The 115343-nt window shown below is 71.1% G+C and carries 110 protein-coding genes (1 of these 110 only partly in view); 87 read left to right on the top strand and 23 right to left on the bottom strand.

Annotated features, from left to right (window positions below):
- Nucleotides 1-33 precede the first annotated feature (33 nt).
- Nucleotides 34-624, top strand: coding sequence for a DUF4365 domain-containing protein (locus AB0M76_RS23825; protein WP_266668796.1), 591 nt, complete (start codon nt 34-36; stop codon nt 622-624).
- Nucleotides 624-1868: a hypothetical protein gene (locus tag AB0M76_RS23820; RefSeq protein WP_365954785.1), complete on the top strand. Its 1245-nt coding sequence runs from the start codon at nt 624-626 to the stop codon at nt 1866-1868. The genes AB0M76_RS23825 and AB0M76_RS23820 overlap by 1 nt, the downstream gene beginning before the upstream one ends.
- A 33-nt stretch (nt 1869-1901) precedes the next feature.
- On the opposite strand, the gene AB0M76_RS23815 is transcribed toward AB0M76_RS23820, so the two are convergent.
- A complete protein-coding gene (locus tag AB0M76_RS23815; RefSeq protein ID WP_365954784.1) occupies nt 1902-2414 on the bottom strand; it encodes a GNAT family N-acetyltransferase in 513 nt (170 codons plus the stop codon).
- A gap of 147 nt (nt 2415-2561) precedes the next feature.
- Between AB0M76_RS23815 and thrS the strand changes: the two genes are divergently transcribed.
- Entirely contained in the window at nt 2562-4538 is a 1977-nt protein-coding gene (gene thrS, locus AB0M76_RS23810; protein WP_365954783.1) for a threonine--tRNA ligase, read from the top strand.
- Between the two features lie 13 nt (nt 4539-4551).
- On the opposite strand, the gene AB0M76_RS23805 is transcribed toward thrS, so the two are convergent.
- Entirely contained in the window at nt 4552-5238 is a 687-nt protein-coding gene (locus AB0M76_RS23805; protein WP_365954782.1) for a potassium channel family protein, read from the bottom strand.
- A gap of 67 nt (nt 5239-5305) precedes the next feature.
- Between AB0M76_RS23805 and AB0M76_RS23800 the strand changes: the two genes are divergently transcribed.
- Nucleotides 5306-5863, top strand: coding sequence for an HIT domain-containing protein (locus AB0M76_RS23800; RefSeq protein ID WP_365954781.1), 558 nt, complete (start codon nt 5306-5308; stop codon nt 5861-5863).
- Between the two features lie 229 nt (nt 5864-6092).
- Here the strand turns inward: AB0M76_RS23800 and AB0M76_RS23795 are convergent, their stop codons facing one another.
- Together AB0M76_RS23795 and AB0M76_RS23790 are read right to left on the bottom strand one after the other, a co-directional pair.
- On the bottom strand, nt 6093-7760 hold the full coding sequence (locus AB0M76_RS23795) for a hypothetical protein (RefSeq protein WP_365954780.1): 1668 nt from the start codon (nt 7758-7760) through the stop codon (nt 6093-6095).
- 149 nt (nt 7761-7909) lie between these two features.
- Nucleotides 7910-10105, bottom strand: a complete 2196-nt coding sequence (locus AB0M76_RS23790) for an elongation factor G-like protein EF-G2 (protein ID WP_365954779.1) — start codon at nt 10103-10105, stop codon at nt 7910-7912.
- A gap of 242 nt (nt 10106-10347) precedes the next feature.
- Between AB0M76_RS23790 and pgsA the strand changes: the two genes are divergently transcribed.
- The 15 genes from pgsA (at nt 10348) to AB0M76_RS23715 (ending at nt 25483) form a co-directional block, all read left to right on the top strand.
- Nucleotides 10348-11013 (top strand): phosphatidylinositol phosphate synthase, encoded by a 666-nt coding sequence (pgsA, locus tag AB0M76_RS23785; RefSeq protein ID WP_365954778.1) that lies wholly within the window; start codon nt 10348-10350, stop codon nt 11011-11013.
- Entirely contained in the window at nt 11013-11918 is a 906-nt protein-coding gene (locus AB0M76_RS23780) for a phosphatidylinositol mannoside acyltransferase (protein WP_365954777.1), read from the top strand. The genes pgsA and AB0M76_RS23780 overlap by 1 nt, the downstream gene beginning before the upstream one ends.
- Nucleotides 11915-13084, top strand: a complete 1170-nt coding sequence (locus AB0M76_RS23775) for a glycosyltransferase family 4 protein (protein WP_365954776.1) — start codon at nt 11915-11917, stop codon at nt 13082-13084. Before AB0M76_RS23780 ends, AB0M76_RS23775 begins: the two co-directional genes overlap by 4 nt.
- 94 nt (nt 13085-13178) lie before the next feature.
- Nucleotides 13179-13718, top strand: coding sequence for a hypothetical protein (locus AB0M76_RS23770; protein ID WP_266631008.1), 540 nt, complete (start codon nt 13179-13181; stop codon nt 13716-13718).
- Nucleotides 13719-13900: 182 nt separating this feature from the next.
- A complete protein-coding gene (gene pdxS / locus AB0M76_RS23765) occupies nt 13901-14818 on the top strand; it encodes a pyridoxal 5'-phosphate synthase lyase subunit PdxS (RefSeq protein ID WP_008740483.1) in 918 nt (305 codons plus the stop codon).
- 6 nt (nt 14819-14824) lie between these two features.
- Complete coding sequence (gene pdxT / locus AB0M76_RS23760) at nt 14825-15418, top strand: pyridoxal 5'-phosphate synthase glutaminase subunit PdxT (RefSeq protein WP_365954775.1); 594 nt, start codon at nt 14825-14827, stop codon at nt 15416-15418.
- 57 nt (nt 15419-15475) lie between these two features.
- Complete coding sequence (locus AB0M76_RS23755) at nt 15476-16228, top strand: YebC/PmpR family DNA-binding transcriptional regulator (RefSeq protein WP_053676652.1); 753 nt, start codon at nt 15476-15478, stop codon at nt 16226-16228.
- Nucleotides 16229-16335: 107 nt separating this feature from the next.
- Nucleotides 16336-16866, top strand: coding sequence for a crossover junction endodeoxyribonuclease RuvC (gene ruvC / locus AB0M76_RS23750; RefSeq protein ID WP_266668841.1), 531 nt, complete (start codon nt 16336-16338; stop codon nt 16864-16866).
- Entirely contained in the window at nt 16863-17483 is a 621-nt protein-coding gene (gene ruvA, locus AB0M76_RS23745; protein ID WP_365954774.1) for a Holliday junction branch migration protein RuvA, read from the top strand. The genes ruvC and ruvA overlap by 4 nt, the downstream gene beginning before the upstream one ends.
- Nucleotides 17484-17565: 82 nt before the next feature.
- Nucleotides 17566-18627, top strand: coding sequence for a Holliday junction branch migration DNA helicase RuvB (gene ruvB / locus AB0M76_RS23740; protein ID WP_266668845.1), 1062 nt, complete (start codon nt 17566-17568; stop codon nt 18625-18627).
- Between the two features lie 164 nt (nt 18628-18791).
- On the top strand, nt 18792-19292 hold the full coding sequence (gene yajC, locus AB0M76_RS23735) for a preprotein translocase subunit YajC (RefSeq protein WP_365954773.1): 501 nt from the start codon (nt 18792-18794) through the stop codon (nt 19290-19292).
- 153 nt (nt 19293-19445) lie between these two features.
- A complete protein-coding gene (gene secD, locus AB0M76_RS23730) occupies nt 19446-21230 on the top strand; it encodes a protein translocase subunit SecD (RefSeq protein WP_365954772.1) in 1785 nt (594 codons plus the stop codon).
- A gap of 3 nt (nt 21231-21233) precedes the next feature.
- Entirely contained in the window at nt 21234-22292 is a 1059-nt protein-coding gene (secF, locus tag AB0M76_RS23725; protein ID WP_365954771.1) for a protein translocase subunit SecF, read from the top strand.
- Nucleotides 22293-22297: 5 nt separating this feature from the next.
- Nucleotides 22298-22840 (top strand): adenine phosphoribosyltransferase, encoded by a 543-nt coding sequence (locus AB0M76_RS23720; RefSeq protein WP_365954845.1) that lies wholly within the window; start codon nt 22298-22300, stop codon nt 22838-22840.
- Between the two features lie 219 nt (nt 22841-23059).
- The gene (locus tag AB0M76_RS23715; RefSeq protein WP_365954770.1) at nt 23060-25483 is read left to right on the top strand and encodes a bifunctional (p)ppGpp synthetase/guanosine-3',5'-bis(diphosphate) 3'-pyrophosphohydrolase; all 2424 of its coding nucleotides are present in this window, start codon (nt 23060-23062) and stop codon (nt 25481-25483) included.
- Between the two features lie 80 nt (nt 25484-25563).
- On the opposite strand, the gene AB0M76_RS23710 is transcribed toward AB0M76_RS23715, so the two are convergent.
- Nucleotides 25564-26793 (bottom strand): DUF349 domain-containing protein, encoded by a 1230-nt coding sequence (locus AB0M76_RS23710; protein WP_266668855.1) that lies wholly within the window; start codon nt 26791-26793, stop codon nt 25564-25566.
- Between the two features lie 190 nt (nt 26794-26983).
- Nucleotides 26984-27766 carry a peptidylprolyl isomerase gene (locus AB0M76_RS23705; protein WP_365954769.1) on the bottom strand — a complete coding sequence of 261 codons (783 nt, stop codon included), beginning with the start codon at nt 27764-27766 and terminating at the stop codon, nt 26984-26986.
- Between the two features lie 163 nt (nt 27767-27929).
- Between AB0M76_RS23705 and AB0M76_RS23700 the strand changes: the two genes are divergently transcribed.
- Both AB0M76_RS23700 and hisS read left to right on the top strand, forming a co-directional pair.
- Entirely contained in the window at nt 27930-28640 is a 711-nt protein-coding gene (locus AB0M76_RS23700; protein WP_365954768.1) for an MBL fold metallo-hydrolase, read from the top strand.
- A gap of 10 nt (nt 28641-28650) precedes the next feature.
- Entirely contained in the window at nt 28651-29910 is a 1260-nt protein-coding gene (hisS, locus tag AB0M76_RS23695; RefSeq protein ID WP_365954767.1) for a histidine--tRNA ligase, read from the top strand.
- Between the two features lie 211 nt (nt 29911-30121).
- Here the strand turns inward: hisS and AB0M76_RS23690 are convergent, their stop codons facing one another.
- From AB0M76_RS23690 to AB0M76_RS23675, 4 genes are read right to left on the bottom strand one after another with little or no spacing between them, the layout of a single operon-like run.
- Nucleotides 30122-30751 carry a response regulator transcription factor gene (locus AB0M76_RS23690; RefSeq protein ID WP_365954766.1) on the bottom strand — a complete coding sequence of 210 codons (630 nt, stop codon included), beginning with the start codon at nt 30749-30751 and terminating at the stop codon, nt 30122-30124.
- 13 nt (nt 30752-30764) lie between these two features.
- Nucleotides 30765-32006, bottom strand: a complete 1242-nt coding sequence (locus AB0M76_RS23685; protein ID WP_365954765.1) for a sensor histidine kinase — start codon at nt 32004-32006, stop codon at nt 30765-30767.
- On the bottom strand, nt 31964-32821 hold the full coding sequence (locus AB0M76_RS23680; protein ID WP_266668866.1) for an ABC transporter permease: 858 nt from the start codon (nt 32819-32821) through the stop codon (nt 31964-31966). The genes AB0M76_RS23685 and AB0M76_RS23680 overlap by 43 nt, the downstream gene beginning before the upstream one ends.
- Nucleotides 32818-33699 carry an ABC transporter ATP-binding protein gene (locus AB0M76_RS23675; protein WP_365954764.1) on the bottom strand — a complete coding sequence of 294 codons (882 nt, stop codon included), beginning with the start codon at nt 33697-33699 and terminating at the stop codon, nt 32818-32820. The genes AB0M76_RS23680 and AB0M76_RS23675 overlap by 4 nt, the downstream gene beginning before the upstream one ends.
- A gap of 136 nt (nt 33700-33835) precedes the next feature.
- On the opposite strand from AB0M76_RS23675, the gene AB0M76_RS23670 reads away from it, so the two are divergent.
- Complete coding sequence (locus AB0M76_RS23670) at nt 33836-34450, top strand: vitamin K epoxide reductase family protein (RefSeq protein WP_365954763.1); 615 nt, start codon at nt 33836-33838, stop codon at nt 34448-34450.
- 63 nt (nt 34451-34513) lie between these two features.
- Nucleotides 34514-35866, top strand: coding sequence for a replication-associated recombination protein A (locus AB0M76_RS23665; protein WP_365954762.1), 1353 nt, complete (start codon nt 34514-34516; stop codon nt 35864-35866).
- Between the two features lie 24 nt (nt 35867-35890).
- Here the strand turns inward: AB0M76_RS23665 and AB0M76_RS23660 are convergent, their stop codons facing one another.
- Together AB0M76_RS23660 and AB0M76_RS23655 are read right to left on the bottom strand one after the other, a co-directional pair.
- A complete protein-coding gene (locus tag AB0M76_RS23660; RefSeq protein ID WP_365954761.1) occupies nt 35891-37408 on the bottom strand; it encodes a UvrD-helicase domain-containing protein in 1518 nt (505 codons plus the stop codon).
- Nucleotides 37409-37496: 88 nt separating this feature from the next.
- Nucleotides 37497-38390 (bottom strand): DUF2470 domain-containing protein, encoded by an 894-nt coding sequence (locus tag AB0M76_RS23655; RefSeq protein ID WP_365954760.1) that lies wholly within the window; start codon nt 38388-38390, stop codon nt 37497-37499.
- 55 nt (nt 38391-38445) lie between these two features.
- On the opposite strand from AB0M76_RS23655, the gene rpsD reads away from it, so the two are divergent.
- A complete protein-coding gene (gene rpsD / locus AB0M76_RS23650) occupies nt 38446-39057 on the top strand; it encodes a 30S ribosomal protein S4 (RefSeq protein ID WP_030294564.1) in 612 nt (203 codons plus the stop codon).
- 27 nt (nt 39058-39084) lie between these two features.
- On the opposite strand, the gene AB0M76_RS23645 is transcribed toward rpsD, so the two are convergent.
- Nucleotides 39085-41301: an AAA family ATPase gene (locus AB0M76_RS23645; protein WP_365954759.1), complete on the bottom strand. Its 2217-nt coding sequence runs from the start codon at nt 41299-41301 to the stop codon at nt 39085-39087.
- Nucleotides 41302-41448: 147 nt separating this feature from the next.
- On the opposite strand from AB0M76_RS23645, the gene AB0M76_RS23640 reads away from it, so the two are divergent.
- From AB0M76_RS23640 to nusB, 14 genes are all read left to right on the top strand, one after another.
- Complete coding sequence (locus AB0M76_RS23640) at nt 41449-41904, top strand: DUF948 domain-containing protein (RefSeq protein ID WP_365954758.1); 456 nt, start codon at nt 41449-41451, stop codon at nt 41902-41904.
- Between the two features lie 8 nt (nt 41905-41912).
- Entirely contained in the window at nt 41913-42284 is a 372-nt protein-coding gene (locus AB0M76_RS23635; protein ID WP_365954757.1) for a DUF6167 family protein, read from the top strand.
- Nucleotides 42284-44953 carry an alanine--tRNA ligase gene (gene alaS / locus AB0M76_RS23630; RefSeq protein ID WP_365954756.1) on the top strand — a complete coding sequence of 890 codons (2670 nt, stop codon included), beginning with the start codon at nt 42284-42286 and terminating at the stop codon, nt 44951-44953. The genes AB0M76_RS23635 and alaS overlap by 1 nt, the downstream gene beginning before the upstream one ends.
- Before the next feature lie 2 nt (nt 44954-44955).
- On the top strand, nt 44956-45426 hold the full coding sequence (ruvX, locus tag AB0M76_RS23625) for a Holliday junction resolvase RuvX (protein WP_365954755.1): 471 nt from the start codon (nt 44956-44958) through the stop codon (nt 45424-45426).
- A gap of 128 nt (nt 45427-45554) precedes the next feature.
- Entirely contained in the window at nt 45555-47336 is a 1782-nt protein-coding gene (mltG, locus tag AB0M76_RS23620) for an endolytic transglycosylase MltG (protein ID WP_365954754.1), read from the top strand.
- Complete coding sequence (locus AB0M76_RS23615; protein ID WP_365954753.1) at nt 47333-48154, top strand: shikimate dehydrogenase; 822 nt, start codon at nt 47333-47335, stop codon at nt 48152-48154. The genes mltG and AB0M76_RS23615 overlap by 4 nt, the downstream gene beginning before the upstream one ends.
- A 398-nt stretch (nt 48155-48552) precedes the next feature.
- Nucleotides 48553-49737 (top strand): chorismate synthase, encoded by a 1185-nt coding sequence (gene aroC / locus AB0M76_RS23610; protein WP_266631065.1) that lies wholly within the window; start codon nt 48553-48555, stop codon nt 49735-49737.
- Complete coding sequence (locus AB0M76_RS23605) at nt 49734-50252, top strand: shikimate kinase (RefSeq protein WP_365954752.1); 519 nt, start codon at nt 49734-49736, stop codon at nt 50250-50252. The genes aroC and AB0M76_RS23605 overlap by 4 nt, the downstream gene beginning before the upstream one ends.
- Nucleotides 50249-51340: a 3-dehydroquinate synthase gene (gene aroB / locus AB0M76_RS23600; RefSeq protein WP_365954751.1), complete on the top strand. Its 1092-nt coding sequence runs from the start codon at nt 50249-50251 to the stop codon at nt 51338-51340. Before AB0M76_RS23605 ends, aroB begins: the two co-directional genes overlap by 4 nt.
- The gene (gene aroQ, locus AB0M76_RS23595) at nt 51337-51771 is read left to right on the top strand and encodes a type II 3-dehydroquinate dehydratase (protein ID WP_327363271.1); all 435 of its coding nucleotides are present in this window, start codon (nt 51337-51339) and stop codon (nt 51769-51771) included. The genes aroB and aroQ overlap by 4 nt, the downstream gene beginning before the upstream one ends.
- Before the next feature lie 81 nt (nt 51772-51852).
- Entirely contained in the window at nt 51853-52620 is a 768-nt protein-coding gene (locus AB0M76_RS23590; RefSeq protein WP_365954750.1) for an AAA family ATPase, read from the top strand.
- Between the two features lie 77 nt (nt 52621-52697).
- Entirely contained in the window at nt 52698-53807 is a 1110-nt protein-coding gene (locus AB0M76_RS23585) for an aminopeptidase P family protein (RefSeq protein WP_266668902.1), read from the top strand.
- A 59-nt stretch (nt 53808-53866) separates the two neighbouring features.
- On the top strand, nt 53867-54433 hold the full coding sequence (efp, locus tag AB0M76_RS23580; RefSeq protein WP_266668904.1) for an elongation factor P: 567 nt from the start codon (nt 53867-53869) through the stop codon (nt 54431-54433).
- A 2-nt stretch (nt 54434-54435) separates the two neighbouring features.
- A complete protein-coding gene (gene nusB / locus AB0M76_RS23575) occupies nt 54436-54867 on the top strand; it encodes a transcription antitermination factor NusB (protein ID WP_365954749.1) in 432 nt (143 codons plus the stop codon).
- A 197-nt stretch (nt 54868-55064) separates the two neighbouring features.
- Here nusB and bldD read toward each other — a convergent pair whose 3' ends face one another.
- Nucleotides 55065-55565 (bottom strand): transcriptional regulator BldD, encoded by a 501-nt coding sequence (gene bldD, locus AB0M76_RS23570; RefSeq protein WP_007263032.1) that lies wholly within the window; start codon nt 55563-55565, stop codon nt 55065-55067.
- A gap of 263 nt (nt 55566-55828) precedes the next feature.
- Between bldD and pyrR the strand changes: the two genes are divergently transcribed.
- The 14 genes from pyrR to AB0M76_RS23500 all read left to right on the top strand — a co-directional run bounded on the left by pyrR (nt 55829) and on the right by AB0M76_RS23500 (nt 72441).
- Nucleotides 55829-56425, top strand: a complete 597-nt coding sequence (gene pyrR, locus AB0M76_RS23565) for a bifunctional pyr operon transcriptional regulator/uracil phosphoribosyltransferase PyrR (protein ID WP_365954748.1) — start codon at nt 55829-55831, stop codon at nt 56423-56425.
- 107 nt (nt 56426-56532) lie between these two features.
- Nucleotides 56533-57522 carry an aspartate carbamoyltransferase catalytic subunit gene (locus AB0M76_RS23560; RefSeq protein WP_030294587.1) on the top strand — a complete coding sequence of 330 codons (990 nt, stop codon included), beginning with the start codon at nt 56533-56535 and terminating at the stop codon, nt 57520-57522.
- Nucleotides 57523-57524: 2 nt separating this feature from the next.
- The gene (locus tag AB0M76_RS23555; RefSeq protein WP_362632906.1) at nt 57525-58811 is read left to right on the top strand and encodes a dihydroorotase; all 1287 of its coding nucleotides are present in this window, start codon (nt 57525-57527) and stop codon (nt 58809-58811) included.
- A complete protein-coding gene (locus tag AB0M76_RS23550; protein WP_266668912.1) occupies nt 58808-59389 on the top strand; it encodes a hypothetical protein in 582 nt (193 codons plus the stop codon). Before AB0M76_RS23555 ends, AB0M76_RS23550 begins: the two co-directional genes overlap by 4 nt.
- A complete protein-coding gene (carA, locus tag AB0M76_RS23545; RefSeq protein ID WP_365954746.1) occupies nt 59386-60549 on the top strand; it encodes a glutamine-hydrolyzing carbamoyl-phosphate synthase small subunit in 1164 nt (387 codons plus the stop codon). The genes AB0M76_RS23550 and carA overlap by 4 nt, the downstream gene beginning before the upstream one ends.
- On the top strand, nt 60542-63850 hold the full coding sequence (carB, locus tag AB0M76_RS23540) for a carbamoyl-phosphate synthase large subunit (protein ID WP_365954745.1): 3309 nt from the start codon (nt 60542-60544) through the stop codon (nt 63848-63850). Before carA ends, carB begins: the two co-directional genes overlap by 8 nt.
- Nucleotides 63851-63933: 83 nt before the next feature.
- On the top strand, nt 63934-65043 hold the full coding sequence (locus AB0M76_RS23535; protein ID WP_365954744.1) for a quinone-dependent dihydroorotate dehydrogenase: 1110 nt from the start codon (nt 63934-63936) through the stop codon (nt 65041-65043).
- Between the two features lie 26 nt (nt 65044-65069).
- The gene (pyrF, locus tag AB0M76_RS23530) at nt 65070-65903 is read left to right on the top strand and encodes an orotidine-5'-phosphate decarboxylase (RefSeq protein WP_365954844.1); all 834 of its coding nucleotides are present in this window, start codon (nt 65070-65072) and stop codon (nt 65901-65903) included.
- Between the two features lie 312 nt (nt 65904-66215).
- Nucleotides 66216-66539 (top strand): integration host factor, encoded by a 324-nt coding sequence (locus tag AB0M76_RS23525; protein WP_008740406.1) that lies wholly within the window; start codon nt 66216-66218, stop codon nt 66537-66539.
- A 61-nt stretch (nt 66540-66600) separates the two neighbouring features.
- Nucleotides 66601-67164, top strand: a complete 564-nt coding sequence (gmk, locus tag AB0M76_RS23520) for a guanylate kinase (RefSeq protein ID WP_266631092.1) — start codon at nt 66601-66603, stop codon at nt 67162-67164.
- Between the two features lie 61 nt (nt 67165-67225).
- Nucleotides 67226-67498: a DNA-directed RNA polymerase subunit omega gene (gene rpoZ / locus AB0M76_RS23515; RefSeq protein ID WP_004948662.1), complete on the top strand. Its 273-nt coding sequence runs from the start codon at nt 67226-67228 to the stop codon at nt 67496-67498.
- Nucleotides 67499-67597: 99 nt separating this feature from the next.
- Nucleotides 67598-68812 carry a bifunctional phosphopantothenoylcysteine decarboxylase/phosphopantothenate--cysteine ligase CoaBC gene (coaBC, locus tag AB0M76_RS23510; RefSeq protein WP_365954743.1) on the top strand — a complete coding sequence of 405 codons (1215 nt, stop codon included), beginning with the start codon at nt 67598-67600 and terminating at the stop codon, nt 68810-68812.
- Nucleotides 68813-69007: 195 nt separating this feature from the next.
- On the top strand, nt 69008-70216 hold the full coding sequence (metK, locus tag AB0M76_RS23505; protein WP_266631096.1) for a methionine adenosyltransferase: 1209 nt from the start codon (nt 69008-69010) through the stop codon (nt 70214-70216).
- A 92-nt stretch (nt 70217-70308) separates the two neighbouring features.
- Nucleotides 70309-72441, top strand: coding sequence for a primosomal protein N' (locus AB0M76_RS23500; RefSeq protein WP_365954741.1), 2133 nt, complete (start codon nt 70309-70311; stop codon nt 72439-72441).
- 251 nt (nt 72442-72692) lie between these two features.
- On the opposite strand, the gene AB0M76_RS23495 is transcribed toward AB0M76_RS23500, so the two are convergent.
- Nucleotides 72693-73211, bottom strand: coding sequence for a hypothetical protein (locus AB0M76_RS23495; RefSeq protein ID WP_328621974.1), 519 nt, complete (start codon nt 73209-73211; stop codon nt 72693-72695).
- A gap of 297 nt (nt 73212-73508) precedes the next feature.
- On the opposite strand from AB0M76_RS23495, the gene fmt reads away from it, so the two are divergent.
- Nucleotides 73509-74453, top strand: coding sequence for a methionyl-tRNA formyltransferase (gene fmt, locus AB0M76_RS23490; protein WP_266631102.1), 945 nt, complete (start codon nt 73509-73511; stop codon nt 74451-74453).
- Between the two features lie 125 nt (nt 74454-74578).
- On the top strand, nt 74579-76039 hold the full coding sequence (locus AB0M76_RS23485) for a transcription antitermination factor NusB (RefSeq protein WP_365954740.1): 1461 nt from the start codon (nt 74579-74581) through the stop codon (nt 76037-76039).
- 19 nt (nt 76040-76058) lie between these two features.
- On the opposite strand, the gene AB0M76_RS23480 is transcribed toward AB0M76_RS23485, so the two are convergent.
- Complete coding sequence (locus tag AB0M76_RS23480; protein WP_365954843.1) at nt 76059-77135, bottom strand: serine hydrolase domain-containing protein; 1077 nt, start codon at nt 77133-77135, stop codon at nt 76059-76061.
- A 655-nt stretch (nt 77136-77790) separates the two neighbouring features.
- Nucleotides 77791-79038: an MFS transporter gene (locus AB0M76_RS23475; RefSeq protein WP_365954739.1), complete on the bottom strand. Its 1248-nt coding sequence runs from the start codon at nt 79036-79038 to the stop codon at nt 77791-77793.
- 133 nt (nt 79039-79171) lie between these two features.
- On the opposite strand from AB0M76_RS23475, the gene rpe reads away from it, so the two are divergent.
- The 5 genes from rpe (at nt 79172) to AB0M76_RS23450 (ending at nt 82221) form a co-directional block, all read left to right on the top strand.
- On the top strand, nt 79172-79858 hold the full coding sequence (gene rpe, locus AB0M76_RS23470) for a ribulose-phosphate 3-epimerase (RefSeq protein WP_365954738.1): 687 nt from the start codon (nt 79172-79174) through the stop codon (nt 79856-79858).
- A 91-nt stretch (nt 79859-79949) separates the two neighbouring features.
- On the top strand, nt 79950-80996 hold the full coding sequence (locus AB0M76_RS23465) for a sugar-binding domain-containing protein (protein WP_266668928.1): 1047 nt from the start codon (nt 79950-79952) through the stop codon (nt 80994-80996).
- Nucleotides 80997-81111: 115 nt separating this feature from the next.
- The gene (locus AB0M76_RS23460) at nt 81112-81333 is read left to right on the top strand and encodes a CarD family transcriptional regulator (RefSeq protein ID WP_053788968.1); all 222 of its coding nucleotides are present in this window, start codon (nt 81112-81114) and stop codon (nt 81331-81333) included.
- A gap of 70 nt (nt 81334-81403) precedes the next feature.
- Nucleotides 81404-81850 carry a ribonuclease domain-containing protein gene (locus AB0M76_RS23455; protein ID WP_365954737.1) on the top strand — a complete coding sequence of 149 codons (447 nt, stop codon included), beginning with the start codon at nt 81404-81406 and terminating at the stop codon, nt 81848-81850.
- Nucleotides 81847-82221 carry a barstar family protein gene (locus AB0M76_RS23450; RefSeq protein ID WP_365954736.1) on the top strand — a complete coding sequence of 125 codons (375 nt, stop codon included), beginning with the start codon at nt 81847-81849 and terminating at the stop codon, nt 82219-82221. Before AB0M76_RS23455 ends, AB0M76_RS23450 begins: the two co-directional genes overlap by 4 nt.
- 49 nt (nt 82222-82270) lie before the next feature.
- Here the strand turns inward: AB0M76_RS23450 and AB0M76_RS23445 are convergent, their stop codons facing one another.
- The 5 genes from AB0M76_RS23445 to AB0M76_RS23425 form a co-directional block, all read right to left on the bottom strand.
- Nucleotides 82271-82750: a group II truncated hemoglobin gene (locus AB0M76_RS23445; protein ID WP_365954735.1), complete on the bottom strand. Its 480-nt coding sequence runs from the start codon at nt 82748-82750 to the stop codon at nt 82271-82273.
- Nucleotides 82747-83082 (bottom strand): antibiotic biosynthesis monooxygenase family protein, encoded by a 336-nt coding sequence (locus AB0M76_RS23440; protein WP_030157498.1) that lies wholly within the window; start codon nt 83080-83082, stop codon nt 82747-82749. The genes AB0M76_RS23445 and AB0M76_RS23440 overlap by 4 nt, the downstream gene beginning before the upstream one ends.
- Nucleotides 83083-83165: 83 nt before the next feature.
- Nucleotides 83166-83693: a hypothetical protein gene (locus AB0M76_RS23435; protein ID WP_365954734.1), complete on the bottom strand. Its 528-nt coding sequence runs from the start codon at nt 83691-83693 to the stop codon at nt 83166-83168.
- 82 nt (nt 83694-83775) lie between these two features.
- On the bottom strand, nt 83776-85509 hold the full coding sequence (locus tag AB0M76_RS23430) for an FAD-dependent oxidoreductase (RefSeq protein ID WP_365954733.1): 1734 nt from the start codon (nt 85507-85509) through the stop codon (nt 83776-83778).
- Nucleotides 85506-85778 (bottom strand): UBP-type zinc finger domain-containing protein, encoded by a 273-nt coding sequence (locus AB0M76_RS23425; RefSeq protein WP_266631123.1) that lies wholly within the window; start codon nt 85776-85778, stop codon nt 85506-85508. Before AB0M76_RS23425 ends, AB0M76_RS23430 begins: the two co-directional genes overlap by 4 nt.
- Nucleotides 85779-86045: 267 nt before the next feature.
- On the opposite strand from AB0M76_RS23425, the gene AB0M76_RS23420 reads away from it, so the two are divergent.
- The 27 genes from AB0M76_RS23420 (at nt 86046) to AB0M76_RS23290 (ending at nt 113239) form a co-directional block, all read left to right on the top strand.
- On the top strand, nt 86046-86870 hold the full coding sequence (locus tag AB0M76_RS23420; protein WP_365954732.1) for a type 1 glutamine amidotransferase domain-containing protein: 825 nt from the start codon (nt 86046-86048) through the stop codon (nt 86868-86870).
- Between the two features lie 59 nt (nt 86871-86929).
- Entirely contained in the window at nt 86930-88573 is a 1644-nt protein-coding gene (locus AB0M76_RS23415) for a thiamine pyrophosphate-binding protein (protein ID WP_365954731.1), read from the top strand.
- Nucleotides 88574-88625: 52 nt separating this feature from the next.
- Nucleotides 88626-89057, top strand: coding sequence for a nuclear transport factor 2 family protein (locus AB0M76_RS23410; RefSeq protein ID WP_267000525.1), 432 nt, complete (start codon nt 88626-88628; stop codon nt 89055-89057).
- A gap of 29 nt (nt 89058-89086) precedes the next feature.
- Complete coding sequence (locus AB0M76_RS23405) at nt 89087-89542, top strand: nuclear transport factor 2 family protein (protein WP_266668936.1); 456 nt, start codon at nt 89087-89089, stop codon at nt 89540-89542.
- 4 nt (nt 89543-89546) lie between these two features.
- Nucleotides 89547-89927 (top strand): nuclear transport factor 2 family protein, encoded by a 381-nt coding sequence (locus AB0M76_RS23400; RefSeq protein WP_266668937.1) that lies wholly within the window; start codon nt 89547-89549, stop codon nt 89925-89927.
- 13 nt (nt 89928-89940) lie between these two features.
- Nucleotides 89941-91554 (top strand): GMC oxidoreductase, encoded by a 1614-nt coding sequence (locus AB0M76_RS23395; protein ID WP_365954730.1) that lies wholly within the window; start codon nt 89941-89943, stop codon nt 91552-91554.
- Nucleotides 91547-92158, top strand: coding sequence for a DJ-1/PfpI family protein (locus tag AB0M76_RS23390; RefSeq protein WP_365954729.1), 612 nt, complete (start codon nt 91547-91549; stop codon nt 92156-92158). Before AB0M76_RS23395 ends, AB0M76_RS23390 begins: the two co-directional genes overlap by 8 nt.
- A gap of 23 nt (nt 92159-92181) precedes the next feature.
- The gene (locus AB0M76_RS23385; protein ID WP_365954728.1) at nt 92182-92604 is read left to right on the top strand and encodes a VOC family protein; all 423 of its coding nucleotides are present in this window, start codon (nt 92182-92184) and stop codon (nt 92602-92604) included.
- 1 nt (nt 92605) lies between these two features.
- A complete protein-coding gene (locus tag AB0M76_RS23380) occupies nt 92606-94426 on the top strand; it encodes an AGE family epimerase/isomerase (protein WP_365954727.1) in 1821 nt (606 codons plus the stop codon).
- Nucleotides 94427-94463: 37 nt separating this feature from the next.
- Nucleotides 94464-94841 (top strand): STAS domain-containing protein, encoded by a 378-nt coding sequence (locus AB0M76_RS23375; RefSeq protein WP_266668942.1) that lies wholly within the window; start codon nt 94464-94466, stop codon nt 94839-94841.
- On the top strand, nt 94838-96973 hold the full coding sequence (glgX, locus tag AB0M76_RS23370; RefSeq protein WP_365954726.1) for a glycogen debranching protein GlgX: 2136 nt from the start codon (nt 94838-94840) through the stop codon (nt 96971-96973). The genes AB0M76_RS23375 and glgX overlap by 4 nt, the downstream gene beginning before the upstream one ends.
- Before the next feature lie 52 nt (nt 96974-97025).
- Complete coding sequence (locus AB0M76_RS23365; protein ID WP_266668944.1) at nt 97026-97337, top strand: STAS domain-containing protein; 312 nt, start codon at nt 97026-97028, stop codon at nt 97335-97337.
- Between the two features lie 5 nt (nt 97338-97342).
- A complete protein-coding gene (locus tag AB0M76_RS23360) occupies nt 97343-97798 on the top strand; it encodes an anti-sigma regulatory factor (RefSeq protein WP_365954725.1) in 456 nt (151 codons plus the stop codon).
- 195 nt (nt 97799-97993) lie between these two features.
- Nucleotides 97994-99259, top strand: a complete 1266-nt coding sequence (locus AB0M76_RS23355) for a PP2C family protein-serine/threonine phosphatase (protein WP_365954724.1) — start codon at nt 97994-97996, stop codon at nt 99257-99259.
- Nucleotides 99259-100002, top strand: coding sequence for a MinD/ParA family protein (locus AB0M76_RS23350; RefSeq protein ID WP_328621983.1), 744 nt, complete (start codon nt 99259-99261; stop codon nt 100000-100002). Before AB0M76_RS23355 ends, AB0M76_RS23350 begins: the two co-directional genes overlap by 1 nt.
- Nucleotides 100003-100072: 70 nt before the next feature.
- Nucleotides 100073-100813, top strand: coding sequence for a type 1 glutamine amidotransferase domain-containing protein (locus AB0M76_RS23345; protein ID WP_266668948.1), 741 nt, complete (start codon nt 100073-100075; stop codon nt 100811-100813).
- A gap of 31 nt (nt 100814-100844) precedes the next feature.
- Nucleotides 100845-102329 carry an aldehyde dehydrogenase family protein gene (locus AB0M76_RS23340; RefSeq protein ID WP_266668949.1) on the top strand — a complete coding sequence of 495 codons (1485 nt, stop codon included), beginning with the start codon at nt 100845-100847 and terminating at the stop codon, nt 102327-102329.
- A 55-nt stretch (nt 102330-102384) separates the two neighbouring features.
- The gene (locus AB0M76_RS23335) at nt 102385-102999 is read left to right on the top strand and encodes an NAD(P)-binding domain-containing protein (protein WP_365954723.1); all 615 of its coding nucleotides are present in this window, start codon (nt 102385-102387) and stop codon (nt 102997-102999) included.
- 2 nt (nt 103000-103001) lie between these two features.
- Entirely contained in the window at nt 103002-103544 is a 543-nt protein-coding gene (locus AB0M76_RS23330) for a (2Fe-2S)-binding protein (protein WP_365954722.1), read from the top strand.
- Between the two features lie 5 nt (nt 103545-103549).
- A complete protein-coding gene (locus AB0M76_RS23325; protein WP_365954721.1) occupies nt 103550-105955 on the top strand; it encodes a xanthine dehydrogenase family protein molybdopterin-binding subunit in 2406 nt (801 codons plus the stop codon).
- Nucleotides 105952-106776: an FAD binding domain-containing protein gene (locus AB0M76_RS23320; RefSeq protein WP_365954720.1), complete on the top strand. Its 825-nt coding sequence runs from the start codon at nt 105952-105954 to the stop codon at nt 106774-106776. Before AB0M76_RS23325 ends, AB0M76_RS23320 begins: the two co-directional genes overlap by 4 nt.
- A 25-nt stretch (nt 106777-106801) precedes the next feature.
- Nucleotides 106802-108067, top strand: coding sequence for an MFS transporter (locus tag AB0M76_RS23315; protein ID WP_365954719.1), 1266 nt, complete (start codon nt 106802-106804; stop codon nt 108065-108067).
- Nucleotides 108064-109563 carry an ATP-binding protein gene (locus tag AB0M76_RS23310; protein WP_365954718.1) on the top strand — a complete coding sequence of 500 codons (1500 nt, stop codon included), beginning with the start codon at nt 108064-108066 and terminating at the stop codon, nt 109561-109563. The genes AB0M76_RS23315 and AB0M76_RS23310 overlap by 4 nt, the downstream gene beginning before the upstream one ends.
- A 12-nt stretch (nt 109564-109575) precedes the next feature.
- On the top strand, nt 109576-109917 hold the full coding sequence (locus AB0M76_RS23305; protein WP_030656331.1) for a nuclear transport factor 2 family protein: 342 nt from the start codon (nt 109576-109578) through the stop codon (nt 109915-109917).
- A gap of 117 nt (nt 109918-110034) precedes the next feature.
- A complete protein-coding gene (locus AB0M76_RS23300) occupies nt 110035-110682 on the top strand; it encodes a TMEM175 family protein (RefSeq protein ID WP_365954717.1) in 648 nt (215 codons plus the stop codon).
- A 71-nt stretch (nt 110683-110753) separates the two neighbouring features.
- Entirely contained in the window at nt 110754-112082 is a 1329-nt protein-coding gene (locus tag AB0M76_RS23295; protein ID WP_365954716.1) for a transposase, read from the top strand.
- The gene (locus AB0M76_RS23290) at nt 112082-113239 is read left to right on the top strand and encodes an XdhC/CoxI family protein (RefSeq protein ID WP_365954715.1); all 1158 of its coding nucleotides are present in this window, start codon (nt 112082-112084) and stop codon (nt 113237-113239) included. Before AB0M76_RS23295 ends, AB0M76_RS23290 begins: the two co-directional genes overlap by 1 nt.
- 25 nt (nt 113240-113264) lie before the next feature.
- Here AB0M76_RS23290 and AB0M76_RS23285 read toward each other — a convergent pair whose 3' ends face one another.
- A complete protein-coding gene (locus tag AB0M76_RS23285; protein WP_365954714.1) occupies nt 113265-113855 on the bottom strand; it encodes a serine hydrolase in 591 nt (196 codons plus the stop codon).
- A 251-nt stretch (nt 113856-114106) separates the two neighbouring features.
- Between AB0M76_RS23285 and AB0M76_RS23280 the strand changes: the two genes are divergently transcribed.
- Nucleotides 114107-115343: the 5' portion of a GuaB1 family IMP dehydrogenase-related protein gene (locus tag AB0M76_RS23280; RefSeq protein ID WP_365954713.1), read on the top strand. 206 nt of this gene lie beyond the right edge of the window; only the first 1237 of its 1443 coding nucleotides appear in the window; its start codon is at nt 114107-114109; its stop codon lies off the right edge, out of view.

Below are 115343 nucleotides of genomic sequence, written 5' to 3'. Positions count from 1 at the left end.
TCGGCAGAGCCCGGAAGGCATGGGGAGCCGGCCATGGCGCTCGCGCAGCCCGAACCGGGCGGGATGCTGCAGGGGCGGACCGATCCGCGGAGCGAGGCGCGGACCGGACCGCTGCGCGGCACACTCGCCACCACCGCCTGCATGGAGACCCTCCAGGTGGGATACCTGCACGCAGTCGCCGCCGCGGCCGGCTGCTCGCTCTCCCAGCCCTTTCCGGACAACGGCATCGACTGGCAGGTCAACCACGGCGCGCCCGAGCACCTCGTCGACGACGAGGTCACCATCAAGGTGCAGCTGAAGGCGACCTACCAGATACCGCCCAGACCGGCCGGGCCCACCTTCGCGTTCACACTCGACAACGAGCACCTGGTGAAACTGGCCCGCACGCCGGTCGCCGTCCACAAGATCCTCGTCGTGATGCTCGTCCCGCGAGAACGCGACCAGTGGCTGGCCGCCGGCCACGACCGGCTCGACCTGCGGCACTGCTGCTACTGGACCAACCTCGCCGGGCACCCCGTGACCGGCCGGCGCCGGACCACCGTACGGATCCCCACCACGCGGATCTTCGACGACCGGGCGCTGTGCGAGATCATGACCCGGGTCGGGTCGGGAGGGACACCTTGATGCACTGGCACTCACCGAACCTCGAACCGCTGACGTCCCCGTCCGAGTACGGGGACTTCTCCGACTCGGGGACGCCCGATCCCGCCCACGTCGACCCGGCCGTGCTGGGGGCCCTGCTGCACCGGCACGGCTGGCAGCGCCGGGGCGGGGCCGCCGGGCGGTACGGGCGCTGGACGCCGCCTGCCCTTCACGGGCCGGCCGGTGGGGGGAACAGCCTGCTCGTTCCGGAGAGCCGGGCCTTCCCCGACTGCGTCGACCTGCTGGAGGACGCCCTGACCGCGCTCGCGCGCAGCGCGCTGCCGTCCGCACGGGAGGTGCTGTACGGACTGAGCGTGCCCAGCGACGAGATCCGCTGGGACCGGCGGATCCCGGAGGGCCCCGAGGGGCCGTACGGGCCCCAGGGCGCGGCGGCGTGGACCGTGCAGGAACAGCTCCGCTCGGCCGCCAGGCAGCTCCTGCTCGCCGGGGCCCTCGCGGACCGGGCCAGGGCCGGGTACTACGGGGCCCGGCACCGCGGACAGGCCGAACGCGCCCTGGACGGGGTCCTGGTGGGGCCGGACCCCGGCGGGCGCAGGCTCACCGCGTACGTCCCGGTGGACGGCGGGCGGGGCACCATGACCCGGCTGCACCACGCCCTGCACGCGGCGCGGGAGGCCGTGGACTACCGGCGGGCCACCGGCGGCATGGAGGCCTTCGACGCGGCGGTCGAGGCCGGGGTCAGCCGGGAGCTGGCCGATGCGCTGATCGCGCTCGTGCGGGGTTCGGAGGGGGCCCGCATCGCCCTGGCCTGGGCGCCGGCGGCCGGGGTCCCGGCGGGTTGCGCGGCCCGGCCGGAGCCGGTGGAGTTCTCGCCGGGGGACCTGCCGGTGCTCCGGGATGCGGCGGCGCGCTACACCCGGGACGAACCGGCGGTTCCCGTGCGGGTGGCGGGCGCGGTGGTCCGGATGCGGCGCTCGGCCCCGGGCGGCGGGGGCACGATCCGGCTGCGGGTCCTCGCCGGGGCGGAGATCCCGTACGTACGGGCCGTCCTCGACGAGGAGGCGTACCGGGTGGCGGGGCATGCGCATCTGGTGGGCGTGCCGATCCGGCTGAGCGGGCGGCTGCAGCGCCGGGGCGGGTTCCGGCGGCTGACCGATGCCACGGATGTGACGCCGGTCCCGCTGGACGAGGTCGAGCGGGACCGGCTGATGAAGTCGCTGGACGAGGCGCTCGATCCGGGGGACGTCCTTCCGACGGACGACTGACGGGGCCCGGGGCTCCGCCCCGGACTCCGCGCCTCAAACGCCGGCGGGGCTGGATGCGCCGGCGGGGCTGGGCCGGCGGGTGAAGGAGGCCATCGTGAGGCCCGGAGCGGGGGAGAAGTCCGGGCCGCGGGTGAAGCCCAGGCGGGTGTACAGGGTCAGTGCGGGGGTGTTCGCCGCGCCCGTCGTGACCGTGACCGTGCGGGCGGGGAGGAGCTCTGACAGGACGTGGCGGAGCAGGAGCGAGGCGACGCCTCTGCGGAACCGGGCCGGGGACACGCAGAGGCGGTCGATGCAGGCGCTGCCGTCCGGCTCCTCCTGCCACGCCAGGAAGCCGGCGATCCCGCCGTCCTGCGCGACCGCGCCGAGCCAGTGCAGTGGCTGCTCCCGCATCTGCGCGAGGCTCTCGCGCAGCGCCGGGATGCCGTCGAAGCCGATCAGCTCCGCCTCCACCGCGTACGCGGCCCGGCCGATCCGGTGCACCGCCGACGCCGTGGTGTCCTCGGCCAGGTCCAGCGGCCTGACCTCGAGCGGGCTCGGCACGGGCATGATTCCTCCGGAGCGGGGGGCGGGGGTGCGGCCGGTCCACCGTAACGAACGCGGGAAGCCGTAACCGTTTCGCGGCGGAGCCGCTCGGCTCGGTACGATTCAGGCGCGCAGCGTTCGCTCGCGCATCCCCTGAGTCAGGAGAGACCGGTGTCAGACGTCCGTGTGATCATCCAACGCGATTCCGAGCGGGACGAGCGCGTGGTGGCCACGGGCACTACGGCGGCCGAGCTCTTCGCCGGCGAGCGCACCATCGTGGCCGCTCGCGTCGCGGGCGACCTGAAGGACCTCTCGTACGAGGTGAAGGACGGCGAGACCGTCGAGCCGGTGGAGATCTCCTCCGAGGACGGCCTGAACATCCTGCGTCACTCGACCGCGCACGTCATGGCGCAGGCCGTGCAGGAGCTGTTCCCCGAGGCCAAGCTGGGCATCGGCCCGCCGGTCCAGAACGGCTTCTACTACGACTTCGACGTGGCCCGGCCCTTCACCCCGGAGGACCTCAAGGCCGTCGAGAAGAAGATGCAGGAGATCCAGAAGCGCGGGCAGAAGTTCTCCCGCCGCGTGGTCAGCGACGAGGCGGCCCGCGAGGAGCTCGCCGACGAGCCGTACAAGCTCGAGCTCATCGGCATCAAGGGCTCCGCTTCGACCGACGACGGTGCGAACGTCGAGGTGGGCGGCGGCGAGCTGAGCATCTACGACAACCTGGACGCCAAGACCGGCGAGCTGTGCTGGAAGGACCTCTGCCGCGGTCCCCACCTGCCCACCACCCGCAACATCCCGGCGTTCAAGCTGATGCGCAACGCGGCCGCCTACTGGCGCGGCAGCGAGAAGAACCCGATGCTCCAGCGCATCTACGGCACCGCGTGGCCGTCGAAGGAGGAGCTGAAGGCCCACCTCGACTTCCTCGCCGAGGCCGAGAAGCGCGACCACCGCAAGCTCGGCAACGAGCTGGACCTCTTCTCCATCCCGGACGAGATCGGCTCCGGCCTGGCCGTCTTCCACCCGCGCGGCGGCATCATCCGCCGGACCATGGAGGACTACTCGCGCCGCCGGCACGAGGAAGAGGGCTACGAGTTCGTCTACTCCCCGCACGCCACCAAGGGCGCGCTCTTCGAGAAGAGCGGCCACCTGGACTGGTACGCGGAGGGCATGTACCCCCCCATGCAGCTCGACGGTGGTACCGACTACTACCTCAAGCCCATGAACTGCCCGATGCACAACCTGATCTTCGACGCGCGCGGCCGCTCCTACCGCGAACTGCCGCTGCGCCTGTTCGAGTTCGGCACCGTGTACCGGTACGAGAAGTCGGGCGTGGTCCACGGCCTGACCCGCGCCCGCGGCTTCACCCAGGACGACGCGCACATCTACTGCACCCGTGAGCAGATGGCGGAGGAGCTCGACCGCACGCTCACCTTCGTGCTGAACCTGCTGCGCGACTACGGTCTGACCGACTTCTACCTGGAGCTGTCGACCAAGGACCCGGAGAAGTTCGTCGGCTCGGACGAGGTCTGGGAGGAGGCCACCGCGGTCCTCCAGCAGGTAGCCGAGAAGCAGGGCCTCCCGCTGACCCCCGACCCGGGCGGCGCGGCCTTCTACGGCCCGAAGATCTCCGTCCAGGCGCGCGACGCCATCGGCCGCACCTGGCAGATGTCGACCGTGCAGCTGGACTTCAACCTGCCGGAGCGGTTCAACCTGGAGTACACCGCGCCCGACGGCTCCCGCCAGCGGCCGGTCATGATCCACCGCGCGCTGTTCGGCTCCATCGAGCGGTTCTTCGCCGTGCTGCTGGAGCACTACGCGGGCGCCATGCCGCCGTGGCTGGCCCCGGTCCAGGCGGTCGGCATCCCGATCGGCGACGGGCACGTCGAGTACCTGCAGGAGTTCGCCGCCGAGGCGAAGAAGAAGGGCCTGCGGGTCGAGGTGGACGCCTCCTCCGACCGGATGCAGAAGAAGATCCGCAACCACCAGAAGCTCAAGGTCCCGTTCATGATCATCGTCGGTGACGAGGACATGGCCGCGGGCACCGTCTCCTTCCGCTACCGCGACGGTTCGCAGGAGAACGGCATCGCCAAGGACGAGGCGCTGGCGAAGCTGGCCAAGGTCGTCGCGGACCGCGTCCAGGTCTGACCGGCGCAGCAGCTCATCGAGAGGCCCCCGGGGAACTTCCGTTCCCCGGGGGCCGCTCTTCGCCCTCCCGGCGGAAGACCTCGATCAGCCAGGACGAGAACGATCCCGTCACGGCGCCCAGCAGGGCCACGCCGAAGCCCATCAGGAAGATCGCGATCAGCCGCCCCGTCGGGGTCACCGGGGCCACGTCGCCGTAGCCGACGGTCGACAGCGTCTGGCAGACGCACCAGACCGAGTCCCAGAACGTATGGATCGGGGACTGCGGGGCCGCCCGTTCGGAGTGGTAAATGCCGAGCGAGCCGGAGAATCCCAGCAGCAGCGCCGAGAGCCCCGCGTACGTGATCACGCGCGGGTACAGCGCGCGGCGCGGGCGGTCCCTTTTGGCCTGGATGGCGTCGTGGACCTTGACCATGCGCAGCGGGCGCAGCGTCGGCAGGATCACGATCACGGTGTCCAGCCAGTGGCGGCGGACGAACCGCAGCGGTCGCTGTCGGCTCAGCACGAGCCGCACCAGGTAGTCGACGATGAAGCAGAGCCAGGCCAGGAGGACCACGAGACCTGCGACGTTGCGCCAGACGGGCTCGGCATGGGCGAGCACCCGGACCGCGTACCCGGCGAGGAACACCAGGGAGGCGCAGAACAGCGGCAGCTCGGTACGGCGCTCCCAGGCGGCGTCACGGGTCTCGACTTCTTCGTGCATGGGCCCAGCATCGCGGCCCCGCTGCCGGTATTCGCCCCGGCGACACGCCCGCCAGGGGCAAGGTCATATGCTGCATCCCATGACGACTGAGCCCGAGCAGCAGATCGGTGTGGGCACGCAGGACGCGTTCCAGCGTCTGTGGACGCCCCACCGGATGGCGTACATCCAGGGGGAGAACAAGCCGACCGGTCCGGAGGCCGGGGACGGCTGTCCCTTCTGCGGGATTCCGGACATGTCCGACCAGGACGGCCTGGTCGTGGCCCGGGGCAAGCACGTCTACGCCGTGCTGAACCTGTACCCGTACAACGGCGGCCACCTGATGGTCGTCCCGTACCGGCACGTCGCCGATTACACGGAGCTCGACGCGGCGGAGACGGCCGAGCTGGCCGATCTCACCAAGCGGGCCATGATCGCGCTGCGCAAGGCGTCCGGGGCGCACGGGTTCAACATCGGCATGAACCAGGGCGCGGCAGCGGGGGCCGGCATCGCGGCGCACCTGCACCAGCACATCGTGCCCCGCTGGGGCGGGGACACGAACTTCATGCCGGTCGTCGGCCACACCAAGGTGCTGCCCCAACTCCTGGCGGACACCCGCCAGATGCTCGCCGACGCCTGGCCCAACTAGTGCCGCGTCAGGCAGCGTTTGCCCGTCAAGGAGCGGCGTCCGGTGCGTGCTCTCGGCGTGCCGGACGCAAGTGCTCGTACTGGACGTACTTGAGGTTTCGGCCGGTGCGGCGAGAGTGCGTGCCGGGCGTCGCGACGGGGCGAACGTTGCCTGACGCGGCACTAGCAGGCCCGGGAGCCCTGGGGCCTCGGGCCGGCCGCAACCGCGTACCGGCCCCCGGGCGTCCTGCCTAGGCGTCGTACACGTCCGCCTTGCGCGGGGCGGCATCCTGGACGAGTCCGCTGACGATCATCGAACGGTTGCTGAAGCGGTCGATGTCGGCGCCGTTCTCCTCGAGGACCCGCATCGCGGCCGCGTGCACCGCCCGCAGGACGGGGGTGGCGGCCCGCAGCGCGTCGTCGGCCATGAAGCGGTGGCGCCAGGGCTGGCCCGCCCAGACGTGGCGCAGACCGAAGGGCTCGGGCAGGACCAGCTTGCCGCCGAAGAAATCGAGGATCGGCGGGAACCAGGTCAGCGGGGCGCGGACGGCGAGACGGACCACCTCCTGGGCGTCCACCAGCGGCAGCGTGCGCTCCACGGTCTCCCAGAACCGGACGGACTTCGGTACCTCGACCTTGGGGGCCGCGGACTTGGTGGTGAACAGGCCGTGCACCGGTCCGAGTGCGTGGCCGGTCACCTCGACGCGCAGGGTCTTGTACAGCACGGTGACCGTCACCAGCATGGTGATCACCAACTGGCCGTCCCAGAGCGGGTACTGGATGCCGAGGTAGTGCCGGTTGCCGCCGCTGAACTGCTGCTCGTTGCAGATCCGGGTGATCTCGTGCGGCTTGACGAGGAAGGTGTCCACGTCGGCGCCGGTGGGGCGGGCCACCTCCGCGGCGCCTTCGCCGACCGGGGTGACGATCCAGTGCTGGATCGAGGCGGGCGGCAGGCCGCCGGTGTGCAGCGGGCCGCGCTCCAGCTTGCGCAGTTCGGTGTCGATCGCGCGTATGACGTCCCAGCTGCGGAACGGGTGGATCTCCATGCCTTCGGTCTTGGGGGCGAGCTCCTCGGCCATCTGCCAGCTGCCCCAGCGGGTGCCCATGCCGAGGATGCCCTTGGGGCCGGCGTAGAAGACGGAGTTGCTGCGGTCCTCGGCCGTGAGCTTGGCGAGCGAGTGCCGTAGGTCCTCGCGGGCCTTCTCGTCGGGGTTGCCGGGGACCGCCTCGGGAATCTTGGCGCCGATGCCGTCGCCCGCGAGCAGACCGTCCCAGCGGGAGCGCATGTCGGTGGCGGTGGCCTCGCAGATCCGGCGGGCGAGGAGCCATCCCACGGCGGGGACGATGATCATGCCGCGCAGGTAGAGGCCCAGGAAGCCGGTGAACGGCAGCCGGAACATGAGCACGGCCGCCACGACGGCGACGCCGACGAGCAGCAGGGTGCCCATCCAGGACGAGCGTTTGCCGTCACCCTTGGCCAGCGACTTGCGGAGCTGGAACAGGCCCAGCCAGAGCAGCAGGCCGGGCAGGAACAGCACCCCGGCGACCAGCATGATCAGGCGCAGCTTGCGGTCGCGCTCCTTGCGGAGGCGGGAGGCGGCCAGGCAGTGCTCGACGACGGTCTGCGGGTCGAGGCCGAAGGACTGGATGAGCGGTTTGCGGCCGGAGGCGAGGGTGCGGGCCTCGACGGCGCGGCAGAAGGCCTCGCCCAGGTTGGGTTCGAAGAGCGAGACCTTGGGGGGTTTGATCGTTGACTTGTGGTACTCGTTGTCGGCTTTGAGCAGGTCGGACAGCTTGGTGTCCTTGCCGCCGTCCCGGTACGCGGCCGAGGCGAGGGCGTTGGTCGCCGCGGTCTGGCCGCCGGCCCCCTGCAAGGGGATCTGCGCCCCGGGCCTGAAGTCGAATCCGTCGTCCGCCACCGTTGCCCCCATCGCTGTGCGTTGTGCTCTTTTGCCGCGCAGATGAGCCTATCGGCGTATCTCTTCCCATGGTCATGGGACAGGGAAATACCGCCCACCGCAAGCGGGTTGGGTGGGCGGCTTCCAAGGCGTCTCTGGCGCTATGCCAATCAGGTTCCCTTCTCGGCCTGTTCACGCACCTTGTCGGCGATCTGGGGCGGCATGGGCTCGTGCCGGGCGTAGGCGCGGGTGAACCGGCCCGTGCCGTGCGAGACCGAGCGCAGTTCGACGGCGTACCGGCCGATCTCGATCTCGGGGATCTCGGCGCGGACGCAGGTGCGGCCGGGGTCGGCCTGTTCGGTGCCGACGACGCGGCCGCGGCGGCCGGCGAGGTCGCTCATGACGGGGCCGACGTACTCGTCGGGGACGAGGACGGCGAGCTCGGCGACCGGTTCGAGGAGGTGGATGCGGGCCGCGGCGGCGGCTTCGCGCAGGGCGAGGGCGCCCGCGGTCTGGAAGGCGGCGTCGGAGGAGTCCACCGAGTGCGCCTTGCCGTCGAGGAGGGTGATGCGTACGTCGACCAGCGGGTAGCCGGCCGCGACCCCGCGGGCGGCCTGGGTGCGTACGCCCTTCTCGACGGACGGGATGAACTGGCGGGGCACGGCGCCGCCGACGACCTTGTCGACGAACTCGATGCCGCTGCCGGGCGGGAGCGGTTCGACCTCGATCTCGCAGATGGCGAACTGGCCGTGTCCGCCGGACTGTTTGACGTGGCGGCCGCGGCCGGCGGCCTTGGCTCCGAACGTCTCGCGCAGGCTGACCTTGTGCGGGACGGGGTCGACCTGGACCCCGTAGCGGGTGCGCAGCCGTTCGAGGGCGACGTCCTGGTGGGCCTCGCCGAGGCACCACAGGACGACCTGGTGGGTGTGCGGGTTCTGTTCCAGCCGCATCGTGGGGTCCTCGGCGACGAGCCGGGCCAGGCCCTGGGAGAGCTTGTCCTCGTCGGCCTTGCTGTGGGCCGCGATGGCGAGGGGGAGCAGCGGGTCGGGCATCGACCAGGGCTCCATGAGCAGGGGCCGGTCCTTGGCCGAGAGGGTGTCGCCGGTCTCGGCGCGGGTGAGTTTGGCCACGCAGGCGAGGTCGCCGGCGATGACCTGGGTGAGGCTGCGCTGCTGTTTGCCGAAGGGGGAGGTGAGGGTGCCGATCCGCTCGTCGACGTCGTGGTCCTCGTGCCCGCGGTCGGCCAGGCCGTGGCCGCTGACGTGCACGGTCTCCTCGGGGCGCAGGGTGCCGGAGAAGACGCGGACGAGGGAGACGCGGCCGACGTAGGGGTCGGAGGAGGTTTTGACGACCTCGGCGACGAGCGGCCCGTCGGGGTCGCAGGTGGCGGCCGGGCGGTCGGCGCCGTCCGGGGCGGTGACGGCGACGGCGGCGCGCTCCAGGGGGGTGGGGAAGCCGCCGGTGACCAGTTCCAGGAGCTCGACGGTGCCGAGGCCCTGGCGGGCGCCGTCGGTGGCGGGGGCGGCCATCAGGACGGGGTGGAAGGTGCCCCGGGCCACGGCGCGCTCGAGGTCGTCGACGAGTGTCTTGATGTCGATGTCCTCGCCGCCGAGGTAGCGGTCCATGAGGCTCTCGTCCTCGCTCTCCGCGATGATCCCCTCGATGAGGCGGGAGCGGGCGCCGGCGATGAGGGCGAGCTCGTCGGGCGCGGGGTCGCGTTCCACGCGCTCCCCGGAGGTGTAGTCGTACACGCGCTGGGAGAGCAGGCCGAGCAGGCCGGCGACCGGGGTGTGCCCGTCGGGGCCGGGAGGCCCGTACAGGGGCAGGTAGAGCGGGATGACGGCGTCGGGGTCCTCGGCTCCGAAGATCTCGCCGCAGACGGTGGCCATCTGCGCATAGTCGGCCCGGGCGGCCTCCAGATGGGTGACGACGATGGCGCGGGGCATGCCGACGGCCTCGCACTCGTCCCAGACCATGCGGGTGGCGCCGTCGATGGCGTCGGAGGAGGAGACGACGAAAAGGGCCGCGTCCGCGGCGCGCAGACCGGCCCTGAGCTCGCCGACGAAGTCGGCGTATCCGGGGGTGTCCAGGATGTTGATCTTAATTCCGTCCCATTCGACGGGGACGAGGGACAGCTGTACGGACCGCTGCTGCCGGTGTTCGATCTCGTCGTAGTCGGAGACGGCGGTGCCGTCCTCGACCCGGCCGGCCCGGTTGACGGCGCCTGCCGTCAGGGCGAGGGCCTCGACCAGCGTGGTCTTGCCGGCTCCGCTGTGGCCGACCAGCACGACGTTCCGTACGGACGACGGCCGGTCGGCCGTCGGTGCCCTGCCGGCGGCTCCGGCTTGGTGTGATGTGGCTCCCATGGTGCTCGTGCCTCCCGGTGTGACGGTGAGGAGGTTGATCGGGGTCCTTCGAGCTTTGCACTGGCGTCACACTGCGTCCATACGTAGTACCCGGCGCTGTCCGGAGCGCGTCGCGGGCATGGAGCGGTGATTGTCCGGCGCGAACCGGTGGGTGCGCGGCAGTGGGCGCCCGGGGCGCTGGCTACGATGGGCCAGCCGGTGGCCGATGTGGCCGTGCGGCCCAGCGACCCTCCGGGAAGGCCATGCTGAACAAGTACGCGCGTGCATTCTTCACGCGTGTTCTCACGCCATTCGCCGCTTTTCTCCTCCGGCGGGGGGTGAGCCCGGACGCGGTCACCCTGATCGGCACGGCCGGAGTGGTGGCGGGAGCGCTGGTCTTCTTCCCCCGGGGGGAGTTCTTCTGGGGCACGATCACCATCACCCTGTTCGTGTTCTCCGACCTGGTGGACGGGAACATGGCCCGCCAGGCGGGCGTCTCCAGCCGCTGGGGCGCCTTCCTCGACTCGACGCTCGACCGGGTGGCCGACGCGGCGATCTTCGGCGGCCTCGCGCTCTGGTACGCGGGCAACGGGAACGACAACGTGCTGTGCGCGGTGGCGATCTTCTGCCTGGCCAGCGGCCAGGTGGTCTCGTACACGAAGGCCCGCGGCGAGTCGATCGGGCTGCCGGTCGCCGTCAACGGGCTCATCGAGCGCGCCGAGCGGCTGGTGATTTCGCTGGTCGCGGCCGGCCTGTCCGGGCTCGAGACCTTCGGGGTGCCCTCCTGGATCGGGGTGCTGCTGCCGATCGCCCTGTGGGTCGTGGCCGTGGGCTCGCTGGTCACGCTGATCCAGCGGGTGGTCACCGTACGCCGTGAGGCGGCGGAGGCCGACGCGGCGGCCGCCGTGGCCGAGGACGGGGCGGCCTGATGGGCACGGTGCAGGACAAGCTGGTCGACGGCGTGTACGGGCTCGGCTGGGCCGCGGTGAAGAAGCTGCCGGAGCCGGCCGCGGTGGCCCTCGGCCGCCGGATCGCCGACTACGCGTGGAAGAAGCGCGGCAAGAGCGTGCTGCGGCTGGAGTCGAACCTGGCTCGAGTCGTGCCGGACGCCGGGCCGGAGCGGCTGCGGGAGCTCTCGCAGGCCGGCATGCGCTCGTACATGCGGTACTGGATGGAATCCTTCCGGCTGCCGGCCATGGACCCGAAGCGCTTCGGCACGGACGTCGACCTCACGGACGACCACATCCTGCGCGAGGCCATCGCCTCCGGGCGCGGTGTGATCGCCGCCCTGCCGCACCTGGCCAACTGGGATCTCGCCGGCGCCTGGGTCACCGGGCACCTGGGGGTTCCGTTCACCACCGTCGCGGAGCGGCTCAAGCCCGAATCCCTGTACGACCGCTTCGTCGCCTACCGGGAGAGCCTGGGCATGGAGGTGCTGCCGCACAACGGCCCCTCCTCCTTCGGGACCCTCGCCCGCCGGCTCCGCTCCGGCGGGCTGATCTGCCTGGTCGCAGACCGGGACCTGTCGGCTTCCGGGGTCGAGGTGGACTTCTTCGGCTCGGCGGCGCGGATGCCGGCCGGGCCGGCGCTGCTGGCGCAGCAGACGGGCGCGGTGCTGCTGCCCGTCACGCTGTACTACGGCGACACGCCGAAGCTGTGCGGGCGGATCCACCCCGAGGTGCCGGTGCCGCGCGACGGCACCCGGACCGAGAAGACGGCCGCGATGACCCAGGCCGTGGCCGACGCCTTCGCGCTCGGGATCACCGAGCACCCGGAGGACTGGCACATGCTGCAACGATTGTGGCTGGACGACCTGGAGGAGCGCTCCGCGTGAAGATCGGCATTGTCTGCCCGTACTCGTGGGACGTGCCCGGCGGCGTCCAGTTCCACATCCGGGACCTCGCCGAGCACCTGATCCGCCTCGGCCACGAGGTATCGGTGCTGGCCCCGGCGGACGACGAGACGCCGCTGCCGCCGTACGTGGTCTCGGCGGGGCGGGCGGTGCCGGTGCCGTACAACGGGTCGGTGGCCCGGCTGAACTTCGGCTTCCTGTCGGCGGCCCGGGTGCGGCGCTGGCTGCACGACGGCGTCTTCGACGTGATCCACATCCACGAGCCGGCCTCGCCCTCGCTCGGACTGCTGTCCTGCTGGGCGGCGCAGGGCCCGATCGTGGCCACGTTCCACACCTCGAACCCGCGCTCGCGCGCCATGATCGCGGCGTACCCGATCCTCCAGCCGGCGCTGGAGAAGATCAGCGCGCGGATCGCGGTGAGCGAATACGCGCGGCGCACGCTGGTCGAGCACCTGGGCGGGGACGCGGTTGTGATCCCCAACGGCGTCGACGTGGACTTCTTCGCCCGGGCCGAGCCGAATCCCGCCTGGTCCGGGCAGACCCTCGGCTTCATCGGCCGGATCGACGAGCCCCGCAAGGGCCTTCCGGTGCTGATGGCGGCCTTCCCGCGCATCGTGGCGGAGTGCCCGGACGTACGGCTCCTCGTGGCCGGCCGAGGCGACGAGGAGGAGGCGGTCGCCTCCCTGCCCGCCGACCTGCGGGCGCGGGTCGAGTTCCTCGGCATGGTCTCCGACGAGGACAAGGCGCGGCTGCTGCGCAGCGTCGACGTGTACGTGGCCCCGAACACCGGCGGTGAGAGCTTCGGCATCATCCTGGTCGAGGCGCTGTCGGCGGGGGCCGCGGTGCTCGCCTCCGACCTGGACGCGTTCGCGCAGGTCCTGGACCAGGGCGCGGCGGGGGAGCTGTTCACCAACGAGGACGCGGACGCGCTGGCCGCAGGCGCGGTGGCCCTGCTGCGCGACCCGGCCCGCCGGGCGGAGCTCAGCGCCCGCGGCTCGGCGCACGTACGCCGCTTCGACTGGTCGACGGTCGGCGCGGACATCCTCGCGGTCTACGAAACGGTGACGGACGGCGCGGCTGCGGTGGCCACGGACGAGCGCGTCAGCCTGCGCACCCGCCTCGGCCTCACCCGGGACCCGTCGGCCTGAGGGACCCCTCCCGGGGCCCCGCGGGCCGCTGCCGGGCCCGCCGGGGCGAAGCCGTGCGAGGGGCGCGTCAACGGGGAGGGTATTGTCGCGGGCCGTGATCGAAACCCTTGTCTGGACTGCCCTGGCGCTCGGCGTCATCGGGGTCTACCTCAGCTGGACCGCCGGACGGCTGGACCGGCTGCACTCGCGGATGGACGCCGCCCGCGCCGCCCTCGACGCGCAGCTCGTGCGGCGCGCCTCGGTGGTGATCGAGGTGGCCGCCTCCGGGGCGCTCGACCCCGCCTCCTCGATCGTCCTGTACGAGGCCGCCCACGCCGCCCGCCAGGCCGAGGAGGAACACCGCGAGGTCGCCGAGAGCGAGCTCAGCCAGGCGCTGCGCGCGGTGTTCTCCGATGCCGCCCAGGTCGAGGTGCTCAAGGCCGCCCCCGGCGGCGAGGCGGCCGCCGAGGAGCTGGCCGCGGCGGTCCGCCGGGTGCCCATGGCGCGGCGGTTCCACAACGACGCCGTGCGGGCCGCCCGGGCGCTGCGCCGCCACCGCAAGGTCCGCTGGTTCCGGCTGGCCGGCCACGCCCCGTTCCCGCTCGCGTTCGAAATGGACGATGAGCCCCCGGTGGATCTTGCCGACCGGCCGTAGTGGCCCCGGCCGGCCCCGAGACCGCTTAGTTGTACCCAAAGGCCAATTTGAAAGAGGCCACCGGCTCCTCATTGGCCCTTGCGGTGGACTGGTCGGGGGCGGTTTGCTCGGCGCAGTACCACCGCAGCACTTGCGCGCAGTACCACCGCAGCACCCGTCTTCCCTTCGAGTGAGGTCAATCCGTGAGCACGCTTCCCTCCACCCCGCAGTCCGCTGAGTCCGCGATCGGCACCTCCCGCGTCAAGCGCGGCATGGCCGAGCAGCTCAAGGGCGGCGTGATCATGGACGTGGTCAACGCCGAGCAGGCGAAGATCGCCGAGGACGCCGGCGCCGTGGCCGTCATGGCCCTCGAGCGGGTCCCCGCCGACATCCGCAAGGACGGCGGCGTCGCGCGCATGTCGGACCCGAACATGATCGAAGAGATCATCGAGGCCGTCTCCATCCCGGTCATGGCCAAGTCCCGCATCGGCCACTTCGTCGAGGCCCAGGTCCTGCAGTCCCTCGGCGTCGACTACATCGACGAGTCCGAGGTCCTGACCCCGGCCGACGAGGTCAACCACTCCGACAAGTGGGCGTTCACCACCCCCTTCGTCTGCGGTGCCACCAACCTGGGCGAGGCCCTGCGCCGTATCGCCGAGGGCGCGGCCATGATCCGCTCCAAGGGCGAGGCCGGCACCGGCAACGTCGTCGAGGCCGTCCGCCACCTGCGCCAGATCAAGAACGAGATCGCCCGCCTGCGCGGCTACGACAACAACGAGCTGTTCGCCGCCGCCAAGGAGCTGCGCGCCCCGTACGAGCTCGTCAAGGAAGTTGCCGAGCTCGGCAAGCTCCCGGTCGTGCTGTTCTCCGCCGGTGGCGTCGCCACCCCGGCCGACGCCGCCCTGATGCGCCAGCTCGGCGCCGAGGGTGTCTTCGTCGGCTCCGGCATCTTCAAGTCGGGCGACCCGGCCAAGCGCGCCGCCGCCATCGTGAAGGCCACCACCTTCTACGACGACCCGAAGATCATCGCGGATGCCTCCCGCAACCTGGGCGAGGCCATGGTCGGCATCAACTGCGACACCCTCCCCGAGGCCGAGCGCTACGCCAACCGCGGCTGGTAGTCGGACATGACGAACACCCCCGTGATCGGTGTCCTGGCCCTCCAGGGCGACGTACGGGAGCACCTGATCGCCCTGGCCGCGGCGGACGCCGTGGCCAGGCCGGTCCGGCGTCCCGAGGAGCTCGCCGAGGTCGACGCCCTGGTGATCCCCGGCGGCGAGTCCACGACCATGTCGAAGCTCGCCGTCCTGTTCGGCATGCTGGAGCCGCTGCGCGAGCGCGTGCAGGCCGGCATGCCGGTCTACGGCACCTGCGCCGGCATGATCATGCTCGCCGACAAGCTGCTCGACGGCCGTGAGGACCAGGAGACGCTGGGCGGCATCGACATGATCGTCCGCCGCAACGCCTTCGGCCGCCAGAACGAGTCCTTCGAAGCGAAGATCGATTTCGCCGGCATAGCCGACGGCCCGGTCGAGGGCGTCTTCATCCGCGCCCCGTGGGTCGAATCGGTCGGAGCCTCCGCCGAGGTGCTCGCCTCGTACGACGGCCACACGGTCGCCGTGCGCCAGGGCAACGTCCTCGCCACCTCGTTCCATCCCGAGCTGACCGGCGACGACCGGGTCCACGCGTACTTCGTCGACATGGTGCGCGCGGGGCTGTAACGGCGTCCCGGTAGGATCTGAGGCGAACATTGTTGGTGACGCGAAGGAGACAGGCAGATGTCCGGCCACTCTAAATGGGCTACGACGAAGCACAAGAAGGCCGTGGTTGACGCCAAGCGCGGCAAGCTCTTCGCGAAGCTGATCAAGAACATCGAGGTCGCGGCCCGTATGGGCGGCGCCGACATCGACGGCAACCCGACTCTCTTCGACGCCATCCAGAAGGCCAAGAAGAGCTCGGTCCCGAACAAGAACATCGACTCCGCGGTCAAGCGCGGCGGTGGTCTTGAGGCCGGCGGCGCCGACTACGAGACGATCATGTACGAGGGCTACGGTCCGAACGGTGTCGCGGTGCTCATCGAGTGCCTCACCGACAACCGCAACCGTGCCGCGTCCGACGTGCGTGTCGCCATGACCCGCAACGGCGGCTCGATGGCCGACCCGGGCTCGGTCTCGTACCTGTTCAACCGCAAGGGTGTCGTCCTGCTGCCCAAGGGTGAGCTCTCCGAGGACGACGTCCTGGAGACGGTGCTCGAGGCGGGTGCCGAAGAGGTCAACGACCTCGGCGACAGCTTCGAAATCATCAGCGAGGCCACCGACATGGTCGCGGTCCGAACCGCGCTCCAGCAGGCGGGCATCGACTACGACTCGGCCGACTCCAACTTCCTGCCGACCATGCAGGTCGAGCTGGACGAGGAGGGCGCGCGCAAGATCTTCAAGCTGATCGACGCACTCGAGGACAGCGACGACGTGCAGAACGTCTTCGCCAACTTCGACGTCTCGGACGAGGTCATGGAGAAGGTCGACGCCTGATCGGGCATCAGCGGCGGGCCGACGGGGACACACCCCGTCGGCCCGCTGCTTTGTCAGTGCCACCGGCTAGCCTGCACGCACTGGCAATCGAAGGGGGTGGGAGCGGAGTGCGCGTACTCGGCGTGGACCCGGGGCTGACCCGGTGCGGTGTCGGTGTGGTCGAGGGCGTCGCCGGCCGTCCGCTGACCATGATCGGCGTGGGGGTCGTACGGACGCCCGCGGACGCGGAGTTGGGGGACCGGCTCGTCGCGATCGAAGCGGGCATCGAGCAGTGGCTCGATGAACACCGGCCCGAAGTCGTAGCCGTGGAGCGGGTGTTCAGCCAGCACAACGTCAGGACGGTGATGGGAACCGCCCAGGCGAGCGCCGTCGCCATGCTCTGCGCCGCGCGCCGCGGGATACCGGTCGCCCTGCACACCCCCAGCGAGGTCAAGGCCGCCGTCACCGGATCCGGCCGGGCCGACAAGGCGCAGGTCGGGGCGATGGTGACCCGGCTGCTGCGGCTGTCCGCCCCGCCCAAGCCGGCCGACGCCGCGGACGCCCTCGCGCTTGCCATCTGCCACATCTGGCGGGCCCCCGCCCAGAACCGCCTCCAGCAGGCGGTCGCCCTGCACGCCTCGAAAGGCCGCCCCTCATGATCGCCTTCGTCAGCGGCCCGGTCGCCGCGCTCGCCCCCACCCTGGCCGTGATCGAGGTCGGGGGAGTGGGCATGGCCGTGCAGTGCACGCCGAACACCATCGCCGGCCTGCGGATGGGGGAGACGGCACGGCTGGCCACGTCGCTGGTCGTCCGGGAGGACTCGCTGACGTTGTACGGCTTCGCCGACGACGACGAGCGGCAGGTCTTCGAACTGCTGCAGACGGCGAGCGGGGTGGGGCCGAGGCTCGCGCAGGCGATGCTGGGGGTGCACCGTCCGGATGCGCTGCGGGTGGCCGTCTCGACGGGGGACGAGAAGGCCCTGATGGCCGTCCCCGGGATCGGCAAGAAGGGGGCCCAGAAGCTGCTGCTGGAGCTGAAGGACAAGCTCGGCGCACCGCTGGTCGGCGCGCAGCGCGCCCCTGCCGCCTCCGGGCCGGCCCCCTGGACGGAGCAGCTCTCGGCGGCCCTGATCGGCCTGGGGTACGCCTCCAGGGAGGCGGAGGAGGCGGTGTCCGCAGTGACCCCGCAGGCGGAGGCCGCCATCGCCGCCGGCGGCTCGGCCCCCGTCCCCCAGCTCCTCCGAGCAGCCCTCCAGACCTTGAACCGGGCCCGCTGACCTCGCCGACGCCGGGACGGGTACCGCTGCGCGGGGCAGTCCCCGAGACCACCGTACGAACCGAAAAAGGCAGACTGACAGCGTGAACTGGGATGACGAGAGCGACGACCGGATCGTGGCGGCGGCAGCGGACGGCGAGGACACCGCCGTCGAGGCGGCCCTGCGCCCCAAGGACCTCGGCGAGTTCGTCGGCCAGGAGAAGGTCCGCCAGCAGCTCGATCTGGTGCTGAAGGCGGCCCGCCAGCGCGGCGCAACCGCCGATCACGTCCTGCTCTCCGGCGCGCCCGGCCTCGGCAAGACCACCCTGTCCATGATCATCGCCGCTGAGATGGGCGCGCCCATCCGGATCACCTCCGGCCCCGCCATCCAGCACGCCGGTGACCTCGCCGCGATCCTGTCCTCCCTCCAGGAGGGCGAGGTCCTCTTCCTCGACGAGATCCACCGCATGTCCCGGCCCGCCGAGGAGATGCTGTACATGGCCATGGAGGACTTCCGCGTCGACGTGATCGTCGGCAAGGGGCCCGGGGCCACCGCCATCCCCCTCGAGCTGCCGCCCTTCACCCTCGTCGGGGCGACGACCCGCGCCGGCCTGCTCCCGCCGCCCCTGCGCGACCGCTTCGGCTTCACCGGGCACATGGAGTTCTACGCCCCCGAGGAGCTGGAACGCGTCATTCACCGCTCCGCCCGCCTCCTCGACGTGGAGATCGACACCGCCGGCGCCGCCGAGATCGCCGGCCGCTCCCGCGGCACCCCGCGCATCGCCAACCGCCTGCTGCGCCGGGTCCGGGACTATGCGCAGGTCCGGGCCGACGGCGTGATCAACCGCGAGGTGGCCGGCACCGCCCTGCAGGTGTACGAGGTGGACGGGCGCGGGCTCGACCGGCTCGACCGGGCCGTGCTCGAAGCCCTGCTCAAGCTGTTCGGCGGGGGTCCCGTCGGGCTGTCCACCCTCGCCGTCGCCGTCGGCGAGGAGCGCGAGACCGTGGAGGAGGTCGCCGAGCCGTTCCTGGTACGGGAGGGGCTGCTCGCCCGTACGCCCAGGGGCCGGGTCGCGACCCCCGCCGCATGGGCTCACCTGGGCCTTGTCCCGCCCCAGCAGCACGGGAGCGGATCAAGCGGACAACAGGGCTTGTTCGGGGCCTGACGGCGCGGAGGTTCGACCGCTCAGGAACTGCGGTGCCATGCTGGGCGTTGTTCCATCGGTGCGGACTCGCCTAGACTCCGCCGATGCCGACCCTTCAGGCCGGCATGCCCACCCCCGTAGAAGAAGGCCGTCTCCCGTGCGGTCGTGCGAAGGATCTCCGTCCCGTGAATCTCGTGACACTCCTCCCGTTCATCGTGCTCATCGGGGCGATGTTCCTGATGACCCGCTCCGCGAAGAAGAAGCAGCAGGCGGCCGCGCAGATGCGTGACCACATGGCGCCGGGCACCGGCGTCCGCACCATCGGCGGCATGTACGCCACGGTGAAGGAGATCGGCGACGACACCGTCACCCTCGAGGTGGCCCCCGGTGTCCACGCGATCTACGCGAAGAACTCCATCGGCGCCGTCCTGGAGGACGCGGAATACAACCGCATCGTCCACGGAGCCGGCGATGATCTGACGATCGACACGCCGGTCGTTCCGGACGACGCCTCCTCGCTGACCCTGGACAAGGACGCGGACAAGGACGCGGACAAGCCCGAGGGCGAGGCCCCGAAGCTCGACCTGGGCAAGAAGGACGAGCCCGAGGCCGGCGAGCCCAAGGCCGACGAGCCGAAGGACGAGCCCAAGGACGGCAAGGCCGACGGCGAGGCCGGCGCGAAGTAGCGCACGGCCGGGGACCGTGCAGGCGCCTGACCGGCGGCCGCCACGGTCCCCGTCAGTGACACTTCTGCGGGGGGCAGGGGTCCCCACCACACATTTCGTGGCCGTCCGCGCGCTGACCCGGCGCAGGGCGGTTGGACAGGGAGATACGACAAGGTGGCAGCACCGAAGAAGGGCCGGCGGCCCACGGGGGCTCAGGGGAGGCCGGGGCGCGCCCTGGCCATCATCCTGATCGCGATGGTGGCGCTCACCGCGGGGATGTTCCTCACGAAGCAGACGACCCCCCGGCTCGGCATCGACCTCGCGGGCGGTACGAGCATCACGCTCAAGGCCAAGAGCGAGCCCGGCAAGCCGGACGCGATCAACGAGACCAACATGAACACGGCGGTCGGCATCATCGAGCGCCGTGTCAACGGTCTCGGTGTCTCGGAGGCCGAGGTCCAGACGCAGGGCCGCGACCACATCATCGTGAACATCCCCAAGGGGAGCAACGAGAAGCAGGCTCGCGAGCAGGTCGGTACCACCGCCCAGCTGTACTTCCGCCCGGTCCTGGCCTTCGCCGACGGCGCCCCGGCAGCCCCCGAGGGCACGCCGAGCCCCTCCGCGAGCAGCTCCGGCGCCCCGAAGGCCGAGGGCAGCGGCAAGCCCGGCGCGCCGGCCACCCCGTCGTCCAGCGCCACTTCCCAGGGCCGTGTGCTCAGCGAGGCCCTCAAGGCCCCGAGCGCCACCGCCACTCCCTCGCCCTCGGCGAGCGAGTCGAAGAAGGCAGACGACAACAAGGCTCCGGCCCCGACCCCGGCCCCGACGGGCATCGAGGCGGCCGCCGCCGACCTGCAGGCGAGGTTCGCCGCGCTCGACTGCACCAACGAGGCGCAGCGCGCCGCCGCGGGCAAGGGCGCCAAGCCCGAGGACGCGACGCTGGCCTGTGGCAAGCGCGGCGACACCTGGGGCAAGTGGATCCTCGGCCCCGCCGGCGTCGCCGGTACGGACGTCAAGGACGCCAAGGGTGTCATCGACTCCCAGCGCGGCCAGTGGATCGTCACGATGCAGTTCACCGACAAGGGCGCCGACAAGTTCGCCAAGATCACCGGTGAGCTGGCCACCAAGCAGATGCCGCAGAACCAGTTCGCGATCGTGCTCGACGGCGAGGTCGTCTCCGACCCGTCCGTCAGCCAGGCGCTGACCGGCGGCAACGCCGAGATCTCCGGCGGCTTCACCCAGCAGTCCGCGCAGGACCTGGGCAACATGCTCTCGTACGGCGCCCTGCCGCTCTCCTTCAGCGAGGACAGCGTCACCACCGTCACCGCCGCGCTCGGCGGCGAGCAGCTGAAGGCCGGCCTGATCGCCGGCGCCATCGGCCTCGCCCTCGTGGTGATCTACCTGCTCGTGTACTACCGGGGCCTGGCCTTCGTCGCCATCGTCAGCCTCCTGGTGTCGGCGATCCTCACGTACACGATCATGGCGCTGCTCGGAAAGGGCATCGGGTTCGCGCTGAACCTGCCCGCCGTCTGCGGTGCGATCGTCGCGATCGGCATCACGGCGGACTCGTTCATCGTGTACTTCGAGCGCATCCGCGACGAGATCCGCGAGGGCCGCACCCTGCGTCCCGCCGTGGAGCGGGCCTGGCCACGCGCGCGGCGCACCATCCTGGTCTCCGACTTCGTGTCGTTCCTGGCCGCCGCGGTGCTGTTCATCGTCACCGTCGGCAAGGTGCAGGGCTTCGCCTTCACCCTGGGTCTGACCACCGTGCTCGACGTGGTCGTGGTGTTCCTCTTCACCAAGCCGATCATGACGCTGATGGCCCGTACGAAGTTCTTCTCCAGCGGTCACCCCTGGTCCGGACTGGACCCGAAGCGGCTCGGCGCCATGCCGCCGCTGCGCCGGTCCCGCCGTACCGGCTCCGGTTCCGTCACCGCCCCCGTCGACGTAAAGGAGGCGTGAGAGATGTCGAAGCTGGGAGATCTCGGCGCCAAGCTGTACCGCGGTGAGGTCGGCTACGACTTCGTCGGCAAGCGTTTCATCTGGTACGGCGTTTCCATCCTGATCACCATCACGGCGATCGTGGCCCTGGCCGTTCAGGGCCTCAACATGGGCATCGAGTTCAAGGGCGGTGCCGTCTTCACCACCCCGAAGACGGCCGTCTCCGTCGCCAAGGCGACCGAGGTCGCGGAGAAGACCTCGGGCCACGACGCGATCGTCCAGGAGCTCGGCACGGGCGGCATGCGCATCCAGATCTCGGGTCTGGACACGAACGACGCGGCGGGCGTCAAGAAGCAGCTCGCCACAGACCTCAAGGTCACCGAGGCCGACATCAACGCGGACCTCGTCGGCCCCAGCTGGGGCGACCAGATCGCGAACAAGGCCTGGACCGGCCTCGGCGTCTTCATGGTCCTCGTGGTGATCTACCTCGCGATCGCCTTCGAGTGGCGGATGGCGGTCGCCGCGCTGATCGCCCTGATCCACGACCTCACCATCACCGTCGGCGTGTACGCGCTGGTCGGTTTCGAGGTCACGCCGGGCACCGTGATCGGTCTGCTGACGATCCTCGGTTACTCCCTCTACGACACCGTCGTCGTCTTCGACGGTCTGAAGGAGGGCTCGAAGGACATCACCAAGCAGACCCGCTACACGTTCAGCGAGATCGCCAATCGCAGCATCAACGGCACCCTGGTCCGCTCGATCAACACCACGGTCGTCGCGCTGCTCCCCGTCGGGGCGCTGCTCTTCATCGGCGGTGGCTTCCTGGGCGCCGGCATGCTGAACGACATCTCGCTGTCGCTGTTCGTCGGCCTCGCGGCCGGTGCGTACTCCTCGATCTTCATCGCGACCCCGCTGGTCGTGGACCTCAAGGAGCGCGAGCCGGCCATGAAGGCCCTGAAGAAGCGGGTGCTCGCCAAGCGGGCGGCCGCGGCCGCGAAGGGCGAGTCCGCGGACGACGAGGGCAACGAGGCGGGCGACGCCCCGCAGGTCGTGGCCCAGGGCCGGCCGGGACGGCGCCGGTGAGCACGCTGTCCCCCGAGGCGCGCGAGCTGCTGCTCAGCCGGATCAAGGACGTCCCGGACTACCCGAAGCCGGGCGTGATGTTCAAGGACATCACCCCGCTGCTGGCGGACCCGAAGGCCTTCGCGGCCCTGACGGACGCGCTGGTGGAGCTGGCCGGGCAGTACGGGGCGACGAAGATCGTCGGGCTGGAGGCGCGCGGGTTCATCCTCGCGGCGCCGGTGGCGGTCCAGGCGGGCATCGGCTTCGTGCCGGTACGCAAGGCCGGGAAGCTGCCGGGCGCCACGCTCGCGCAGTCGTACGAGCTGGAGTACGGCACGGCGGAGATCGAGGTCCACGCCGAGGACCTGTCGGCCGGCGACCGGGTCATGGTCATCGACGACGTCCTGGCCACGGGCGGTACCGCCGAGGCCTCGCTCTCGCTGATCCGGCGGGCCGGGGCGGAGGTCGCCGGTGTGGCGGTCCTGATGGAGCTGTCGTTCCTGCCGGGCCGTGAGCGGCTGGCCGGCGCCCTTGCGGGGGCCCCGCTGGACGCACTGATCGTCGTCTGATCTTCTTCATCTGCCAACGGCGGGTATCCGGGCCATCCCGGGTGCCCGCCGTTTGCGTGTGCGCTGCCGTTGCCGGGGGCTCTGCCCCCGGACCCCCGCGCCTCAAACGCCGGCGGGGCCGGGGCCGGAGCCCGGGGCTCGGCGAACGGGGGGCCGGAACCATCGCTACCATGGGTTATCCGGACCGGACACGGGCACCGGATCCGCTGAGGAGCGCTCTTGCCAGACGAGGTCCAGCCACTCTCCGCCGCGCAGCCCGACCCGCAGGCCGAGCAGGCCGCGGCGCACCCCGCCACGCCCCCGCCGGCCCCGCCCGTGAAGCCCGCGCCCGCGAAGTCGGCCGGGTCCTCCAACCGTGTGCGCGCCCGGCTCGCCCGCCTCGGCGTCCAGCGTTCCAACCCGTACAACCCGGTACTGGAACCGCTGCTCCGTATAGTCCGCAGCAACGACCCGAAGATCGAGACGGCGACGCTGCGCCAGATCGAGCAGGCGTACCAGGTCGCGGAGCGCTGGCACCGCGGTCAGAAGCGCAAGAGCGGCGACCCGTACATCACCCACCCGCTCGCGGTGACCACCATCCTCGCCGAGCTGGGCATGGATCCGGCCACTCTGATGGCCGGACTGCTGCACGACACCGTCGAGGACACCGAGTACGGGCTGGAGGACCTGCGCCGCGACTTCGGCGACGCCGTGGCCCTGCTCGTCGACGGCGTCACCAAGCTCGACCGGGTCAAGTTCGGCGAGGCCGCCCAGGCCGAGACCGTCCGCAAGATGGTCGTCGCCATGGCCAAGGACCCGCGCGTCCTGGTCATCAAGCTCGCCGACCGCCTGCACAACATGCGCACCATGCGCTACCTCAAGCGGGAGAAGCAGGAGAAGAAGGCCCGCGAGACCCTCGAGATCTACGCCCCGCTGGCGCACCGGCTGGGCATGAACACGATCAAGTGGGAGCTCGAGGACCTCGCTTTCGCGATCCTCTACCCCAAGATGTACGACGAGATCGTCCGCCTCGTCGCCGAGCGGGCGCCCAAGCGCGACGAGTACCTCACCGTCGTCACCGACGAGGTGCAGACCGACCTCCGGGCCGCCCGCATCAAGGCCACCGTCACCGGCCGGCCCAAGCACTACTACAGCGTCTACCAGAAGATGATCGTCCGCGGTCGCGACTTCGCGGAGATCTACGACCTGGTCGGCATCCGCGTCCTCGTCGACACCGTACGGGACTGCTACGCGGCCCTCGGCACCGTGCACGCGCGATGGAATCCGGTCCCCGGCCGGTTCAAGGACTACATCGCGATGCCCAAGTTCAACATGTACCAGTCGCTCCACACGACGGTCATCGGACCCAGCGGCAAGCCCGTCGAGCTCCAGATCCGCACGTTCGACATGCACCGCCGCGCCGAGTACGGCATCGCCGCGCACTGGAAGTACAAGCAGCAGACGGTCGCAGGCACCTCCAAGGTCCGCACCGACGTCCCGCAGGCCGCCAAGGGCAGCGCCGGGCAGGACACCGTCAACGACATGGCCTGGCTGCGTCAGCTGCTGGACTGGCAGAAGGAGACCGAGGACCCGGGCGAGTTCCTCGACTCGCTGCGCTTCGACCTCTCCCGCAACGAGGTCTTCGTCTTCACGCCCAAGGGCGACGTCATCGCGCTGCCGGCCGGGGCCACCCCGGTGGACTTCGCGTACGCCGTCCACACCGAGGTCGGCCACCGGACCATAGGCGCACGCGTCAACGGCCGACTCGTCCCGCTCGAGTCGACCCTCGACAACGGCGACCTCGTCGAGGTCTTCACCTCCAAGGCCGAGGGCGCGGGCCCGTCCCGCGACTGGCTCGGCTTCGTCAAGTCCCCGCGGGCCCGCAACAAGATCCGCGGCTGGTTCTCCAAGGAGCGCCGCGACGAGGCCATCGAGCACGGCAAGGACGCCATCGCGCGGGCCATGCGCAAGCAGAACCTGCCGATCCAGCGCATCCTCACCGGCGACTCGCTCGTCACCCTCGCGCACGAGATGCGCTACCCCGACATCTCCTCCCTGTACGCGGCGATCGGCGAGGGCCACGTGGCCGCGCAGGGCGTCGTACAGAAGCTGGTGCAGGCCCTCGGCGGCGAGGATGCCGCGAACGAGGACATCGAGGAGAGCGTCCCGCCGTCCCGCGCCCGCGGAAAGCGGCGCGGCAACGCCGACCCCGGCGTGGTCGTCAAGGGCGTCGACGACGTGTGGGTCAAGCTGGCCCGCTGCTGCACCCCGGTCCCCGGCGACCCGATCATCGGGTTCGTCACCCGCGGCAGTGGCGTATCGGTTCACCGCGCCGACTGCGTCAACGTGGACTCCCTCTCCCAGCAGCCCGAGCGGATGCTGGAAGTCGAATGGGCGCCGACCCAGTCCTCGGTCTTCCTGGTCGCCATCCAGGTCGAGGCACTGGACCGGTCCCGGCTGCTGTCGGACGTCACCCGGGTGCTGTCGGACCAGCACGTGAACATCCTCTCCGCGGCCGTCCAGACCTCCCGCGACCGGGTGGCCACCTCGCGGTTCACCTTCGAGATGGGCGACCCGAAGCACCTGGGACACGTCCTGAAGGCCGTACGGGGCGTGGAGGGCGTCTACGACGTCTACCGCGTCACCTCGGCCCGCAGGCCGTAGCCGGGCGCGCGCAGCGCACGTACGAGGACCCCGGTACGACATTCCGTACCGGGGCCCTCTTGTACGTACAGGCGCCGTGACTAGCCGCCGAACTCCTCCAGGCCCTTCAGCGCCTGGTCCAGCAGGGCCTGGCGGCCCTCGAGCTCGCGGGCCAGCTTGTCGGCCTTCGCGTTGTTGCCCGCGGCACGGGCCGCGTCGATCTGCTCACGCAGCTTGTCGACCGCCGCCTGCAGCTGACCCGTCAGACCGGCCGCACGGGCCCGCGCCTCCGGGTTCGTACGACGCCACTCGCCCTCCTCGGCCTCCTGGATCGCACGCTCCACCGCGTGCATCCGGCCCTCGACCTTCGGACGGGCGTCCCGCGGCACGTGGCCGATGCCCTCCCAGCGCTCGTTGAGGGAGCGGAACGCAGCCCGGGCCGCCTTCAGGTCCGTGATCGGGACGAGCTTCTCGGCCTCGTCGGCCAGCTCCTCCTTCAGCTTCAGGTTCTCCACCTGCTCGGCGTCGCGCTCCGCGAACACCTCGCCGCGCGCCGCGAAGAACACGTCCTGCGCACCGCGGAAGCGGTTCCACAGATCGTCCTCGGACTCGCGCTGCGCCCGGCCCGCCGCCTTCCAGTCCGCCATCAGCTCGCGGTAGCGGGCGGCCGTCGGACCCCAGTCGGTCGACTTCGACAGCGACTCGGCCTCCGCGACCAGCTTCTCCTTGACCTTGCGGGCGTCCTCGCGCTGCGCGTCGAGCGAGGCGAAGTGCGCCTTGCGGCGCTTGGAGAAGGCGGAGCGGGCGTGCGAGAAGCGGTGCCACAGCTCGTCGTCCGACTTGCGGTCGAGGCGCGGCAGACCCTTCCAGGTGTCCACCAGGGCCCGCAGCCGCTCGCCCGCACTGCGCCACTGGTCGCTCTGCGCCAGCTGCTCGGCCTCGGCCACCAGCGCGTCCTTGGCCGCACGGGCCTCGTCCGTCTGCTTGGCCTTCTGGACCTTGCGCTCCTCGCGCCGCGAGTCCACGGTCGCGACCAGCTTGTCCAGCCGGACGCGCAGGGCGTCGAGGTCGCCCACAGCGTGGTGCTCCTCCACCTGCGTGCGCAGGTGGTCGATGGCCGTCTGCGCGTCCTTGGCGGACAGATCGGTGGTCCGCACCCGCCGTTCGAGGAGGCCGATCTCGACCACCAGGCCCTCGTACTTGCGCTCGAAGTAGGCCAGGGCCTCCTCAGGGGTGCCCGCCTGCCAAGAGCCGACGACCTTCTCGCCCTCGGCAGTACGCACGTACACGGTGCCCGTCTCGTCGACGCGGCCCCACGGGTCGCTGCTCACAGCGCCTCCTCCACCTGATGCCTGCGAGGGGTTCACCCCCTGGGCATCGTCCACAGTTTCCTGGGGCGGGCAGCGCCCGCCCTGCACAACGCCAACATAGGCGACCGCCGGGCCGGCTGTCCGCATCCCGCACGACGGAATATCGCCGTAGGGGGCGGACAGCGGCCGGTCCCGAGGCCGCCGCGGCCCGTCAGTTCTGGGTGACGGCGCCCTTCTCGATGGTCACCGGGGTCTTGGGGGCCCCGTCCTGGCCGCCGTCGGCGGTACCGGCCTTGGCCACCGCCTCGAGCGACTTCAGGCCCGCTGCGTCGATCTTGCCGAACGGCGTGTACGACGGAGCCAGCGGGCTGTCCTTGTAGACCAGGAAGAACTGGCTGCCGCCGCTGTGCGGCTGGCCGGTATTGGCCATCGCCACCGTGCCCGCCGGATAGATCACCTGGCCCTGCTCGTTCGGCTTGCCCAGCGAGTCGAGGTTCTCGTCCGCGATGGTGTAGCCGGGGCCGCCCGTGCCCGTGCCCTCCGGGTCGCCGCACTGGAGTACGAAGATCCCGGACGTGGTCAGACGGTGGCACTTGGTGTTGTCGAAGAAGCCCTTGTCGGCGAGCGACTTGAACGAGTTGACGGTTTCCGGCGTCTTCGCCGCGTCCATCTCGAACTTGATCTCGCCCGCGCTGGTCTTCAGGCCGAACGTGTACTTCGCGTTCTTGTCGATCGCCATCGCCGGCGAGGGCGACTGCTTCGGCGAGGGCGAGGCCGACGGGTTCGCCGCCGGATCCGCCGCCTGGTCCTTCTTGTCCTTGTCGAAGACGCCGCCCACCACGAGGCCGACCAGCGTCGCGACCACCACGGCCACCGCCGCCCCGATCACGGCCGCACGCTGGCGCGACTTCCGCCGGGCCTCGGCCCGGCGCTTCTGCTGGCGCTCGTACTTCTCCTTGGCGAGCTGTCGCCGCCGCTGATCGCTCGTGACCACCGGGTCGTCTCCTTGTACGTGTCTGGCACCGCTGTCCGGGCTCGGTTAGGCCGTACCGTATATGGGTTCGCTGTGGAACGAGCGGCGCCGGTAGGCTCTGAGCAGCAGCATTCCGATCTCGGCCGCTGCCGAAGCTCCCGCCGGACGACGATTGAGGACGAACGTGCTGATTGCCGGGTTCCCCGCCGGGGCCTGGGGGACCAACTGTTACGTGGTCGCCCCCGCCGCAGGTGAGGAGTGCGTCATCATCGACCCGGGCCACCAGGCCACCCAGGGTGTCGAGGAGACGCTGAAGAAGCATCGGCTCAAGCCCGTCGCGGTCGTCCTCACCCACGGCCACATCGACCACGTGGCCTCGGTGATCCCGGTGTGCGGAGCACACGACGTACCGGCCTGGATCCACCCCGAGGACCGCTTCATGATGAGCGACCCGGAGAAGGCGCTGGGCCGCTCCCTGGGAGCACAGCTGATGGGCGAGCTCACGGTGGGGGAGCCCTCCGACGTGAAGGAGCTCACCGACGGCGCGAAGCTGGCGCTGGCGGGCATGGAGCTCACGGTGTCGCACGCGCCCGGGCATACCAGGGGGTCGGTGACCTTCGGGATGCCCGAGGCGGGGGACATCCCGCCGCTGCTGTTCTCGGGCGACCTGCTCTTCGCCGGCTCCATCGGACGTACCGACTTCCCGGGCGGCAGCCACGCCGACATGCTCGAGTCGCTGGCCCGCGTGTGCCTGCCGCTCGACGACTCGACCGTGGTGCTGCCCGGTCACAACGAGCACACGACCATTGGCCGTGAGCGCGCCACCAACCCGTACCTGCGGCAGGTGGCCGCCGGCCTGGGAGACGGCTTCACGTCTCCACGACGAGGAATGTGACGAGAGTTTCGTGAGCACCTTCAAGGCCCCCAAGGGCACGTACGACCTGATCCCGCCGTACTCGGCGAAGTACCTGGCCGTCCGCGACGCCATCTCCGGCCCCCTGCGGCTGTCCGGCTACGGGTACGTCGAGACGCCGGGCTTCGAGGACGTCGACCTGTTCGCGCGCGGCGTCGGCGAGTCCACCGACATCGTGACCAAGGAGATGTACACCCTCACGACGAAGGGCGGGGCCAACCTCGCGCTGCGTCCCGAGGGCACCGCGTCCGTGTTGCGCGCGGCGCTGGAGGCGAACCTGCACAAGGCCGGCGGCCTGCCGGTCAAGCTCTGGTACTCGGGCTCGTACTACCGCTACGAGCGCCCGCAGAAGGGCCGCTACCGCCACTTCTCGCAGGTGGGCGCCGAGGCGATCGGCGCCGAGGACCCGGCGCTGGACGCCGAGCTGATCATCCTGGCCGACCAGGCGTACCGCACGCTCGGCCTGCGCAACTTCCGGATCCTGCTGAACTCGCTGGGCGACAAGGAGTGCCGCCCGGTGTACCGGGAGGCGCTCCAGGGCTTCCTGCGCGGGCTGGACCTGGACGAGGAGACCGTGCGCCGGGCCGAGATCAACCCGCTGCGCGTCCTCGACGACAAGCGGGCCGAGGTACAGAAGCAGCTGGTCGGCGCACCGATGCTGCGGGACTACCTGTGCGACGCGTGCAAGGCGTACCACGAAGAGGTGCGGGCGCTGATCACGGCGGCGGGCGTGGCCTTCGAGGACGACGAGAAGCTGGTGCGCGGGCTGGACTACTACACGCGGACCACGTTCGAGTTCGTCCACGACGGTCTGGGCTCGCAGTCCGCGGTGGGCGGCGGCGGCCGCTACGACGGGCTGTCCGAGATGATCGGCGGGCCTGCCCTGCCGTCGGTGGGCTGGGCGCTGGGCGTGGACCGTACGGTGCTGGCGCTCGAGGCGGAGGGTGTCGAACTGGACATCCCGCCGGCGACGTCCGTGTTCGCGGTGGCGCTGGGCGAGGCGAAGCCGGTGCTGTTCGGGCTGGTCACGGAGCTGCGCAAGGCCGGTGTCGCGGCGGACATCTCGTACGGCGGCAAGGGCCTCAAGGGCGCGATGAAGGACGCCAACCGGTCGGGCGCGCGGTTCGCGGTCGTCGCGGGTGACCGCGACCTCGCCGAGGGCGTGGTCCAGCTGAAGGACATGGAGTCCGGGGAGCAGTCGCCGGTCGCCCTGACGGACGTGGTCGAGGTCCTGCGGACCAAGCTGGCCTGACGGAAGCCGCTCCTGGGGCGGGGCCGGGGCTGTTCCGCTGCGCGTAGCTTCTCCCCGCCCCGCCCTTTCACCGTTTCTCCCCCGCTGCCGCTGGGAGGTGCCCCAGGGCTCTGCCCGACCCGGCGGGCATGTCCCGGCCCCGCCGGAGTTTGAGGCGCGGGGTCCGGGGCCGATCCCCGGTGAACGGGAGAGGCTCCGCGCAGCGGGACCGTCAGAGGAGGTCGTGGCGCATGGCCGTGGTCACTGCCGCTGTGCGGTCCGTGACCTCCAGTTTTCCGAAGATGCGCAACAAGTGGGTCTTGACCGTCGACTCCGCCACGAACAGGCGCCGGCCGATCTCCGCGTTCGTCGCGCCCTCCGCGACCAGGCGGAGGACCGCGACCTCGCGGTCGGAGAGGCGGGGGCGCTCGGGGCGGGTGCGGAGGCGGTCGACCAGGCGGCCCGCCACCGACGGGGCCAGGACCGTCTCGCCCCGCACGGCCGCGCGGATCGCGTCGGCCAGTTCGGCCCGCGCCATGTCCTTCAGCAGGTAGCCGGCCGCGCCCGCCTCCACCGCCCGCAGGATGTCCCGGTCGTTCTCGTACGTCGTCAGGACCACCACCCGCACCGGCAGCCCGGCCGCACTGATCCGGGCGATGGACTCCACGCCGTCGCCGCCCGGCATCCGCAGGTCCATCAGGATCAGGTCCAGGCCGCCGGGGAGCAGCTGCGCGGCCAGCGCCTCCGCCTGCGGGCCGTTCGCGGCCTCCGCGACGACCTCCAGGTCCGGCTCGGCGCTGAGCATGCCGCGCAGGCCTTCCCGTACCACCGGGTGGTCGTCGGCCAGCAGGATGCGGATCATGTCGTACGGCTCCTCAGCGAGTCGTCGGGAGAGCTACCGTGACCGTCGCGCCGGTCCCCGGCGCGCTGTCGATCACCGCCGTCCCGCCGACCTCCGCCGCACGGGCGCGCAGCCCCCGCAGGCCGTGGCCCGGGGCGGGGGCCGCCGGGTCGAAGCCCCGCCCGGTGTCCCGGACCGTGACGGTCAGTTCGCCGTCACCGTAAGCCAGGGACACCGAGCAGCGCGCCCCCGCCCCCGCGTGCTTCGACGCGTTCGACAGGGATTCCTGGCAGGACCGCAGGGCCACCACCTCCAGTACCGCGGCCAGCGGCCGGACCTCCCCGGTCACCGACACCGCCGCCGGCGGGTCCTGCCGGGCCGCGAGGCGGCGTACCGCGTCCGGCAGCGAGCCGGCGTCCAGGTCGGCGGGGGCGCCGCCCGAGACCAGGGCCCGGGCCTCGGCCAGGTTCTGCCGGGCGGTGGCGGCCATCAGCTCCAGATGCCGGTGGGCCTGCTCCGGATCCGTGTCCATCTCCGACTGCACGGCCTGGACCAGCATCAGCAGACTCGTGAAGCCCTGGGCAAGGGTGTCGTGGATCTCGCGGGACATGCGTTCCCTTTCTGCATGGGCACCCTGCGCGGCGGACAGCCGGGCCACCTCCTCCCGGCTGGCGTCGAGTTCGGCGATCAGCGAGGCCCGCCCCTGGCTCTGCTCGATGATCCGGAGGATCCAGGCGCCGAAGAAGGAGGAGAAGGCGAAAGTGACGAAGGCGCTGGCCGCGTTGATGAAGACGATGTGGCCGGCCGGCTGCCACAGCAGCGCCCACCCGGCCACCGGCAGCAGCGCCACCACCGCCATCGCGCCGATCGCCCGGCGCAGCGGCAGCAGCATGAAGCAGTGCGGGGCGAGCGCGAAGGTGATCAGCCGGGTCTCGCCGACCAGGCAGGCGGCGGGCAGGAACAGGGCCACCACCACGCCCAGGTAGCGCAGGGACAGCCCCGGTTCGGCGCCGGGATCCATCAGGAGCAGGGGCCGGCCGGCCCACGCGTACCAGGGGATCAGCAGCACGAGCAGGGCGACGGCGGGGATCCGGTACGAGAGCGAAGGGAAGTCCGCGCCCAGCACGAAGGCCGCGGTCGCGACCCACACGACGCCGAAGTAGAGGTCCCACGGCCCGAACGCGCGGTCCCAGACGTGGGGTTCGCGCGCTCCGGCCGTCCCGGTGAACCCGTTCAGCCGTCGCGGCGGTTCTTCCACTTGAAGGTCAGCAGACACAGGACCAATCCTCCGACGACCCAGGCCCCCAGGACCAGGGCGACCTTTCCGTACTCCCAGCTGCCCGCCTGCTCCAGGACGGCCGCGGACTCCGGCAGGAACACCCCGCGCAGCCCCTGGCACATCCACTTGAGCGGGAACAGCGCGCCGATGTTCAGCAGCCAGTCCGGGATCGCGTTGACCGGGATGAAGACGCCGGAGATGAACTGCAGGATCAGGAACGGCAGGACGACCACCGAGCTGGCGCTCTTGCCGGACTTGGGCAGGCTGCTGATGGCGATGCCGAGCAGGGCGCACCCGGTCAGGCCGAGGACGAAGATCCAGCCGAACGTGAGCCACTTGGCCGCGGAAGCCGGCAGGTCGAGGCCGAACAGGGTGGAGCCGACGAGCAGCAGAATCGCGGTCTCGGCGAGTCCGGTGGCCAGCACCATCCAGACCTTGCCCAGGAAGTACGCGGCCGGGGGCATCGGCGTCCCGCGCAGCCGGCGCAGCACCTTCTCGTCCCGTTCGACGGCGATCGAGATCCCGAGCGACTGGAAGCTGGTGGACATGATGCCCGCGGCGACCATGCCGGCCGCGTACAGCTGGGAGGCGGTGACCCCGGTGTTCTCCACGCTGTCGCGGAAGATCGAGGCGAAGAGGGCCAGGAAGACGATGGGGAAGGCGAAGGTGAAGATCATCGCGTCGCGCTGGCGGACGAACTGCCTGATCTCCAGGGCCCCGCGGCTCAGGCCCAGGGTCCAGGCGCCGGGCAGTGCCTTCGCAGCCGCGGCGGCCCTGCCGCCGGTCGTGGCGGTCGTGGCGGTCGTGCTCATCGTGTGTCCTCCGGCTGCTGCGCGGTCGTGGGTACGAGCTGACCCGTGAGGCGCAGGTACACGTCCTCCAGGGTGGGCCGGCCGATCTTCAGCCCCGGGATCTCGCCCTCGAAGCGGGCCATGAGCTCGGCGACCGTACGGGTGGGGGTCTCGGTGGCGATGCTGCGCGGGCTGCCGTCCGCCTCGGTCCATTCGACGGTGGCGCCGGTGCCGAAACGGGAGCGCAGCTCGGCCGGTTCGCCGTCGGCGACGACCCTGCCGCTCGCGATGACCGCGAGGCGGTCGGCGAGGGCCTCGGCCTCCTCCAGGTAGTGCGTGGTGAGCACGATGGTGGTGCCCTCGGCGGCGAGCAGCCGGATCAGGTCCCAGAACTGGCGCCGCGCCGCCGGGTCGAAGCCGGTGGTCGGCTCGTCGAGGAGCAGCAGCTCGGGATCGCCGATGACGCCGAGCGCCACGTCGAGCCGGCGCCGCTGGCCGCCCGAGAGGCCCTTCACCCGCTGGTCCCGCTTCTCCTCCAGGCCGACCAGGGCGATGACCTCGACCGGGTCGCGCGGGGCCGGGTAGTAGCGGGCGAAGTGCTCGACCGTCTCCCGTACCGTCAGTTCCGCGGGCGCCGACTCGTCCTGCCAGACGATCCCGACGCGCGAGCGCCAGGCCCGCCCGGCGGCGGCCGGGTCCGCGCCGAGCACGGCGACCTCGCCGCCGTCCCGTTCCCGGTGGCCCTGCAGGATCTCCACCGTCGTGCTCTTGCCGGCGCCGTTGGGCCCGAGGAGGCCGAAGACCTCGCCCTGCCGGATCGTCAGATCGAGTCCGTCCACTGCGGTGACTTCGCCGTACTGCTTGCGAAGCCCCCGTACTTCCACCGCATTCCGTGTCATGTCTCAAATGGTGTGGCGGAACCCGCTCCACCGGTCCCCCCGTGCGTACGTCCTTATGTCCACCGAACGGTGGACACCGGCTCAGTACGGCACAATGGCCGGTGCTTGTTGACCTTGCAGATGTGGAGCGGGCGGTATGACGACACGAGGTACGGACGCAGACACCGCCCCGCGGACGGTCGGCGCCAGCCGGGCACTCGCCCTGCTGCTGGTGATCACGGGCGCCGCGGGACTGCTCGCGGCCTGGGTGATCACGATCGACAAGTTCAAGCTGCTCGAGGACCCGAACTTCACGCCGGGCTGCAGCCTGAACCCGATCGTCTCCTGCGGCAACATCATGAAGAGCGAGCAGGCGTCCGCCTTCGGCTTCCCGAACCCGATGCTGGGGCTGGTCGCGTACGGGATCGTGGTCTGCGTCGGCATGAGCGTGCTGGCCGGGGCCCGCTTCCGCCCCTGGTACTGGCTGACCCTCAACGCGGGCATGCTGTTCGGCGTCGTGTTCTGCGCCTGGCTGATGTACCAGTCGCTGTACAACATCAACTCGCTGTGCCTGTGGTGCTCGCTGGCGTGGGTCGCCACGATCTTCATGTTCTGGTACGTCACCGCGCACAACGTGCGGGAGGGCCTGCTGCCCGCCCCGGGCTGGCTGCGTTCCTTCCTCGACGAGTTCACCTGGGTGCTGCCGGTCCTGCACGTCGGGATCATCGGCATGCTGATCCTGACGCGCTGGTGGGACTTCTGGACCTCCTGAGGCCTCCCTGAGCCCGCGGCCCGCTGTCGGTGGGCTGTCAGTGGGCTCGCATAGGCTTCCTGTGTGGAACCAGACCTGTTCACCGCCGCTGCCGAAGACCGCCGGGAGAAGGATCCGGCGAGCTCCCCGCTCGCCGTCCGGATGCGCCCCCGCACCCTGGACGAGGTCGTCGGCCAGCAGCACCTGCTGAAGCCCGGATCACCGCTGCGGCGGCTGGTCGGGGACGGGGCGGGCGGTCCGGCCGGCGCCTCGTCGGTGATCCTGTGGGGCCCGCCGGGCATCGGCAAGACCACCCTCGCGTACGTGGTGAGCCAGGCGACGCAGAAGCGGTTCGTGGAGCTGTCGGCGATCACGGCGGGCGTGAAAGAGGTACGCGCCGTCATCGAGGGCGCCAAGCGGGCGGCCGGCGGGTACGGCAAGGACACGGTCCTCTTCCTCGACGAGATCCACCGGTTCAGCAAGGCCCAGCAGGACTCGCTGCTCCCGGCCGTCGAGAACCGCTGGGTGACGCTGATCGCCGCGACCACGGAGAACCCGTACTTCTCGATCATCTCCCCGCTCCTGTCGCGGTCGCTGCTGCTCACGCTGGAGCCGCTGACGGACGAGGACCTGAGCGCGCTGATGCGGCGGGCGCTGACGGAGGAGCGGGGCCTGGGCGGGGCGGTGACCTTGCCGGCGGACGCGGAGGCGCACCTGCTGCGGATCGCCGGCGGCGATGCCCGGCGGGCGCTGACGGCGCTGGAGGCGGGTGCCGGTTCGGCGATCGCCAAGGGGGAGTCCGAGATCAGCCTCCAGACGGTGGAGGAGGCGGTCGACCGGGCGGCGGTGAAGTACGACCGGGACGGGGACCAGCACTACGACGTGGCGAGTGCGCTGATCAAGTCGATCCGCGGCTCGGACGTGGACGCGGCGCTGCACTATCTGGCGCGGATGATCGAGGCAGGGGAGGACCCGCGGTTCATCGCGCGCCGCCTGATGATCTCGGCGAGCGAGGACATCGGGCTGGCGGACCCGACGGCCCTGCCGCTCGCGGTGGCCGCGGCGCAGGCGGTGGCGATGATCGGCTTCCCGGAGGCCGCGCTGACCCTGTCACACGCGACGATCGCGCTGGCCCTGGCCCCGAAGTCGAACACCGCGACGACCGCGATCGGTGCGGCGCTGGCGGATGTCCGGGCGGGGCTGGCGGGCCCGGTGCCGACGCATCTGCGGGACGGGCACTACAAGGGCGCGGCGAAGCTGGGCCACGCGGTGGGTTACGTGTACCCGCACGACGTCCCGGGCGCGATCGCTGCACAGCAGTACGCCCCTGATGCGGTGCACGGGAAGCGGTACTACGAGCCGACGCGGTACGGCGCGGAGGCGCGGTACGCGGACGTGGTGGAAAAGGTCCGCGAACGCCTCCGCGGTGGCGCCTGACCGCGCCGCCGGCGCCCGGGTCCGTCACTCCGGGGCAGGTCCCAGCGTGTCCCAGGGGCCGGCGGGTCCGGCGCCCGGACGGCCGTCGGGGCGCCGGTTGATCCAGCCGAGGCCGCCGATGTCGAGCCGGAGGCGCGCACGGGTGACGGCGACGTAGGCGAGGCGTGCCTCCGCGTCGTCGATCTCACCGGGAAGCGGATCCCCGTTCTCGTCCGTCTCCTCGGCATCCACCGGTTCGGTGAAGTCCTCGCCGATGCGGACCGAGGCCCATTCGCGGCCCTTGGCCTTGTGCGCGGTGGAGACCACGATCTCGGCGCCCTGTTCGGCGGAGAGCCGTTCCACGGCGCGCAGGATGACGTCGACACCGTGCTCGTCCACCAGATCGACGAGCGGCAGCAGGTCCCGGCCCGAGGGGTCGTACTCGGCGTACTCCTGGAGCTCCCCCCAGGAGTCGAAGAGGATCAGCTCGGGGTGCGTACTGCGCTTGCCGGCCTTGAGGTCGCGCGCGGCCCGGGCGAGGGCGCTCAGTGCCTCGCCGCCGCCGACGAGGGCGACCCTGCGGCCGTCCTCCAGCAGTCGCATGACTTCGAGCATGGCGCCGACGTTGGACCGGCACAGGATGGCCTCCGGCTTCTCCACCCGCTCCAGACGGGTCTCGATGGCCGGGGTGCCGGTCAGCCGGATCGGGGATTCGGCGAGGTGTAGCCACCGGTTGGCCTCCTCGGCGAGCGCGGAGCCGAAGCGGAAGGACTGGGACAGGGCCAGCTGTGTCCCGTCGAAGCCGCTCATCACGTCCCTGGCACCGCGCCATCCGTAGATGGCCTGGGCCGAGTCGCCGACCATCACCAGCTGGGCGTGGTCGCGTTGCGCGGTGAAGATCTTCTCGACCACCGGATTGGTGTCCTGGGCCTCGTCCAGCAGCAGGAAGTCGGCCGGGATCACGGGGTCGGTGAGGGCCCAGATCTTCAGATAGTGGTCGTGGTCGAACCGGACCACGCCTTCGTGCGGGTTCTGCAGGTCCTCCCAGGCCTTGACCGCGTACGGCAGCACCACGTCGACGAGCTGGGCGTGGAGATGTTCGGCCTCGATGCCGCGCAGCCGCGGGACGTGGTGGCGCCGGATGGTGCTGTCCGCGGACTGGCAGAAGCGTGTGACGGTCCGCAGCGTGGTGTACGACAGCGCCTTGTTGCTGACGTTGCGCTCGCCGATCCGCACGCGCATGCCGACCGCGATGCCGAGCAGGGCCCCGGTCTTCCAGCCGGGGACCCGCGGGGCGTTCAGCCGCGAGGCATAGCCCCGGCCCACCGCGCCGAAGGCAAGGGAGTGGGCGGTCCTGCACTCCACCGTGCCGGGAAACCTGCCGGCCGCGTCGACGGCGATGGACTTGTTGAAGGCGATGTACCGGCCGCGTGCCGCCGTGCCCTTCGCCAGCATGGCCAGGGTCGTGGTCTTGCCCGTCCCGGCGCCTGCTTGGAGGACCAGGTGGTCCCCGCGCCTGAAGGAGTCGACAGCCGCGCTCTGCTCAGGGGTCGGGACAGCCATTGTGCTCCTCCGTGTAGCTGTGACGTCACCAAGCGACATCACGGTGGCACAGGAAGATCACGCGTGTCCGGCGATCGCGGTTTCCTCGCTACTGGTGACCCGCCGCCGCGAACAGGTGGTGCATCGCCCGGCGCAGGTCGCAGACGTCGCGTACCGGCGCCGGGAAGTCGAAGCGGGCGTCGAAGGAGGAGCCGTCGCCCGTGAAGCGGACCCGCAGGCCCAGCCGGTCCAAGGCCAGGGGGACCGCGGTCGTGCCGGCGCTCTCCCGCGGACCCAGCACCGCGCACAGGTCCGCGATCCGGTCGCGGTGCGCGGCGGCCAGGTGCTGGAGGAGCTCGGTCTCGTGGTTCACCATCGGGTCCGGTTCCACCGTGGCCAGGTCCTCCGGTTCCACGTGCTCCGCGCCCCACAGGTCGTCCACCGAGATCTCGCCGACCTCCAGGCGCAGCATCACGAAGGACGGCCGGCCGTGCAGCCCGAGGAGTTCGCCCACCGGCCGGCGCTCCGCCAGCAGCGCCGCGCAGGCCGCACGGTCGTCCCCGCGCACCTGCGTCAGCCACCCGGCCAGCCACGCACGGCCTCGGATACGATGGGGCACGGACACCGGCGCCACATCCGTGATCTCGATCACGGCGGTGAGGTCGTCGTCCTGGGCGTAAGCGGCTGCCCTGGCAGCCGCGGATTCCCCTGACACCAGGAGAATCACGTCCCCGTCCGGGGTGACGGTCCGAGCGGCCGGCATCCCTGTCCCGAACTCTGCCAGGTCAAGAGACCGCAGCTGGTCAACAGCACCCGGCAGCGTGAGGGATACTGAGGCGTTGGACTCTACGAGGGTTCGTACGCGTTCGGCTCCGGTGAGCTGCCGAACGCCTTCCCTGGGACGCGGCTGACCTTGCTTATCGTCGGCGCAAGCGGATTCTGTTTCGTCTGAATTCGAACTGCGCTGCGCACTGGGCAGGGGGATCCCATGTGGTCGAGACATTACGTCCTCCTCGCTAAGGTAAGCCTCACCTAACTTACATGGAGGTAGGTTCCCCGTGAACCAGAAGCGACCCAAGGTCAAGAAGTCGCGTGCCCTCGGCATTGCGCTGACCCCGAAGGCCGTCAAGTACTTCGAGGCTCGCCCCTACCCGCCGGGCGAGCACGGCCGTGGCCGCAAGCAGAACTCGGACTACAAGGTTCGCCTGCTCGAGAAGCAGCGTCTGCGCGCTCAGTACGACATCTCTGAGCGTCAGATGGCCCGCGCGTACGACCGCGCCAAGAAGGCCGAAGGCAAGACGGGCGAGGCGCTGGTCGTCGAGCTCGAGCGTCGCCTCGACGCCCTGGTCCTGCGTTCGGGCATCGCCCGCACCATCTACCAGGCCCGCCAGATGGTCGTTCACGGCCACATCGAGGTCAACGGTGGCAAGGTCGACAAGCCGTCGTTCCGTGTCCGTCCGGACGACGTCATCACCGTGCGCGAGCGCAGCCGCGAGAAGGTTCCGTTCCAGGTTGCCCGTGAGGGTGGCTACGCAGGCGAGGGCGAGACCCCGCGCTACCTGCAGGTCAACCTGAAGGCCCTGGCCTTCCGCCTGGACCGCGACCCGAACCGCAAGGAAATCCCGGTCATCTGCGACGAGCAGCTCGTCGTCGAGTACTACGCCCGCTGATCCAGCGGCCGTAGCCTCACAGGCTGGTCAGCCCGTCGGTTCCCCCTTGGGGGAGCCGACGGGCTTCCTGTTTTTCGGACCCCCCGGACCGCCCGCCGCGCCCGGCGCTTCCCCGGCCCGCGGCCTCGGCAGCGGTTCCGGCGCCGCCGCCGGCTCCGGCGCCCGCAGCGCCCGCTCGACCGCCTCCTCCGGCGACAGGCTCCGGCCGTGCTGCGCACACGCCTCGTACTGCTCCGCCCCCAGCAGCTCGCCCGCCCGCTCCCGGCACATCAGCCGCGGGGCGTTGAAGTAGCCCGAGCCGAACAGCTGAAGGCCCACCCCGTCCCACAGCGGCTCCGCCGCGCCCTGGAGCACCGCCGCCTCGGCCGGATGGCCCTCGACCGCCGTGACCAGGGCCAGCAGCTCCACCGCCAGCACCAGCCCGACCAGGTCGCGGAAGGTGTGGTTGATCGTCACGCACTCGGTCAGCAGCCGCCGGGCCTCGGCCGTGGCCCCCGCGTCCAGGGCCGCGTACGCGAGGACGTACAGGGCGTACGCCTTCGTCCAGCGCTCCCCGCGCTCCTCGCAGATGTCCCGGACCTCCCGGCACAGCGAGAGCGCGCCCGCCGGATCCCCCTGGAAGGCCAGCGCCATCGCCAGCTCCACCTGGCACATCAGCACATTGCTGTTCAGCTCCCCGGCGTCCCGGTACCGCTCCAGCGCCGAGCCCAGCAGCTCCCCGGCCCGCGCCATGTCGTCGGAGACCAGCGCCAGGCAGCCCAGCCGGTGCACCGCGTACGCCGCCGCCACCGGGTTCCCGGTCCGCGCCGCCCCGTCCCGGCACTCGTACAGGGCGCTCATCGAGGCCACCGCATCGCCCTGCAGGGCCGCCACGTAGCCCAGCACCCACTGCGCCTTCAGCCGCGACCCCGCGTGCTCCGACTCCGCCGGGCCGGGCTCCAGCATCCGGTCCAGCCAGTACCGGCCCTCGGTGAGCCGGCCGCAGCCGGCCCAGTAGAACCACAGCGTCCCCGCGAGGTACTGGCCCAGATGTGCCTCGTCCGGATCCTCCAGACAGCACTCCAGCGCCAGCCGCAGATTCGGCAGCTCCGCCTCCACCAGCGCGGCCACCTCCTGCTGGCGCGGGCTGAACCAGTCCAGCTCGCACCAGGTCGCCAGCCCCACGTACCAGTCCCGGTGGCGCCGCCGCAGCCGCCCGGCGTCGCCCAGCGACTCCAGCCACCCCGCCCCGTACACCCGTACGGTCTCCAGCATCCGGTAGCGCACCCCGGCCGCCGTCTCCTCCCGGGCGAGCAGCGACTGGGCCAGGAGCTCCCCGAGCACGTCCAGCACGGACTCCACCGGCAGGTCCGCTCCCGCGCACACGTACTCGACGGCATCGAGGTCGAAGTGCCCGGCGAACACCGACAGCCGCGCCCACAGCAGCCGCTCCTGCGCGGTGCACAGCTCGTGGCTCCAGCCGATCGCCGTACGCAGCGCCCGGTGCCGCGGGAGGGCCCCGCGCGTCCCACCCGTCAGCAGCGCGAACCGGTCCTCCAACCGGGTCAGCACCTGCTCCGGCGACAGCGCCCGCAGCCGCCCCGCCGCCAGCTCCAGCGCCAGCGGGATCCCGTCGAGCCGGGTGCACAGCTCCACCAGTGCGGCCCGGTTGGCCGCGGTCACCGCGAAGCCGGGATCGGCGGCCGCCGCCCGCTCGGCCAGCAGTTCCAGCGCCTCCTCGGGGCCCGGCGGGGCCAGCGGGAAGGCCTGCTCCCCGTCGAGGTCCAGCGGCCGGCGCCCGGCGGCCAGCACCCGCAGGCCGGGGGAGCGGCGCAGCAGCTCCCGCACCAGCTCGGCGGTCTCGTCGACCAGCTGCTCGAACCCGTCCAGGACCAGCAGCAGCCGCCGCTCGGCGAGGTGCTCGGCCAGGACCGTCCGGGGCGGCCGCGTGGTGTGGTCGGTGAGCCCGAGCGACTCCGCCAGCGTGAGTTCGAGCAGCGCCGGATCGCGTACGCAGGACAGCTCGGCCAGCCACACGCCGTCGCAGTGGCGTTCCTGCGCAGCACCCGCCGCCTCGGCCGCCTCCCGGGCCGCCGCCAGCGCCAGCCGGGACTTGCCCACCCCGCCGACGCCGGTCACGGTGACCAGCCGGGAGGCCTCCAGCAGCCTCCCGACCTCGGCGAGTTCCGCACCCCGCCCGACGAGGCGGCTCAGCTCCGAGGGAAGATTGCCGCAGGTCCTCCGTCGCACGGGCCTCTGTCGCATGGGACACGGAGGGTACTGGTCCGGATGCGCTGCGTACAAGGCGGTTCCGCCGGACCGCGAATTCCGGTACGGCGGTGGATCTCCGGCGCGATAGGGTCGGAGAACGACTTTTCTACGTAGTGATCAACAGGCAGAGAGCGGTGCAACGTGTCCGGTGGAGAGGTGGCCGGGATCCTCGTGGCCGTCTTCTGGGCCATTCTGGTCTCCTTCCTCGCCGTCGTGCTGGTGAGGCTGGCCCAGGTGCTCAAGGCGACCACCAAGCTGGTGGCCGACGTGACCGACCAGGCCGTCCCGCTGCTCGCGGACGCCTCCACCACCGTCCGCTCCGCGCGCACCCAGCTCGACCGGGTCGACGCCATCGCGAGCGACGTCCAGGAAGTCACCTCGAACGCCTCCGCGCTGTCCTCCACCGTGGCCTCCACCTTCGGCGGGCCGCTGGTCAAGGTCGCGGCCTTCGGCTACGGGGTCCGCAAGGCACTGGGCAAATCCACGGAAGACGCGCCGCAGAAGGCGCCCCGACGTCAACGAAGTAATGGCGCTAGCCACACCGTGATCGTTGGCCGTACGGTGCCGACGCCCCGGCGCCGGAAGCAGAAGGGCTGAAACCTCCGATGTTCCGCCGAGCCTTCTGGTTCACCGCCGGCGCAGCCGCCGGCGTGTGGGCCACCACCAAGGTCAACCGCCAGCTCAAGAAGCTGACACCGGAGAGCCTCGCCGCCCAGGCCGCCGACAAGGCCGTGGAGGCGGGCCACCGCCTCAAGGACTTCGCCCTCGACGTCAAGGCGGGAATGTCGCAGCGCGAGGACGAGCTGAACGACGCACTGGGGCTCAGGCGGGACGCCATGGACCCAGCCCGGCCCGACCACGTCACCGCCCTCCCGGGGCAGCGGCGGCTGCGGGCCATCCAGAACGACAAGACCACCCACCGCTCGAGCCACGAGAACCGCTCGACGGGTTCGTACAACCGGAATGAGGACCACTGATGGAGTCGGCTGAAATCCGCCGCCGCTGGCTGAGCTTCTTCGAGGAGCGCGGTCACGCCGTTGTCCCTTCGGCGTCGCTCATCGCGGACGACCCGACTCTGCTGCTGGTCAACGCGGGCATGGTCCCGTTCAAGCCGTACTTCCTCGGCGAGACCAAGCCCCCGGCCCCGCGGGCCACCAGCGTGCAGAAGTGCGTCCGCACGCCGGACATCGAAGAGGTCGGCAAGACCACCCGCCACGGCACGTTCTTCCAGATGTGCGGCAACTTCTCCTTCGGCGACTACTTCAAGGAAGGCGCCATCAAGTACGCCTGGGAGCTGCTGACCAGCTCCGTGGCGGACGGCGGCTACGGCCTGGAGCCGGAGAAGCTCTGGATCACCGTCTACCTCGACGACGACGAGGCCGAGACGATCTGGCGTGACGTCATCGGCGTCCCCGTCGAGCGCATCCAGCGCCTGGGCAAGAAGGACAACTTCTGGTCCATGGGCGTCCCGGGTCCGTGCGGCCCGTGCTCGGAGATCAACTACGACCGCGGCCCGGAGTTCGGCGTCGAGGGCGGCCCCGCCGTCAACGACGAGCGCTACGTGGAGATCTGGAACCTGGTCTTCATGCAGTACGAGCGCGGCGCCGGCGACGGGAAGGAAGACTTCCCGATCCTCGGCGACCTGCCGTCGAAGAACATCGACACCGGTCTGGGTCTCGAGCGCCTCGCGATGATCCTGCAGGGCGTGCAGAACATGTACGAGACCGACACCCTGCGCGTGGTCATGGACAAGGCCACCGAGCTGACCGGCGTGCAGTACGGCGCCGCCCAGGGCACCGACGTGTCGATGCGCGTGGTCGCCGACCACATCCGCACCTCCGTCATGCTCATCGGCGACGGCGTCACCCCCGGCAACGAGGGCCGCGGCTACGTGCTGCGCCGCATCATGCGCCGCGCCATCCGAAACATGCGCCTCATGGGCGCCACCGGCCCGGTCGTCCAGGAGCTCGTCGACGTCGTGATCAACACGATGGGGCAGCAGTACCCGGAGCTCGTCACCGACCGCAAGCGCATCGAGACCGTCGCGCTCGCCGAAGAGGCCGCCTTCCTCAAGGCCGTCAAGGGCGGCACCAACATTCTCGACACCGCCGTGACCGAGACCAAGGCCGCCGGCGGCACGGTCCTCTCCGGCGACAAGGCGTTCCTGCTCCACGACACCTGGGGCTTCCCGATCGACCTCACCCTGGAGATGGCCGCCGAGCAGGGCCTCTCCGTGGACGAGCCCGGCTTCCGCCGCCTGATGCAGGAGCAGCGCGACCGCGCCAAGGCCGACGCCAAGGCCAAGAAGACCGGCCACGCGGACATGTCCGCCTACCGGGAGATCGCCGACGGCTCCGGCGCCACCGAGTTCACCGGCTACGCCACCACCCAGGGCGAGTCCACCATCGTCGGCCTCCTGGTCAACGGCGTCTCCGCGCCCGCCGCCTCCGAGGGCGACGAGGTCGAGGTCGTCCTCGACCGCACCCCGTTCTACGCCGAGGGCGGCGGCCAGCTCGCCGACCAGGGCCGGATCAAGCTCGACTCGGGCGCCATCATCAACGTCCGCGACGTCCAGCAGCCGGTCCCCGGTGTCTCCGTGCACAAGGGCTCGGTCCAGGTCGGCGAGGTGACGGTGGGCGCCTCCGCGTACGCCGCCATCGACATCAACCGCCGCCGGGCCATCGCCCGCGCCCACTCGGCCACGCACCTGACCCACCAGGCTCTGCGCGACGCCCTCGGTCCGACGGCCGCCCAGGCCGGTTCCGAGAACTCGCCCGGCCGGTTCCGCTTCGACTTCGGCTCGCCGAACGCCGTCCCCGGCACGGTCCTCACCGACGTCGAGCAGAAGATCAACGACGTGCTGTCGCGCGAGCTCGACGTCACCGCCGAGATCATGAGCATCGACGAGGCGAAGAAGCAGGGCGCCATCGCCGAGTTCGGCGAGAAGTACGGCGAGCGCGTGCGCGTCGTGACCATCGGAGACTTCTCCAAGGAGCTGTGCGGCGGTACGCACGTCGGCAACACCGCCCAGCTGGGTCTGGTGAAGCTGCTCGGCGAGTCCTCCATCGGCTCCGGCGTGCGCCGTGTCGAGGCCCTCGTCGGCGTGGACGCGTACAACTTCCTCGCAAAGGAGCACACGGTCGTCGCCCAGCTCCAGGAGCTGGTCAAGGGCCGTCCGGAGGAGCTGCCGGAGAAGATCGCCTCCATGCTCGGCAAGCTGAAGGACGCCGAGAAGGAGATCGAGAAGTTCCGCGCGGAGAAGGTCCTCCAGGCCGCCGCCGGTCTCGCCGAGAACGCCCAGGACATCCGCGGCGTCGCCCTCGTCGTGGGCACCGTCCCGGACGGCACCGGCGCCGACGACCTGCGCAAGCTGGTCCTCGACGTCCGCGGCCGCATCCAGGGCGACCGGCCGGCCGTCGTGGCCCTGTTCACCACGGCGGGCGGCCGCCCGCTGACGGTCATCGCCACCAACGAGGCCGCGCGCGAGCGCGGTCTCAAGGCCGGCGACCTGGTCCGTACCGCCGCCAAGACCCTCGGCGGCGGCGGTGGCGGCAAGCCGGACGTCGCCCAGGGCGGCGGCCAGAACCCGGCCGCCATCCCCGAGGCCATCGCCGCGGTCGAGCGCCTCGTCGTCGAGACGGTCTGACCATGACTCTGCGCCGTGGCCGCCGTCTCGCCATCGATGTCGGGGACGCCCGTATCGGGGTCGCCTCGTGCGACCCCGATGGGGTGTTGGCCACACCGGTGGAAACCGTTCCGGGCCGGGACATCCCCTTCGCCCACCGGCGGCTGCGGCAGCTTGTCGAGGAGTACGAACCCCTGGAGGTCGTGGTCGGCCTGCCCCGCTCGCTCAGCGGGCGGGAGGGGCCGGCCGCGGCCAAGGTGCGCGCCTTCGCCACGGAACTCGCCAAGGGAATCAAGCCGGTGACGGTCCGTCTCGTGGACGAGCGGATGACCACGGTCACCGCCGCCCAGGGGCTTCGGGCCTCGGGGAAGAACGCGAAGAAGGGCCGTTCGGTGATCGACCAGGCGGCCGCAGTGGTGATCCTTCAGAACGCTCTTGAGACCGAACGGGTATCAGGTAATCCGCCCGGTGAGTGCGTCGAAGTGGTTGTCTGATCGCGATACGGTAACGTTCCGCGCGATGCGGCGGCATTCGAACAAGTCGTCGCCCACCACTTCAGAGGCGGAACCGGGTGCCGCGGCGGATGTAGCCGTTGCCTCCGTCTCGCGGCTCTAGGGGATCGATGACTGAGTATGGCCGGGGCCGTGGCCCCGAACCGTGGCACCCTGAGGACCCCCTGTACGGGGACCAGGGGTGGACCGGGCACGAGGCCCAGCAGGCTCAGATGCCCTATGCCGGTGGCCCGCAGCAGCATCCGCAGGAGCCGCAGTACCAGCAGGACCCGCAGCAGTACCAGCAGTACCAGCAGAACCCGCAGTATCAGCAGTACCCGCAGGACCAGTACCCGCAGGACCTCCAGTACCAGCAGCAGTACGGGCAGCAGGGGCAGTACCCGGAGCAGCAGCAGGGCTATGCCCCGCAGCAGCCCCACCAGGCTCACCAGCAGCAGCAACAGCTGCTGCACCCGCAGCCGCAGCAGCAGCCGGTCTACGACGGCCAGGGCTGGGACACCGGCCAGGGCCAGTACACCGCTGTCCCGCAGGCCGACCCGTACCTCGGCGCGGACCCGTACGCCCAGCAGCCCGTCGGCGGCTACCCGGGCGAGGCCCCCGACCTCTACGGCACCCCCGAGGCCTACCCGCCGCCGCAGCCCCCGGGCCGGCGCCACCTGGTCACGGAGCAGGAGCAAGAGCCGGAGGCGGAGTACGCCGACGAAGAGGCCGAGGAGGCCTCGATCCTGCCCGGCGGCGGCGGAGGCGACGACGATTCCGACGAGCCGGACGCCGACGGACGCCGCGGCCGCCCGAAGGGCAAGCCCAAGCGCCGCAACGGAGCGGCCTGCCTGATCGCAGCCGTCGTGATCGTGGGCGTCATCGGCGGTGGCGGCTACTACGGCTACGACTACATCAAGTCCAAGTTCAGCACCGGCGAGGACTACGCCGGTGAGGGCGAGGGCTCCGTCGCCATCGACATCCCCAAGGGCACCGGCGTCGGTGAGATGGGCCGCATCCTCAAGTCGCACGGCGTCGTGAAGAGCGCGGACGCCTTCGTCGCCGCCGCCAAGGCCAACCCCAAGGGCGGTGCGATCCAGGCAGGCTCCTACGTGATGAAGGAGCGCATGTCGGGCAAGGCCGCCGTGGACCTCATGGTGAACGGAGCCGGGGTCAACGCCCTGGACGTCATCCCGGGATGGAAGAACATCCAGGTCTACAAGGCCATCGACGAGAAGCTCAAGCGCAAGGAGGGCACGACCAAGGACATCGCCACCAAGGAGGCGAAGAACCTCGGTCTGCCCGAGTGGGCCAACACCAGCAAGGACATCAAGGACCCGCTGGAGGGCTTCCTCTACCCGGCCCGCTACGACATCAGCAAGGACGCGACCCCCGAGTCGCTGCTCAAGCAGATGGTGGCGAAGTCCAACGAGGCCTACGCGAGCGCGGACCTCCAGGGGCAGGCCTCCAAGCTGGGCCTCGCGAACCCGCTGCAGCTCGTCACCGTCGCGAGCCTCGTCCAGGCCGAGGGCAAGTACCAGCACGACTTCGACAAGATCTCCCGGGTGGTCTACAACCGTCTCAAGCCGGGCAACACCGAGACGTACGGTCTGCTCGACTTCGACTCCACGGTCAACTACATCAAGGGCCAGAGCACCCTGGACGTCGGTGCCGTCAGCGACCTGCGCAAGCTCGACGACCCGTACAACACCTACAAGATCAAGGGCCTGCCCGCCGGCCCGATCGGCAACCCGGGCCCGGACGCGCTCAAGTCGGCGATCAACCCGGCCACCGGACCCTGGTACTACTTCGTGTCGGTGAACGAGAACGAGACGCTCTTCGCCGTGACGAACGCCGAGCACAACCAGAACCGCCAGAAGTACGAAGAGGAACGGAAGAAGGCAGGGCAGTGATACGCGCAGCCGTGCTCGGTACACCGATCGAGCACTCCCTCTCACCGGTGCTGCACCGCGCCGCGTACCAGGAGCTCGGCCTCGACGACTGGTCCTACGACCGCTTCGAGATAGACGAGGCCGCGCTCCCGAAGTTCGTCGCCGGCCTCGGCCCCGAGTGGGCCGGGCTGTCCCTGACGATGCCGCTCAAGCGCGCCGTCATCCCGCTGCTCGACGGCATCAGCGACACCGCCGCCTCGGTCGAGGCGGTCAACACGGTCGTCCTGACCAAGGACGGGCGGCGCCTCGGCGACAACACCGACATCCCCGGCATCGTCTCCGCGCTCCATGAGCGCGGCGTCGACAAGGTGGAGAACGCCACCATCCTCGGCGCCGGCGCCACCGCTTCCTCGGCACTGGCCGCCCTCGCCCGGATCTGCTCCGGCGAGGTCACGGTGTACGTGCGCTCCCGGGCCCGCGCCGACGAGATGCAGGAGTGGGGCGAGCGCCTCGGCGTGGCCGTCCGCACGGCCGACTGGGCGGACGCCGCCGACGGGCTCGGCGCGCCGCTGGTCATCGCGACCACCCCGGCCAGCGCCACGGACTGGCTGGCAGCCGCCGTACCGGCCGGCCCGGGCACCCTGTTCGACGTCCTGTACGACCCGTGGCCGACCGCCCTCGCGGCGGCCTGGTCGCAGCGCGGCGGCCGCCTCCTCGGCGGCCTGGACCTCCTCGTCCACCAGGCGGTGCTCCAGGTCGAGCAGATGACCGGCCGCCACACCGCGCCGCTGGCCGCCATACGGGCCGCCGGCGAGGCCGCCCTGCGCGCCCGCCACTAAGCGGCCTCGGGGAAGTGGGGTGCGTTTTCGCGTCGTCCGGTGCGGTGCGGTGCATCGCAAGACGGAGCGGCACGCTTGTGCTGGACGTACCAGGTGCTGCGAGAACGCGGCGAGGCGCCGTGCCGGGCGGCGCGGGGGCGTGCCCCACTTCCCCGAGACCGCTTAGGAGGTGTCCGGCGGATCATGGCCAGGCCCGGCCGGCACACCTGATGCACTGCGCACACTGATCTTGCTCGCCTGAAACCCGACCCGCCAGGGTGGGGAGGGTGCACCGGCGTCCGCCAGCTGGACCGGAGGGCGGTGCACCGGCCCGGACGTGGGAGGATCGGGTATGGCGGGTCCGGGCCGCGCACCCGGCCGCGCCGCCGCAGTACCAGGCGCGAGCATGAGGAGCATCGTTGAGCAGGTTGCGTTGGCTGACCGCCGGGGAGTCGCACGGTCCGGCGCTGGTGGCGACGCTGGAGGGGCTTCCCGCCGGCGTCCCGGTCACCACCGAGCTGGTGGCCGAACACCTGGCCCGGCGCCGGCTCGGCTACGGCCGTGGCGCCCGGATGAAGTTCGAGCAGGACGAGATCACCTTCCTCGGCGGCGTCCGCCACGGGCTGTCGCAAGGGTCCCCGATCGCCGTCATGATCGGCAACACCGAGTGGCCGAAGTGGGAGACCGTGATGTCGGCCGACCCGGTCGACCCCTCGCTGCTCAAGGAGACCGGCCGTAATGCGGCGCTGACCCGCCCCCGCCCCGGTCACGCCGACCTCGCGGGCATGCAGAAGTACGGCTTCTCCGAGGCCCGCCCGATCCTGGAGCGCGCCAGCGCCCGCGAGACCGCCGCCCGTGTCGCCCTCGGTGCCATCGCCCGGTCCTTCATCAAGGAGACCGCGGGCATCGAGATCGTCTCGCACGTGGTGGAGCTGGCCGCGGCCAAGGCCCCCTACGGCGTCTACCCGACCCCCGCCGACGTCGACAAGCTCGACGCCGACCCGGTGCGCTGCCTCGACGCCGACGCGTCGAAGGCGATGGTCGCGGAGATTGACCAGGCCCACAAGGACGGCGACACCCTCGGCGGTGTCGTCGAGGTCCTCGCGTACGGGGTGCCCGTCGGCCTCGGCTCGCACGTGCACTGGGACCGCCGCCTGGACGCCCGCCTCGCGGCCGCGCTGATGGGCATCCAGGCCATCAAGGGCGTCGAGGTCGGCGACGGCTTCGACCTGGCCCGCGTGCCTGGCTCGCAGGCCCACGACGAGATCGTCTCCACCCCCGAGGGCCTCAAGCGCACCTCCGGCCGCTCCGGCGGCACCGAGGGCGGTCTGACCACCGGCGAGCTGCTGCGCGTACGGGCCGCGATGAAGCCGATCGCGACCGTGCCGAAGGCCCTCGCGACCGTGGACGTGGCAACCGGCGAAGCAGCGGTGGCCCACCACCAGCGATCCGACGTATGTGCCGTGCCCGCCGCGGGCATCGTCGCGGAGGCCATGGTCGCCCTGGTGCTGGCCGACGCCGTCGTGGAGAAGTTCGGCGGAGACTCCGTCCCCGAGACCCGCCGCAACGTTCAGTCGTACCTCGACAACCTGCAGATCCGGTGAGGGGCGGACCACTGGTCGTCCTCGTCGGCCCCATGGGGTCCGGCAAGTCCACGGTGGGGGCGCTGCTCGCCGAACGGCTCGGCGTCCCCTACCGGGACACCGACGCCGACATCGTCGCGGCCCAGGGCCGCGAGATCTCGGACATCTTCGTCGACGAGGGCGAGCCGTACTTCCGTGAGCTGGAGCGGCAGGCGGTCGCCGCCGGCCTCGCCCAGCACACCGGAATCCTCGCCCTCGGCGGCGGCGCCGTCCTCGACGCAGGTACCCGGGAGCTGCTGGCCGGCCTGCCCGTCGCCTACCTCTCCATGGACGTCGAGGAAGCCGTCCGGCGCGTCGGCCTGGGCGCCGCGCGCCCGCTGCTCGCCGTCAACCCGCGCCGCCAGTGGCGCGAGCAGATGGAGGCCCGGCGCCCCCTGTACACCGAAGTCGCGCGCGTCGTGGTGGCCACCGACGACCGCACCCCCGAAGAGGTCGCCCAGGCGGTCCTCGACGCTCTGGAGTTGAAGGACGTATGACAGACCAGGTGACGCGCATCCAGGTCGGTGCAGTAGCCGGACACGACGCGTACGACGTGCTGGTCGGCCGGCAGCTGCTCGGTGAGCTCGGCGCACTGATCGGTACGAAGGCCCAGCGGGTCGCCGTGATCCACCCCGAGGCGCTGGCCTCGACCGGTGAGGCACTGCGCGACGACCTGGCCGGGCAGGGCTACGAGGCGGTCGCCATCCAGGTGCCGAACGCCGAGGAGGCCAAGACGGCCGAGGTCGCCGCGTACTGCTGGAAGGCGCTCGGCCAGTCCGGGTTCACCCGCACCGACGTGATCGTCGGCGTCGGCGGCGGAGCCACCACGGACCTCGCGGGCTTCGTCGCGGCCACCTGGCTGCGCGGGGTGCGCTGGATCGCCGTGCCGACCACCGTCCTCGCGATGGTCGACGCGGCCGTCGGCGGCAAGACCGGCATCAACACCGCCGAGGGCAAGAACCTGGTGGGCTCCTTCCACCCGCCGGCCGGCGTGCTGTGCGACCTGGCGGCACTGGACTCGCTGCCGGTCAACGACTACGTCAGCGGCCTCGCAGAGATCATCAAGGCGGGTTTCATCTCCGACCCGGTGATCCTCGACCTGATCGAGGCGGACCCGGCGGCGGCCCGCACGCCCGACGGCCCGCACACCGCGGAGCTGATCACGCGCTCCATCCGGGTCAAGGCGGACGTGGTCTCCAGCGACCTCAAGGAGGCCGGGCTGCGCGAGATGCTCAACTACGGGCACACGCTCGCGCACGCCATCGAGAAGAACGAGCGCTACAAGTGGCGGCACGGCGCTGCCGTATCGGTCGGCATGGTCTTCGCCGCCGAACTCGGCCGGCTCGCCGGCCGGCTCGACGACGCGACGGCCGACCGGCACCGGGAGATCCTCGCCGCCGTCGGCCTGCCGCTGACCTACCGCGGCGACCAGTGGCCCCAGCTGCTCCAGGCCATGCAGGTCGACAAGAAGTCCCGTGGCAACCTGCTGCGCTTCATCGTCCTCGACGGACTGGCCAAGCCCACCGTTCTCGAGGGCCCCGACCCGGCGCACCTGATCGCCGCGTACGGCGAGGTGTCGGCGTGAGCCGCAAGGTGCTCGTACTGAACGGCCCGAACCTGGGCCGGCTCGGGTCGCGCGAGCCCGACGTTTACGGGGCCACCTCGTACGCCGGGCTCGTGGAGAGCTGCCGCGCGCTGGGCGAGGAGCTCGGCTTCGACGTCGAGGTCCGCGAGACCAACGACGAGGGCGCCATAGTGCGCTGGCTGCACGAGGCGGCGGACGGCAAGATCCCGGTCGTGATCAACCCGGGCGCCTTCACGCACTACTCGTACGCCATGCGGGACGCGGCCGCGCAGCGCACCGCGCCGCTGATCGAGGTGCACATCTCGAACCCGTACGCACGCGAGGAGTTCCGGCACACGTCGGTCATCGCATCGGTGGCGACCGGAACGGTGGCGGGCTTCGGCATCGGCTCGTACCGGCTGGCGCTCCGCGCACTGGCGGACGAAGTCTGACGCTGCTGGTGGGCGGCTCCGCCCCTGCGGTCATATAACGTTCTCGCATCAGTCGGTGGAAACGAGACGGAGTGGCAGCGGATGCAGCAAGGAGTGGGGGGCGGCGGGGCGGGCTGGGGGCAGCCGGGACATCAGCCGGCGGCGCCCCCGCAGCCGCCGATACCCCCTGCGCAGGGGTGGCCGGTGCCTGCGCCGCCGCAGGCACCGCCGCCGCACGTGCCGCCGCCACCGCCGTCCGGCCCCGAGGCCACGACGGGGCATATTCCGCTGCCGCCCGCGGTGCCCGGCACCGGCGGCGCCACGCTGGCCGTGCTGCTGATCGGCCCGGCGGGCGCGGGGAAGACCACGGTGGCCCGGCACTGGGCCAGCACCCGGCCGGTGCCGACCGCGCACGTAAGCCTGGACGACGTCCGGGAATGGGTGTGTGCGGGCTTCGCGGACCCGCAGGCCGGCTGGAACGACCACTCCGAGGCCCAGTACCGGCTGGCCCGCCGCACCTGCGGCTTCGCCGCCCGCAACTTCCTGGCCAACGGGATCTCCTGCATCCTCGACGACGCCGTCTTCCCGGACCGGCCGGTGGTCGGCCTGGGCGGCTGGAAGCGTCACGTCGGCCCCGCCCTGCTGCCCGTCGTCCTCCTTCCCGGCCTGGAGATCGTCCTCGAGCGCAATGCCGCCCGCTCGGGGAACCGGCGCCTCTCCGACGAGGAAGTCGCCCGCATCCACGGCCGCATGGCCGGCTGGTACGGCTCCGGCCTGCCGATCATCGACAACTCGGATCTGGACGTGGAAGGCACGTCCCGGGCCCTGGACGAAGCCCTGGCCCGAGCCATCGCGGCACCCGCCTTCTGACCGCCCCCGCGCGGCCGGGCCCTCGTACGGGCGTGCTCACCAGGCCGGATGCGCGGGGCGCTCGTACGCTCGAAGACATGTCAGACGTGTACGCGGCCCGCCGGGGCCTGCTTCGCGACCGCTGCGCCGCCGCGGGGAACGCCGCCGCACTGATCACGCGTCCGGCGAACGTCCGCTACCTCGCCGGGGCGTCCCCGCCGGGCGCCGTCCTGCTCGTCGGGCCGGGCGGTGAGGACATGCTGTTCACCGTCGGTCCGCCCAGCGGCGAAGCCGACGAGGGCCGCCTCGACGATCAGCTCAGACTCTCCGTGCTGTCCGCCCCCGGCAGCGACGCCGCCGTCGCGGCCGGCGACATGGCCGGCTCCCTGCGCGCCGAGTCGCTGGCCGTCGAGGAGCACCACCTCACCGTCGCCCGGCACCGCGCCCTGCGCTCCGTTGCGCCCAAGCTGCGGCTCGCCGATCTCGGGACCTCCGTGGAGCAGCAGCGCCTCGTCAAGGACGAGGAGGAGATCGCCTGCCTGCGGATCGCCGCCGAGATCGCCGACCAGGCGCTCGGCGAACTGCTGGAGTCGATCCTGGTGGGCCGCACCGAACGCCATCTCGCCCTGGAGCTGGAGCGCCGCCTCGTCGACCACGGGGCCGACGGACCGGCCTTCCCGACCTCCGTCGGCACGGGGCCGAACTCGGGCAGTTCCCGGCACCGGCCGTCCGACCGTCGTGTCGAGGAGGGCGACTTCCTCTCCGTCTGCCTCGGGGCCAACTACCGCGGCTACCGCTGCGAGATCGGCCGGACGTTCGTGATCGGCACCAGCCCCGCCGACTGGCAGATCGAGCTCTACGATCTTGTTTTCGCGGCCCAGCGGGCAGGACGCGAGGCCCTCGTGCCCGGCGCCGCGTACCGCGAGGTCGACCGTGCCGCGCGCTCCGTACTGGACTCCGCAGGACATGGTGAATCGATCGCTCCGTGGACCGGACACGGCGTCGGCCTCGAAATCGACGAGGACCCGCAGCTTGCACCTACGGCAATGGGTAAACTGGACGCTTGCGTGCCGGTCACCGTCGAACCGGGGGTTCACCTCCCGGGCCGGGGAGGTGTCCGGATCGATGACACGCTCGTCGTACGCCCCGAGGCGGACGGCGGTCCCGAGCTACTCACCATTACGACCAAGGAGCTGCTCGCGCTCTAGCCCGCTGCGGCGGGCTGTGCGCGCACCCGTGGTCTTCCAGTGCAGGAGATTCCGCAACCGTGGCTTCCACGAACGACCTCAAGAACGGCATGGTGCTCAAGCTCGACGGCGGCCAGCTCTGGTCCGTCGTCGAGTTCCAGCACGTCAAGCCCGGCAAGGGCCCGGCCTTCGTGCGCACCAAGCTCAAGCACGTGCTCTCCGGCAAGGTCGTCGACAAGACGTTCAACGCCGGCACGAAGGTCGAGACGGCCACCATCGACCGCCGCGACATGCAGTTCTCGTACATGGACGGCGACTACTTCGTCTTCATGGACATGCAGACCTACGACCAGCTGATGGTCGACCGCAAGGCCGTCGGCGACGCCGCCAACTTCCTCATCGAGGGCTTCACCGCCTCGGTCGCCCAGCACGAGGGCGAGGTGCTCTACGTCGAGCTCCCGGCCGCCGTCGAGCTCGTCATCGAGCACACCGACCCGGGCGTCCAGGGCGACCGCTCCACCGGTGGCACCAAGCCGGCGCGCCTGGAGACCGGCTACGAGATCCAGGTCCCGCTCTTCGTCACCACGGGCGAGAAGGTCAAGGTCGACACCCGTACCAGCGACTACCTCGGCCGGGTGAGCAGCTAACCGTGGCTGCCCGCAGCAACGCGCGCAAGCGCGCCTTCCAGATCCTGTTCGAGGCCGACCAGCGCGGGGTGCCCGTGCGCGAGGTCCTCGCGGACTGGATCCGCCACACGCGGTCGGACGACCGGCAGCCGCCCGTCAGCGCCTTCACGATGGATCTCGTCGAGGGTTACGCCGACAAGGTGAACCGCATCGACGACCTGATCGTCACCTACGCCGTGGACTGGGAAATCGACCGCATGCCGGTCGCGGACCGGAACATCCTGCGGCTCGGTGCCTACGAGCTGATCTGGGTGGACGACACCCCGGACGCCGTGGCCATCGACGAGGCCGTCCAGCTGGCCAAGGAATTCTCGACGGACGAGTCCCCCTCGTTCGTGAACGGGCTGCTGGCCCGCTTCAAGGACCTGAAGCCGAGCCTGCGCCGGGGCGAGTAGCTCCCGGCGGTCAGGCGAGAACGGAGGGCCCGCAGCGCACATGCGCCGCGGGCCCTCCGTTTCTGCTTCTGTTCGTGCTCCTGCTGTGGTTCCGCTTCCGCTGCTGTGCCCGGAGACGCGAAACCGGCGTGGGCCGGGAGCCACGGCCGGCTCCCGGCCCACGCCGGTAACGTTTCTGCTGGTCCTGGGCGCGGGGACTAGATGTCCTCGTGCGCCACGGCGCGACGCGCATCCGCGTCGAGCACGCCCCAGCTGATCAGCTGCTCGGTCAGGACCGAGGGGGACTGGTCGTAGATGACGGCGAGGGTGCGCAGGTCGTCCTGACGGATCGACAGCACCTTGCCGTTGTAGTCCCCGCGCTGGCTCTGGATGGTCGCCGCGTACCGCTGCAGCGGCCCGGCCTTCTCGGCGGGCACGCCCGCGAGGCGCTCCAGGTCGAGGCGCAGCTTCGGCGGCGGCTCGGCCGCCCCTCCGGGAGTCGTGCCCGGCAGGAGCTCCTGCACCGGCACCCCGTAGAAGTCCGCCAGCTCGGCGAGGCGCTGGACGGTCACGGCGCGGTCCCCGCGCTCGTACGATCCGACCACCACGGCCTTCCACCGGCCCTGGGACTTCTCCTCGACACCGTGGAGGGAGAGGCCCTGCTGGGTGCGGATGGCGCGGAGCTTGGCCCCGAGCTGTTTGGCGTATTCGCTGGACATAACGCTCCCGGACGCTGTGACGCTTTGACGACATGGACACTGACGACATGGACCACGTGCGGCTCCGCCGCGCGGCTGGTAACTCACTGTGAGGTTACGCAGCGTTACTTGCATGCGTCAAGCCGAATGCTCTCCGACGCCCACGTACGAGGGGCGTGCACAGGCCCGGTGCCGGTTCCCCGCCAGGGTCCTGGTACCGTGGAGGACGTACATCAGACGTCCTTTAAGGTCCGTCCCGTGAGGCGGAGAAGGAGGTCCTTTTCATGGACGCTCAAGCTGCTCAGAAAGTCGATGCCCAGGGCATCGAGGCGATGCGCCCCGTGCTCGAGGCACAGGACATCGCGCGGGTACTGACCCGCATCGCCCACGAGATCGTCGAACGCGCCAAGGGCGCCGACGACGTGGTGCTCCTCGGCATTCCCACCCGCGGTGTGTACCTCGCCCGCCGGCTGGCCGCCAAGCTCGAAGAGATCACCGGCACGAAGATCCCGGTCGGATCCCTCGACATCACCATGTACCGCGACGACCTGCGGATGAAGCCCGCCCGCGCGATCGGCCGCACCGAGATCCCCGGCGACGACATCGACGGACGCCTCGTCGTCCTCGTCGACGACGTGCTCTTCTCCGGCCGGACCATCAGGGCCGCCCTCGACGCACTGGGCGACCTCGGCCGCCCCCGCGCCGTACAGCTCGCGGTCCTCGTCGACCGCGGCCACCGCGAGCTGCCGATCCGCGCCGACTACGTCGGCAAGAACCTCCCCACGTCGCTGCGGGAGACCGTCAAGGTCCAGCTCCAGGAGGAGGACGGCCGAGACGCCGTGCTGCTCGGCCAGCGGACCGACACGGCAGCCGGGCAGTAGCCCGTACGCGTGACGGGGCCCCGAAGCCGGGGCCCGCGCGCGAGCCTGCCCTGCCTGCACTCCAGCCAGTCCGCCGCTCTGACCTCACCGACTTACGGAGCACCCTGATGAAGCGCCACCTCATCTCGGCCGCCGATCTCACGCGCGACGACGCCGTCCTCATCCTCGACACCGCCGAGGAGATGGCACGCGTCGCGGACCGGCCGATCAAGAAGCTGCCCACCCTGCGCGGCCTCACGGTCGTCAACCTCTTCTTCGAGGACTCGACCCGCACCCGGATCTCCTTCGAGGCGGCCGCCAAGCGGCTCTCCGCCGACGTCATCAACTTCTCCGCCAAGGGCTCCTCGGTCTCCAAGGGCGAGTCCCTGAAGGACACCGCGCTGACCCTCGAGGCCATGGGCGCGGACGCGGTCGTCATCCGCCACCACGCCTCCGGCGCCCCCTACCGGCTCGCGACCTCCGGCTGGATCGACTCCGCCGTCGTCAACGCCGGCGACGGCACCCACGAGCACCCCACCCAGGCCCTGCTGGACGCCTTCACCATGCGCCGCCGCCTGGTCGGCCGCGACGCCGGCCTCGGCAAGGACCTGAACGGCCGCCGCATCACCATCGTCGGCGACGTCCTGCACAGCCGGGTCGCCCGCTCCAACGTCCAGCTGCTCCACACGCTCGGCGCCGAGGTCACCGTGGTGGCCCCGCCGACCCTGGTCCCGATCGGCGTCGAGAGCTGGCCCTGCGAGGTCTCGTACAACCTCGACGAGGTGCTGCCGAAGTCCGACGCGGTCATGATGCTGCGTGTGCAGCGCGAACGCATGAACGCCGCCTTCTTCCCGACCGAGCGCGAGTACTCCCGCCGGTACGGGCTCGACGGCGACCGCATGGCCAAGATGCCCGAGCACGCCATCGTCATGCACCCCGGCCCGATGAACCGCGGCATGGAGATCACCGCCGAGGTCGCCGACTCCGACCGCTGCACCGCCGTCGAGCAGGTCGCCAACGGCGTGTCCACCCGGATGGCCGTCCTGTACCTGCTGCTCGGAGGCTCCGAGCCCGCCGTCACCACCACCAGCACGCCCCGTATCGAGGAGAGCAAGTAATCATGAGCAAGATCCTGATTCGTGGGGCGAAGGTACTCGGCGGCGAGGCGCAGGACGTCCTGATCGACGGCGAGACCATCGCAGCGGTCGGTCAGAACCTGTCCGCCGAGGGCGCCACCGTCATCGAGGCCGAGGGCCAGGTCCTCCTCCCCGGCCTCGTCGACCTGCACACCCACCTGCGCGAGCCCGGCCGCGAGGACTCCGAGACCGTCCTGACCGGCACCCGCGCCGCCGCCTCCGGCGGCTACACCGCCGTGTTCGCCATGGCGAACACCTTCCCCGTCGCCGACACCGCCGGCGTCGTCGAGCAGGTCTGGCGGCTCGGCAAGGAGTCCGGCTACTGCGACGTGCAGCCCATCGGCGCCGTCACCGTCGGCCTCGAGGGCAAGCAGCTCTCCGAGCTGGGCGCCATGCACGAGTCCGCGGCCCGTGTCACCGTCTTCTCCGACGACGGCAAGTGCGTCGACGACGCCGTGATCATGCGCCGCGCCCTGGAGTACGTGAAGGCCTTCGGCGGCGTCGTAGCCCAGCACGCCCAGGAGCCCCGCCTCACCGAGGGCGCCCAGATGAACGAGGGTGTCGTCTCCGCCGAGCTGGGTCTGGGCGGCTGGCCGGCCGTCGCCGAGGAGTCGATCATCGCCCGCGACGTCCTCCTCGCCGAGCACGTCGGCTCCCGCGTGCACATCTGCCACCTCTCCACGGCCGGCTCCGTCGAGATCGTCCGCTGGGCCAAGTCCCGCGGCATCGACGTCACCGCCGAGGTCACCCCGCACCACCTGCTCCTCACCGACGAGCTGGTCCGCTCGTACAACGCGGTCTACAAGGTCAACCCGCCGCTCCGCACCGAGCGCGACGTGATGGCCCTGCGCGAGGCGCTCGCCGACGGCACGATCGACATCGTCGCCACCGACCACGCCCCGCACCCCCACGAGGACAAGGACTGCGAGTGGGCCGCCGCCGCCATGGGCATGGTGGGCCTGGAGACCGCGCTCTCCGTCGTCCAGCAGACGATGGTGGAGACCGGACTGCTCGACTGGGCGGGCGTCGCCGAGCGCATGTCCTTCGCCCCGGCGCGGATCGGCAGCCTGGACAACCACGGCCGCCCCGTCTCGGCAGGTGAACCCGCGAACCTGACGCTGGTCGATACCTCGTACCGTGGTGTCGTGGACCCCGCACACTTCGCCTCCCGCAGCCGCAACACGCCTTACGAGGGCCGTGAGCTGCCGGGTCGCGTCACTCACACCTTCCTGCGGGGCCGGGCAACGGTCGTGGACGGGAATCTGGCGTGACACCTGCAGTAATCCAACTGGCCGCCGAGGCCGCCGAACGACGGTCGGCGGAGGTGACGGACTGGGGCGCCCGCCTCGCGTGGGTGATCGGTCTGCTCGTCTTCATCGCGTTCGTGTACTGGCTGATGCGGCAGGGCTGGAAATGGCGTGGCGCCCTGCAGAGCGATCTGCCGGAGCTGCCCGCCGCCCCCGGCGGTCTCCCCGAGCACCGGCTGGCCCTGACCGGCCGGTACCACGGGTCCACCACCGCCGGGCAGTGGCTCGACCGGATCGTCGCCCACGGTCTGGGCGTCCGCAGCCGGGTCGAGCTCACACTCACCGACGCGGGCCTCGACGTGGTCCGTCCGGGTGCCACCGACTTCTTCGTACCGGCCGCGCAGCTGCGCGGCGCCCGCCTCGACAAGGGAATCGCGGGCAAGGTACTCACCGAGGGCGGTCTCCTCGTCGTCACCTGGGCGCACGGCGACAAGCTGATCGACTCCGGATTCCGCTCCGACCGCGCGGCCGAACACGCCGCCTGGGTCGAAGCACTCAATCTCATGAACCAATCCATCACGACGGAAGGCGCCGAACGATGACGACCTCCACCAGGGGAGCAGCCAAAGCTCCCGCCGTACTCGTCCTGGAGGACGGTCGGATGTTCCGCGGCCGCGCCTACGGCGCCGTGGGGGAGACCTTCGGCGAGGCCGTGTTCTCCACCGGCATGACCGGCTACCAGGAGACCCTCACCGACCCGTCGTACCACCGGCAGGTCGTCGTGATGACAGCCCCGCACGTGGGCAACACCGGCGTCAACGACGAGGACCCCGAGTCCTCCCGCATCTGGGTCGCCGGGTACGTCGTACGCGACCCCGCCCGCGTCCCCTCCAACTGGCGCTCGCAGCGCTCGCTGGACGAGGAGCTGGTCAAGCAGGGCGTCGTCGGCATCTGCGGCATCGACACCCGTGCGCTGACCCGCCACCTGCGCGAGCGCGGCGCCATGCGCGTCGGCATCTTCTCGGGCGAGGCCTGGGCGCACGTCCGCGACGAGGCCCTGCTGGCGAAGGTCCAGGCCTCCCCGCAGATGAAGGGCGCGAACCTCTCCGCCGAGGTCGCCACCAAGGAGACGTACGTCGTCCCCGCCATCGGCGAGAAGAAGTTCACCGTCGCCGCCGTCGACCTCGGCATCAAGGGCATGACCCCGCACCGGATGGCCGAACGCGGCATCGAGGTCCACGTGCTGCCCGCCACCGCCACCGTCGAGGACGTCTACGCGGTCCGGCCGGACGGCGTGTTCTTCTCCAACGGCCCGGGCGACCCGGCCACCGCCGACGGCCCCGTCGCCGTCATGCAGGGCGTCCTGGAGCGCAAGACCCCGCTCTTCGGCATCTGCTTCGGCAACCAGATCCTGGGCCGCGCGCTCGGCTTCGGCACGTACAAGCTGAAGTACGGCCACCGCGGCATCAACCAGCCGGTGCAGGACCGCACCACCGGCAAGGTCGAGATCACCGCGCACAACCACGGCTTCGCCGTGGACGCGCCGCTCGACAAGGTCTCCGAGACCCCCTACGGCCGCGCCGAGGTCTCCCACGTCTGCCTGAACGACCAGGTCGTCGAAGGCCTCCAGCTGCTCGACCAGCCGGCCTTCTCCGTCCAGTACCACCCCGAAGCGGCCGCCGGCCCGCACGACGCCGCGTACCTCTTCGACCGTTTCACGTCTTTGATGGAAACCGCCCAGTTGGAGGCCGAGCGTGCCTAAGCGCACCGATATCCAGTCCGTCCTGGTCATCGGCTCCGGCCCGATCGTCATCGGACAGGCCGCCGAGTTCGACTACTCCGGCACCCAGGCCTGCCGCATCCTCAAGGCCGAGGGCCTGCGGGTCATCCTGGTGAACTCCAACCCGGCGACGATCATGACCGACCCGGAGATCGCCGACGCCACGTACGTCGAGCCGATCACCCCCGAGTTCGTCGAGAAGATCATCGCGAAGGAGCGCCCCGACGCGCTGCTCCCGACCCTCGGCGGCCAGACCGCGCTGAACACCGCGATCTCCATGCACGAGCAGGGTGTGCTGGAGAAGTACGGCGTCGAGCTCATCGGCGCCAACGTCGAGGCCATCAACAAGGGCGAGGACCGCGACCTCTTCAAGGGTGTCGTCGAGGCCGTCAAGGCCAAGATCGGCTACGGCGAGTCCGCCCGCTCGGTCATCTGCCACTCCATGGACGACGTCATCAAGGGCGTCGACACCCTGGGCGGCTACCCCGTCGTCGTCCGCCCCTCCTTCACCATGGGCGGCGCCGGCTCCGGCTTCGCCCACGACGAGGACGAGCTGCGCCGCATCGCAGGCCAGGGCCTGATGCTCTCCCCGACCACCGAGGTGCTCCTGGAGGAGTCCATCCTCGGCTGGAAGGAGTACGAGCTGGAGCTGATGCGCGACACCAAGGACAACGTGGTCGTCGTCTGCTCCATCGAGAACTTCGACCCGATGGGCGTCCACACCGGCGACTCCATCACCGTCGCCCCGGCGATGACCCTCACCGACCGCGAGTACCAGCGGCTGCGTGACATCGGCATCGCCATCATCCGCGAGGTCGGCGTCGACACCGGCGGCTGCAACATCCAGTTCGCGATCGACCCGGTCGACGGCCGCGTCATCGTCATCGAGATGAACCCGCGCGTCTCTCGCTCCTCGGCGCTCGCGTCGAAGGCCACCGGCTTCCCGATCGCCAAGATCGCCGCCAAGCTGGCCATCGGCTACACGCTCGACGAGGTCCCCAACGACATCACCGAGAAGACGCCGGCCTCCTTCGAGCCTTCCCTCGACTACGTCGTGGTCAAGGCCCCGCGCTTCGCCTTCGAGAAGTTCCCGCTGGCCGACGCCACCCTCACCACCACCATGAAGTCGGTGGGCGAGGCCATGGCCATCGGCCGCAACTTCACCGAGGCCCTCCAGAAGGCCCTGCGTTCCCTGGAGAAGAAGGGCTCGCAGTTCACCTTCGTCGGAGACCCCGGCGACAAGGCCGAGCTGCTGGCCACCGCGGTCCGCCCGACCGACGGCCGCATCAACACCGTCATGCAGGCCATCCGCGCCGGCGCCACCCAGGAAGAGGTCTTCGAGTCCACGAAGATCGACCCCTGGTTCGTCGACCAGCTCTTCCTGATCAAGGAGATCGCCGACGAGCTCGCCGGCGCCGAGAAGCTCGAGCCCGAGCTCCTCGCCGAGGCCAAGCGGCACGGCTTCTCCGACGCCCAGATCGCCGAGATCCGCGGCCTGCGCGAGGACGTCGTCCGCGAGGTCCGCCACGCCCTCGGCGTCCGCCCGGTCTACAAGACGGTCGACACCTGCGCCGCCGAGTTCGCCGCGAAGACCCCGTACTTCTACTCCTCGTACGACGAGGAGTCCGAGGTCGCGCCCCGCACCAAGCCCGCGGTGATCATCCTGGGCTCCGGCCCGAACCGCATCGGCCAGGGCATCGAGTTCGACTACTCCTGCGTCCACGCCTCCTTCGCGCTCAGCGACGCCGGCTACGAGACCGTGATGGTCAACTGCAACCCGGAGACCGTCTCCACCGACTACGACACCTCCGACCGCCTGTACTTCGAGCCGCTCACGCTCGAAGACGTGCTGGAGATCGTCCACGCCGAGTCCCTCGCGGGCCCGATCGCGGGCGTCATCGTGCAGCTCGGCGGCCAGACCCCGCTGGGTCTCGCGCAGGCCCTCAAGGACAACGGCGTCCCCGTCGTCGGCACCTCCCCGGAGGCCATCCACGCCGCCGAGGACCGCGGCGCCTTCGGCCAGGTCCTCGCCGAGGCCGGCCTGCCCGCCCCCAAGCACGGCACCGCGACCACCTTCGCAGGTGCGAAGGCCATCGCCGACGAGATCGGCTACCCGGTCCTCGTCCGCCCGTCCTACGTGCTCGGCGGCCGCGGCATGGAGATCGTCTACGACGAGGCCCGCCTCGAGTCGTACATCGCCGAGTCCACCGAGATCTCGCCGACCCGCCCCGTGCTGGTCGACCGCTTCCTCGACGACGCCATCGAGATCGACGTCGACGCCCTCTACGACGGCACCGAGCTCTACCTCGGCGGCGTCATGGAGCACATCGAGGAAGCCGGCATCCACTCCGGCGACTCTGCCTGCGCCCTGCCCCCGATCACCCTCGGCGGCTTCGACATCAAGCGGCTGCGCGCCTCCACCGAGGCCATCGCCAAGGGCGTCGGCGTCCGCGGTCTGATCAACATCCAGTTCGCGATGGCGGGTGACATCCTCTACGTCCTGGAGGCCAACCCGCGCGCCTCCCGCACCGTCCCCTTCACCTCGAAGGCGACCGCGGTCCCGCTCGCGAAGGCCGCCGCCCGCATCTCGCTCGGCACCACCATCGCCGAGCTGCGCGAAGAGGGCATGCTGCCGAAGACCGGCGACGGCGGCACCCTGCCGCTCGACGCGCCGATCTCCGTCAAGGAGGCCGTCATGCCGTGGTCGCGCTTCCGCGACATCCACGGCCGCGGCGTCGACACCGTCCTCGGCCCGGAGATGCGCTCCACCGGCGAGGTCATGGGCATCGACTCCGTCTTCGGCACGGCGTACGCCAAGTCGCAGGCCGGCGCCTACGGCCCGCTGCCCACCAAGGGCCGCGCGTTCATCTCCGTCGCCAACCGCGACAAGCGCTCGATGATCTTCCCGGCCCGCGAGCTGGTCGCCCACGGCTTCGAGCTCATGGCCACCTCCGGCACCGCCGAGGTGCTGCGCCGCAACGGCATCAACGCCACCGTGGTGCGCAAGCTCAGCGAGGGCGAGGGCCCGAACGGCGAGAAGACCATCGTCCAGCTGATCCACGACGGCCAGGTCGACCTGATCGTCAACACGCCGTACGGCACCGGCGGCCGCCTCGACGGCTACGAGATCCGCACGGCGGCCGTGGCGCGCAGCGTCCCGTGCCTGACCACGGTTCAGGCGCTCGCCGCGGCCGTCCAGGGCATCGACGCGCTCAACCACGGCGACGTGGGCGTCCGCTCGCTCCAGGAGCACGCGGAGCACCTGACCGCGGCCCGCGACTAGCAGCCCGTACGAGGAGGGGGACACGGATGCGCGATGCGCGTCGGTGTCCCCCTCTTCATGAGCGCACAAGGGATCTTCTCGACATGTACAAACTCTTCTTCGACCTCGTCTTCAAGCGGATGGACCCGGAGCAGGCCCACTACCTGGCCTTCCGCTGGATCCGGCTCGCGGTCCGCACCCCGGTGCTGCGCACCTTCGTGGCGGCGGCCCTGGCCCCGCGCCACAAGGAGCTGCGCACCGAGGCGCTCGGGCTGCGTATGCACGGCCCCTTCGGCCTCGCCGCGGGCTTCGACAAGAACGCCGTCGCCATCGACGGCATGTCCATGCTCGGCTTCGACCACATCGAGATCGGCACGGTCACGGCGCAGGCACAGCCGGGCAACCCCAAGAAGCGGCTGTTCCGGCTCGTGCCGGACCGCGCGCTGATCAACCGGATGGGCTTCAACAACGAGGGCTCCGCGGCCGTGGCGGCCCGCCTGGCTGCCCGCGTGCCCGTTTTCAACACCGTCGTGGGCGTCAACATCGGCAAGACCAAGGTCGTGCCGGAGGAGGAGGCGGTGGCGGACTACGTCGCCTCCACCGAGCGCCTGGCCCGCCACGCGGACTACCTGGTCGTGAACGTCTCCTCGCCGAACACGCCGGGCCTGCGCAACCTCCAGGCCACCGAGTCCCTCCGGCCGCTCCTGACGGCCGTACGGGAGGCCGCGGACCGCACCGTGACCGACCGCCGGGTCCCGCTCCTGGTGAAGATCGCGCCGGACCTCGCGGACGAGGACGTGGACGCGGTCGCGGACCTGGCCCTGGAGCTGGGCCTGGACGGCATCATCGCGACGAACACCACCATCGCGCGGGAGGGGCTGGGTCTGAAGTCCGCCCCGTCCCTCGTGAAGGAGACCGGAGGCCTGTCCGGCGCCCCGGTCAAGGAGCGCTCCCTGGAGGTCCTGCGCCGCCTGTACGCCCGTGTGGGCGACCGCCTGGTGCTGGTGGGCGTCGGGGGCATCGAGAACGCCGAGGACGCCTGGCAGCGGATCCTGGCCGGCGCGACCCTGATCCAGGGGTACAGCGCGTTCATCTACGAGGGCCCGTTCTACGCCCGCGCCATCCACAAGGGCCTGGCCGCGCGCCTGGCCGTCAGCCCGTACGCGACCCTCGCCGAGGCCGTCGGCGCCGAAACCCGAAAGGCCGCCCAGTGACCGAGACCTCCGTGACCGAGAGCGCCGTGACCCCCTTCGGCACCCGCCTGCGCGCGGCGATGGACTCCCGCGGCCCGCTGTGCGTGGGCATCGACCCGCACGCGGCCCTCCTGTCGTCGTGGGGCCTGAACGACGACATCGCGGGCCTCGAGAAGTTCTCCCGCACGGTCGTCGAGGCGCTGGCCGACTCGGTGGCCGTCTTCAAGCCGCAGGCGGCCTTCTTCGAGCGCTTCGGCTCGAAGGGCATCGCGGTCCTGGAGCAGACCGTGGCCGATGCGCGGGCCGCGGGCACGCTGGTCGTGATGGACGCGAAGCGCGGTGACATCGGCTCGACGATGGCCGCGTACGCGCAGACGTTCCTGTCGCCGTCCTCGCCGCTGTTCTCCGACGCCCTGACGGTGTCCCCGTACCTGGGCTACGGCTCGCTGCAGCCGGCGGTGGAACTCGCCCGCCGCTCGGGCGCGGGTCTCTTCGTCCTCGCGCTCACCTCGAACCCGGAGGGGGCGGAGGTCCAGCGCGCGGTGCGCGAGGACGGCCGCACGATCGCCGCGACGATGCTGGGCCACCTCGCGGCGGAGAACGCGGGCGCGGCGCCGATGGGCTCCTTCGGAGCCGTGGTCGGCGCCACGCTGGGCGACCTGTCGTCCTTCGACCTGGACATCAACGGGCCGCTGCTGGCGCCCGGCATCGGTGCGCAGGGTGCGACGGCGGCCGATCTGCCGGCGGTCTTCGGTGCGGCGGTCCGCAACGTGGTCCCGAACGTGTCGCGGGGCGTGCTGAAGCACGGTCCGGACGCCGCGGCCCTGCGCGCCTCGGCCACCCGGTTCGCGGACGAAATCCGCGAGGCGGTCTCCGTCTGAGGCCGTTCGGAACCCGTTCGGGAGTGCCGTCGGCCGGTCCGGCCGCACCCCACGTCGTACGGTCTGACGAAATTCGAACGTCTTTCACCGGACAAAACCGGGGTGTTTTGTCCGTGATGTACGGTTCAGTGGAGGCTGACCAGGACTTTTCGTCCGTTCTCGCTGACTGGAGCGGCCTTGGCCGCTAGTCTCCGATCAGAGTGAACGAGCAGCGAACGAGTTCCACCGCTGTTCGGGCATTCGCCTGGTGTGGCGCCCTAGGGTTCCCCACCGGTCCGTATCCGACAGTTCGACATCCGAGGTGACGCAGGCGTGGCTCTTCCGCCCCTTACCCCTGAACAGCGCGCAGCCGCGCTCGAAAAGGCCGCCGCGGCTCGCCGGGAGCGGGCCGAGGTGAAGAATCGACTCAAGCACTCCGGCGCCTCGCTCCAAGAGGTCATCAAGACGGGCCAGGAGAACGACGTCATCGGCAAGATGAAGGTCTCCGCCCTGCTGGAGTCCCTGCCTGGCGTGGGCAAGGTCCGCGCCAAGCAGATCATGGAGCGCCTCGGCATCTCCGAGTCCCGGCGTGTCCGAGGTCTCGGTTCCAACCAGATCGCGTCTCTGGAGCGTGAGTTCGGCACTCCTGCCGGCTGACGCGTTGCCTGAAGTTCTCCCGGCGTTCTCAGGCAGTCCCGAGAACCTGGATAATCGCTTTATGGCAGCAGAGGTTCGTCCGCGGCTGACCGTGCTCTCCGGCCCTTCGGGGGTCGGCAAGAGCACGGTCGTCGCGCATATGCGCAAGGTCCACCCCGAGGTATGGCTCTCGGTGTCGGCCACCACCCGCAAGCCGCGGCCCGGTGAGCGACACGGAGTCCACTACTTCTTCGTCAACGACGACGAGTTCGACAAGCTGATCGCCAACGGCGAGCTGCTGGAGTGGGCCGAGTTCGCGGGCAACCGCTACGGCACGCCGCGCGGCGCGGTGGCGGAGCGACTCGAGAACGGCGAGCCCGTTCTCCTGGAGATCGACCTCCAGGGCGCGCGACTCGTCCGCGAGTCGATGCCCGAAGCTCAACTCGTCTTCCTGGCGCCGCCGAGCTGGGACGAGCTGGTCCGCCGGCTCACCGGCCGCGGCACCGAATCGCCCGAGGTCATCCAGCGCAGGCTGGAGACCGCCAAGGTCGAGCTCGCTGCCGAGTCCGAGTTCGACACCACCCTGGTGAACACCTCCGTCGAGGACGTAGCGCGTGAGCTGCTAGCCTTGATGGAAGTTGTTTGATCGTTGATCGATGTTCCGTCGATTGATGCTTGATCATTCACCCATCTTCGGAAGGTAGAGCGTGTCCTCTTCCATCACTGCGCCCGAGGGCATCATCAACCCGCCGATCGACGAGCTGCTCGAGGCCACGGACTCGAAGTACAGCCTCGTGATCTACGCGGCCAAGCGCGCGCGTCAGATCAACGCGTACTACTCGCAGCTCGGTGAGGGCCTGCTCGAGTACGTCGGCCCGCTGGTGGACACCCACGTCCACGAGAAGCCGCTTTCGATCGCGCTGCGCGAGATCAACGCGGGTCTGCTGACCTCCGAGGCCATCGAGGCCCCGGCTCAGTAAGGCACCGAGCATTCCTTTCACCACAGGCCCGGCAGAACATCTGCCGGGCCTGTGGTGTGTCATAGACACGTACGACGATCAGCGATAGGGGCGTGTGTGGTGGGTAAGCCGAAGGTCGTGCTCGGAGTCAGCGGCGGGATCGCCGCGTACAAGGCGTGCGAGCTGCTGCGCCGGCTGACCGAGTCCGGACACGACGTACGGGTGGTGCCCACGGCGGCATCCCTGAACTTCGTGGGCGAGGCCACCTGGGCCGCGCTGTCCGGCAACCCGGCCGGGACCGAGGTCTGGGAGACCGTCCACGAGGTCCCGCACGTCCGGATCGGGCAGAGCGCCGACCTCGTCGTCGTCGCCCCGGCCACCGCGGACATCCTGGCCAAGGCCGCCCACGGCATCGCCGACGACCTCCTCACGAACACGCTGCTCACCGCGCGCTGCCCGGTGGTCTTCGCCCCCGCCATGCACACCGAGATGTGGGAGCACCCCGCCACCCAGGAGAACGTGGCCACGCTGCGCCGCCGCGGGGCCCTCGTCATCGAGCCTGCGGTCGGCCGGCTCACCGGCAAGGACACCGGCAAGGGGCGGCTGCCCGACCCCGAGGAGATCTACGAGGTGTGCCGAAGGGTCCTCGCGCGCGGCGTGGCCGAGCCCGACCTGGCCGGCCGGCACGTGGTGATCAGCGCGGGCGGCACAAGGGAACCGCTCGACCCGGTCCGCTTCCTCGGCAACCGGTCCTCCGGCAAGCAGGGCTACGCGCTGGCCCGCACCGCCGTCGCCCGCGGGGCCCGGGTCACCCTCGTGGCGGCCAACACCGCGCTGGCCGACCCGGCCGGGGTGGACGTCGTACGGGTCGGGACGGCCGTACAGCTGCGCGAGGCGGTCCTCAAGGCGGCGGCGGACGCCGACGCCGTGGTGATGGCCGCGGCCGTGGCCGACTTCCGGCCGGCCGAGTACGCAGACGGCAAGATCAAGAAGAAGGACGGGCAGGATCCGGCGCCCGTGGCCCTCGTCCGCAACCCCGACGTCCTCGCGGAGATCTCGGCCGACCGGGCCCGGGAAGGCCAGGTCGTGGTCGGTTTCGCCGCCGAAACTGACAATGTGCTCGCGAACGGCCGGAGCAAACTGATCCGCAAGGGGTGTGATCTTCTCGTCGTGAACGAGGTCGGCGCATCCAAAACCTTCGGTTCCGAGGAGAATGAGGCTGTGATCCTTGCCTCTGATGGGGCTGAGACCCCTGTCCCCTACGGTCCGAAGGAGGCGCTGGCCGAGGTGATTTGGGACCAGGTCGCTCCGCGGCTCGCTCCACGACGCGCCTGAGCGACGGCTCTTCTCGTAGCCGATTCCATGAGCCAGAATGGAGTGCCGCAGGTCACATGGCTCCCATAGGGCGAGACAGGTGGTCCGGTAAACGGTGGCGACCGATAAACTGCATTCGGAACGTGATCGGGCGCAGCCCCCGGTGTGGTTCCGCCAAATGATCAGCCAGCAGCCGCTGCAACCCCAGGGAGCGTTGTGTCCCGTCGCTTGTTCACCTCGGAGTCCGTCACCGAGGGTCACCCCGACAAGATCGCTGACCAGATCAGCGACACGATCCTCGACGCACTTCTCACCGAGGACCCGACCTCGCGTGTGGCCGTGGAGACCCTCATCACCACCGGTCTCGTCCACATCGCCGGTGAGGTGACGACGAAGGCCTACGCGCCGATCGCGCAGCTCGTCCGCGACAAGATCCTCGAGATCGGCTACGACTCGTCGAAGAAGGGCTTCGACGGCGCCTCCTGCGGCGTCTCGGTCTCCATCGGCGCGCAGTCCCCGGACATCGCGCAGGGCGTCGACACCGCGTACGAGAAGCGTGTCGAGGGCGACGAGGACGAGCTCGACAAGCAGGGCGCCGGCGACCAGGGCCTGATGTTCGGTTACGCGTGCGACGAGACCCCCGAGCTCATGCCGCTCCCGATCCACATCGCGCACCGGCTCTCGCGCCGCCTGTCCGAGGTCCGCAAGAACGGGACCATCCCGTACCTGCGCCCCGACGGCAAGACCCAGGTCACCATCGAGTACGACGGCGACAAGGCCGTCCGCCTCGACACGGTCGTCGTGTCCTCGCAGCACGCCTCGGACATCGACCTCGACTCGCTGCTCGCCCCGGACATCCGCGAGTTCGTCGTCGAGCACGTGCTCAAGGAGCTCGTCGAGGACGGCATCAAGCTCGACACCGACGGCTACCGCCTGCTGGTCAACCCGACCGGCCGCTTCGAGATCGGCGGCCCGATGGGCGACGCCGGCCTGACCGGCCGCAAGATCATCATCGACACGTACGGCGGCATGGCCCGCCACGGCGGCGGCGCCTTCTCCGGCAAGGACCCGTCCAAGGTCGACCGCTCCGCCGCCTACGCGATGCGCTGGGTCGCCAAGAACGTGGTCGCCGCCGGCCTGGCCTCGCGCTGCGAGGTCCAGGTCGCGTACGCCATCGGCAAGGCCGAGCCGGTGGGTCTGTTCGTCGAGACCTTCGGCACCGCCAAGGTCGAGGTCCAGAAGATCGAGGACGCGATCGGCCAGGTCTTCGACCTCCGCCCGGCCGCGATCATCCGCGACCTGGACCTGCTGCGCCCGATCTACGCCCAGACCGCCGCGTACGGCCACTTCGGCCGCGAGCTGCCGGACTTCACCTGGGAGCGCACCGACCGCGTCGACGCGCTGCGCACGGCCGCCGGCCTGTAGGACCAGGCAGAACCCGCCTGCTGTACGGACGGCCCCGGACCCCTGTGGTCCGGGGCCGTCCGTTGTCGGTGGGGTTTGGTAAGAATGCAGGTGTGAGCAGCACGAACGAATCCGGGCAGCGGGGCGGGGAGCAGGATCCCGGCGGCCCGCCGGAGCAGCTCGCGCTGATGCGGGAGATGGTGGCCGAGGCGAAGGCCAAGGCCCCCAAGGCCAAGCCGCGCACCTGGCGGGGCGCCGCCCTCGCCAACGAGCTGCCGGTCGCCCGGATCCTCGTCAACAAGGGCGTCCTCCACCTCGACCAGCTCTGGGACTACGCCGTCCCCGAAGAGCTCTCCGAGGCGGCGCAGCCCGGAGTCCGCGTCCGGGTCCGCTTCGGGGCCGGCTCCCACCAGGTCCACGGGGGCCGCCGCGAGGGCGGCGGCCTCATCGACGGGTTCATCGTCGAGCGCCGCGCCGAATCCGATTACAACGGTGCACTGGCCGCCCTCGCCCACGTCGTCTCGCCCGAGATCGTGCTCACCCCGGGCATGCTGGCCCTGGCCCGGGCCGTCGCCGACCGGTACGCCGGCAGCCTGGCCGACGTACTGCAGCTCGCCCTGCCCCCGCGCAACGCGCGCGCCGAGGCCAAGCCCTCACCCGAGCCGCTGCCCCTGCCCGCCGCGCCCGAACCGGGCGGCTGGGCCCGGTACGGCTCCGGCCCCGCGTTCCTGCGGGCCCTCGCCACCGGCGGCGCCCCGCGCGCCGTCTGGACCGCCCTGCCCGGCCCCGGCTGGGCCGACGAGCTGGCCCGGGCCATGGCCGCCACCCTCGCCTCCGGCCGCGGCGCCCTCGCCGTCCTGCCCGACGGGCGCACCGCAGCACGGGTCGACGCCGCGCTGACCGCCCTGCTCGGCGAGGGGCGGCACGCGCTGCTGACCGCCGAATCGGGCCCCGAGAAGCGCTACCGCCAGTGGCTCGCCGTGCACCGCGGCTCGGTGCGGGCCGTCATCGGCACCCGGGCCGCGATGTTCGCGCCCGTACGGGACCTCGGGCTGGTCGCCGTCTGGGACGACGGCGACTCCAGCCACAGCGACGACCACGCGCCGTTCCCGCACGTACGGGAGGTGCTGGAGCTGCGGGCCGTCGGCGACGGCTGCGGATTCCTCGCCGGGAGCACGAGCTGCACCGTGGAGGCCGCCCAGCTGGTCGAGACGGGCTGGGCGCGGCCGCTCGTCGCCGACCGGGAGACGGTACGGGCCTGCGCGCCACGGATCCGGACCGTGGGCGACGAACTGCTGGCCCGCGACGGGGCGGCCCGCGCCGCCCGGCTGCCGAGCCTGGCCTGGGAGACCGTACGGGAGGGGCTGAAGTCCGGGCCCGTGCTCGTCCAGGTGCCCCGGCGCGGCTATGCGCCGAGGCTGGCGTGCGAGCGGTGCCGGACCCCCGCCCGCTGCAAAGTGTGCGCGGGGCCGCTGGAGGCCCCCGACGCGCGGGACCTGCACTGCGGCTGGTGCGGACGGCAGGAGACCGCCTGGCACTGCGAGGAGTGCGGATCGTTCCGGCTGCGCGCCCAGGTGGTGGGCGCCCGGCGGACCGCCGAGGAGCTCGGGCGGGCCTTCCCGGCCGTGCCCGTGCGCACGTCGGGCCGCGACCACATCCTGGACGAGGTGCCCGACCGGCCCGCACTGGTGGTGTGCACCCCCGGAGCCGAGCCGGTCGCGGCGGGCGCCGGGTACGCGGCGGCGCTGCTGCTGGACGGCTGGGCGATGCTGACCCGGCCCGACCTGCGGGCCGGGGAGGACGCCCTGCGCCGGTGGATCGCGGCCGCCTCGCTGGTCCGGGGGGAGGGGCAGGTCGTCGTGGTCGCCGAGCCGACGCTGCGGCCCGTCCAGGCCCTCGTGCGGTGGGATCCGGTGGGCCATGCCGTACGGGAGCTCGCGGAGCGGGCCCAGCTCGGCTTCCCGCCGGTGTCCCGGATGGCGGCCGTGGCCGGGCGGGGCGAGGCGGTGGAGGCCTTCCTGGCCGGCGCCGGACTGCCGCCGGACGCGGAGGTGCTGGGCCCGGTCCCGGTGCCGGGCCGGCGCGGGGAGCCGTCGCCGGGGGAGCGGGCCCTGGTCCGCGTCCCGCCCGGCAGCGGGGCGGCGCTGGCGGCCGCCCTGAAGTCGGCCCAGGCGGCCCGGCTGGCGCACGGAGTCCCGGCGTCGGAGGCGGTCCGGGTCCGCATCGACCCGCCGGACATCGGCTGAGCGGTCTCGGGGAAGTGGGGCGCGCCCCCGCGCCGCCCGGCACGGCGCCTCGCCGTGTTGTCGCGGCACCCGAGTACGCCCGGTACGGGCTAGGGGGTCCCTGGTCGCATGCAGCCGAATGCCCCCGGCGGGAGCGACCCTGGGGGTCGTCCCGCCGGGGGCGGGATGCGGGTACGGCGTCAGGCCGGCCGTCGGAGGTCGGCGTCCCGGCGGCCGGCGGGGTGCAGCCGTGGCGGTGCAGCCCTGCCGGGTCAGCCGCTGCGGGGTCCCGGGAAGGCCGCGGAGCGGGCGGCGGCCGCGGGCTGGGTCTCCTCGCGCACCGGCTGCGGCGGGACCGAGCGGGCCGCCGGGACGGTGGGCAGCGGCCCCAGGGTCCGGGTGGCCGTGCTCTCGGCCAGCGGCTCCGCGGACTCCGCGGCCTGGGCCCGCCGGGCCCCGTACCGCCGGTGCACGGCCTGCTTGGTGACGCCGAGCGCGGAACCCACCGCGTCCCACGAGAAGCCGAGCGAGCGGTCGAAGTCCACCGCTGCGGTCACCAGCGTCTCGACGCTGTCCCGCAGCTCCTGCGCGAGACGGACGGTGGGCGCGGGGGCCCGGCCATAGACGACGAAGCCCGTGGAGGGACCGGAGCGGCGCGGGCGGTACACATTGCCGAGCTGGGCGGTGAGCGTACGCAGAGCATCCACCTGCCGGCGAACCCGCTCGATGTCCCGCACCAGGAGATGCAGGCTGGCCCGTGCTTGGGCGTCGTGGGTGGCGTGGTCGGCCATGAAGAAGCCTCTCGAACCGGTGCTGAAGAGCGGATCGGGCCGCATACACCGTTCTCATCGCGGCCCGGTTTCGGTCAATCTCTCTTGACCAACGCGTCATACGGCACGGAAGTCACGCACCGGGGGCGTGTCGGCATATGCGAGAGGCGCGCGTGTGTGCCCACGCCCCCTGACGACGGGTCCAGGACCTCTGAACGGGCCCCGGGGGCGCCTGCCGATCGGGCCGGACATCCCCAACGGCGCCGGGAACATAGACTGGTGCGCTGCTGACAGCCGAGATAGCGAGGTAGGACCCCAGTGAAGCTCGTCTTCGCAGGCACCCCCGAGGTCGCCGTGCCCGCCCTGGACGCCCTGATCGCCTCCGGGCGCCACGAGGTCGCCGCCGTCGTCACCCGGCCCGATGCACCGGCCGGCCGCGGCCGCCGGCTCATCGCCAGCCCGGTCGCCGAGCGCGCCGAGGAGGCCGGCATCGAGGTCCTCAAGCCGGTCCGGCCCCGGGACCCGGAATTCCAGGCCCGGCTGCGCGAGATCGACCCCGACTGCTGCCCGGTCGTCGCGTACGGCGCGCTGATCCCCAAGAGCGCCCTTGAGATCCCCCGCCACGGCTGGGTCAACCTGCACTTCTCGCTGCTGCCGGCCTGGCGCGGGGCCGCCCCCGTCCAGCACTCGATCATGGCGGGGGACCAGGTCACCGGCGCCTCCACCTTCCTCATCGAGGAGGGCCTGGACACCGGACCCGTCTACGGGCACCTGACCGAGGAGATCCGGCCCACCGACACCAGCGGCGACCTGCTGACCCGCCTCGCCTTCGCCGGCTCCGGCCTGCTGGCCGCCACCATGGACGGCATCGAGGACGGCACCCTGCGCGCCGTCGGGCAGCCCGCCGACGGGGTCTCGCTCGCCCCCAAGATCACCGTCGAGGACGCCCGGATCGACTGGAAGGCCCCGGCGATGCGCGCCGACCGCATGGTGCGCGGCTGCACGCCCGCGCCCGGCGCCTGGACCGTCTTCCGCGGGGAGCGGCTCAAGCTGATCTCCGTCGGCCTGGTCGCCGACCGAACGGACCTGGCGCCCGGCGAGCTCGCCCCGGCCAAGAACAACGTGTACGTCGGCACCGGCTCGCACGCCGTGGAGCTGCTCTGGGTACAGCCCCAGGGCAAGAAGCCGATGCGCGGCGCCGACTGGGCGCGCGGGGTGCGGATCGCTCCCGGCGAGCGCGTCGGCGCCGCGGACGTAGGCTGATCCGTACCGGCACGCCCTTCGGGACGGACACCCCGTCCGGGACGGGCAACCCATGCGGGCAGCGGCCCGCCGTCAGCAGCACCTCGTACACCTCGTACACCCCGTAAATCCGGAGCACCTTTCACGTGAGCGAACAGTCCCGTCCCCCGCGCAGCGACGCAGGCAAGCGGCAGGCCAAGCCGTACCGCCGCCCCAAGAAGGACCCCGTCCGGCTGCTGGCCTTCGAGGCGCTCCGGGCGGTGGGCGAGCGGGACGCGTACGCGAACCTCGTCCTGCCCCCGCTGCTGCGCAAGGCCCGCCAGACGGAGGGCTTCGAGGCCCGGGACGCGGCGCTGGCCACCGAGCTCGTGTACGGGACGCTGCGCCGGCAGGGCACGTACGACGCGGTCATCAAGGCCTGCATCGACCGGCCGCTGCGGGAGGTGGATCCGCCCGTGCTGGACGTCCTCTCGCTCGGCGCCCACCAGCTGCTGGGGACCCGGATCCCCACGCACGCGGCGGTGTCGGCCAGCGTGGAGCTGGCCCGGGTGGTGCTCGGCGACGGGCGCGCCAAGTTCGTGAACGCCGTGCTGCGCAAGATCGCCGCGCACGACCTGGACGGCTGGCTCGAGCGGGTGGCCCCGCCGTACGAGCAGGACGCCGAGGAGCACCTCGCGGTGTACCACTCGCACCCGAGGTGGGTCGTCAGCGCCCTGTGGGACGCGCTCGGGGGCGGCCGCGCCGGCATCGAGGACCTGCTCGAGGCCGACAACGAGCGGCCCGAGGTCACGCTCGTGGCGCGGCCCGGGCGGTCCACGCCCGAGGAACTGCTCGAGGCCGTCGGCGAGGACTCGGCGCTGCCGGGGCGCTGGTCGCCGTACGCCGTCCGGATGGCCGAGGGCGGCGAGCCCGGAGCGCTGGAGGCGGTCCGCGAGGGCCGCGCCGGCGTCCAGGACGAGGGCAGCCAGCTGGTGGCGATGGCCCTCGCGGCCGCGCCGGTCGAGGGCAGCGACGAGCGCTGGCTGGACGGCTGCGCGGGCCCCGGCGGCAAGGCGGCCCTGCTGGCGGCCCTGGCGGCCCAGCGCGGGGCGTTCCTGCTGGCGTCCGAGAAGCAGCCGCACCGGGCCCGGCTCGTGGAGCGCGCCCTGGCCGGCAACCCCGGCCCGTACCAGGTCATCGCGGCGGACGGCACCCGGCCGCCGTGGCGGCCGGGCTCCTTCGACCGGGTCCTGATGGACGTGCCGTGCTCCGGCCTGGGCGCGCTGCGCCGCCGCCCGGAGGCGCGGTGGCGCCGCCGCCCCGAGGACCTGGAGGGCTTCGCCCCGCTGCAGCGCGCGCTGCTGCGGGAGGCGCTGTCTGCCGTCCGGGTGGGCGGCATCGTGGGCTACGCGACCTGCTCCCCGCACCTGGCCGAGACCCGGGTGGTCGTGGACGACGTCCTGCGCGGCCGCGGCGCGGGCGCCTCGCCGGTGGATGCCGAACTGATCGACGCCAGGCCGTACATGGCGGGCGTCCCGGCCCTCGGCGACGGCCCGGACGTCCAGCTGTGGCCGCACCTGCACGGGACGGACGCGATGTACCTGGCACTGATCCGGCGTACGGGGTAGCGGGGCGGGCTCGGCAGACTCAGCGGCAGAAGGCCTTGTCCACCACGGCCTCTACGCGATGGGCTGCCGCCTCGTCCTTGGCCATGGTGGTCACGGCGACGGAGACTGCGCGGCCCTCTTCGGTGGCGCCGCCGCGGGTCTCGTAGCCCGGAATGTCGCCGCCGTGGCCCCAGTACAGGCCGCCGCAGGACAGCGGCCTGCTGACCAGGCCCAGCCCGTAGCGGGCGCCGGGGCCGAGGTACTCGGCGGGGACGGTGGTGCGCATCTGGGCGAGCTGCTCGGGGGCGAGGAGGCGGCCTGCGAGCAGGGCGCCGTAGAACTTGTTGACGTCGCCGTTGGTGGAGATCAGCTGGCCCGCCGCCCAGCCCCATGCCGGGTCCATCTCCGTGTACTCCTCAAGCGGTCCGTCGGCCGTCAGGCGGCCGTAGCCCTTGGGGTGGGGCTCCTTGATGGTGCGGTCCCCGGGGGCGGGGAAGTAGGTGTGGCGCAGCCCGATGCGGTCGACGACGCGCTCGGTGATCTGGTCGGCGAGCGGCCGGCCGGTGACCTTCTGGATGATCAGGCCGGCGACCACGGTGTTCGTGTTGCTGTACTTCCACTGCGTGCCGGGCGGGAACTCGCTCTTGTGGGCGAGGGCGGTGTCGAGGAGCTCGCGGGGTTCGACGTACCGGTACCGCAGGGCCGGGATGTCGAGGTACTCGGTGTAGTTGGGCAGCCCGCTGGTGTGCTGGAGGAGTTGGCGGACGGTGATGGCGCGCCCGTCGACCCCGTCGCCGCGCAGCAGGCCGGGCAGGTACGTCTCGACGGGGGAGTCGAGGCCGATCCTGCCCTCGCCGACCAATTGCAGGACGACCACGGCGGTGAACGTCTTGGTGCTGCTGCCGATCCGCACCTGCCCGTCGGCGGGCACCTTCGCCCGGGTGGCCAGGTCGCCGACACCGGCGGTGTAGTTGCGGGTCCGGCCGTCAAGGCCCTTGACCGCGGCCAGCGCGCCGGGCACCCCGTCGTCGCGCACCAGGGCGCTCAGACCCTGCTGGACGGTGTCCGGCTTGCCGGCGGCGAACGCCGCGGCGGGCGCGAGCGCGCCGAGGGCGATGGCCCCGGCGGCGAGGACGCAGACGGCGGCGCGGGCGCGGGGGCGGGTGCGGGTGCGGGGTGTGCGGGGTCGGGGGGTGCGCGGAGTGTGCTGGCTGGTGGCATCGTGCACGAGGGATCTCCTGCGGAATCGGAGGGAAAGCGGCGGTTTGCCTGCCGCTCCAGCATCTCGGGATCCGATCGCACGGGGTGAGCCTGGTACCACCCATCTCGGGCTGTGGGTAGCTGTATTGCCCCGTGCATCTATAGCTGACGGGGTGTCGGGGGTGGGGCGGGGGCGGGGGGCGATGGGCGGGAGCCGCATGTCCGGGGGTGGGTGGGCGGGACGGGGCGGGGCGGGGCAAGGGGCGGGGGCCATGTGCTCGGTGTCGGATGGGTGGTCCGGGGGACGGCGGCCGAACCCCGCCCCCGATGCATGGGCCGGTGCCGGCCGTGGGTCTCCCGTCCGTCCGGCCCCGTCTGGCCATCCGGTCCCGGCCCGTGGCTCCCGTGCGTCCGGCCCCGTCTGGCCATCCGGTCCCGGCCTGGTGGCTCCCGTCCGTCCGGCCCGTCCGGCCATCCGGCTCCGGCCCGGTGGCTCCCGCCCCTCCGGCCTCGTCCGCCCTCCGAGCCTCCGGGCACCGCCACCCCCTCGCCGACCCCCTCGCCCGCCTGCCTCACACCCCCTCCACCCGCCCCCTGACCGGCGACAGGGACAGCGGGAGCCAGGCCAGGGACATGATCGTGGCTCCCGTCCAGAGGGTGGTGTGGAGGGTCGTGAGGTCCGTCAGGAGGCCCGACAGGGCCGCGCCCAGGGCCAGGGCGCCGGTCAGCATGAAGCGGAAAGTGGCGTTCATGCGGCCCAGCAGGGCGTGCGGGGTCAGGTGCTGGCGGAGGCTGACGCCCAGGACGTTGTTCGAGCCGATCTTCATCATGGCCAGCAGCCACCCGGCCCCCGCCACCCAGAGCCAGACTCCGCGGTCGAGCAGCGGTACCAGCAGGGTCGCCGGGGTCAGGCTCAGGACCAGGGCGCGGCCGTAGCCCACGCGGGCCGCGAAGGGCCGGGCCAGCCGGGCGCCCAGGAGCAGGCCCATGCCGCCCGCGGCCCAGAACAGGCCGAGGGCGGCCGGGGACAGCCCTAGCTCCCGTACGAAGAGCACCGGCAGCATGGTGTTGATGACCGCGCCGCCCAGGTTGCTGAGGGAGGCGTTGAGTGCCAGGGCGCGCAGCTCGGGGTGGCCCAGTACGTGCCGCAGCCCCTCCCGGATCTGGGCCCGCAGCGGTGTCCGGTCCGCAGCCGGCGGGGCCGGGGTGGCGTCTATGCGGGTCAGGCGGAGCGCGGAGGCGAGGTATGCGGCCGAGGCGAAGGCCAGTGCGAGGGGTGCCGAGAGGGCGGCGACCAGGGCTCCGCCCGCGCCGCGGCCGGCGATGTTGGCGACGGCCATCAGGGTGACGATGGCCGCGTTGGCCCGGACCAGCCCCGCGCGGCCGATCAGCCGGGGCAGCACGCTCTGCGCGCCGACCTCCGAGAAGACGGTGGCGCAGCCGCCGAGCAGTACGGCCGCGTACAGCTGCCCGAGCGTGAGTACGTCCAGCCACCAGGCGAGGGGGAGGGAGGCGAACAGGGCCGCACGGGCGAGGTCCGCGGCGATCAGGACCCGGCGGGTGCGCAGGCGGTCCACCCAGGCGCCGGCCGGCAGCCCGATGAGGAGGAACGCGGTGGTGGACAGTGCGGCGAGGGCGCCGACCTGGCCGGCGGTCGCGTCGAGGGCGGTGAGGGCGAGCAGCGGGACGGCCACGTGGCCGGTGTTGGTGCCGAGCTGGCTGAGGCTGGTGGCGGAAAAGAGGGTGCGGAAGTCTTTGGTGCGCCAAGGCGAGGGGTCCGTGGTCCCGGACCCGGTGCCGGTCTCGGTGGCGGGTGTCATGCGGAGAACCGTGCCGGAAGACGATCTCTAAGGACAAGTTAATTGTTCTCCGATATTTATTAAGCATCGCTACGACCGTCTTGAGTTCCGGGGTCGTGGCCGGAAGTGCGCGCAGGCATGGCAGGCTTGGGGCATGGCCGCTCAGATTTATCCCAGCATCCTGTCCGCCGACTTCGCGCGCCTCGCCGAGGAGGTGAAGGCCGTCGAAGGGGCCGACTGGCTGCATGTCGACGTCATGGACAACCATTTCGTCCCGAACCTCACCCTCGGTATGCCCGTCGTGGAGTCCCTGAGCCGCGCCACGGACATTCCGCTGGATCTGCACCTCATGATCGCGGACCCGGACCGCTGGGCCCCGCAGTACGTCGAGGCCGGAGCCGGTTCGGTCACCTTCCATGCCGAGGCCGCCGCCGCGCCCGTGCGGCTCGCGCGGGAGATCCGGGCCAAGGGGGCGCGGGCGTCGATGGCGCTCAAGCCCGCCACGCCGATCGAGCAGTACGAGGACATCCTCCCCGAGCTCGACATGCTGCTGATCATGACGGTCGAACCCGGCTTCGGTGGCCAGCCCTTTCTCGACATCATGCTCCCCAAGATCCGCCGTACCCGGGAGCTGATCGCCAAGCACGGCCTGGAGCTGTGGCTCCAGGTCGACGGCGGGGTCTCGGCCTCGACGATCGAACGGTGTGCCGAGGCCGGCGCCGACGTGTTCGTCGCGGGAAGCGCGGTCTACGGGGCCGTCGACCCCTCCTCCGCCGTACGTACCCTGCGGGAGCAGGCGGACGTCGCGATCGCCGCGGCGCCCTGGGCCTGCGACCACTGAAGCAAGGGTTGGTGAACAGCTCGGTGAACGGAAGCTGTCCAGGCTGATCAACGGCCGCCGGATCTGACAGGATGAACGGCGAGTCGAGAGTGTGAACAGCAGTGAGGAGAACGCGGTGTCTGCAATGTCGGCGGGACGGTCAGCCCTGCGGATGGGACCCGCGGAGCTGGTGCAGGCGGCGGCCATGGCCCGCCGCTTCTACCTGGAGGGCAAGTCCAAGATCCAGATCGCCGAGGAGTTCGGCGTGAGCCGCTTCAAGGTGGCCCGGGTCCTGGAGACCGCCCTCGAGCGCGACCTGGTACGGATCGAGATCCGGGTGCCCGCCGAGCTCGATGCGGAGCGGTCCGACGCGCTGCGGTCCCGGTACGGGCTCCGCCATGCGGTGGTGGTCGAATCCCCGGCCGATGCGACCGAGGATGCGCCGGATCCGGAGAACCTGGGCGCGGTCGCCGCCGACCTGCTCGGCGAGCTGGTCAACGAGGGCGACGTGCTGGGCCTGGCCTGGGGGCGGTCGACCATCCACATGGCCGCCTCCCTGCACCGGCTCCCGCCGTGCACCGTGGTGCAGCTGACGGGCGTGTACGACGCCGGTACGGCCGAGCGCGGGTCCGTGGAGGCCGTACGGCGGGCCGCCCAGGTCTCGGGCGGCGACGCGCACCCGATCTACGCGCCGATGCTGCTCCCCGACCCGGCGACCGCGGCCGCGCTGCGGAACCAGACGGGGATCGCCCGGGCCTTCGAGTACTTCGACAAGGTGACCGTGGCGGCGGTATCGATCGGGTCCTGGGAGCCGGGGATCTCGACGGTCCACGACATGCTCACGGACGAGGAGCGGGCGCACTACGCCTCGCTGGGTGTCGCCGCCGAAATGTCCGCCCACTTGTTCGACTCCGAGGGTCGGCGCGTCGGCCGGGACCTCGGCGAGCGCTGCATCACCGTCGAGGCGGACCGGCTGCGCCGGATCCCCGAGGTCGTGGCGATCGCGGGCGGGCTGCGCAAGGCCTCCGCGATCGGGGCGGTGCTCCGTTCCGGCCTGGTGACCAGCCTGGTCACGGACACGGCGGTCGCGGACTACCTGCTCACCGAGTCGGCCCCGGGGCTGCGGCCGGCGCTGGAGCGGGCCGACCCGGACGACTGATCCGGGGCGGCGGGTCCCGCGGCGGGCGCCCTGGGACGCCGTGAGGCGGATGGTGCCGCAATTGAGATCCGAACAGCGGGCCGTGCGGCGGCCTGTGGGGCGCATACTGGTCTCAATGACAAAGTCAGCAGTACCTCGCCGCCATTTGCCGTCCAGCCCGTTCAAGGCCCCCGTGGAACCGCCGCTCCGGCAGTTCAGCGTCGGCGACCGGGTTTCTCACGATGAGCACGGCCTCGGCCGTGTCGTCGGTATCGAGGAGGGGATCGCTGTCCTGGTCGACTTCGGGTCGGTCCAGAAGAGAATTCTGAGTCCTTACACCAAGATGGCCGCGCTCTGAGGGTGCCGCCGTCGCGGACACCGTTACCGCGCGAGTCGCGAGCGAATCGGATATTTGGCACGATCGGTGCATGATCTTCAGGGACGTGCCCCGGTCGTTGCTGCGTTGTGTCGTGGGTGCGGTGTTCTTTTGCGTTGCGCTGGTCGGCGCGGCGGGGTGCGGTGGGGAGAAGGCCGCGCCGTCCGCCGCGGCCGGGGTGAGTTCAGAGGCTGATGCCTCCGCACCCGTTTGGGCCAAGGGGATGGCCACCGTACGGGCCGATGCGCTGCCTTCGCAGGCGCGGGACGTGCTCGTACTCATCGACAAGGGCGGGCCGTATCCGTACCGCCAGGACGGGACCGTCTTCGGGAACTTCGAGAAGGTCCTGCCGAAGCAGAAGCGCGGCTACTACCACGAGTTCACGGTGAAGACACCGGGTGAGCGCGACCGCGGGGCCCGGCGGATGGTGACCGGTGAGGGTGGGGAGTTCTTCTACACGGACGACCACTACGACACCTTCAAGGCGGTTCTGCGATGACCTTGGACCCGCAGCCGCTCGCCCCGGCGGTGGCCGCCGCCGAGAAGGCGGGCTGGACGACCCTACGGGTGGACCTGGCCGGCGTACGCGGCAAGACCGAGCTGATGCAGCGGTGGGGGGCGGCGTTGGCCGTGCCGGCGTGGTTCGGGGGGAACTGGGATGCGCTGGCCGATGCGCTGATCGACTTGTCGTGGTTGCCCGAGGCGCCGGGGCGCTTGGTGGCGGTGACGTCGTGGTCCTCGTACGCGGGGGCGCGGCCGGGGGACTGGGAGACGCTGCAGGAGGTTCTGGAGGGGGCGGTGGAGTACTGGCGGGACGCCGGGGAAGGGGCCTTGGCCGTACTTCTGGCCGAGCCGCCGCCCGCCGGGTGAGGACCCGGACATGGCTGGGGGCGGAGGCTGTGCCTCCGCCCCACAGGCACTAGCCCTTCGGGATCCACGGGGGTGTTTGGCCCCAGGACCAGACCGGGATTTTCGCCGCGTCCACCGGTGGGGGGTTGGGGCCCGAATAGATCAGGGCCATGCGGGTGCCCCATTCGATGTAGTAGGCGAACACCGCCCGGAACTCGGGGTCCGTCGGGAGGCCGACCTCGTCGGCCGTGTCCATCAGCAGGTCCACCCAGCGGCGCCGCTGCTGTTCGGTGATGCCGCGGCCCAGGTGCTTGGTGGCCATGTGCTGGTGGCCGCCGTGGTGGGCCGTGTACTCCGCCGGGCCGCCGAAGACCTCCGACAGCCAGACGGCGACGTGCTGGGGGTGCTCCGAGTCCATGCCCGCGAAGACCGGGGCCAGGATCTCGTCCTCCAGGGCGTGCGCGTAGAAGGCGTCCGTGAGGCGGTTCATCGCCTCCGCTCCGCCCATCCACTCGTAGATGGTGGGAGTGGTGCCGGGTGTGGTGCTCATGACTGGGGTGCGGCCTTTCCGGGGCCGGCCACGTCGGTGACGCGGTAGTGCTGCATCTCCTCGATGGCCTTCACGTACGGGCGGATCGCGCTGAAGAACGCCGGGAAGTGCTCGCCCTTGCGGAATCCGTTGAGGTGGGCGTCGACCGACGTCCAGCGGATGCGGAGGATGTAGCGCTCCCGGTCGTTCTCCTCCTCGCAGCGGGCCAGCTCGTAGTCGATGCACTCGGGTGACGCGGCCAGGGCCTCGGCGGCCTGGCGGTACGAGTCCTCGAAGGCCTGCTGGTCGTCCAATGCGATCCGGTAGCGGATGTATTCGACGGTGGTGGTCATGGGGCGTGCCTCTCCCTGTGATCGGGTGCCGGTCGGCTCGCTGTCAGACTTGCGTGATCATGCCCGGGTGGGGAGGGCTTTCGTCATTCCGACTCAGACTTCTGGGAGTCCGTGGTGTCGGAGGCCTCGGACGCGTCCGAGACGTCGGGGCCGGCCGCGCGGACCTGCCGGACCTTGGCCAGCGAGTCGCGGAGCTCGGTCAGCCACTCGTCCGTGTTGCGGCCGACGAGGCGGACGCACCAGGCGAGGGCGTCGGCCCGGCTGCGGGCGACGCCGCCCGCGACCAGGGTGTCGAGGACCTGGCGCTCCGGCTGGCGCAGGCGCGTCATCACCGGGACCGCCAGGTGCGTGAACAGGACGCGGTCGTCGCCGGCCTGGACGGCCCAGGCGACCTTGCGGCGGTAGAGCTCCTCCGCCTCCCGTGCGACCTCGATGCGCTGCTCGCGGGTGCGCTCGCGGAACTCCTTGACCGATTCGGTCGCCGGGATGGATCCGACGACCGTGATCTCCTCGCGGTCGACCGCCACGTCGACCAGGGACTCGTACACGTCCACCGGAAGGCGGTCCGCGAACCACTTGCGAAGCTGCTCGCTCTGCTCGGATGTAATCATGTAATTAACGTTGCATCCGGCAGTCGCTTGATCGCAAGTGATTCGCGTTCGCTCTCAGCCCAGCGCTCTCAGCCCAGCGCTCTCAGCCCATCGACCGGTAGCGGTGGATCAGCGAGACCGCCATCGCGCCCTCCCCCACGCCCGACGCCACGCGCTTGACCGAGTGGGCCCGGACGTCGCCGGCCGCGAAGACGCCCGGGACGCTGGTCTCGAGCGGGTACGGGGCGCGCTCCAGGCTCCACTCCGCCGGGAGTTCCCCGCCGTTCGCGATCAGGTCGGACCCGGTGAGCACGAAGCCGTACTCGTCGCGTTCGACCACGCCCGACAGCCAGTCGGTGTGCGGGCGGGCGCCGATGAACGTGAACATGAAGCGGGCCGGGACGGCCGTGTCCTCACCCGTCGTCGAGTCGTGGAGGGTCAGCATCTCCAGGTGCTCGTCCCCGTCCAGCCGGACCACCGTCGTACGGACCTTGACCTCGATGTTCGGCGTGCGGTCGATCTCGTCGATCAGGTAGCGGGACATGCTTGCGTCCAGGGACTCGGCACGGACCAGGATGGTCACCTTGGCCGCGTACTTGGCGAAGTGCACCGCCGCCTGGCCCGCCGAGTTCGCGCCGCCCACGATGAACACGTGCTGGGAGATGCACGCCGAGCTCTCGGTGGTGGCCGCGCCGTAGTAGAGCCCGGCGCCCTCGAAGCGGTCCGCGCCGGGGGCCTCGAGGCGGTTGTACGAGACCCCGGTGGCCAGCAGCACCGTCTCGGCGCTGATCTCCGTGCCGTCGGCCAGGGTCAGGATCTTCGCCGGGTCGTCCCGGGTCAGCGAGACCACCTCCACCGGGTGCAGGATCTCGGCGCCGAAGCGGGAGGCCTGGATGGTGGCGCGGCGGGTCAGGTCGCCGCCGGAGAGGCCCGAGGGGAAGCCGAGGTAGTTCTCGATCAGGCTGGAGGTGCCGGCCTGGCCGCCCGGGGCGCGGGAGTCCAGCATCAGCGTCGAGAGGCCCTCCGAGGCCGCGTACACGCCGGCCGCCAGACCCGCGGGCCCCGCGCCGACGATGACGCACTCGTAGTGCGGGCGCGAGGCGGTGGTGGCCAGCCCCAGCCGCCGGGCGAGCTCGGTGTCGGACGGCGCGGAGAGCACCGCCCCGTCCGGGAAGCGGACCAGAGGCAGCGCCGCGTCGGGCTGGGCGGCGATCAGGGTCAGGGCCTCGGGGTCCCGCTCGACGTTGAGGAAGCGGAACGGCTGGCCGTTGCGGGTGAAGAAGTCCCGGACGGCGTGGGTGCCGGGGGAGACGAGGTGGCCGGCGACGATGATCCCGTCGTACGCGGGGCGGTAGGTGGCCAGCCAGTCGGAGAGCAGGTCGTCCAGGACCGGGAAGAGCCGTTCGTGCGGCGGGTCCCACGGCTTGAGCAGGTAGTAGTCCAGCCGGACCCGGTTGATGGCGGTGATCGCCGCGTCCGTCTCCGCGTACGCCGTGAGCAGCACCCGGCGGGCGTCCGGGAAGCGGCTGACGGCCTCGAGGAGGAACTCGACGCCGGTCACGTCGGGCATCCGCTGGTCCACGAGGAACAGCGCCGGGTCGTGGCCGCGCTCGTCGAGGGAGTCCAGGATCTTGAGGGCGTCGGCGGCCGAGGAGGCGCCGAGCACCCGGTAGCGGTCGCCGTAGGCGCTGCGCAGGTCGCGGCGTACGGCCCGCAGCACCTGCGGATCGTCGTCCACGGCCAGGATGACGGGCTTCTTGCTCTCCGCGCGCTCGGCCGCGGCCCCAGTGGCGGGGGCGGTGGCGTGGGCGGTGGCGCTCTCCGGGGCGGCACTCATGCCGCGTCCAGCATCAGCTTGTCGGCGTAGCACCAGGCCCAGGTCTCACCGGGCTCGTGCGACGCGGCGATGGGGTGCTCACTGGTGCGGTAGTGCTTGGTGGCGTGGCGGTTCTTGGAGGAGTCGCAGCATCCGACGTGCCCGCAGCTGAGGCACATCCTCAGGTGCACCCAGGTGTCGCCGAGGGCGAGGCACTCCTCGCAGCCCTCGGTGCCCGGCTTCACCGGACGTATCTGATCGATGTGTGTGCACAACAGGTCCGTCGTCATCGTCCCCGTCCCTCTCCTCGGTCTTTCGCGCACCCCTGATTCACGGCGCGTCCAGACCATAGGTCGGTGCCCCCGTAATGGTTCACTGATTCGGCCGAAGTCAGGAAGTCTCGCGGCTACTTCATGACCTCCGGAAGCGACTACCTGAGGTGCCCGTGCGACCTGCCTTCCTACCTCACGAAGTCGCATACGGGCGCTTTGACGCAGGCCTCGGGCCCAAGCAGTGTGGGTCACGCCAACGACAACAGGCGGCGCCTGGAGGAATCCGTGAGCAGAAAGATTCTGGTCATTGTCTCCGAACACGGTTACTGGGCCGAAGAACTGATAGGCCCCGTATCGAAGTTCGATGAGCGAGGCTACGAAGTCGTATTCGCCACGCCGACCGGGAAGCGTGCGCACGCTCTTCCGCCGAGCCTCGATGCGAACTTCATCGATCCTCCGCTGGGACGCTCGGTCACCACCGAGGAGAACGCCCGGCTGGGCCGGGAGTTCGAGCAGTCGAGCCGGCTGGACTCGCCGCTCGACATCGAGGCGTGGGTCCCCGAGCGGCCGTACACGAGTGCCGGGGGCTATCTGCCCAAGCTCGAGCAGTACCACCGAGATCTGGACAAGCTCGAGGCCGACATCGCCGGCTACGACGCGGTCCTCATCGTCGGCGGCAGCGGGCCCATCGTCGACCTCGCCAACAACGAGCGCGTGCACGCCCTGATCCTGGCCTTCAAGAAGGCCGGCAAGGTCGTGGCGGCCGAGTGCTACGGCGTGGCCTGCCTGGCCTTCGCCCGGGACTGGGGCGACCGCAAGAGCATCATCTGGGGCAAGCACGTCACCGGCCACTGCAAGGAGTACGACTACAAGGACGGCACCGGATTCCTCGGTACCGACTTCAACATGGGCCCGCCGCCGTACCCGCTGGAGTACATCCTGCGCGACGCGACCGGCCCGCGCGGGGCGTACCACGGGAACTTCGGCCACCCGCTCTCGGTGATTGTCGACTACCCGTTCGTGACCGGCCGCTCCACCCCCGACTCGTATCTCACGGGGCAGAAGATCGTGGAAGTCCTGGAGGAGGGTCTCACCCGCTACGGGTGGTGATCCGGAAATCCGCCACCGGAAACCCATGATCCGGAAACCGTGAGAATGAGGGGGAATTCATGGAAGCCACTCCCGGACGGGAAAGGCTGATCGAGCAGTTCAAGGCCGACGGCCTGAATGTGATGTTCGGAAATCCGGGGACGGTGGAACAGGGATTCCTCGACGCGGTGGACGCGGCGGAGGACTTCCACTACGTCCTCGCCCTCCAGGAGACCGTGGCCGCCGGCATCGCAGACGGCTACGCCCGGGCCACCGGCGGCGCGGCCCTGCTCCAGCTGCACTCCGGAGTGGGGCTGGGCAACGGCATCGGGATGCTCTACCAGTCGCTGCGCGGCCACACCCCGCTCGTCGTGGTCGCCGGCGACGCCGGGGTCCGCTACGACGCCATGGACGCGCAGATGGCGTCCGACCTGGTGGCGATGGCGAAGCCGGTGACGAAGTACGCGACCCGGGTCACCGACCGGCACTCCGTACTGCGCACCATCCGCCGGGCGGTCAAGATCGCCCTGACCCCGCCGCGCGGCCCGGTGTTCGTGGCGCTGCCGATGGACGTGCTGGACGAGCTGAACTCCGAGCCCGTCCTGCCCGCCGCGGTGCCCCTCACGGATGTGGCGCCCTCGCCGGCCTCGGTGGGGCGGGCGGCCGAGCTGCTCGCCTCCGCGGAGCGGCCCGTGGTCCTCGTCGGCGACGGGGTCTCGCTCTCGGGGGCCCAGCGCGAACTGGTCGCCGTCGCCGAGCTGCTGGGCGCCGACGTGTACGAGGTGGACTCGTCCGAGGTGAACATCGCGGCCTCGCACCCGCTGAGCCGCGGCCAGACGGGCCACATGTTCGGCCCGCACAGCAAGGAGCTCGTCGCCGACGCGGACGGGGTGCTGATCGTCGGCACCTACGTCTTCCCGGAGGTGTTCCCCGAGCTGGAGAGCCCCTTCCGGGCCGGCGCGAAGGTCGTCCACATCGACCTGAACGCCTACGAGATCGCCAAGAACCACCCGGTGGACCTGGGCCTCGCCGCCGATCCCAAGCAGGCGCTGCGCGCGCTGGCCGGTGTACTCGAACGCCTGCTGACCCCGCAGCGGCGGGCGGCCGCGGCCGCCCGGCTCGACGCCCGCACCCGCGAGCGGGCGCTGTCGGCCGGGGGAGGGGAGACCGAGCAGGACGGCACGCCGATGGCCGTCTTCCTGCGGACCCTGGCCGAGCGCACCGGCGGGGACCTGATCGTCTTCGACGAGGCGCTGACCACCTCCCCGCTGGTCACCCGGTACCTGCCTCCGGAGCGGCCGGGCGACTACCACCTCACCCGGGGCGGTTCGCTCGGCGTGGGCTTCCCGGGCGCGGTCGGGGCCAAGCTGGCCCGTCCGGACCGCCTCGTCGTCGGATTCGCGGGCGACGGCGGGTCGATGTACACGTACCAGGCGCTGTGGACCGCGGTCCGGCACGGCATCGACGCCAAGTTCGTGGTCTGCAACAACCGCAAGTACCGGCTGCTCGACGACAACATCGCCCAGTACTGGCGGGAGCGGGACATCCCGGAGCACGGCTTCCCGGGCTCCTTCGACCTCTCTCACCCCGAGATCGACTTCGCCGGGCTGGCACGGGCGCTCGGCGCAGAGGGGATGCGGGTGGAGAAGCCGGACGAGGCGGTCGCCGCCGTGGCCCGGATGCTCGACCACCCCGGTCCGTTCCTCGTCGACGTACAGATCTGACCCACCGCTGCGACCCACGCACAGCACACCACCACGGACAGGAGGAGACCGCATGCCCGCCGAGCGGCTGACCGAGGAAGCGATCCGCACCTTCGCGGAGAACTGGTACGTGGCCCTGGACCAGCACCTTCCGTTGGACCAGGTGCTCCCCCTCATCACCGAGGACCTGGAGTTCAAGGTCCCCGAGGACACCTTCCTCGGACACCAGGGCTTCGGCCGCTGGTACGCGGCGGTCACGAACCGCTTCTTCGACGAGGTCCACACCGTCACCAAGGTGGAGCCCGTCATCGAGGGCGACCGGGCGATCGTCCGGGTCCTCGTCAACTGGCAGGCCAAGATCTGGGATCCGCCGGCCGCCCGCAGCCAGTGGCTCGGCTTCGACGCCGACCAGACCTGGACGGTCGTGGCCGGTCCCGACGGACCGCTGATCAAGCAGTACACCGTCAACGACCTGGCCCCGATGCCCGGTTCCGGCTCGCTCTGAGCACGGGCGCCGGCGAAGGAGAAGCGACGATGACCGAAGTGACACGGGAGCGGGTCGAGGCGGCGTACGCCGCCCTCGGCTCCGGCGACCGCGCCCGCATCCTCGAGTACTACTCCGAGGACCTGCGCTGGCTGGTGCCGGGCAACCACCCGCTGGCCGGCTGGTACGAGAGCCTGGACGCCTTCCTGGAGCTGATGGGGCAGACCCACAAGCTCACGGGCGGCACCTTCCGCATGGACATCCAGTCCGTCCTCGTCGGCGAGGACTGCAGCGCCGACGTCTGCCGCAACGTCGCCCTGCGCGACGGCGCGGACCAGGGGAGCCGGTCCCCGTACGAGCGCATGGACTACCCGGTCTTCCACTTCATGCGGTGGCAGGACGGCCGGATCGTCGAGGGCCGCGACGGGCTCTTCGGGGACTCGGCGACCGCCTTCAGCCAGTTCTGGGCGCCGTTCGCGCCCGACGGAACCCGCCGGGACCGATAGGGGGATGAGCGCTGTGGACGCACGACAGATCCTTGAGAAGTACTACGAGTACGCCAACGCCGGGGACTGGGACCGCTGGTGCGACCTGTTCGCCGACGACCAGGTCATGGACGAGCAGCTCGCCGGACACATCGAGGGCCTGGAGGTCCTGCGCTCGATGATGAAGGGCATGGGGACGATGTACCGCGTCTTCCAGAACAAGCCCGTGCACTTCCTCGTCGACGGGGAGAAGGCCGCGGCCGTCTCCCACCTCAGCGCCGTCAGCGCCTCCGGCGAGGCGATCGAGGCCGAGGTCATGAACTTCTTCCGGATCGTGGACGGAAAGATCGCCTACATGGCGAACTACCACGACACCGTCCCTTTCCAGGTGCTGAGCCAGGGCTGAGGGAGGCCGACTCGTGGCGATCGCCGAGAGAGAAGAGTACGACTACGTCATCGTGGGATCCGGCACCGCGGGCAGCGTCCTCGCAAACCGGCTCTCCGAAGACCCGGACGTCTCCGTCCTGGTCCTGGAGGCGGGCGGCAACCGCATCCCGCCCGAGGTGGACGACCCGTCCTCCTGGTACAAACTGCTCGGCGGGCCCGTCGACTGGGGCTACACCAGCGTCCCGCAGCCCGGGCTCGACGGCCGCCGTACATACGAACCGCGCGGCAAGGCCCCCGGCGGCAGCAGCAACCTGTACATCATGATGCACATCCGGGGCCACGCCTCGGACTTCGACAACTGGGCCTACCAGGGCGCCGCCGGCTGGGGTTACGAGGACGTCCTGCCGTACTTCGCCCTCCTGGAAGGCCAGGAGGACGGCACCGCGCCCACCACCGGGACCCGCGGCCCGCAGCGCATCACCAACGCCGGGCAGCACGGCCCCAACCCGGTCTCCCGCGCGTTCATCGACGCGGCCGTCGAACTCGGCCACCGGGAGATCGCCGACTTCAACACCGACGGCCCCCGCCGCGGCCTCTTCGGTACCGGCTGGCACCACATCGACGTGGCCGACGGGCGCCGCCAGGGCACCCTCGCCGCCTATCTGGAGCCGGCACTGCAGCGGGCCAACCTGACGCTGCGCACCAGCGCCCAGAGCACCCGGCTGCTCTTCGACGGCGACACCTGCACGGGCGTCCAGTACATGCAGCTCGCACCGCCCGCCGAGTTCCCCGGCCGGACCGTCCGCGACGGCCACAGCGCCACCGCAGAGCCCGGGCTGCACTCCGTACGGGCCCGCCGGGAGGTGATCGTGGCGGCCGGGGCGATCGAGTCCCCGAAGCTGCTGCTGCTCTCCGGCATCGGGAACCCCGAGCAGCTGGGCGAGCACGGCATCGCGGTGACGGCGGCCCTGCCCGGGGTCGGCGAGAACTTCCACAACCACGTCCTGACCGGGCTGATGGCCGAGGTCACCCAGGAACTCCCGCCGCCGGCGCAGAACCTGTCGGAGAGCGCTCTGTTCCTCTCGTCCCAGCCCGGTCTGCCCGCGCCCGACCTGCAGATCGCCTTCGTCCACGTGCCGTTCGACGTGATCGTCGGCAAGGACCACCCCAACACGGTGAGCATCCTGCCCGGTGTCGTACGGCCCGTCTCGCGCGGCTGGATCAGGCTCGCGAGCGCCGATCCGCTGGCCCACCCGCTGATCAACCCGAACTACCTGGGCGACCGGTGGGACCTCGAGCGGATGGTGCAGGGCATCAAGCTGGCCCGGGAGATCTTCGCGACCTCGGCCTTCTCGCCCTGGTACAAGCAGGAGCTCCAGCCCGGTCCCGGCTACGGCACCGACGAGGACCTGCGGACCTTCGCGAAGCAGAAGTCGGAGAGCTACCACCACCAGGCCGGCTCCTGCCGCATGGGCATCGACGACCTCTCGGTCGTCGACCCCGAGCTGCGGGTCCACGGCGTACGCAACCTGCGCGTCGTCGACGCGAGCGTGATGCCCGCGGTCCCGTCGGGCAACTGCCACACCGCCATCGCGATGATCGCCGAGCGCGCGGCGGACTTCCTGAAGGGGGTGTCCCGTGCCTGACGCCGTACTGCGCGAGGGTGCGCTGAGCGGGACCCGGATCGCGGTCCTGGTCGAGAGCGACTTCTACGAGCCGGAGATCTTCTACTACCAGCACCGGTTCGCCGAGGAGGGCGCCGAGGTCGACTTCCTGACCCGGCTGTGGGGCAACGACTCTATCACCTTCTCCGGGCACGAGTACCGGGCGCCGTTCACCGCCGACAAGTCCCTGGAGGGGCTGAGCGACGAGGACCTGCGCCGTTACGCGGCGATCATCGTGCCCTCGGGCATGGTGGCCGACCGGCTGCGCTACACCGAGGACGTCGACGTCCTCGCGCCGGCGACCGAGCTGCTGCGCCGGGCCTTCGAGGAGCCGACGGTCCTCAAGGGGATCATCTGCCACGGCATGTGGCTGGCCGCCTCGATCCCGGGCAAGATCCAGGGCCGCAAGGTGGTCTGCCACAACAACCTCATCGGCGACGTCCGGAACATGGGCGCCGAGTACGTCAACGAGGACGTGGTGGTCGACGGTGACCTGGTCACCGGCCGCACCGGCGCCCACCACCACCTCTTCGCCCGCCGGATCATCGAGCTGATCGCGGCGGGGCGGGGCCGGGGGGCCGCCTGATGCCCGGCGCCGGGGAACGCGTGATGGTCTGGTCGCACGTGGGCCTGAACTGCACGGACCAGAAGACCACCGAGGAGTTCTACACCCGGTACTTCGGCTTCACCCGGGCCAGGGTGGTCGATCTCGGGGAGGCCCAGATCGTGTTCCTGCGCAAGGGGGACGCGTACCTGGAGCTCTTCGCGGCCGGCACCGAACCGGCCCGGCAGGCGCACGAAGACGGGCCGCAGGCCCCGGGCCGGATGCGCCACCTGGCCTTTCAGACCGACAGCGTGGACGCGTTCCTGGCCGAGCTGGGCGACGCGGCCGAAGTGACCCTGGGTCCGCTGGACTTCGACGACTTCATCTGCGGCTGGCGGACCGTGTGGGTCCGCGATCCCGACGGGGTGATCGTCGAGGTCAGTCAGGGATTCGAGGACGACCGCTCACACGACAAGGACGGTGCATGACATGGCGGACGCCGTGAGCTTCTCCTTCTCCGACACCATCGCGGGCTATGTCGGCCGCTTCGACTCCGAGTCCCGCCTGCTGCGGCTGAAGACCTCGGACGGCCGCGAGTTCGACGTCTCCCTCGCCGGGGACCCGAGTGCCGAGCTGGTCCGCAACCTGGACGAGCCGTACATCGACGCCTCCGGGCACATCGACGAGATGCTCTCGCCGGGCCGGTTCCTCTTCGTCTACGGCGTCCACTACCCGGAGCACGGGGGCCGCTTCGAGGCGAAGCGCCTGGTGTTCCTGGGCCGCGGCGCCGAGGACTACCGGTTCGAGGAGGCCAGCTGGTGGGTCAAGCAGATCGAGTCGCTGGCCGACTTCTACATCCGGGCGCAGTTCGGTGACGGGCCGGTGGACTTCACCGAGTACCGCACCGAGATCCGGCTCGGCGGCGACAAGACCGCCAGCCACGTCCAGGAGACCGACACCATCTCCCGCCTGGTCTACGGCATGGCCTCGGCCTACCTGCTGACCGGCAAGGACGAGTACCTGGAGGTCGCCGAGCGCGGCACCGAGTACCTGCGCAAGCACATGCGGGTCGTGGACAGCGAGGAGGACGTGGTCTTCTGGTACCACGGCATCAGCGTGGACGGGGACTCCGAACGCAAGCTGTTCACCTCGGAGTTCTCCGACGACTACGACGCGATCCCGATGTACGAGCAGATCTATGCGCTGGCCGGCCCGATCCAGACCTACCGCGTCACCGGTGACATCCGGATCAAGAACGACGCGGACGCCACGATCCGGCTGTTCGACAAGTTCTTCAAGGACCCGGAGCAGGGCGGCTACTACTCGCACATCGACCCGATCCTGTTCAGCGCGGACCACGAGTCCCTCGGCGAGAACGCCGAGCGCAAGAACTGGAACTCGGTCGGCGACCACGCGCCCGCGTACCTCATCAACCTGTACCTGGCGACCGGCGACCAGAAGTACGCCGATTTCCTCGAGTACACCTTCGACACCATCGCGGACAAGTTCCCGGACTACAAGAACAGCCCGTTCGTCCAGGAGCGCTTCTTCCGCGACTGGTCGCACGACACCGCGCACAGCTGGCAGCAGAACCGCGCGGTCGTCGGGCACAACCTGAAGATCGCCTGGAACCTGATGCGGATGAACTCGCTGAAGGCCAAGCCGGCGTACGAGGAGCTCGCCAAGAGGATCGGCGAGATCATGCCGGCCGTCGGCAGCGACGTCCAGCGCGGCGGCTGGTACGACGTCGTGGAGCGTGTGAAGGACGGGAACCAGGAGGCGTATCGTTTCGCCTGGCACGACCGCAAGGCCTGGTGGCAGCAGGAGCAGGCGATCCTCGCCTACCTCATCCTGAACGGCACCGTCGGCGGCGACGCCTTCCTGCGCGAGGCCCGGCAGGCGGAGGCCTTCTACAACACGTTCTTCCTCGACCACGACGAGGGAGCCGTCTACTTCAACGTGCTCGCCAGCGGTACGCCGTACCTGCTCGGCACGGAGCGGCTCAAGGGCAGCCACTCGATGTCCATGTACCACTCGGCGGAGCTCTGCTACCTGTCCGCCGTCTACAACAACCTGCTCATCAACGGGCGGGAAATGGACTTCCACTTCAAGCCCGACCCGACCAACCTGCCCGACCGCGTGCTGCGCGTCTCGCCCGACCTGCTGCCCGCGGGCTCGGTGCAGATCGCGTCCGTCGAGATCGACGAGAAGCCGTACCGGGACTTCGACGCCGACGGTCTCACCGTCCGGCTGCCCGATGTCCAGGGGCGGGTCAAGGTCAAGGTCCGGCTGCGCCCGGTGACTTCATAGCGCTCAACGGGGGGCGCCCCGACTAGAGGGGAAAGCAATGTCTCTGAACGTCAAGGAACGCCGCAACAAGGGCGGTACCGTCCTCGTCGCCACCGGCGAGATCAACAGTGAGACCTCCGGACAGCTGCTGCAGGCCCTGCTGCCGCTGGTCCGCGAGGGCCGGCCGCTGCGCATCGACCTCACGGCCGTCACGTACGTGTCCAGCGCGGGCCTGCGCACCCTGCTCGTCGTCTACCGCGAGGCCCAGCACGCCGGGGTCGCGGTCACCCTGTACGGGGTGAGCGAGGAAGTCCGGTTCGTCATGTCGGCCACCGGCTTCCTCGACTTCTTCGAGACCGGCGAGGCAGCGGCCGCGGAGTCCAAGTCCAAGGCAGCACTGAAGGCCGCTCCCGTGCAAGACGTGGTCGCGCGATGACCGAGGCCCAGTCCGAGCAGGTCCTGCGCGTCGACGCGTACCCGACCCACGAAGTGGGCGGGTACCGCGTCCGCGCGGGCAAGCCGTTCCCGTTCGGGGCCAACGTGGTCCCCGGCGGGGTCAGTTTCTCCGTCTTCTCCGACCAGGCGACCTCCATGACCCTGGTCATCTTCAAGCGCGGAGAGCCCGAGCCGATGGCCGAGCTGGAATTCCCCGAGGAGTTCCGCACCGGCAGCGTCTTCGCCATGACGGTCTTCGGCCTCGACCACGAGAACATCGAGTACGGGTACCGGGCCGACGGCCCCTACGACCCGGTCACCGGCCACCGCTTCGACGCCCGGCAGATCCTCTCCGACCCGTACGCCCGGCTGATCGCCGGCCGCGACGTGTGGGGCGTGGAGCCGGACCGCAGCCGCGGCTACCAGTACCGCTCGCGTGTCTGCCTCCAGGACTTCGACTGGGGCGACGACACGCCGCTGCGGCTCCCCGCCGAGGACCTCGTCGTGTACGAGACCCACGTGCGCGGCTTCACCCGGCACCCGTCCTCTCAGGTCACCGCCCCCGGCACCTTCGCGGGGCTGCGGGAGAAGATCCCGTACCTGAAGGAGCTCGGGATCAACTGCATCGAGCTGCTCCCGGTGTTCGAGTTCGACGAGAGCGACAACATGCGCTCCAACCCGGAGACGGGCGAGCACCTCTTCGACTACTGGGGCTACAACACCGTCTCGTTCTTCGCGCCCAAGGCCGGCTACGCGGCCACCGGACGCTACGGGATGCAGGGCGACGAGTTCCGCACCCTGATCAAGGACCTGCACGCGGCCGGCATCGAGGTCATCCTCGACGTCGTCTTCAACCACACCGCCGAGGGCAACGAGCAGGGCCCGACGATCTCCTTCAAGGGGCTCGACAACGCCACGTACTACATGCTCACGCCCGAGGGGTACTACTTCAACTTCAGCGGCACGGGCAACACGGTCAACTGCAACCACCCCGTCGTGCGCAACTTCGTGCTCGACTGCCTGCGCCACTGGGTCGCCGACTACCACATCGACGGCTTCCGCTTCGACCTCGCGGCCATCCTCGGCCGGGCCCTGGACGGCACTCCGCTGCCCAACCCGCCGCTGCTGGAGCTGCTCGCCTACGACCCGGTCCTGCGGCACACCAAGCTCATCGCCGAGGCCTGGGACGCCGGCGGCCTCTACGAGGTCGGCAACTTCCCGGCGTACGGCCGCTGGGCGGAGTGGAACGGGAAGTACCGCGACACCGTGCGCAGCTTCCTCAAGGGCGACCCCGGGGTGACCGGGGAGCTCGCCACCCGGATCGCCGGCTCGCCCGACCTGTACTCCAGCCGCGGCACCTCCGCCTCGGTCAACTTTCTCACCGCCCACGACGGTTTCACCCTGGCCGACCTCGTCTCGTACAACGACAAGCACAACGAGGCGAACGGCGAGGGCAACAACGACGGCGGCAACGACAACGCCAGCTGGAACTGCGGGGCCGAGGGGCCGACCGACGACCCCGAGATCAACCGGCTGCGGACGCGCCAGATGAAGAACGCCCTGGCCATCCTCTTCACCAGCCAGGGCATCCCGATGCTGCTGGCCGGGGACGAGGTCGCGCGCACCCAGCAGGGCAACAACAACACGTACTGCCAGGACAACGAGCTGTCCTGGTTCGACTGGAGCCAGGTCGACGACAACGCCGAACTGCTCCGGTTCACCCGGGAGATGATCGCGTTCCGCGGGCACCACCGCGAACTGCGCTCCACCTCCCACCCCACCGGCCAGGTCCGCGAGAGCCTCGGACTGCCGGACATCAGCTGGCACGGCGAGCGGGCCTGGCAGCCCGACTGGTCGGCGGAGAGCCGGCTGCTGGCGGTGGCCCGCTGCGGCACCGGGGACGACGACGTGGTGTACGTGGCCATGAACTCGCACTGGGAGCCGCACGACCTGGAGCTGCCCGCGCTGCCGCACGGGCGCAGCTGGCACCTGTTCGCGGACACCGGGGCCGAGGCCCCGCACGACATCCGCTCCCCGGGCGGCGAGCCCGAGCTGGAGAACGCCGGGAAGTACCTGATCGGTCCGCGCTCGGTCGTGATCCTCGTCGGCCGGACGCCCGATCCCGAGCTCTAGCCGCATCTGCCCTGACCGAACGCTCCCACCGTACGGCCGAAGGAGACCTCACATGCCGCTTTCCGTGTCCCTGAGCATCGAGGGCGACACCACCGTGATCGAGCTGGCGGGCGAGCTGGACGCCAAGACCGCGCCGGACTTCCACCAGACCATCGAGAAGGCCGCCGGGCACGGCACCGGCACGGTCGAGATCAGGATGGCCGGCGTCGGCTACATGGCCAGTGCCGGACTGCGGTCCCTGGTCTTCGCCCAGCAGAAGGTGGCGGACCACGTGACCATCAAGGTGGTCGGCGCGATCGAGCCCGTGTCCCGGACCATCCGGACGGCCGGGCTGGACCGCAGCATCGTGCTCTCCGATGAGTGAATCGCATGAGTGACATGGTCGAACTGGCGAGGACGCCCGCTGAACTGGAGGTGCCCGCCACCGTGGGGGCACTGGGCGACATCGCCTCGTTCGTCCTGCGGCTGGCCGGCCGGGCGGCCCTGGACAAGGGCGCCGCGTACCGGATCCGGCTGGCCGTGGACGAGCTGGCCACGAACATCGTGATGCACGGGTACCGGGGCGGCGACGGGCGGATCACCGTCCGAGGCCGCTCCGGTCCCGGCCGGGTGCAGATCTCCATAGCGGACTCCGCACCGGCTTTCGACCCCGTCGAAGGCTGCCTGCCCCCCGCCCCCGGGATTCCCCCCGAGCGGCGGCGGGTCGGCGGACTCGGCATCCACCTGGCGCTGACCAGCGTGGACGAATTCAGCTACGTACGCAGGGACGGCCGCAACATCAGCACGCTGACTGTGACGGCCCATGATTCGAGTAGCCATGCGTAGCGGCAGTGTGACAGTGTGCGCACGCACACCCGGCGCCCAGGCGACGTCGGGCACCCTCCTTGGCACACAGCCGAACAGGCTTGGGCCGACCAGCGTCCGGAGGGACGTGCTCACACGGGCCGCAGGCTGGCACCAGGGCACGAAGACGATCGGCGTGATCGCTACGCCGATCAGAGACGCTGAGGGGACGGACCCATGCCCTCCACGACCGTGATCATCCTCGACGAGTACCCGCCGCCTCCGCCCGAGCTGCTCGACGCGCTGCGGTCGATGGACGCGGAACTCGTCGCCCGCACCCTGAAGGAGCTGCGCACCGGCCCGCTGGAGGGGCTGCCCGCCGCCGACGTGCTGCTCGCCCCGGCCGAGGCCGACGGTGAGTCGGTGCGCCTCGCGGTACGGCGGCTGCGCCGCTGGGGCGGAGCCCCCATCGTGGTCGTCTGGACGGTGACGGAGTTCGCCGCCCTGGAGGAACACGTCCGGCTCGGCCACGACTACCTCGTACCACCCTTCCTGCCCGCCCTCGTCGGGGCCCGGCTGCACAGTTGCTCGGAGCGCGCCGGACTCGGCCGCACCCTGCGCGAAGCCGACGCCCGCGCCGAACTCATGGGGTACGAGAAGGAGTTGGAGATCGGCCGGGAGATCCAGGCCGGGTTCCTGCCCGAATCGCTGCCGGTCCCCGAAGGCTGGGAGATCGACGTCCGGTTCCGGCCCGCCCGGCAGGTCGCGGGGGACTTCTACGACGTCTTCGAGATCTCCCGCGGCCGCCGCCTCGCCTTCGTCGTCGCCGACGTCTGCGACAAGGGGGTCGGCGCAGCGCTGTTCATGGCGCTCATCCGCTCGCTGCTGCGGCACACCGCGGAGAACAGCGGACTGCAGCACCTGGTGGCCGCCGGGCGGGCCGGCGGAAGCCGGCGGGTCCCCGTGGTCGGCGCGACGCCGCTGCTCAACGCGGTCACCGCCACCAACGGCTACCTGACCCGCAACCACCTGAGACAGGGCTACTTCGCCACCCTGTTCTTCGGAGTGCTCGACCCGCTGACCGGCAGCCTCGTGTACATCAACGGGGGCCACAACGCGCCGCTGCTGCTGCGCGCCGAAGGCGGCGACCCGCTCGCCCTGGAGGTCACCGGGCCGGCCGTCGGAGTGCTGCCGGACTGCGTGTACACCCTCGGCTACGCCCAGCTGAACCCCGGCGACACCCTCTTCGCGTTCACCGACGGAGTGCCCGAGGCCCGCTGCCCGGCCGGCAGCTTCCTCGGTGACGAGCGGATGCTGGAGCTGCTCGGCGGCCCCCGGGTGAGCGGCAGGGAGGTGGTCGACCGGATGGACACCGCCGTACGGGAGCACACGGGCACGGCCGAACAGCACGACGATGTCACCATGCTGGCCCTGCACCGGCCACGTGCGGCGCGGGGGCCGCATGCGGACCGGCCTGCGACGGCCCGTACGGCGGTGGCCTGATGGCCCGGACCATCGTGGTGCACTCGCACCGCGGCGGTACCGGGAAGTCCTCGGTACTGGCGAACCTGGCCCTGCTCATCGCGGGCGAGGGGCGCCGGGTGGGGGTGGTCGACACGGACATCCAGTCGCCCACCCTGGACCTGCTCTTCCGGCTCGGCCCGGGCCCCTCCCTGGCCGACTACCTGCTCGGGCGCTGCGAGATCGAGGCCACGGCCCAGCAGGCCGGCGTGCCCGGACTGTACGTCGTACCGGCCCGGACCGGGACGGCGGCGCTGCGCGAGCTCATGACGAGCGGCTACGACGTGGGGCTGCTGCCGGAGGGCTTCGACCGGCTGGCCGAGCACTACGAGCTCGACGTGCTGCTGCTCGACACCCACGCCGGGCTCAACAACGAGTCGGTGACCGCCATGGCGAGCGCCGACGTACTGATGATCATGGCCCGGGCCGACCGGATCGACCTCTCCGGTGTCGAGGAGACCATCGCCCTGGCCGGGCGGCTGCCCTGCCGGCGGACCCTGGTCATGAGCATGGCCCCCGAGGGCATCGACGGAGAAACGGTCCGCCGGCGTTGCGAGGAGGTGTACGGCGCCCCCCTGGCCGGAATCCTTCCGTATGTGCCGGAAATGGCTGCCCTGTGCGGTGAACGCATATTCGCCGAAGCTCATCCCGACCACCCCCTGGTCGGTGAATTCCGCACCATCATCTCCGCGTTGGACGCACCTCACGAAGTATCGCGCGCCTGACGCTCCCCCCTTACGCCCCCTGCGGGGGGCGTGTTGAATCGGCAGCGATTCCAGAACAAGGAGAGAAGTCATGAAGATTCTCGTCGTCATGACGGCCAAGGCAACGCTCCATCTGTTGGACGGGGAACAGCACCCCTCGGGATTCTGGGCCGAGGAATTCGTCGTTCCCTACACCCTCTTCAAGGCCGCAGGCCACACCGTGGACGTGGCAACGATCGGCGGCCAGGCCCCCACGGTCGACCAGACCAGCATCGACCCCCAGTTCCTCCAGTGGGTCCGCCCCCAGGGCTCACCGGACGAGGACGCGGCCAACGCCGCCGAGTACGTCAGAGTCATCGAGAACACCCCCCAGCTCAAGAACCCCCTCGCACTGGAATCCCTCACCGAGAAGGACATCGCCGACTACGACGGCGTCTACGTGAGCGGCGGCCACGGCGCGATCGGGGACCTGCCCAAGTCCGACGAGCTCGCCCAGATCCTGCGGTGGGCCATCGCCGCGGACAAACCGCTCGCCACCGTCTGCCACGGCCACACCTCGCTGCTCGCCCTGCGCGACGGCGAAGGCCACTGGCCGTTCGAGGGCTACCGGATGACGGCCTTCTCGCACAGCGAGGAGATGGTCACCAACATGGCCGGCCGGCTCCCGCTGATCCTCGAGGCCGAGCTCACCCGGCTCGGCGCGCGCTACGAGAAGGCCGAGGCGATCTGGGACTCGCACGTGGTCGTGGACCGCAAGCTCACCACCGGCCAGAACCCGTACTCCTCCAAGGCCCTTGCCGAGACGTTCCTGACACAGCTCGCCAAGGGATAGAACGCCCCAGCATCCGACACGGAAGGCAGCCATGACCAAGCGCGCGCTCAGCGACCAGCCCTTGGCCAACCCCGGGAAGCTGTTCATCGGCGGCACATGGGTCTCGGCCCAGGACGGCCGTACCGAGCCGGACATCAGCCCCGTGGACGGACAGGAGATCGTACCGGTGGCCCAGGCCACCGCCGCCGACGCGGACGCAGCCGTGGCGGCCGCCCGCCAGGCGTACGAGGAGGGTCCCTGGAGCAGACTGTCCGCCCAGGAACGCGCGCTGCGGCTGAACCGGGTCGGTGAGCTCATCGAGCGCGACCTGGAGGAGATCGCCCTGCTGGAGACGGTTGACATGGGCAAGCCGTTCGCCTTCTCCAGCACGGTCGACGCCCCCATGGCCGCCCAGCTCATGCACTACTACGCCGGCGCCGTGACCCGCGTCGACGGCTCCTCGCGGGCCCCGGCCGGCGGGCAGCTCGCGTACACCCTGCGCGAGCCGCTGGGCGTGGTCTGCGCGATCACCCCGTTCAACTTCCCGCTGCTGCTGTCGATGACGAAGATCGCACCGGCGCTCGCGGCGGGCAACACGGTCGTCCACAAGCCCTCCCCGGCCACCCCGCTCACCGCCCTGAAGATCGCCGAGCTCTTCCAGGAGGCGGAGATCCCGGACGGCGTGCTGAACGTCATCACCGGTCCGGGCGTGGAACTGGGTGAGACCCTCACCGGCCACCCCGACATCGACAAGATCGCCTTCACCGGCTCCACCTCGGTCGGCCAGACGATCATCCGCAAAGCGGCAGGCACCTTGAAGAAGGTGACGATGGAGCTCGGCGGCAAGTCCGCCAACATCGTCTTCGCCGACGCCGACCTGGACGCCGCCGAAGAGCTCGCCTTCTTCGGCATCTACTACAACAAGGGCGAGATCTGCACCGCCGGCTCCCGGCTGCTGCTCCAGCGCCCCATCCACGACGAGCTGGTCGAGCGCCTGGTCCGGCGCGCCGCCGCCCTCAAGCCCGGCGACCCGCGCGACCCGGAGACCCTGTTCGGGCCGCTGGCCCACCGCGGCCAGTTCGACAAGGTCAGCTCGTACATCGAGGTCGGCGAGAAGGAAGGCGCCCTGCTGCGCACCGGCGGCACCGGCTGGACCCCCGAGGGGGCCTCCAGCCAGGGCCTGTACTTCCTGCCGACCATCTTCACCGGCGTCGACAACGGCATGCGGATCGCCCAGGAGGAGATCTTCGGGCCGGTCCTGTCGATCATCCCCTTCGACACCGAGGACGACGCGATCCGGATCGCGAACGACAGTGCGTACGGCCTCGCCGCCGGCGTCCACACCAAGGACCTGCGGCGCGCCCACCGGGTGGCCTCGCAGATCAAGGCCGGCACGGTCTGGGTGAATTGCTACAACCAGTACGACCCCTCCGTCCCGTACGGCGGCTACAAGGCCTCCGGATACGGGCGCGAGTGCGGACCGGAATCCCTCGAGAGCTACACCCAGACCAAGTCGGTCTGGATCGGCATGGACTGAGCGACCGACCGACCGACTGACTCGCGACCGATCGACTGACCGAGTAGGAGCGGCAATGCGCACAGGCATCATCGGCACCGGGCGGATCGGTTCCACCCTCGCGCGGATCCTGGTGGCGGCCGGGCACGAGGTCTTATTGGCCAACGCCCGCGGCCCCCGGTCCATCGGCCCGTTACTGGCCGAACTGGGCCCGGCGGCCTCGGCGGCGCACCCCGCCGAGGCCGCCGACCAGGCCGAACTGCTGGTGCTGATGGTGCCGTACGCGACCATCCGCGGGCTCCTTCCGCCCGCGGCCGTACAGGACAAGGTGCTGGTCGACGCCACGAACGCGTTCGGCGGCGCGGGCGCACCCGCCGATCTGGGCGACCGCAGTTCCAGCGAACTGGTCGCCGAGTGGTATCCCGGCGCCCGCGTCGTGAAATCCCTGAACACCATGCATTTCGAGACTCTCGCCGTCGCCGGCAGCGCGGGGGGCGAACGCCTGGCCCATTTCACGGCGGGCGACGACGAGAAGGCAAAGGAAATCGTCGCGGGAATCATCACGGATCTGGGATTCGCCCCCGTCGACACCGGCTCGCTGCACTCCGGAGGAATTCTCCAGCAGCCCGGCGGGCCCCTTTTCAACCGGCCGCTCACGGAAGCGCAGGCGCTGGCATGGATATCTCACTGAACGTGAACGGAAGACCCGAGCAGTTCTCGGCCGAGCCGAACGAACTGCTGGTGGAACGGCTCCGTGACGGCCTCGGGCTGACCGGCACCAAGGTCGGCTGCGACACCGGCCAGTGCGGTACCTGCGTCGTCCAGCTTGACGGGCGCTCGGTCAAGAGCTGCCTGATCCTCACCGCGTCGGCGGCCGGCTCCCGGGTGACCACCATCGAGGGGGTCACCACGCGGGGCGGCGAACTCACCGGCCTCCAGGAGGCCCTGCGCCAGGAGCACGGCACCCAGTGCGGGTTCTGCACCCCCGGCATGGTGATGGCCCTCGGCGAGCTCGTCGAGAACACCGCCGACCGCGAGGCGCCCACCGAGCCCGAGATCCGCGAGTGGCTCACCGGCAACCTGTGCCGCTGCACCGGCTACCACAGCGTCGTACGGGGCGTGCAGCGCGCCTGCTCCGCCGCTCGGGCCGAGATCCCCGAGGAGATCAGCGAGGGCGCGGCCGTCTCCGCGTCGGCCGCGTCCGGCTCGGCCTCCGCGTCCGGCAAGGAGGTGTGAGGGAGATGACCGCAGTGACGGGGGAGGTTCCCCTCCAGGGATCGGGCGTGCTCGGACAACCGCTGGACAGCCGCGAGGATCCGCAGCTGCTGCGCGGCGAGGCGACGTACGTGGCCGACATCAACCTGCCGGGCACCGCCCACATGGCGATCCTCGGCAGCCCGGTGGCCCACGCGAAGATCCTCTCCATCGAGACCAAGGCCGCCGAGCAGATGCCCGGCGTGCTGAAGGTGGCCACCGCCGCCGACTACACCGACGTCATGCCGCTGCCCTGCATCTGGATCCCCGGCGGCGTCGAGAGCCACTTCCCGCCCCACCCGTACGGACTTCCCGGCGCCCGTCCGGTCCTGACCGGCGACACCGTCCGGCACGTCGGCGACCCGATCGCCGTGGTCGTCGCCGAGACCCCGCGCCAGGCCACCGCGGCGCTGGCCGCCATCGCCGTCGAGTACGAACCGCTGCCCGTGGTCACCCGGGCCGACGACGCACTCGCCGAGGGCGCGCCCCAGCTGCACGAGGCCGTACCGGGCAACCTCAACGCGTACTGGACCTGCGGCGACAAGGACCGCACCGACGCGGCCATCGCCGAGGCCGAGGTCACCGTCGAGCTCGACCTGGTGAACCAGCGCACCATCAACAGCCCCATCGAGCCCCGCGGCGCGGTCGGCGACTACAACGCCGCCACCGACGAGTACACGCTCTACGCCTCCACGCAGGGCCCGCACAACCACCGCTTCCTGCTCGCCGCGCTGGTCCTCGGCATCCCGTTCAACAAGCTCCGGGTGATCGCCCCGACCGTCGGCGGCAGCTTCGGCACCAAGGGCTACCTGTACCCCGACATGGCGCTGGTCCTGCTGCTCTCCAAGGCGCTCGGCCGGCCCGTGAAATGGGTGGACACCCGCACCGGTCTGATGAACTCCACCGTCCAGGGCCGCGACCACCGCCAGCACGTGGTGCTCGCCGGCACCCGCGACGGCCGCATCACCGGCCTGCGCGCCACCAGCTACGCCAACCTCGGCGCGTACCCCTCCACCATCGGCCCCGGTGTCGCCACCGCCCTGATGGGCCGCTCCATCAGCGGCATGTACGACATCCCCGCCGCGTTCTGCGAGGTCTACGCCGCCTTCACCAACACCGTCTCGCTCGGCGCCCAGCGCGGCAGCGGGCGCGCCGAGGCCGCCTTCCTGATGGAGCGGCTCGTCGACCGGTACGCCTCCGAGATCGGCATGGACCCCGCGGCCGTCCGGCGCATGAACCTGGTGCCGAAGGAGAAGTTCCCGTACGACAACGGCCTCGGCTGGACGTACGACTCCGGGGACTACCAGCTGAACTTCGACAAGGCGATGGAGCTGTCGGGCTACGCCGACATGCCCGCCCGCAAGGCCGAGGCCCGCACCCGCGGCAAGCGGCTCGGCGTCGGCCTCGCCACCTACGTGGCCATCTGCGGCGTCGGCCCCTCCACCCGGATGTCCAAGGAGGGCATGCTCGGCGGTACCTGGGAGAGCGCGAACATCCGCGTCCACCCGACCGGCGAGGTCACCGTCACCGTCGGCTCCGCCTCCACCGGCCAGAGCCACCACACGGTCTTCGCGCAGGTCGCCGCCGACGAGCTCGGCATCGACCCGGCCCTGGTCCAGGTGTACGAGGGGGACACGCTCAAGGCCCCGTACGGGCAGGGCACGTACGGCTCGCGCTCCTACAGCATGGCCGCGCCCGCCGTCGCCATCACCGCCCGGAAGATCAAGGCCAAGCTGGTCAAGGCCGGGGCCGTGTTCCTGGGCGTCCCCGAGGAGAAGGTCGTCTACGAGGGCGGCAAGGTCTACGAAGAGGGCAACGAGGAGAACACCAAGACGTTCGCCGAGCTGGCGATGTCCATGTGGTACGGCTGGGGGCTGCCCCCGGAGATCGAGCCCGCCCTGGACGAGACCAGCCATTTCGACCCGCCGGACTTCAACTACCCCTTCGGCACGCACGTCGCGGTCGTCGAGGTCGACGAACTCACCGGCGAGACCGAGGTGGTGGCGTACACCGCCGTCGACGACGCCGGCAACATCGGCAACCCGAAGATCGTCCTCGGCCAGATCGAGGGCAGCATCACGCACGGCCTCGGGCAGGCGCTGATGGAGGCCGCCGTCTACGACGAACAGGGCCTGCTCATCAGCTCCGACCTGACCAAGTACGCCCTGCCGCGCGCCGCGGACGTGCCGTTCTTCACCCTCGACAAGACCACCACGCCCAGCCCGCACAACCCGCTGGGTGCCAAGGGCGCCGGCGAGATCGCCACCGTGCCGCCCGCCGCGGCCGTCGTCAACGCGGTCGTCGACGCCCTGTCCGACCTGGGCGTGCAGCACATCGACATGCCGCTCACCCCCGAGAAGGTCTGGCGCCGCCTGCGAGGAGAAGCCGAGTGATCCTCACCGAGTTCGACTACGTACGGCCCGCCGGCCTCGCCGAAGCGCTGACCCTGCTGTCCGGCACCCGGGGCGCCCGGGTGCTGGCCGGCGGCCAGAGCCTGCTGCCCGGGCTGCGCACCGGGGAGGACACCGCCCGGCTCCTCGTCGACGTTCGCCACCTCGAGGAGCTCCGCGGCATCGAGCGGACCGCCGACGGGATCCGGATCGGTGCGCTCACCACGCTCGCGCAGCTCGCCGCCCACCCGGCCGTCCTCGCCGAGGCCCCGGAGGTGGCGGCCGCCGCCCGGGCCAACGGGGACCCCCAGGTCCGCAACCTCGGCACCGCCGGCGGGAACCTCGCCGCCGGCGGGCGCGCCACCGACCTGCCGGTCGCGGCCATCGCAGCCGACGCCCGGGTCGAACTGGCCGGACCCGGCGGGCGGTCGACCGTGAGCGCCGAGGAGTTCACCGCCTCCGGGGTGCCCGCCGGGGCCGTGGTCACCGCACTGCTGGTGCCCGCCGCCGGGCGGGCCGCCGCCTTCGAGAAGACCGCCGACCGGGCGACCCGCTACCCGGTCTGCGCCACCGCCGTACGGATCACCCCCGACGGGCCGCGCATCGCGGTCACCGGGGCCACCGCCCGCCCACTGCGGCTGCGCGGGGTCGAAGACCGGCTGCGCGGGGGCCCGTACACGACGGAGGCCGTGCTCGCGGCCTTCCGCGCCGAGCCCAGGGAGCTGTTCGTCCCCGGGCGCGGCACCTCGGCCGAGTACCTCGGCCACCTCGCGGGGGTGCTCACCGCCCGCGCGCTGCAGAGGGCAGACCAGGCCCTCGCCTGACCGCCCACCACGGGGAGTTGACGCAGTGGCCGAATTGTCCAGGACGACCACGGGGGTTCCGTCACCACCGGCCGCCCAGGCGGCGGCCGCGGCACCCAGAGGCTCCGGCTTCTGGGTGGTCGGGGCGGTCCTCGTCCTGCTGATGCTCTCCTCGTCCGTACCCTCCGCCCTCTACGTGCTCTACCAGGAGAGATGGGGCCTGTCCTCCGGCATGATCACGGTGGTGTTCGCGCTGTACGCGGTCACCGTGCTGATCGGGCTCCTGCTGTTCGGGTCCCTCTCGGACACCCTGGGCCGGCGCCCCGTGCTGGGCGTCGGCCTGGTCCTGGCGATCGTCTCCATGGGGCTGTTCGCCGGGGCCCAGGGGCTCGGGCTGCTGCTGGCCGCCCGCGCCGTGCAGGGGCTCGCGGTGGGCCTGGCCACCGGGGCGATGGGCGCCGCCCTGCTCGAACTCACCCCCCGCTCGCGGCCGGCGCTCGGCGCCCAGGTCAACAGCGCGGGGCCGACGGTGGGGATCGGGCTCGGCGGGATCGGGGCCGGGCTGCTCGTCCAGTACGCGCCCGCCCCGACCGTGCTCAGCTACCTGCTGCTGGTCGCCGCCTTCGCGGTGACGTTGGTGGGGGTGTTCAGGATGCGTGAGAGCGCTCCCGAGGCCCGCTCCGGCGGCCGGATGCGGATCAGCGCACGCCGGATCCACGTCCCGGCCGCCGTTCGGGGCCGGTTCGCGATCCTCGTCCTGACCATCGTCGCCGTCTGGTCGGTCGGCGGGTTCTACCTCTCCCTCGGGCCGCACCTGGCCCTCTCGCTCCTCCACAGCACCAACTACCTGGTCGGCGGGGCCACCGTGGCCCTGCTCGCGGGCGCCGCCACCGCGGCGCAGCTGCTGCTGGGCCGCACCGAGGCGCTGCGCACCGCCGTCCTGGGCCTGTGCGGCCTGCTGGCCGGGCTCGGCCTCGTCCTGCTCGCGCTGGGCCTCGGCTCGGCGCCGGTGTTCCTCGTGGCCACGGCCGTCCTCGGCAGCGGCTGGGGCGCGGCGTTCCTCGGCTCCTTCCGGGCGCTGAGCGCGCTGGCCGAGCCGGCGCACCGCGGCGAACTGACAGCCGCCGTCTACGTCTTCGCGTACCTCGCGATGAGCGTGCCTGCGGTGCTCGCCGGAATGCTCACCAACATCCACGGACTGCACCGCACCTCGGTCGGCTTCATGGCCGCCGTCGCCGGGGTGTGCGCGCTGGCCCTGTTCGTCACGCTGCGGCTCGCCGCCCGCACCCGGGCCGAAGGGAGCACCACATGAAGGCTGCCGACATGAGCGCCGCCGAGCTGCGGTCGGCCCTGCTCGGGCTGGAGGTCTTCGCCGGTCTCACCGAGGACCAGCTGGACTGGCTGGCCTCCGTCTCCGAGCCCCGGGTGCTCGCCGACGGGGAGGTCCTCTTCCGGGACGGCGAGGAGGCCACCGGCTTCCACGTCCTGCTCGCCGGCGGGCTGGTCGTCACCAAGGTCGTGGACGGCCGGGAGGAGGTGCTCACCCGGCACTCCACCGAGGAGGAGAGCGCCGCCGCCGAGGAGCACGACGGAAAGCCCTCCGCCGCGCACCGCTTCACCGGCGAGCTGCCGCTGCTGACGGACGGCGCGTACGTGGCCACCGCCGCCGCGAGCGGGCCGGCGACCACCGTCGTCGCGTACCCGAAGCCGGTGTTCTTCGAGATGCTGACCCGCTGCCACGGGGTGGCGGCCGTGCTGATCCCGGTGCTGGCCTGGCGGATCAAGTCCTCCGAGGTGCAGGCCCGCAAGCGGGCCACCGTCGAGGCGCTCGGCACCCTGGCCGCCGGCCTCGCGCACGAGCTGAACAACCCGGCGGCCGCCGTGGCCCGGGCCGCCCAGGAGCTGGCACCGGCCCTGGAGGGGCTCACCCGGACCGCCCAGGCCTGGGGCGCCGCCGCGACGGGCGCGGAGCGCTCCGTACTCGACCGGCTGGCCGAGGAGCTCGACAAGCTGCCGCCGCCGGTCACCTCCGATCCGCTCGCCCAGGCCGATGCCGAGGAGGAGATCGCCGACTGGGCCGAGGAGGCGGGCACCGAACGGCCCGGGCTGCTCGGCTCGGGGATCTCGGACCTCGGGCTGGAACTGGGCTGGCTGCTGGAGCGGCTGGAAGGGGTCGGGGAGCCGGCCCTGCCCGCGGCCCTGGACCACCTGGCGGCCCTGCTGGAGATCCGCTCGCTCGCCGCGGAACTGCGCGCGGCCGGGCCGAGGATCTCCCAACTGGTCGCCGCCACCCGGGATTACGCCAATCTCGACCGGGCGCCCGAACAGCGTTTCGCAGTGGCCGACGGGATCGAGAACACGCTGGTCGTGCTGCGATCCAAGCTCGCCGGGATCACCATCGTGCGTGAGTACGAACCCGGCCTGCCCGAACTGACGGGCTACCCGAGCGAGTTGAACCAGGTGTGGACCAACCTGGTCGACAACTCGGCCGAGGCCATGGAGGGCGCCGGCACGCTCACGCTGCGGGTCCGCGCCGAGGGCGTCTGCCTCGTCGTGGAGATCGCCGACACCGGCCGGGGCATCCCCGAGGACTCCCTGCCGCGGATCTTCGAACCCTTCTACACGACCAAGGACGTGGGGAAGGGCACGGGCCTCGGACTGCACCTCAGCTACCGCATCGTGACCCAGCGCCACCACGGCTCGATCACCGCCCGCTCGCGTCCCGGCGAGACCCGGATGGTCGTACGGCTGCCGCTCACGGCGGCCGCCTGCGCCGAAACACCTGATGAACCCACCTCCACCCACTGAAACGGAGTCGACATGGCCAAGTACGACATCTCCAAGCTGCACCCGGTGTTCGTCCGCCAGATGGAGGCGCTGGCCGCCCTGGACATCGAGGCGGTGATGAAGAACTACACCGACGACGCCGTCCTGCTGCGCTTCGAGGGGGTCTCGGTCGGGATCGAAGCCGTGCGCGAGACGTTCACGGGCTACCTGACGGTGAAGCCCACGCTGGTGGAACTCCAGGAGTACATCGAGACCGAGGACACGATCTTCTACCGCGCGATCATGAATCTGAACGGCGAACCGGAGCACGCGTTCGGGACACTTGTGGTCCGCGATGGCCGGATCTGGCGCCAGACCGCCGGTTTCGGCGGCTGACCACCGATATCTGGGTAGCGTGTGCGGGGAGGGCGAAGGCAGCGCCCTTCCCGCACACGCAGGCCCCGCCGGAGACCGCGGCGAGGGCCTGGCTGGTGAAATGGCAAAGGGGAGGTCATGGAACGCGAAACCGGGCGTGTCGAGGCATTCAGTGACGGGGTATTCGCCATCGTCATCACGATTCTCGTTCTGGAACTAAAGGTTCCGGAGGAAACGGGATCGGACTTCTGGCACGGCGTCTGGGAACAGTGGCCGCACTATGCCGCATACGTGGTGAGTTTCCTCATCATCGGCGTGATGTGGGTGAACCACCACACCATCTTCAGTCACCTCAAGCGGGTGGACCGTCCGCTGTTGTTCCTGAATCTCATGGTGCTGATGGTGGTGTCGGTGATTCCGTACACCACCACCGTGCTCGCCGAGCACCTCGTCGAGGAGGGCGGCTCCGCCAACGCCGCCGCGGTCCTCTACAGTTCGGTCACCGTCGTCTACGCGCTGGCGTTCCTGGCCTTCTGGTGGTACGTCACCCGCGTCGGCCACCTGTTCCACGAACGGGTGGACAAAGACGGCGCCCGGGCCACCCGCGTACGCTTCGGCCTCGGCGCCGTGGCCTACCCCTTGACCGTTCTCCTGTCCTTCTTCTCCGCACCGCTCACTCTCGTCGCACACTTCGTCATCGCGATCTACTATGCGGCGAACCAGATCCCCATCCCCCTCGTGGTAGAGGAAGAGCGGCTCGAATCTGCCAGCGACCTCAGGAAGTAGCCGCCGTGGCCTACGGCCGTTCTGCACGGTCAAGTAGGGTATTGGATCTAGTGGTCGCGGGGGAGGCCCAGATGGCTCGCGTAGTCCTTCCGGAGGATTCCACGAAGGAAATCTCCGAATTGATCGACGTCCTGATCTCTCTTTTTTTCGAGTCCTTACCCCGGCGGGACCAGCGAAACTGGGCCCGCGTTTATCTCAACGGCCTGGTGCGGACCAGCGGGAAGAAAACAATCCGTAACATCGCCGGAACCGGGGCCAGTTCCGTCGAGCAGAGCCTCCAGCAGTTCATCAGCAAGTCCCCCTGGGACTGGACCCCTGTACGCCGCTCCCTCGCCCAGTACCTCGAACGCACCGCCCAGCGCCCGCTGGCCTGGGTGGTCCAGCCCATGGTGATAGAGAAGGCTGGCGACCGCTCGGTCGGCGTGGGCCGGCAGTTCGTCCCCCAGCTCGGCCGTACCGCCAACTGCCAGCAGGCCAGTGGCATCTGGCTCGCCTCCAGCGAGGCCAGCTTCCCCGTCGAATGGACCCTCACCCTCCCCGGGCCCTGGACGAGCGAGCTGCTGCGCCGCCGGAGGGCCGGCATCCCCGACACGGCACGCTCGCTCACCCCCGCCCAGGACGCCGTACACGCCGTCCAGCGGATGGCCGCCAGCTGGCAACTCCAGCGCCGGCCCGTGGTGATGGAGGTCGCCAACACCGACATCCCGCAGAGCATCGAGTCCTTCGCCCTGCAGGACATCCCTTTCGTCTTCAAGGTCGACGGCTCGCTGCCCGTCTCCTTCGGCGGCGCCGGCCGGCACAAGCCCGGGCCGCACACCGCGCCCGCCCGCGAACTCATCGACTCCCTGCGCTCCCAGCGGCGCGTCGTCGAATGGACCCGGCACGGCCGCGCCGAAGGGGCAGTGACCCTGCTGACCTCGGCCGCCATCCTCGCGACCCCCGGCGAGGACAGGTCCGTACCCCTGCCGCCCACCCCGCTGCTGCTCGTCGGCGCCTGGAGCGAAGCCGCCCTGCTGCCCTCCGAGTTCTGGATCACGAACATCGGCGACCGGCCGCTGGCCCAGCTCTTCCTCCTCGCCAAACTCACCGACCGGGTATCCCTCGATTTCACCGAGACCTGCGAACCCGTAGGCATCCGTGATTTCGAGGGCCGCTCCTTCCGTGGCTGGCACCACCACGCCACGCTCGCGAGTGTCGCCCACGCCTCGATGCTGCTCGGTGCGCGCGGCAGGATCCCCGACGGCTTCCCCGGGCACGTCCGGCCCCCGCTCGGCGGGGCGCCCGGGCACGTGTCCCGTACCGGAGCGCCCGGCCCGGTGGCGCGCACCGGCCCGCCGCCGGTGCTGCCGCCGCGGCCGCTGATCCCCGGCCAGAGCGCGAGACGCGAGTACATCCGCTGATGCTCGACATCGCCGAGGAACTCCGCGCGTGGTGCTCCGCGCACCGCGAATTCGCCCTGGCCACCGTGGTCGCCGTCAGCGGGAGCGCGCCGCGCGGCCCGGGCGCCTCCCTGGCCGTCGACGCCGGCGGCACCGCGCTCGGCTCCCTCTCCGGGGGCTGCGTGGAATCCGCCGTGCACGAGCTGTGCCTCGACGCGATCGCCTCCGGCGAAGGCGGCGTGCACCGCTTCGGGTACAGCGACGACGACGCCTTCGCCGTCGGCCTGACCTGCGGGGGAGTCCTGGACGTGCTCGTCACCCCGGTGCGCGGGCACGACCCGGTGCGGCCCGTCCTCGGCTCCGTGCTCGAGGCCGCCGCCGCAGGCGCCCGGGCCGCGCTGGCCCGGGTGGTCTCCGGCCCGCCGCCGCAGCTCGGCCGGGCCCTCGCCGTCCACCCCGACGGATCCTACGAGGGCTGCCTGGGCGGCGAGCCGGCCCTGGACCGGGCCGCCGCCGGGCACATACGGGACCTGCTGCTGGCCGGGCGCACCGGGACCGCCGAGCTCGGCACGGCGGGCGGGCTGTGCGGGCAGCCGCTCACCCTGCTGGTCGAATCCGCCGCCGAACCGCCCCGGCTGATCGTCTACGGGGCCATCGACTTCGCCTCCGCTCTGGCCCGGATCGGGGCCTTCCTGGGGCACCGGGTCACCGTCTGCGACGCCCGGCCCGTCTTCGCGACGCCGGCCCGCTTCCCCGACGCCGACGAGGTGGTCGTGGACTGGCCGCACCGGCACCTGGCCGCCGAATGGGAGGCGGGCCGGCTGGACTCCCGTACGGCGGTCTGCGTCCTCACCCACGACGCCAAGTTCGACGTACCCCTGCTGGCCCTCGCACTCCGGCTGCCGCTGGGCTACGTGGGAGCCATGGGATCGCGGCGCACCCACGCCGAACGCGAGCAGCGGCTGCGCGAGGAGGGGGTGCCGCAGGCCGCGCTCGCCCGGCTGCGCTCACCCATCGGGCTGGACCTGGGCGGCGCCACCCCCGAGGAGACGGCCCTGTCCATCGCCGCCGAGTTCACTGCGGTCCGGTACGGCGGATCCGTCGTTCCCTTGGCGCAGCGCCGGGGACCGGTCCACCGGAATGCCGTGCAGGTCGCCCAGCCGGCCGGGAGGGGATGAGGGCCTGCGCGGCCCACCGCCGGTGCTACTTCTGGGGCGGGATGTCGTACACGTCGTCCGGGGTCGCGATGCCGGTGATCGTCTTGGCGAGGAGCGTGCTCGGCTCGCCGCCCCGGTGGTGGATGTCGGTGTTGATCAGGACGACCAGGGTCGCCCGCTGGGCGGGCAGGTAGACGGTCACGTTCTCGTATCCGGGGAGCGAGCCGTTGTGCCCGATCCATCCGTGGTTGTCGAAGATGCCCAGCCCGTAGTCGTTGCCGGGAAGGCCGGTGGGGAGCATCTTCAGCCGCTCCGCCTGGGTGGCGGGGGACAGGAGCGTGCCGGTGGCGACGACCCGGGCCCAGTGCCGCAGGTCGTGCAGATCGAAGATCATCGCGGCGGCCGCCCAGCCCCAGCTCGGATTCCAGTCCGTGGCGTGCCGGGTGCGTTCGATCGCCCGGTCCAGCCGGGCGGTCAGCCCGGGGCCGAGACCGTCCCGCGGGCAGCCGTCCCCGTACGGGTCGGAGACCGCGACGGGCAGCGGGGCCCGGGCGGCCGCGGCCGGGACCGCGGCCGGGGCCAGCCCGGACACGAGGAGCAGTGCTGCGGTGAACGCAAGGGCGGGACTGCGTCGCATGTCGGGACGCCTCTTCTCGGGATCCGCTTCTTGCTCTTCCCTTCCCTCACTCTCCGCCCATCCGGCGCATCCCGCTCGCCTCCGGGACCCAACTCCCGTAGGAACAGACCACTGGGCCCGGTATGTCCTGGACGATCAGCCCGGGCGGCATTAATGCCGGGTCATGGGAGAATGAAGTACGTGCGTTTCCTCGGCTGCCCTGCCTGTCGAGGCCGTAGACGGATCCTTCGATCGACTGGGATGTTCAGCACGTGCGTTTCCTCAATGACCAGAAGCCGCCGTACGACCTGACGTACGACGACGTATTCATGGTGCCGAGCCGCTCCGCGGTCGGTTCCCGCCAGGGCGTGGACCTTTCCTCGCCCGACGGCACCGGCACCACCATTCCGCTCGTCGTCGCGAACATGACCGCCATCGCGGGTCGCCGCATGGCCGAGACGGTCGCCCGCCGCGGCGGCATCGTGGTCATCCCGCAGGACATCCCGATCGAGGTCGTCACCGACGTCATCTCCTGGGTGAAGACCCGCCACCTCGTGCTCGACACCCCGATCACGCTGGCGCCCACCCAGACCGTCGCCGACGCGCTGTCGCTGCTGCCCAAGCGGGCCCACGGCGCCGGTGTCGTCGTCGACGCCGACGGCCGGCCGGTCGGCGTCGTCACCGACCACGACCTGACCGGCGTGGACCGCTTCACCCAGCTCTCCGAGGTCATGTCGAAGGAGCTCCTGCTCATCGACGCCGACATCGACCCCCGCGAGGCGTTCAACAAGCTCGACGCAGGCCACCGCAAGCTGGCCCCGGCCGTCGACAAAGACGGCAAGCTCGTCGGCCTCCTGACCCGCAAGGGCGCGCTGCGCGCGACCCTGTACACCCCGGCCACGGACGCCGACGGCAAGCTGCGCATCGCGGCGGCCGTCGGCATCAACGGCGACTTCGTGCAGAAGGCCAAGCAGCTGCTCGACGCGGGCGTGGACACGATCGTCATCGACACGGCCCACGGCCACCAGGAGTCGATGATCAACGCGATCAAGGCCGTGCGCGCGCTGGACCCGCAGGTCCCGATCGTGGCCGGCAACATCGTGGCCGCCGAGGGCGTCAAGGACCTCATCGACGCCGGCGCCGACATCATCAAGGTCGGTGTGGGCCCCGGCGCCATGTGCACCACCCGCATGATGACCGGCGTGGGCCGCCCGCAGTTCTCCGCGGTGCTGGAGTGCGCGGCCGAGGCGAAGAAGTACGGCAAGCACGTGTGGGCCGACGGCGGTGTCCGCCACCCGCGCGACGTGGCCATGGCGCTGGCCGCCGGCGCCGCGAACGTGATGATCGGCTCCTGGTTCGCCGGGACGTACGAGTCCCCGGGCGACCTCCAGCAGAGCGCCGACGGCCGTCTCTACAAGGAGTCGTTCGGCATGGCCTCGGCGCGTGCCGTGCAGAACCGCACGTCGGAGGAGTCGGCGTACGACCGGGCGCGCAAGAGCCTGTTCGAGG

The sequence above is a fragment of the Streptomyces sp. NPDC051364 genome (assembly GCF_040682115.1).
In the GTDB taxonomy this organism is placed as follows: Bacteria; Actinomycetota; Actinomycetes; order Streptomycetales; family Streptomycetaceae; genus Streptomyces.
Note: the sequence above shows the minus strand (reverse complement) of the source record. Positions and strands in the feature narration are given on the sequence as shown.

Coding starts and splice junctions, on each gene's coding strand:
- AB0M76_RS23340 (WP_266668949.1), top strand. CDS start 100,845: ATGACCAAGCGCGCGCTCAGCGACCAGCCCTTGGCCAACCCCGGGAAG.
- AB0M76_RS23350 (WP_328621983.1), top strand. CDS start 99,259: ATGGCCCGGACCATCGTGGTGCACTCGCACCGCGGCGGTACCGGGAAG.
- rpe (WP_365954738.1), top strand. CDS start 79,172: ATGGCCGCTCAGATTTATCCCAGCATCCTGTCCGCCGACTTCGCGCGC.
- AB0M76_RS23445 (WP_365954735.1), bottom strand. CDS start 82,750: ATGAGCACCACACCCGGCACCACTCCCACCATCTACGAGTGGATGGGC.
- AB0M76_RS23435 (WP_365954734.1), bottom strand. CDS start 83,693: ATGATTACATCCGAGCAGAGCGAGCAGCTTCGCAAGTGGTTCGCGGAC.
- AB0M76_RS23310 (WP_365954718.1), top strand. CDS start 108,064: ATGAAGGCTGCCGACATGAGCGCCGCCGAGCTGCGGTCGGCCCTGCTC.
- bldD (WP_007263032.1), bottom strand. CDS start 55,565: ATGTCCAGCGAATACGCCAAACAGCTCGGGGCCAAGCTCCGCGCCATC.
- AB0M76_RS23460 (WP_053788968.1), top strand. CDS start 81,112: ATGACAAAGTCAGCAGTACCTCGCCGCCATTTGCCGTCCAGCCCGTTC.
- mltG (WP_365954754.1), top strand. CDS start 45,555: ATGACTGAGTATGGCCGGGGCCGTGGCCCCGAACCGTGGCACCCTGAG.
- AB0M76_RS23400 (WP_266668937.1), top strand. CDS start 89,547: ATGAGCGCTGTGGACGCACGACAGATCCTTGAGAAGTACTACGAGTAC.
- AB0M76_RS23450 (WP_365954736.1), top strand. CDS start 81,847: ATGACCTTGGACCCGCAGCCGCTCGCCCCGGCGGTGGCCGCCGCCGAG.
- AB0M76_RS23680 (WP_266668866.1), bottom strand. CDS start 32,821: ATGAGCACGACCGCCACGACCGCCACGACCGGCGGCAGGGCCGCCGCG.
- AB0M76_RS23415 (WP_365954731.1), top strand. CDS start 86,930: ATGGAAGCCACTCCCGGACGGGAAAGGCTGATCGAGCAGTTCAAGGCC.
- AB0M76_RS23290 (WP_365954715.1), top strand. CDS start 112,082: ATGCTCGACATCGCCGAGGAACTCCGCGCGTGGTGCTCCGCGCACCGC.
- ruvA (WP_365954774.1), top strand. CDS start 16,863: ATGATCGCCTTCGTCAGCGGCCCGGTCGCCGCGCTCGCCCCCACCCTG.
- AB0M76_RS23635 (WP_365954757.1), top strand. CDS start 41,913: ATGTTCCGCCGAGCCTTCTGGTTCACCGCCGGCGCAGCCGCCGGCGTG.
- AB0M76_RS23495 (WP_328621974.1), bottom strand. CDS start 73,211: ATGGCCGACCACGCCACCCACGACGCCCAAGCACGGGCCAGCCTGCAT.
- AB0M76_RS23325 (WP_365954721.1), top strand. CDS start 103,550: ATGACCGCAGTGACGGGGGAGGTTCCCCTCCAGGGATCGGGCGTGCTC.
- pgsA (WP_365954778.1), top strand. CDS start 10,348: ATGCTGAACAAGTACGCGCGTGCATTCTTCACGCGTGTTCTCACGCCA.
- AB0M76_RS23360 (WP_365954725.1), top strand. CDS start 97,343: ATGAGTGACATGGTCGAACTGGCGAGGACGCCCGCTGAACTGGAGGTG.
- AB0M76_RS23345 (WP_266668948.1), top strand. CDS start 100,073: ATGAAGATTCTCGTCGTCATGACGGCCAAGGCAACGCTCCATCTGTTG.
- AB0M76_RS23675 (WP_365954764.1), bottom strand. CDS start 33,699: ATGACACGGAATGCGGTGGAAGTACGGGGGCTTCGCAAGCAGTACGGC.
- AB0M76_RS23590 (WP_365954750.1), top strand. CDS start 51,853: ATGCAGCAAGGAGTGGGGGGCGGCGGGGCGGGCTGGGGGCAGCCGGGA.
- AB0M76_RS23660 (WP_365954761.1), bottom strand. CDS start 37,408: ATGGCTGTCCCGACCCCTGAGCAGAGCGCGGCTGTCGACTCCTTCAGG.
- AB0M76_RS23430 (WP_365954733.1), bottom strand. CDS start 85,509: ATGAGTGCCGCCCCGGAGAGCGCCACCGCCCACGCCACCGCCCCCGCC.
- AB0M76_RS23305 (WP_030656331.1), top strand. CDS start 109,576: ATGGCCAAGTACGACATCTCCAAGCTGCACCCGGTGTTCGTCCGCCAG.
- AB0M76_RS23670 (WP_365954763.1), top strand. CDS start 33,836: ATGACGACACGAGGTACGGACGCAGACACCGCCCCGCGGACGGTCGGC.
- AB0M76_RS23375 (WP_266668942.1), top strand. CDS start 94,464: ATGTCTCTGAACGTCAAGGAACGCCGCAACAAGGGCGGTACCGTCCTC.
- AB0M76_RS23535 (WP_365954744.1), top strand. CDS start 63,934: ATGTACAAACTCTTCTTCGACCTCGTCTTCAAGCGGATGGACCCGGAG.
- AB0M76_RS23335 (WP_365954723.1), top strand. CDS start 102,385: ATGCGCACAGGCATCATCGGCACCGGGCGGATCGGTTCCACCCTCGCG.
- AB0M76_RS23780 (WP_365954777.1), top strand. CDS start 11,013: ATGGGCACGGTGCAGGACAAGCTGGTCGACGGCGTGTACGGGCTCGGC.
- AB0M76_RS23805 (WP_365954782.1), bottom strand. CDS start 5,238: ATGCACGAAGAAGTCGAGACCCGTGACGCCGCCTGGGAGCGCCGTACC.
- pyrR (WP_365954748.1), top strand. CDS start 55,829: ATGGACGCTCAAGCTGCTCAGAAAGTCGATGCCCAGGGCATCGAGGCG.
- glgX (WP_365954726.1), top strand. CDS start 94,838: ATGACCGAGGCCCAGTCCGAGCAGGTCCTGCGCGTCGACGCGTACCCG.
- AB0M76_RS23820 (WP_365954785.1), top strand. CDS start 624: ATGCACTGGCACTCACCGAACCTCGAACCGCTGACGTCCCCGTCCGAG.
- AB0M76_RS23800 (WP_365954781.1), top strand. CDS start 5,306: ATGCTGCATCCCATGACGACTGAGCCCGAGCAGCAGATCGGTGTGGGC.
- AB0M76_RS23690 (WP_365954766.1), bottom strand. CDS start 30,751: ATGATCCGCATCCTGCTGGCCGACGACCACCCGGTGGTACGGGAAGGC.
- ruvX (WP_365954755.1), top strand. CDS start 44,956: ATGACTCTGCGCCGTGGCCGCCGTCTCGCCATCGATGTCGGGGACGCC.
- aroB (WP_365954751.1), top strand. CDS start 50,249: ATGACAGACCAGGTGACGCGCATCCAGGTCGGTGCAGTAGCCGGACAC.
- AB0M76_RS23790 (WP_365954779.1), bottom strand. CDS start 10,105: ATGGGAGCCACATCACACCAAGCCGGAGCCGCCGGCAGGGCACCGACG.
- AB0M76_RS23355 (WP_365954724.1), top strand. CDS start 97,994: ATGCCCTCCACGACCGTGATCATCCTCGACGAGTACCCGCCGCCTCCG.
- AB0M76_RS23755 (WP_053676652.1), top strand. CDS start 15,476: ATGTCCGGCCACTCTAAATGGGCTACGACGAAGCACAAGAAGGCCGTG.
- pdxT (WP_365954775.1), top strand. CDS start 14,825: ATGACGAACACCCCCGTGATCGGTGTCCTGGCCCTCCAGGGCGACGTA.
- AB0M76_RS23285 (WP_365954714.1), bottom strand. CDS start 113,855: ATGCGACGCAGTCCCGCCCTTGCGTTCACCGCAGCACTGCTCCTCGTG.
- carA (WP_365954746.1), top strand. CDS start 59,386: ATGACGACCTCCACCAGGGGAGCAGCCAAAGCTCCCGCCGTACTCGTC.
- AB0M76_RS23295 (WP_365954716.1), top strand. CDS start 110,754: ATGGCTCGCGTAGTCCTTCCGGAGGATTCCACGAAGGAAATCTCCGAA.
- AB0M76_RS23825 (WP_266668796.1), top strand. CDS start 34: ATGGCGCTCGCGCAGCCCGAACCGGGCGGGATGCTGCAGGGGCGGACC.
- AB0M76_RS23585 (WP_266668902.1), top strand. CDS start 52,698: ATGTCAGACGTGTACGCGGCCCGCCGGGGCCTGCTTCGCGACCGCTGC.
- AB0M76_RS23560 (WP_030294587.1), top strand. CDS start 56,533: ATGAAGCGCCACCTCATCTCGGCCGCCGATCTCACGCGCGACGACGCC.
- AB0M76_RS23555 (WP_362632906.1), top strand. CDS start 57,525: ATGAGCAAGATCCTGATTCGTGGGGCGAAGGTACTCGGCGGCGAGGCG.
- alaS (WP_365954756.1), top strand. CDS start 42,284: ATGGAGTCGGCTGAAATCCGCCGCCGCTGGCTGAGCTTCTTCGAGGAG.
- AB0M76_RS23475 (WP_365954739.1), bottom strand. CDS start 79,038: ATGACACCCGCCACCGAGACCGGCACCGGGTCCGGGACCACGGACCCC.
- AB0M76_RS23300 (WP_365954717.1), top strand. CDS start 110,035: ATGGAACGCGAAACCGGGCGTGTCGAGGCATTCAGTGACGGGGTATTC.
- AB0M76_RS23365 (WP_266668944.1), top strand. CDS start 97,026: ATGCCGCTTTCCGTGTCCCTGAGCATCGAGGGCGACACCACCGTGATC.
- AB0M76_RS23410 (WP_267000525.1), top strand. CDS start 88,626: ATGCCCGCCGAGCGGCTGACCGAGGAAGCGATCCGCACCTTCGCGGAG.
- AB0M76_RS23440 (WP_030157498.1), bottom strand. CDS start 83,082: ATGACCACCACCGTCGAATACATCCGCTACCGGATCGCATTGGACGAC.
- AB0M76_RS23380 (WP_365954727.1), top strand. CDS start 92,606: ATGGCGGACGCCGTGAGCTTCTCCTTCTCCGACACCATCGCGGGCTAT.
- AB0M76_RS23655 (WP_365954760.1), bottom strand. CDS start 38,390: ATGTCTCGACCACATGGGATCCCCCTGCCCAGTGCGCAGCGCAGTTCG.
- secF (WP_365954771.1), top strand. CDS start 21,234: ATGTCGAAGCTGGGAGATCTCGGCGCCAAGCTGTACCGCGGTGAGGTC.
- AB0M76_RS23455 (WP_365954737.1), top strand. CDS start 81,404: ATGATCTTCAGGGACGTGCCCCGGTCGTTGCTGCGTTGTGTCGTGGGT.
- AB0M76_RS23815 (WP_365954784.1), bottom strand. CDS start 2,414: ATGCCCGTGCCGAGCCCGCTCGAGGTCAGGCCGCTGGACCTGGCCGAG.
- AB0M76_RS23645 (WP_365954759.1), bottom strand. CDS start 41,301: ATGCGACAGAGGCCCGTGCGACGGAGGACCTGCGGCAATCTTCCCTCG.
- AB0M76_RS23385 (WP_365954728.1), top strand. CDS start 92,182: ATGGTCTGGTCGCACGTGGGCCTGAACTGCACGGACCAGAAGACCACC.
- AB0M76_RS23405 (WP_266668936.1), top strand. CDS start 89,087: ATGACCGAAGTGACACGGGAGCGGGTCGAGGCGGCGTACGCCGCCCTC.
- gmk (WP_266631092.1), top strand. CDS start 66,601: ATGGCAGCAGAGGTTCGTCCGCGGCTGACCGTGCTCTCCGGCCCTTCG.
- AB0M76_RS23425 (WP_266631123.1), bottom strand. CDS start 85,778: ATGACGACGGACCTGTTGTGCACACACATCGATCAGATACGTCCGGTG.